This is a genomic window from Oculatella sp. FACHB-28, from assembly GCF_014696015.1.
Taxonomy (GTDB): domain Bacteria; phylum Cyanobacteriota; class Cyanobacteriia; order Elainellales; family Elainellaceae; genus JAAUTN01.
The window spans coordinates 57,672-147,272 of record NZ_JACJPJ010000094.1 but is presented as its reverse complement, the minus strand read 5'-3'; the positions used below and the strand labels follow the sequence as shown (position 1 = coordinate 147,272).

At 48.1% G+C, this 89,601-nt stretch carries 71 protein-coding genes and 1 pseudogene; 27 read left to right on the top strand and 45 right to left on the bottom strand.

The window, feature by feature from the left end; genetic code table 11:
* Positions 1 to 354 precede the first annotated feature (354 nt).
* From H6F88_RS25730 to H6F88_RS25720, 3 genes are all read left to right on the top strand, one after another.
* Positions 355 to 2,856 carry a serine hydrolase gene (locus H6F88_RS25730; protein WP_190645663.1) on the top strand — a complete coding sequence of 834 codons (2,502 nt, stop codon included), beginning with the start codon at positions 355 to 357 and terminating at the stop codon, positions 2,854 to 2,856.
* 101 nt (positions 2,857 to 2,957) lie between these two features.
* A complete protein-coding gene (locus tag H6F88_RS25725) occupies positions 2,958 to 3,437 on the top strand; it encodes a GNAT family N-acetyltransferase (protein WP_190645662.1) in 480 nt (159 codons plus the stop codon).
* Between the two features lie 210 nt (positions 3,438 to 3,647).
* On the top strand, positions 3,648 to 4,406 hold the full coding sequence (locus tag H6F88_RS25720; protein ID WP_190645661.1) for a hypothetical protein: 759 nt from the start codon (positions 3,648 to 3,650) through the stop codon (positions 4,404 to 4,406).
* Between the two features lie 134 nt (positions 4,407 to 4,540).
* On the opposite strand, the gene H6F88_RS25715 is transcribed toward H6F88_RS25720, so the two are convergent.
* The 5 genes from H6F88_RS25715 to H6F88_RS25695 form a co-directional block, all read right to left on the bottom strand.
* Positions 4,541 to 5,779, bottom strand: coding sequence for an LL-diaminopimelate aminotransferase (locus H6F88_RS25715; RefSeq protein ID WP_190645660.1), 1,239 nt, complete (start codon positions 5,777 to 5,779; stop codon positions 4,541 to 4,543).
* Between the two features lie 33 nt (positions 5,780 to 5,812).
* On the bottom strand, positions 5,813 to 5,986 hold the full coding sequence (locus H6F88_RS25710) for a hypothetical protein (protein WP_190645659.1): 174 nt from the start codon (positions 5,984 to 5,986) through the stop codon (positions 5,813 to 5,815).
* Between the two features lie 719 nt (positions 5,987 to 6,705).
* A complete protein-coding gene (locus H6F88_RS25705; RefSeq protein WP_190645658.1) occupies positions 6,706 to 9,042 on the bottom strand; it encodes a TIM-barrel domain-containing protein in 2,337 nt (778 codons plus the stop codon).
* Between the two features lie 101 nt (positions 9,043 to 9,143).
* The gene (locus H6F88_RS25700; protein WP_190645657.1) at positions 9,144 to 10,115 is read right to left on the bottom strand and encodes an aldo/keto reductase; all 972 of its coding nucleotides are present in this window, start codon (positions 10,113 to 10,115) and stop codon (positions 9,144 to 9,146) included.
* Between the two features lie 135 nt (positions 10,116 to 10,250).
* Positions 10,251 to 11,033: an SDR family NAD(P)-dependent oxidoreductase gene (locus H6F88_RS25695; RefSeq protein WP_190645656.1), complete on the bottom strand. Its 783-nt coding sequence runs from the start codon at positions 11,031 to 11,033 to the stop codon at positions 10,251 to 10,253.
* Between the two features lie 504 nt (positions 11,034 to 11,537).
* Between H6F88_RS25695 and H6F88_RS25690 the strand changes: the two genes are divergently transcribed.
* On the top strand, positions 11,538 to 14,738 hold the full coding sequence (locus H6F88_RS25690) for a PAS domain-containing protein (RefSeq protein ID WP_190645655.1): 3,201 nt from the start codon (positions 11,538 to 11,540) through the stop codon (positions 14,736 to 14,738).
* Between the two features lie 16 nt (positions 14,739 to 14,754).
* On the opposite strand, the gene H6F88_RS25685 is transcribed toward H6F88_RS25690, so the two are convergent.
* Together H6F88_RS25685 and H6F88_RS25680 are read right to left on the bottom strand one after the other, a co-directional pair.
* Complete coding sequence (locus H6F88_RS25685) at positions 14,755 to 15,513, bottom strand: lipase family protein (protein ID WP_190645654.1); 759 nt, start codon at positions 15,511 to 15,513, stop codon at positions 14,755 to 14,757.
* Between the two features lie 314 nt (positions 15,514 to 15,827).
* Positions 15,828 to 17,465 carry a hypothetical protein gene (locus H6F88_RS25680; RefSeq protein WP_190645653.1) on the bottom strand — a complete coding sequence of 546 codons (1,638 nt, stop codon included), beginning with the start codon at positions 17,463 to 17,465 and terminating at the stop codon, positions 15,828 to 15,830.
* Positions 17,466 to 17,712: 247 nt separating this feature from the next.
* Here H6F88_RS25680 and H6F88_RS25675 point away from each other — a divergent pair, with 247 nt between their 5' ends.
* A complete protein-coding gene (locus H6F88_RS25675) occupies positions 17,713 to 18,249 on the top strand; it encodes a hypothetical protein (protein ID WP_190645652.1) in 537 nt (178 codons plus the stop codon).
* A gap of 142 nt (positions 18,250 to 18,391) precedes the next feature.
* Here the strand turns inward: H6F88_RS25675 and H6F88_RS25670 are convergent, their stop codons facing one another.
* Complete coding sequence (locus H6F88_RS25670) at positions 18,392 to 18,835, bottom strand: hypothetical protein (RefSeq protein ID WP_190645651.1); 444 nt, start codon at positions 18,833 to 18,835, stop codon at positions 18,392 to 18,394.
* A gap of 51 nt (positions 18,836 to 18,886) precedes the next feature.
* Entirely contained in the window at positions 18,887 to 19,291 is a 405-nt protein-coding gene (locus tag H6F88_RS25665) for an NIL domain-containing protein (protein ID WP_190645650.1), read from the bottom strand.
* A gap of 184 nt (positions 19,292 to 19,475) precedes the next feature.
* On the opposite strand from H6F88_RS25665, the gene H6F88_RS25660 reads away from it, so the two are divergent.
* The 3 genes from H6F88_RS25660 to H6F88_RS25650 all read left to right on the top strand — a co-directional run bounded on the left by H6F88_RS25660 (position 19,476) and on the right by H6F88_RS25650 (position 20,978).
* Entirely contained in the window at positions 19,476 to 20,078 is a 603-nt protein-coding gene (locus tag H6F88_RS25660) for a thioredoxin family protein (RefSeq protein WP_190645649.1), read from the top strand.
* 89 nt (positions 20,079 to 20,167) lie between these two features.
* Positions 20,168 to 20,305 (top strand): hypothetical protein, encoded by a 138-nt coding sequence (locus H6F88_RS25655; protein WP_190645648.1) that lies wholly within the window; start codon positions 20,168 to 20,170, stop codon positions 20,303 to 20,305.
* A gap of 172 nt (positions 20,306 to 20,477) precedes the next feature.
* Positions 20,478 to 20,978, top strand: a complete 501-nt coding sequence (locus tag H6F88_RS25650; protein ID WP_190645647.1) for a DUF4149 domain-containing protein — start codon at positions 20,478 to 20,480, stop codon at positions 20,976 to 20,978.
* Positions 20,979 to 21,125: 147 nt separating this feature from the next.
* Here H6F88_RS25650 and H6F88_RS25645 read toward each other — a convergent pair whose 3' ends face one another.
* From H6F88_RS25645 to H6F88_RS25635, 3 genes are all read right to left on the bottom strand, one after another.
* Positions 21,126 to 21,422, bottom strand: coding sequence for a TMEM165/GDT1 family protein (locus H6F88_RS25645; RefSeq protein ID WP_190645646.1), 297 nt, complete (start codon positions 21,420 to 21,422; stop codon positions 21,126 to 21,128).
* Between the two features lie 7 nt (positions 21,423 to 21,429).
* A complete protein-coding gene (locus tag H6F88_RS25640) occupies positions 21,430 to 21,864 on the bottom strand; it encodes a TMEM165/GDT1 family protein (RefSeq protein ID WP_190645645.1) in 435 nt (144 codons plus the stop codon).
* A gap of 174 nt (positions 21,865 to 22,038) precedes the next feature.
* Positions 22,039 to 22,389, bottom strand: a complete 351-nt coding sequence (locus tag H6F88_RS25635; protein WP_190645644.1) for a YkgJ family cysteine cluster protein — start codon at positions 22,387 to 22,389, stop codon at positions 22,039 to 22,041.
* 201 nt (positions 22,390 to 22,590) lie between these two features.
* Between H6F88_RS25635 and H6F88_RS25630 the strand changes: the two genes are divergently transcribed.
* Entirely contained in the window at positions 22,591 to 22,722 is a 132-nt protein-coding gene (locus tag H6F88_RS25630; protein WP_190645643.1) for a photosystem II reaction center protein Ycf12, read from the top strand.
* Positions 22,723 to 23,351: 629 nt separating this feature from the next.
* A complete protein-coding gene (locus tag H6F88_RS25625; RefSeq protein ID WP_347277316.1) occupies positions 23,352 to 24,344 on the top strand; it encodes a ribose-phosphate pyrophosphokinase in 993 nt (330 codons plus the stop codon).
* A gap of 120 nt (positions 24,345 to 24,464) precedes the next feature.
* Here the strand turns inward: H6F88_RS25625 and H6F88_RS25620 are convergent, their stop codons facing one another.
* Positions 24,465 to 25,271, bottom strand: coding sequence for an MOSC N-terminal beta barrel domain-containing protein (locus tag H6F88_RS25620; RefSeq protein WP_190645642.1), 807 nt, complete (start codon positions 25,269 to 25,271; stop codon positions 24,465 to 24,467).
* A gap of 11 nt (positions 25,272 to 25,282) precedes the next feature.
* Entirely contained in the window at positions 25,283 to 27,103 is a 1,821-nt protein-coding gene (locus H6F88_RS25615; protein ID WP_190645641.1) for a tetratricopeptide repeat protein, read from the bottom strand.
* Between the two features lie 116 nt (positions 27,104 to 27,219).
* On the opposite strand from H6F88_RS25615, the gene rpiA reads away from it, so the two are divergent.
* The gene (gene rpiA, locus H6F88_RS25610) at positions 27,220 to 27,933 is read left to right on the top strand and encodes a ribose-5-phosphate isomerase RpiA (RefSeq protein ID WP_190645640.1); all 714 of its coding nucleotides are present in this window, start codon (positions 27,220 to 27,222) and stop codon (positions 27,931 to 27,933) included.
* A 613-nt stretch (positions 27,934 to 28,546) separates the two neighbouring features.
* A complete protein-coding gene (locus tag H6F88_RS25605) occupies positions 28,547 to 29,728 on the top strand; it encodes an aldo/keto reductase (protein WP_190645639.1) in 1,182 nt (393 codons plus the stop codon).
* Positions 29,729 to 29,738: 10 nt separating this feature from the next.
* Here H6F88_RS25605 and rsmG read toward each other — a convergent pair whose 3' ends face one another.
* Positions 29,739 to 30,500, bottom strand: a complete 762-nt coding sequence (gene rsmG / locus H6F88_RS25600; protein WP_190645638.1) for a 16S rRNA (guanine(527)-N(7))-methyltransferase RsmG — start codon at positions 30,498 to 30,500, stop codon at positions 29,739 to 29,741.
* Positions 30,501 to 30,521: 21 nt separating this feature from the next.
* Positions 30,522 to 31,190, bottom strand: a complete 669-nt coding sequence (locus H6F88_RS25595) for an energy-coupling factor ABC transporter ATP-binding protein (RefSeq protein WP_190645637.1) — start codon at positions 31,188 to 31,190, stop codon at positions 30,522 to 30,524.
* 268 nt (positions 31,191 to 31,458) lie between these two features.
* Here H6F88_RS25595 and H6F88_RS25590 point away from each other — a divergent pair, with 268 nt between their 5' ends.
* A complete protein-coding gene (locus H6F88_RS25590; RefSeq protein WP_190645636.1) occupies positions 31,459 to 32,493 on the top strand; it encodes a Sll0314/Alr1548 family TPR repeat-containing protein in 1,035 nt (344 codons plus the stop codon).
* Between the two features lie 52 nt (positions 32,494 to 32,545).
* On the opposite strand, the gene H6F88_RS25585 is transcribed toward H6F88_RS25590, so the two are convergent.
* Entirely contained in the window at positions 32,546 to 33,112 is a 567-nt protein-coding gene (locus H6F88_RS25585) for a hypothetical protein (RefSeq protein WP_190645635.1), read from the bottom strand.
* Positions 33,113 to 33,283: 171 nt separating this feature from the next.
* Entirely contained in the window at positions 33,284 to 33,814 is a 531-nt protein-coding gene (locus H6F88_RS25580) for an orange carotenoid protein N-terminal domain-containing protein (RefSeq protein WP_190645634.1), read from the bottom strand.
* 247 nt (positions 33,815 to 34,061) lie between these two features.
* Between H6F88_RS25580 and H6F88_RS25575 the strand changes: the two genes are divergently transcribed.
* On the top strand, positions 34,062 to 34,394 hold the full coding sequence (locus H6F88_RS25575) for a hypothetical protein (RefSeq protein WP_190645633.1): 333 nt from the start codon (positions 34,062 to 34,064) through the stop codon (positions 34,392 to 34,394).
* On the opposite strand, the gene H6F88_RS25570 is transcribed toward H6F88_RS25575, so the two are convergent.
* The 5 genes from H6F88_RS25570 to pilM all read right to left on the bottom strand — a co-directional run bounded on the left by H6F88_RS25570 (position 34,372) and on the right by pilM (position 40,090).
* The gene (locus tag H6F88_RS25570) at positions 34,372 to 34,818 is read right to left on the bottom strand and encodes a PPC domain-containing protein (RefSeq protein ID WP_190645632.1); all 447 of its coding nucleotides are present in this window, start codon (positions 34,816 to 34,818) and stop codon (positions 34,372 to 34,374) included. The two genes, H6F88_RS25575 and H6F88_RS25570, sit on opposite strands and share 23 nt — an antisense overlap.
* A 213-nt stretch (positions 34,819 to 35,031) precedes the next feature.
* Entirely contained in the window at positions 35,032 to 37,164 is a 2,133-nt protein-coding gene (locus tag H6F88_RS25565) for an AMIN domain-containing protein (RefSeq protein ID WP_347277741.1), read from the bottom strand.
* Between the two features lie 136 nt (positions 37,165 to 37,300).
* Positions 37,301 to 38,107 (bottom strand): pilus assembly protein PilO, encoded by an 807-nt coding sequence (locus tag H6F88_RS25560; protein WP_190645631.1) that lies wholly within the window; start codon positions 38,105 to 38,107, stop codon positions 37,301 to 37,303.
* Positions 38,104 to 38,976, bottom strand: a complete 873-nt coding sequence (locus tag H6F88_RS25555) for a PilN domain-containing protein (protein WP_190645630.1) — start codon at positions 38,974 to 38,976, stop codon at positions 38,104 to 38,106. Before H6F88_RS25555 ends, H6F88_RS25560 begins: the two co-directional genes overlap by 4 nt.
* Position 38,977: 1 nt before the next feature.
* The gene (gene pilM / locus H6F88_RS25550) at positions 38,978 to 40,090 is read right to left on the bottom strand and encodes a type IV pilus assembly protein PilM (protein ID WP_190645629.1); all 1,113 of its coding nucleotides are present in this window, start codon (positions 40,088 to 40,090) and stop codon (positions 38,978 to 38,980) included.
* 544 nt (positions 40,091 to 40,634) lie between these two features.
* Between pilM and purT the strand changes: the two genes are divergently transcribed.
* From purT to H6F88_RS25535, 3 genes are all read left to right on the top strand, one after another.
* Positions 40,635 to 41,858 carry a formate-dependent phosphoribosylglycinamide formyltransferase gene (purT, locus tag H6F88_RS25545; RefSeq protein WP_190645628.1) on the top strand — a complete coding sequence of 408 codons (1,224 nt, stop codon included), beginning with the start codon at positions 40,635 to 40,637 and terminating at the stop codon, positions 41,856 to 41,858.
* A 65-nt stretch (positions 41,859 to 41,923) separates the two neighbouring features.
* The gene (locus tag H6F88_RS25540; protein ID WP_190645627.1) at positions 41,924 to 43,246 is read left to right on the top strand and encodes an alkaline phosphatase PhoX; all 1,323 of its coding nucleotides are present in this window, start codon (positions 41,924 to 41,926) and stop codon (positions 43,244 to 43,246) included.
* Between the two features lie 138 nt (positions 43,247 to 43,384).
* A complete protein-coding gene (locus tag H6F88_RS25535; RefSeq protein WP_190645626.1) occupies positions 43,385 to 44,701 on the top strand; it encodes a sugar ABC transporter substrate-binding protein in 1,317 nt (438 codons plus the stop codon).
* On the opposite strand, the gene H6F88_RS25530 is transcribed toward H6F88_RS25535, so the two are convergent.
* On the bottom strand, positions 44,698 to 45,972 hold the full coding sequence (locus H6F88_RS25530; RefSeq protein ID WP_347277743.1) for a folylpolyglutamate synthase/dihydrofolate synthase family protein: 1,275 nt from the start codon (positions 45,970 to 45,972) through the stop codon (positions 44,698 to 44,700). The two genes, H6F88_RS25535 and H6F88_RS25530, sit on opposite strands and share 4 nt — an antisense overlap.
* Positions 45,973 to 46,315: 343 nt before the next feature.
* Here H6F88_RS25530 and H6F88_RS25525 point away from each other — a divergent pair, with 343 nt between their 5' ends.
* Both H6F88_RS25525 and H6F88_RS25520 read left to right on the top strand, forming a co-directional pair.
* Positions 46,316 to 48,091, top strand: coding sequence for a GMC oxidoreductase (locus H6F88_RS25525; protein ID WP_190645624.1), 1,776 nt, complete (start codon positions 46,316 to 46,318; stop codon positions 48,089 to 48,091).
* A gap of 106 nt (positions 48,092 to 48,197) precedes the next feature.
* Positions 48,198 to 48,887, top strand: a complete 690-nt coding sequence (locus H6F88_RS25520; protein WP_190645623.1) for a queuosine precursor transporter — start codon at positions 48,198 to 48,200, stop codon at positions 48,885 to 48,887.
* A 76-nt stretch (positions 48,888 to 48,963) separates the two neighbouring features.
* On the opposite strand, the gene H6F88_RS25515 is transcribed toward H6F88_RS25520, so the two are convergent.
* Together H6F88_RS25515 and H6F88_RS25510 are read right to left on the bottom strand one after the other, a co-directional pair.
* Positions 48,964 to 50,538 carry an ATP-binding protein gene (locus H6F88_RS25515; protein ID WP_190645622.1) on the bottom strand — a complete coding sequence of 525 codons (1,575 nt, stop codon included), beginning with the start codon at positions 50,536 to 50,538 and terminating at the stop codon, positions 48,964 to 48,966.
* A gap of 543 nt (positions 50,539 to 51,081) precedes the next feature.
* Positions 51,082 to 56,901, bottom strand: a complete 5,820-nt coding sequence (locus H6F88_RS25510) for a HAMP domain-containing protein (RefSeq protein WP_190645621.1) — start codon at positions 56,899 to 56,901, stop codon at positions 51,082 to 51,084.
* A 489-nt stretch (positions 56,902 to 57,390) separates the two neighbouring features.
* Here H6F88_RS25510 and H6F88_RS25505 point away from each other — a divergent pair, with 489 nt between their 5' ends.
* The 3 genes and pseudogenes from H6F88_RS25505 (at position 57,391) to H6F88_RS25495 (ending at position 60,867) form a co-directional block, all read left to right on the top strand.
* Positions 57,391 to 57,690, top strand: coding sequence for a hypothetical protein (locus H6F88_RS25505; protein ID WP_190645620.1), 300 nt, complete (start codon positions 57,391 to 57,393; stop codon positions 57,688 to 57,690).
* 112 nt (positions 57,691 to 57,802) lie between these two features.
* Positions 57,803 to 58,156 (top strand): response regulator, encoded by a 354-nt coding sequence (locus H6F88_RS25500; RefSeq protein WP_190645619.1) that lies wholly within the window; start codon positions 57,803 to 57,805, stop codon positions 58,154 to 58,156.
* A 178-nt stretch (positions 58,157 to 58,334) separates the two neighbouring features.
* Positions 58,335 to 60,867, top strand: a pseudogene (locus H6F88_RS25495) (dynamin family protein).
* On the opposite strand, the gene H6F88_RS34175 reads toward H6F88_RS25495, so the two are convergent.
* Complete coding sequence (locus H6F88_RS34175) at positions 60,856 to 60,978, bottom strand: hypothetical protein (protein WP_277882233.1); 123 nt, start codon at positions 60,976 to 60,978, stop codon at positions 60,856 to 60,858. The pseudogene H6F88_RS25495 and the gene H6F88_RS34175 sit on opposite strands and share 12 nt — an antisense overlap.
* A 36-nt stretch (positions 60,979 to 61,014) precedes the next feature.
* Between H6F88_RS34175 and H6F88_RS25490 the strand changes: the two genes are divergently transcribed.
* The 4 genes from H6F88_RS25490 (at position 61,015) to H6F88_RS25475 (ending at position 62,448) form a co-directional block, all read left to right on the top strand.
* The gene (locus H6F88_RS25490) at positions 61,015 to 61,431 is read left to right on the top strand and encodes a KGK domain-containing protein (RefSeq protein ID WP_190645618.1); all 417 of its coding nucleotides are present in this window, start codon (positions 61,015 to 61,017) and stop codon (positions 61,429 to 61,431) included.
* 6 nt (positions 61,432 to 61,437) lie between these two features.
* Positions 61,438 to 61,746, top strand: a complete 309-nt coding sequence (locus H6F88_RS25485; RefSeq protein WP_190645617.1) for a KGK domain-containing protein — start codon at positions 61,438 to 61,440, stop codon at positions 61,744 to 61,746.
* Between the two features lie 89 nt (positions 61,747 to 61,835).
* On the top strand, positions 61,836 to 62,165 hold the full coding sequence (locus tag H6F88_RS25480) for a KGK domain-containing protein (RefSeq protein ID WP_190645616.1): 330 nt from the start codon (positions 61,836 to 61,838) through the stop codon (positions 62,163 to 62,165).
* Positions 62,166 to 62,211: 46 nt separating this feature from the next.
* Positions 62,212 to 62,448 (top strand): HNH endonuclease, encoded by a 237-nt coding sequence (locus H6F88_RS25475; protein WP_190645615.1) that lies wholly within the window; start codon positions 62,212 to 62,214, stop codon positions 62,446 to 62,448.
* Positions 62,449 to 62,575: 127 nt separating this feature from the next.
* Here the strand turns inward: H6F88_RS25475 and H6F88_RS25470 are convergent, their stop codons facing one another.
* The 9 genes from H6F88_RS25470 to H6F88_RS25430 form a co-directional block, all read right to left on the bottom strand.
* A complete protein-coding gene (locus H6F88_RS25470) occupies positions 62,576 to 63,436 on the bottom strand; it encodes an alpha/beta hydrolase (RefSeq protein WP_190645614.1) in 861 nt (286 codons plus the stop codon).
* Between the two features lie 4 nt (positions 63,437 to 63,440).
* Positions 63,441 to 63,863, bottom strand: a complete 423-nt coding sequence (locus tag H6F88_RS25465; protein ID WP_190645613.1) for a thioesterase family protein — start codon at positions 63,861 to 63,863, stop codon at positions 63,441 to 63,443.
* A 74-nt stretch (positions 63,864 to 63,937) separates the two neighbouring features.
* On the bottom strand, positions 63,938 to 64,219 hold the full coding sequence (locus H6F88_RS25460; protein ID WP_190645612.1) for a DUF6679 family protein: 282 nt from the start codon (positions 64,217 to 64,219) through the stop codon (positions 63,938 to 63,940).
* Positions 64,220 to 64,394: 175 nt separating this feature from the next.
* Positions 64,395 to 65,312, bottom strand: a complete 918-nt coding sequence (locus tag H6F88_RS25455) for a glycosyltransferase (RefSeq protein WP_190645611.1) — start codon at positions 65,310 to 65,312, stop codon at positions 64,395 to 64,397.
* 72 nt (positions 65,313 to 65,384) lie between these two features.
* A complete protein-coding gene (locus H6F88_RS25450) occupies positions 65,385 to 66,848 on the bottom strand; it encodes an MOP flippase family protein (protein ID WP_190645610.1) in 1,464 nt (487 codons plus the stop codon).
* Entirely contained in the window at positions 66,845 to 68,065 is a 1,221-nt protein-coding gene (locus H6F88_RS25445) for a glycosyltransferase family 4 protein (protein WP_190645609.1), read from the bottom strand. Before H6F88_RS25445 ends, H6F88_RS25450 begins: the two co-directional genes overlap by 4 nt.
* 12 nt (positions 68,066 to 68,077) lie before the next feature.
* A complete protein-coding gene (locus tag H6F88_RS25440) occupies positions 68,078 to 69,133 on the bottom strand; it encodes a glycosyltransferase (protein WP_190645608.1) in 1,056 nt (351 codons plus the stop codon).
* Positions 69,134 to 69,185: 52 nt separating this feature from the next.
* Positions 69,186 to 70,679, bottom strand: coding sequence for an NAD(P)/FAD-dependent oxidoreductase (locus H6F88_RS25435; protein WP_190645607.1), 1,494 nt, complete (start codon positions 70,677 to 70,679; stop codon positions 69,186 to 69,188).
* A 92-nt stretch (positions 70,680 to 70,771) separates the two neighbouring features.
* Entirely contained in the window at positions 70,772 to 71,827 is a 1,056-nt protein-coding gene (locus H6F88_RS25430; protein ID WP_190645606.1) for a glycosyltransferase family 2 protein, read from the bottom strand.
* A gap of 491 nt (positions 71,828 to 72,318) precedes the next feature.
* On the opposite strand from H6F88_RS25430, the gene H6F88_RS25425 reads away from it, so the two are divergent.
* On the top strand, positions 72,319 to 74,043 hold the full coding sequence (locus tag H6F88_RS25425; RefSeq protein WP_190645605.1) for a hypothetical protein: 1,725 nt from the start codon (positions 72,319 to 72,321) through the stop codon (positions 74,041 to 74,043).
* A 72-nt stretch (positions 74,044 to 74,115) separates the two neighbouring features.
* Here H6F88_RS25425 and H6F88_RS25420 read toward each other — a convergent pair whose 3' ends face one another.
* From H6F88_RS25420 to H6F88_RS25380, 9 genes are all read right to left on the bottom strand, one after another.
* Positions 74,116 to 75,804, bottom strand: coding sequence for a hypothetical protein (locus H6F88_RS25420; RefSeq protein ID WP_190645604.1), 1,689 nt, complete (start codon positions 75,802 to 75,804; stop codon positions 74,116 to 74,118).
* A 60-nt stretch (positions 75,805 to 75,864) separates the two neighbouring features.
* Positions 75,865 to 79,410, bottom strand: coding sequence for a glycosyltransferase (locus tag H6F88_RS25415; protein ID WP_190645603.1), 3,546 nt, complete (start codon positions 79,408 to 79,410; stop codon positions 75,865 to 75,867).
* Positions 79,411 to 79,461: 51 nt separating this feature from the next.
* On the bottom strand, positions 79,462 to 80,517 hold the full coding sequence (locus H6F88_RS25410) for a glycosyltransferase family 4 protein (RefSeq protein ID WP_190645602.1): 1,056 nt from the start codon (positions 80,515 to 80,517) through the stop codon (positions 79,462 to 79,464).
* 6 nt (positions 80,518 to 80,523) lie between these two features.
* Entirely contained in the window at positions 80,524 to 81,459 is a 936-nt protein-coding gene (locus H6F88_RS25405) for a glycosyltransferase family 2 protein (RefSeq protein WP_190645601.1), read from the bottom strand.
* 49 nt (positions 81,460 to 81,508) lie between these two features.
* Positions 81,509 to 83,767, bottom strand: a complete 2,259-nt coding sequence (locus H6F88_RS25400; protein WP_190645600.1) for a glycosyltransferase — start codon at positions 83,765 to 83,767, stop codon at positions 81,509 to 81,511.
* Positions 83,768 to 83,783: 16 nt separating this feature from the next.
* Positions 83,784 to 86,213, bottom strand: a complete 2,430-nt coding sequence (locus H6F88_RS25395; RefSeq protein WP_190645599.1) for a glycosyltransferase family A protein — start codon at positions 86,211 to 86,213, stop codon at positions 83,784 to 83,786.
* Between the two features lie 92 nt (positions 86,214 to 86,305).
* Positions 86,306 to 87,574, bottom strand: coding sequence for an ABC transporter ATP-binding protein (locus tag H6F88_RS25390; protein ID WP_190645598.1), 1,269 nt, complete (start codon positions 87,572 to 87,574; stop codon positions 86,306 to 86,308).
* On the bottom strand, positions 87,575 to 88,384 hold the full coding sequence (locus H6F88_RS25385; protein ID WP_190645597.1) for an ABC transporter permease: 810 nt from the start codon (positions 88,382 to 88,384) through the stop codon (positions 87,575 to 87,577).
* Positions 88,385 to 88,409: 25 nt separating this feature from the next.
* Positions 88,410 to 89,507: a glycosyltransferase family A protein gene (locus tag H6F88_RS25380; RefSeq protein ID WP_190645596.1), complete on the bottom strand. Its 1,098-nt coding sequence runs from the start codon at positions 89,505 to 89,507 to the stop codon at positions 88,410 to 88,412.
* Positions 89,508 to 89,601: the final 94 nt, after the last annotated feature.

The window sequence follows — 89,601 nt, the reverse complement described above, 5'->3', positions numbered from 1 at the left end:
TACGTACAGGCTTGGTTATCCCTAGGGCGAATCAGAGTACTTCACTCCTGACAGGGTCTATCAGCAGTCTCGCTGATGCTGGCGCTTACATACAAGGGGCGAAGCATTCGGCAGAGAGATTGCGATCGAGCTGCAAGCATTATGTCCGAACGCTTCGCCCGTACACAAGGCTTTGCCCCTACATAAAGATAGTGCCAGTTTGCGAGACCAATTCTGTATAACTTGGCATGACTAAGCGCAGCCTCGTAACAAGGGTTTAACAGCCATCAGCGCCACAAAAATTTCTCATTTGCATAAAACACCAGAATTTTTCTGGAGTGAGAGACAACTTACCTCACACTCAGGAGACTCAAAATGGTAACTTCTCTTTCAACATTGCGCGATCGCCTCGACTTTCACACAGACAATGCTTCCGGTCGTTCTGGAGCAGCAGTGATTAACCTCACCACAGGTGCAAGTTCACTCGTTAATCCTGATCAGGCTTTTGGCACATCCAGTACGATCAAAATTGGAATTCTCTATGCGCTAATGCGGCGGATTGACCGCGACCCAAACGTTTCTTACCAGACCACAATTAATTCAGGTAGCCAGTACGGCAGTAACGGGGGCGATCTCAACAACCCCATTCCGGGTCTGCTTGCCAACGCAAACTACACCCTCAACTTTCTGGCAGAAACGATGATTGCCAACAGCAACAACTGGGCAACCAATCGGCTCATTGACTTTCTGGGCAGAAATCAAATCAACCAGGAGTTAAGCAATCTCGGTTTGAATGTGACGCGGGTAAACCGCTACATGACCGGAACGGGTGCCCCTAGTGCCCATAACACTACTGGTCCGGGAGGCGACTATCGAGCGGGATTTGATAACCTGTCTACTCCACGCGAAATGGTGAGAATGTTGCAGCGTATTCATGCTAACGAGAATTCACTACTCGATCCAATTTCTCATTCTGCTTTCTGGCGCATTTTGGGGTTGGATGCCAACCGTGGTGTGAATACCAAAGGTTTAGCCAGCCGTTCCTACAATAATGCGATTTATCCTTCTCCTAGCAATGATTTCTTGTCGCCTGATTGGGCAAACCTGCTGGAGTTTCAAAATAAAGGGGGCAACAATTCCTGGACAGGAAATCCGGGAGATTTTGTGGCTAAGCCAGCTTTGGGAAATCACTTTCAGCGATCGGAAGCAGGGCGAATCACCTTTAACAACGGGCAGGTCGTCTTCTATGCCGCCTTTGTGGACAATGCCAGCAATGATTCTCGCGCTGCAAATACCCTGGCCTCCATTGGTTATGAAGTCGCGGCTGAATATGCTAATGCGCGAGTCACTCATACCCCTGTAAATAGCCAATTGGATGATGGTCGGGTTGTCACGGTTAGAGGATTTCCAGGTGCGATTGCCGACACAATTGATATTAATTCGGTAGCGGGCGATCGCCTCGATTTCCTCGTCAACCGTGAGAGCATTGTACGCCTCCCCAGAACTCAAATCGAAGGTGTGCGAATTCTACCTGGAGGAGGCAACGACACAGTTTACGGCAGTTCTCTTGCTGATGTCATTCGAGGTGGCACAGGAAATGACGCCCTACGTGGTGAAGGAGGAAATGATTCCATCAATGGAGATGCCGGAAACGACCAGCTTTGGGGTGGCACAGGAAATGATATTTTGTATGGCGGCGAGGGGATTGATGGATTGCACGGTGGCACAGGTAATGATGTCCTGCATGGCGGCAACGGATTTGATTCGGTTCAAGAAATCGGCAATGTTAACTTCACCCTGACCAACACTCGACTCACTGGATTAGGCACTGATACATTGCTCAGTATGGAATCTGCCTACCTCACAGGTGGAAGCGGAGCTAATATCATCAACGCCTCTGCTTTCACCAATGGCACCGTATGGCTTGATGGCAGAGTTGGCAACGATCACCTCCGAGGTGGGTCAAGCCACGACATATTGAACGGTGGAATGGGTAATGATCGCCTCTATGGAAATAACGGCAACGATTCCCTGAATGGGGTTGATGGCAATGACTTTATCTCGGGCGGGGCAAACAATGACTCCCTTTTGGGAGGAGACGGCAATGACTTTATGCACGGGGATACCGGTAATGACCGAATTAATGGCGAAGCAGGAAATGATGTAATCACAGGTGGCGCAGGTTGGGACGCCATCAACGGAGGCAGCGGTAGCGATCGCCTCCTAGAGGTCGGAGATGTCCGCTATTACACTCTGACCAACACCCGCCTCACCACACTGACGATTACCCTCAATACCAACCCCAACACGATTGTTCGTCCCTATGTAGACACGCTCACAAGCATTGAATCCGTGACCTTGATTGGCGGCAACAGCCGCAACCTGATCAATGCTTCTGAGTTTACCGCAGGCAGTGTGATTCTACAGGGCTTAGCCGGTAATGATACGCTGCTGGGCGGTAGCCAGGGGGATACGCTCAATGGTGGAATTGGAAACGACACGCTCAATGGTGGGGGAGCAGATGATTTACTCACGGGTGGCATAGGACGCGATCGCCTCACAGGTGGAGCAGGGCGCGATCGCTTCAGCTTTAATGCACCCAATGAAGGAGCCGACCGAATCCTTGACTTTGAAGTTGCCACTGATTTGATTCAGCTTTCATCTCGTGGATTTTCAGGGTTGCGAACAGGGTTACTAGCAGCCAACCAATTTACTCTGGGAGCCTCTGCGACTGCCATCACTCATCGCATCGGCTACAACAATACGACAGGTGCCCTCTGGTTTGACCAGGATGGTACTGGTGGTCAGGCTGCAAGGCAATTAGCAACGCTTGCTCCAAACCTCAACCTGACCAACAATCATTTTGTTGTGGTGTGAATGTTATTTTATCCAGGCGCACAGATCTCCAACCTTTCTCGAAAGGTTGGAGATCTGCTTCAATGTTGAATATTTAATAGAAGTCTGAAAGCATTGAAGCGATGGAAATTGACTTTAGACTGACAGAACTGACTGATGTTGATAATCTGCTGATCCTTGTTCAAGAATATTATGAGTACGATGGACACCCATTTGATCTGGTGCAGGTGCGGGCAGCGCTGGAAAATTTGATTCGTCATCCAGAATGGGGACGAGTGTGGTTTATCTGTCGCGAGCTGCAAGCAGTTGGCTACGTAGTTCTAACGCTGGGCTACAGCATAGAGTATTTAGGACGTGATGCGTTTGTAGATGAAATTTATATCCGTGAAAGCGATCGCGGTCAGGGTATTGGCAGAGTAACGTTTCAATTTCTGGAGGACGTTTGCCGTTCCTTGGAGGTGCATACACTTCACCTGGAAGTAGAACATGCTAATACCAACGCCCAAGCTGTCTATCGTAAGCTGGGATTCACGGATCAAAAACGTTATTTAATGACTCGCAAGTTAACGACTACAGAAGCTCAAATTGCAGAGCCTAAGTAAGTTCGAACAGAACGTTTGTGCCAAGTCTTTTCTTAATTAGCAAGTTGTAAAACGCCATTCGGACTACTCCCTTTGTTACATGTAGCTTCACAAAGCATTGGGATAATATGAACTCAATGCAATCCAAGACTTTAGGATTGAAATAGCGTAGGGCATCGCTTCTACCTAAAGATTTTGAGTTTTAATTAAGCTAAATCTATATTGAGAGAGATGACAAACCAGGATAAGAATTCACAGCAAGACCCCTTTAAGGATGCGATCGCCACCGCGATGACCATCGGAGCTTCAGCTGCCAAAGCAACTTCCGATGCCGTCAAATTTGCAACGGACGGCGTTGCTGGCGCTACCACCGCTGTTGGAGACGTGGTCATGCCTGTAGCTCAACAGTTCGTTGAACAAGGCACCACCACTGTGGGACACATGGTCGCCCCCATTGCAGAGCATCCGTTCACCAAGTACGCCTCCAAAGTGCCAGGAATTAATCTGCTCATGACTGCCTTAGGACAGGTTGACATAGAGCAAGCGCAGAAAGAAGTAGATCAACTGCGCCAGCAATATCCTTCAGAAACTTCAGAGCAGCTTGCTCACCGCATCATGGTAGACACTGCTATGAAAGCGGGTGGCATTGGCTTACTGACAAACTTTATTCCACCTTTAGCACTAACCCTTTTTGCCGTTGACATCGCCGCAGTCACTACGCTTCAGGCTGAGATGGTGTATCGTATTGCCGCTGCCTACGACTTTCCGCTAAACGACCCAACTCGACGGGGCGAAGTGCTAGGTATTTTCGGCTTGTCTCTGGGTGGTTCCAGTGCCCTCAAAGTTGGGTTGGGTATTGTCGAACTGATTCCGCTTGTCGGTGCTGCGGTAGGCGCATCCAGTAATGCTGGACTGATTTATACGTTAGGGTATGGCGCTTCTCAGTTTTATGAAGCGAAGAAAACTCGCGCCAAAGCAACGTCTCTGTAAGGCTTGATGGGTTATGTGGAATCAACCCTAATTCCAATAATTTAGGTTACAGCTAGAAATGCACCCTGCGTCACAGGGTGCATTTCTAGCTGTAGCTGTTTTTATAGAAAAGTCAGACCTATGTTGGACGAACCCTATGACAGCTTAAACTTCTCGGTGATTCGTGCCATTGCTTCCTCTACGTTTTCTCGACTGTTGAAGGCTGAAATGCGGAAGTAGCCTTCTCCTGCCGCACCAAAGCCTGAACCAGGAGTGCCGACAACGTTCACAGTGTGCAGCAGCTTATCAAAAAACTCCCAGCTAGTGAGATCGTTAGGAGTCTTAACCCAAACATAAGGAGCATTCACACCACCATACACTTGTATCCCTGCTGCGGTGAGTTGCTCCCGAATGATTCGAGCATTTTCCATGTAGAAGCTCACCAGTGCTTTGGTTTGAGCTTGCCCTTCGTCTGAGTAGACTGCCTCGGCTCCTCGCTGCACGATATAAGATACACCATTAAATTTAGTGGACTGGCGACGATTCCATAGCTTCCACAGATCTACATCTGAGCCATCGGCGGCTTTTGCGGTCAGAGCTTTGGGAACGACGGTAAAGGCACAGCGAGTTCCGGTAAAGCCTGCATTTTTGGAGAATGAGCGAAATTCGATCGCACATTCCCTCGCTCCCTCAATCTCGTAAATCGAGTGAGGAATATCAGGATCAGAGATAAAGGCTTCGTAGGCTGCGTCAAAGAAAATGATAGAACCGTTAGTTCTGGCGTAATCTACCCATGCCTGAAGGTGAGTTTTGCTGGCGATCGCCCCCGTCGGATTGTTTGGAAAACAGAGGTAAATCAAATCTACCTTTTCGGTTGGAATCTGTGCGGTAAAGTTGTTTTCAGCTGTGATCGGCAAATAGACTAGACCGCCATATTCCCCTGCCTCATTGACCTCTCCGGTGTGCCCTGCCATGACATTCGTATCGACATACACCGGATAAACTGGGTCAGTCACTGCAATCGAGTTGTTATTGCCAAAGATGTCGAGGATATTGCCACAGTCACACTTAGAACCATCGGAAATAAAAATTTCTGAGGCATCAATTTCACAGCCTCGTGACTGAAAATCCTGTGCAGCAATCTTTTCGCGCAACCAGGCATAGCCCTGTTCTGGACCGTAGCCTCGAAAGCTCTGGCGATCGCCCATGTCCTCGACCGCTTTAATCATGGCATCGCGACAGGCTGGGGGCAACGGTTCCGTTACATCACCAATTCCCAAACGAATAATTTTGGCATCAGGATTTGCCTCTGCAAAAGCATTGACCCGTCGTGCAATTTCTGGAAACAGGTAGCCTGCTTTCAGCTTGAGATAGTTGTCGTTAATAGTTGCCATAGTCTAGATCGCTACAAACACCGTTAAGATAGCTTACCAATTAAAGGTCTGCAGCAGAATCGGGGATTGGGGATTAGGGGTTGGGGATGTGCTGTCCATCATCTGCCGCAGAAATTGCTCTTGCTCTTGTAGCTTTGTCTCTGCTTGCTTGCGTTCAGAGTAGCAGCTTGCAGAATCTAGTTTGTCGCGCGAGTGGATCAAGGGCATTTCAACCTTTACGGGGTGTCCTTTCCTTTATAGCTCCAATTCTTAGAATTTTTAGAAACTGTACTATTACTATTCTTTGAAATTGAACCTGTTCAAATCAGGATAGGAGCGACACAATTTAGTAGATCGCAATTTCTAATTTGAATAACATAGCCTTGATACCGTTTCTACATAAGCTGCATATTTTGGAGCGTGCCCCGCGTACGCGGGGCACGCTCCAAAATATGCAGCCTTAAAGAGAATTGATATGAGCAAGTTTTTATTAGTTATTAATTGCTTATAAAAATGCTATTTTTGGCTTACTAGTTCTGTAAATTTTGCTGATTAGCTAACTGTATGAACGTTATTCATAGAAGCTATTGATTTGCTAGATTGAACACTTTTGAGTTGCTGTCTAAACTTGAATTGTTAACTAAAAAGCCAGGAAAAAAGCAATGAGATCCGTAATTAAGGCTAAGTTCCAATCATTTGAACAACCGCGTCAAAAGAACGTAATTCTACGTGCTATCCAGAAGTTTTGGGAGTTTTCCAACTTTTATGGTGAGTACAATTCACTCGATCCTTCACAAAGACGCAAGTTTGTTTTGGATAAAAATAATGAGGCTTCACATCGTTAGAAACTTTAGTGCTCCGAAAAAAGGAAAAGGGAAAGGAATGAAAGCCAGCCAACGGCACTTGCCCTTTCTCTCCCTTTCCCCTTCAATTCAAAGTATTAGGTGTTAGAAGGTAAGGCGGCGATCGCTTCCATCATCCTCAAACTGTTGTTCTCCTTTGCCGACGACTTCTACAATCACCTGGCGCGATCGCGGCTGCCATTCTCCTTGGCGGGCTGTGATTTCGACTCTTGTTTGTGAGCCATCAGTATGAACTCGATAGGTTGTGGTTGCCCAAGCGCCGGTACGGTACTCAAATGAGTGCCCATCATCTTCATAGAGTGTCCATTCTCCTTCACCCGGATAAACTCGTAGCCGCAGTTCATCCATTGGGCGTTCATCCGTGTACTGCATCACGGGTGCCAGAGGAATAATTGCGCCTGCCCGAACAAATAGCGGCATTTTTTCTAAAGGAGCTTGAGCCAGAATGTGGGTTGCACCTTGGTACGTTTCTCCACTCCACCAGTCGTACCACTCGCCTTCAGGCAGGTATACAAGTCGCTCCTCAACACCAGGTCTATAAACGGGTGCAGCCATTAGTGACGGCCCTAGCAATACCTGATCATAGAGGTTATAGGTTTTGGGATCGTTAGGAAAATGATAAAGCAGTGGACGCAAAATAGGTGCGCCTGTGCTGGCAGCTTCCCAGAATAGCGTGTAAAGGTAGGGCAGCAGCCGATAGCGCAGTTCGATGTATTCTCGACAAATCTTTTCGACGCGATCGCCAAACACCCAGGGTTCATGACGAGCGCTGGCAGTCGTGGAGTGCGCCCGCATCATTGGATAAAGCATTCCTACCTGCATCCAACGGGCGAATAGCTCCGCCGTTGCGTTGCCTGCAAAGCCGCCAATGTCTTCCCCGACAAAAGCTACACCAGATAGCCCCAGGTTACAGAGCGCTGGCAATGACATCTCCAGATATTCCCAAAGTGACTGGTTATCGCCTGTCCATACAGCAGACCAGCGCTGCACGCCTGCGTAGCCAGATCGGGTCAACACAAACGATCGCGCATTCGGACGTAGCCGCTCCAATCCCTCAGCGCAGGCCCGCGCCATCATTTGCCCATACAGGTTGTGTGCTTCTGCGTGAGTAGTTTGCTCGTCAGCAGGTCCTTGAGGAGCGTCGAGCGGAAACCACATTTTCTTACCCGGATCTCCAAAGGGGCGATCGTTCATAGCGGGTTCGTTCATGTCGTTCCAGACGCCTGCAATGCCGACATCTGTCAGCTCCTTTTGCAGGTTGCCCCACCATTCACGCACGTCAGGTCGCAAGAAGTCCGGAAAAACGGCACGACCGGGCCAGACATAACCATGAAAAATTTTGCCCTCAGCCGTTCTCACGAAGTAGTCATGTTCTAAACCTTCCTCAAACGGCAAGTAGTCGGCTTCCGTTTCTTCTTTTACACCTGGATCGACGATTGTGACAAACTTAAACCCATCCTGAGATAAATCTTTTACCATCGTTTTGGGGTCGGGAAAGCGCTTAGGACTCCAGGTAAACACGCGGTAACCGCGCATGTAATCAATATCCAGGTGAATCACATCACAGGGAATCTGGCGATCGCGGAACTCTTGAGCAAGCTGACGTACCTCTTCTTCGGAGTCGTAGCTCCAGCGGCACTGGTGATAGCCCAATGACCAGCGGGGCGGCATTGGCATTCGTCCAGTCAGTTGAGTGTATGTTTGTAGGATCTGAGCCGGTTCAGGTCCGTAGATGATGTAATAGTCTAGGTCTTTGCTCTGGCTTTGCATCTTCCAGACTCCATACTGTTCAGCGCCAATGTCAAACTGGCTCCAGAAAATGGTGTTGAAAAAGATGCCGTAGCCTAGTTGGGGTCGCAATGCCATAAAAAATGGAATTGCCTGATACATCTCATCGGTGAGTGCGGTGTAGTCGAGTGAATCGGTTGTCCAGTTGGTGAGGCGATCGCTCCGTTTATCTAGCAGTCCTGTCCGTTCACCAAAACCATAGAAGTGTTCATCTTCTGCGATTTGCTTCCAGTTGGCGATCGCCCCTTGCCGCCAGGACATGCCCGGTTCTGCATCCTGAGCAAAAGCTCGTCCTGACGAGTCAAAACAGGTAATTTGGACTGGATGGCGTTCAATTGTGACGCGAATTTTCTCTGTTTTTAGTTCCAGAGACTCTGGAGTTTCCTGTAGCTCAAACGGCACCTGATCCCATTCTTCATCTGCTACGGGTGTAGCCCACGATCGCCTGGGTGAAAACTCATTATTAGGAGCCATTTGCACCCGTACCAAATTTGCCGCAAGGATGCTAATAATGACCCGAGCATTGCCGCAGTCTAGCTCTACACCTCGCTCAAATTGCTCAACTCCCTGCACGCCTCCAACAGTTGACCAGGGCTGTTCTTTAATGGGCATTTTGCCCCAAATCTCTGGCATTCCAATTCTCCTAAATTGCGTCTAGCGAGTTAGCTTCAGTAAAAACGGCACTGGATTGAGAGGTAAGATCTGCGATTTCTTTGAGAAGTCGCACTCAGGTTTTAGTCATCGGTGAGATGAGTATCTTTAATGATTTGGGCGATCGCTTCCAAAGTTTCTGCTGACAGCTTTTTGCCGACTGCGCCTACATTTTCCTCAACCTGGGAGGGTTTGCTTGCTCCGATGATTACACTGCTCAACTCTGGGTTCCTCAAACACCAGGCTAAAGCCAACTGAGATAAACTCATTCCCTCTTGTTCTGCTAAGGGCACCAGTTTTTGAACCTGAGTGAGAAGCTGCTGATCTAGTTCTCCCCGATTGAGGAATGCATTTTGCTTCGGGTCACTTGCCCGTGAACCTTCTGGCAGCGGTTGCCCTGGCTTATATTTGCCTGTGAGTAAGCCTTGCGCCAAAGGTGAGAAGTTAATGATGCCAATTCCCTCGCGTCCACAAAGCGGCATCACTGCTTTCTCAATTTGCCGCTGAAGCATGTTGTATTGAGGTTGGTTAGAGGCGATCGGACTGAGCCCTGCTAATTGGGTTAAATCAGTGGCATGAGCGATTTGCCCAGCGCTCCATTCCGACACACCATAATACAAAATCTTGCCTTGCTTCACTAAGTGATCAAACGCTATCAGTGTCTCAGCTAAAGGCACAGATGTGTCATAGCGATGAGCTTGATAGAGATCGATGTATTCTACTCCCAGCCGTTTTAAGCTGGCATCACACTGCTCTAAAATGTGTTTGCGTGATAGTCCGCGATCGTTAGGACCATTACCCATCGGAAAGTAAACCTTCGTTGCCAGCACATAAGAGTGACGTGGGTATTGCCCCAACACTTTGCCAACGACCTTTTCGGCTTCTCCTCTAGCGTAAACATTTGCCGTATCAAAAAAATTAATGCCCAAATCATAAGCCCGCTCGATGCACGATCGCGCTACATCTTCTTCCGTTGCCGAGCCGTATGTCAGCCAAGATCCCAAGCACACCTCCGAAACCCGGATGCCGTGCTTGCCTAGATGCCGATATTCCACCTGTTTTCTCCTGCTAGAGTTAAGTTACTGTAGGTTGGGTGAAGCAAAGTGTAACCCAACACTCCAAGCCTGTTGCAGCCTAAGCTTGTTGCGGTACTTACAAACTAAATCGCACTGCTTTTATACCTTCAACTTTTATGCCTTCAATAAGGACTCCGCACCATCGATCCAAACTTCAGTGCCTGTAATGTGACTAGATAGATCCGAGGCTAAAAACATCACTAGTTGAGCAACCTGCTCAGAGGTGCCAGGTTTGCCGTCAGTCAACGGAATTTTGCCTTCAGGAAACTCGACTGGTTCTGCAATATGTTCCAGATTCCGACGCTCGGTGTTTTCATCAATGTTCGTTTCGATCGCCCCCGGACAAATCACATTCACCCGAATTTTATGTTTAGCCAGTTCTAAAGCCACCATTTTAGTGAAAGCAACCTGAGCCGCTTTGGAGCAAGAATAGGCTGTTGCGCCCGTGTTGCTAAAGATTCGAGTTCCATTCACTGATGAGGTGATGACTACAGAACCGCCGCGCTGCTTGAGCAAAGGAACGGCATATTTTACGGTTAAGAAAGTACCTTTAAGATTAACGTCCAGCGTTTTATCCCAATCCTCAGGGGTTAATTCTTCCAGGGATGCCCAGACTCCGTTAATTCCTGCGTTGGCAAATACGATATCAAGTCTTCCCCACTGTTGCTCAATTTTCTGGATCGCCTGCTGCATCTGATCTGGCTGGGAGATATCTGCAATTACTGGAATTGCCTCGCCACCCTTTGCCTGAATTTCTTCTACAGTCTGCTTTAATTCATCCTCACTATGGCCCAGTGCCGCTACTTTTGCTCCTTCAGCAGCAAACAATAAAGAAGTCGCTTTGGCAATTCCAGAACCCGCTCCAGTGATTAGCGCTACTTTTTCGGCGAGTTGCATAATTTTTCTCCATTTAGACAGACTCTAGAACCGTTTCTCCTGTACCCTAAGCGCTGAACTTTTGATCGTGAACCTATCTCTGGGTAGGTCTAGGAGTTACTGGCTGGGGCAATCGCCAAAAAAAGTCCATCCCAACATTTCTCTTTTCTCTTTTACTAAATTCCTTAAATTTTTAGCCCTCTAAGGAAGTCAAGATCTGCAAACCTCTGCATTGATATCGTTTAGTAATAGATATCATTCCTTTGATACATTAGAATCTATACCAATTGGCATATTCTCGTTACTATAGGACGAGGTGCAGACTGCATGTCCAAGATTTTGAGTAGATCGGTATTTCCTAATCTAAGAATGTATTCAAGTGCAGATAAGATGCCCCCATGTTTCAACTATCTCCACTTAGCAATGCCCTAGATTTGCTTTAGAGGAAAAACATAGCTTATGACTTCTGAAGCGATTGATCTTTCTAGGAAAGATTTCAGAAATTACAAAGAAGAATGCATACGTTTGCAGAAAGAGTTAGACCGCTATAAGCAGGAGTTTCATACCCTTGTAGAAAATTTGCCAGATGTGGTTTTCCGGCTTGACTGCAACTTACGCCACATTTTTATCAGTCCTGTCGTAGAGCGCATTACGGGTATACCCTGGCAAGATTTTTTGGGCAGAACAGGGCGTGAAGTTGGGCTGCCTGCTGAGATTTGCGATCGCTTTGAGTCAAAGTGTAATGAGGCGATCGCCACTCGTCAGGTGACGCAAGTAGAGTTCGATTTTGAGGGAAAGTATTATCAGTCGAGGATTATTCCTGAGCCTGCGCCCGACGGGTCAATTAGTTCAGTGATGGGTATCACCGAAGATATCACTGAGCGAAAACAGGCAGAAAATGCCCTGCGCGAAAGTGAAGCCTTACTCACTGCACTGTTAAATAGTTCACCTGTAGCGATCGCCTTTTTGGACCAGAATTTGCGCTATGTTCACATCAACGAAGCTCTCGCTGCAATGAATGGCATTCCTGTTCATGAACATTTAGGACGTACTGTAGAAGAAGTTCTTCCGGGTTGGGCACCCATATTCACCCCTGTTCTACAGCAGGTGATGCAAAGCCGAGAACCTTTGCTCAATCAGGAGATCAACGGTGAGACTAACCCTCCTGGGCTGCTTCGTCATAGCCTGGTTGACTACTATCCTGTTTGCCTGCCCGATGGTCAACTTTTAGGAGTGGGTGTCAGCGCAATCGATATCACTCACCTTAAGCAGATTGAGGCAGAACTCCGGTTAGCGAATCAACGCTTTGAACTAGCAACAACTGCTGTCAATTGTTTGGTTTACGATTGGGATTTTGAGCGGGGTACGGTTGAGCGAAGCAATGGGCTGATACACATTCTGGGCTACTCTCCAGAGGAAGTTGAACTTACCAGTGAGTGGTGGTCAGCACAAATCCACCCAGAAGATCTGCCCCGTGCTAATGCAGAATTTGCCGCAGCAGTTGCAAAGGGCGATCGCTACGCCATTGAGTGTCGAATTCGGCATAAAAACAACCAGTATGTTTATGTGCAGGATCAGGGGTTAGTGGTTTCTCGAAACGCAGACGGGCAACCAACTCGTATTGTTGGTAGTACAACCGATATCAGCGATCGCAAGCGCAATGAAGCTGAGCGTTTGCAGGCAGAAGCAAAACTGCGTGAGAGCGAAAATCGCTATCGCACTTTGGCAAATGCTGTATCTCAGTTGATGTGGATTAATGAGCCAGATGGGAGGATTGAGTTTTTCAATGATCGCTGGAAAGAATACACAGGTGCAGCTTTAGAACTGGGTGTGGGTCTATGGCGCGAAGTCATTCACCCAGACGATTTTGAATCAACCCTAGCAACCCGGACGGAAGCAATTCAGGCTGGAGAAGCTTATGAAGTAGAGTGTCGCCTGAAGCGGTTTGACCAGACTTACCGGTGGCATTTAGCCCGTGTCGTGCCACTGAAGAATGACCAGGGAGACATTCTCTATTGGTTTGGCACTGCAACTGATATTGAAGAGATTAAGCAAGTCGAAGCAGGGCAGCGCTTTTTGGCTGAATCTAGTTCAGTATTAGCCACTTCTTTAGACTATCAAACCACGCTCACCAGTATTGCTCGTTCGGCAGTTCCCTTCTTGGCAGACTGTTGCTTTTTTGATGTAGTCACGGCAGACAATCAGATTCAGCGAGTTGCTTGTCATCATGTTGATCCGGAGAAACAGACGTGGTTTGAGCAGATTCGACAGTACATTCCACCTAATAAGTCGGAGTATCATCCAGTCGCTAAAGTACTTTTGAGTGGTGATACAACTTTTATTCCCTATGTTTCTGATGAGTGGCTGCAGGCGATTGCACTCAATCCTGAACATCTCCAATTTATGCAAGACTATCAGCCTTGTTCAGTCATGGCTGTGCCGCTGACGGTTCATAACCAGAGGTTGGGGGTGCTGACGTTTTGCTTTACGGCTGCGTCAGGTCGGCACTACACTCAAGCTGATATTGCTTTGGCAGAGGAATTGGCTCACCGCGCGGCCTTAGCGTTAGACAATGCCAAACTTTATCAGCAGGCACAGGAGGCAAATCGGGTTAAAGATGAGTTTTTGGCAGTGCTTTCTCATGAGTTGCGATCGCCTCTCAATGCCATCCTAGGCTGGGCAAAACTGTTGCGATCGCGTCAGTTTAACGAAGCTACAACTACCTGTGCCTTGGAAACCATTGAGCGCAATGCCAGACTACAAACTCAACTGATCGAAGACCTGCTCGACATTTCGCGCATTCTTCAAGGTAAGTTTAGCCTCAATGTTTGTCCTGTGAATTTGGTCACCTGTATCGAAGCGGCAATCGAGACAATGCGTCTGGCGGCAGAAGCAAAATCCATTCACATTCAGTTTTCCTTTAGTCCATCAGTGGGACTGGTGGCAGGTGACCCGAATCGTCTACAGCAGATTGTTTGGAACCTCTTATCCAATGCAATTAAGTTCACGCCAGCCGGAGGTCAAGTTCATATTTGGCTAGAGGCGATTGGCTCTGAAGCCCAGATTCGAGTTAGCGATACGGGCAAAGGAATTACGCCTGACTTCTTACCTTATATCTTTGATCACTTTCGTCAGGCAGATGCCTCAATCACCCGCAGCTATGGTGGTTTAGGATTAGGTTTGGCTATTGTGCGACAACTGGTGGAGCTACACGGCGGCAGTGTCTATGCAGAAAGTATGGGCGAGGGACAAGGCGCAACTTTTACCGTAAAACTGCCGCTTTTAGTAGATGAGACGGAAAGGGAAGATGAGTTGACTTCTAATCCTACTTCTCATTCTTCAAGGCTTGTAGACAAAAAGATCTTAATTGTCGATGATGATCCAGATACTCGTGAGTTTTTTTCTTTTGTCATAGAAGAAGCCGGTGCGATCGCCCTCACCGTCACTTCTACAAGGGAAGCACTGGTTGCATTACCGCAATTTCAGCCCGATCTACTCATGAGTGATATCGGGATGCCGGAGGAAGACGGCTACAGCCTGTTACGGCAAGTTAGACAGCTACCCCCCAATCAAGGTGGACTCATCCCGGCAATCGCCTTGACAGCCTATGCTAGCGAAGAAGATCGTAATCGAGCGCTAACTGCAGGCTATCAGGCTCACTTATCCAAACCGATTGAACCCGCAGTATTAGTTGAGGCGATCGCCCAATTACTCACTTCTCACTAAACTTCTCACTAACGTATTATCGTGCCTGTTCTTTTAACGCATTCACATAGTTCTGAATATCGTGATCCTTAAAGCGGCGAGAGAGAAAGTTGAGGCTAAAGCGGGGACCCAATCTGTACTCTGTATCAACGTGCCGATAACCTTGCCAGGTTCTTGGAAGGGCGGGCACCATATCCATTCCATAGATAAATCGGGAGCTATTAGGGACGCGACGATTAAAAGATTCTCTAAAGCCGTCGTTACCCACTCTGGGAGTACCAAACGTGTAAATGGCGATCGCTACATTTGGAAAATTGTATTGAATATCCACTGCACAGAGAGTCGCCAGCGCACCGCCCAGACTATGCCCTGTAACAGTACAGTGAGTGACAGTACTTCGATCTTTTAAGTAGCGATGAATTTGTCCTCGTACAGATAAATAAGCCTCTGAGAATCCTCGATGCATTTTTGCCCCAGACTGGCTAGCGCCCTTGTAAGGGTAGACTTGTTCTTGTTCCTGAACAATTTCCCCTTCAATTACTTCCTGTCGAAATTCAACAACTTCTTGCTCAAAGTCCAGGTTTGTTTCCCAATCCAGCCGCTTTTCACTGCCGCGAAAAGTGACATAAACAGATTCATTCGTAGCGTCTGACAGCATTGCAAACTGGGTATCAGTATCTGCTTGGTCGATTAAATCTGGCGTGATGTCGGGAAATCCACTAAAGCGAAGCTGGGAAAAATTTTTGTAGACTTCTTGCGAAAGAAGTGCACACTTGAGTGCCTCAGCATAGTCCATTCCTAAAATCTCCTCTTTAGTGAATTAGTGAAGCGTTATCGACCTTCTCAAACCGTCTAACCAGAGTTCAATGACTAATGAGCCAATCCAAAGCTGAGTATGAGTATGATTTACGCATCTGAATCCCGTCTGTAGGGGCATGGCAATGCCATGCCCCTACGGAATTCATATCGAAGACATGGGACGGCGCGATCGCCATCAAACATCCAAATTCTATCCGCTCAGCTTGAAAAAATCTGATAAAAAATGTGTCTATTTTTACTACGGTCAGCGGCTCTTCACAATCCCCTTAAGAGAGTCACAGAGCGGTGCTTTCACAACCCATTTAGAATTGCTACAGATGAAGAAACATATGAGGAGAAAAATTCTACGGGATTAAATCCAGCTGCCCACGCACCTGCAAAAGCGGCCGAAGCTGCGCCTGTAGACGCTGTTAAAAAGAGCCACCATGCTGCGGTTGCTGCTGCTTTTCGAGTCATTTCAAACTGCTGTTGAGTCTGGCGCTTCACAGTATCAATGCGCTCTTGTGCCGACCGCTGAATTGAATCAATTGGCTGCATTGCCTTTTCCCGCAGCTGAGTAGCCTGTGTAATTAAAGATTGATTTAAATTTGGCAGGCTAATGGATGAAGCGAGTAGTCCTTCAAGTGCTTGCTTAAAGTTAGTGTCGTTTGAGTCATTGTCTTTTGAGGAAGGTACATTTAGGGAAGGCAAATTATCGACTACAGTATCAACTACAGCATTGCCATCAACGGAATCCTTTACCTTGGCAAGCGCGATCGATAGAATCATGGGAGCGAGTCCAACCTCTTTGGGCAGTGACAGATCTGACTGCTGTAAAAGTTTGGGTAAGTGGGTCAAAACCTGATCAACGGTAGTATCCAAAGCCGATTGAAGCAGTTTTGTTGTAGTGGGCGATCGCTCCTCTGACGAAGGTGCTGCAATCGCGTCTGATTCCGAATCAGCAATCTCAGGTTCAGTCATTTCAGCGATCGATGATTCCTGCAAGAACTGTTGCCATGTTTGCTCAAGTTGGTCCAAGATACGTTGCTTTCGATTGTCACTCAGGTCTTCTCGCTGATCGAGGACTTGGGCGAGAGCGTCCAGATCAAGGGCAGGATTGCCAGCCAGTCCGTTAGCTGTGCCAGCTTGCAGCATTTTTTGGAGCTTGCGCTCAACTCGCTTGGGAGTCAAGCTTTTAGAACTGGCATCTTGTAAGTAGGTTGTGATCTGCTGCCAAAGTTCTGTAGTGGTCAGGTTGAGCGAACTGGACGCTACATCATTAGCTGCTGAAATAGACTGGGATAGGTGCGACGATGAACCCGCTTGAACCGATGGTAGAGGAATCGTCTGTAATTGTTCTTCGATCATTTGACGCAGATTCACGGTGTCGAGAGCAGCCTGCATTTCTTCTCGAATGCTGCTCAACATCTGTTCTTCGGTAATAGGTTCTGCTTTGTTGCCTGCTAGCGCATTGGCGATCGCTGCAACAATGCGTCGAAAGCCACCCGTTAGTGCATCTAAAATCACTCCAACTAATGAACTTACCGCAGTGGAGCTAAGCCATAACATTAATAGGAAGTAGGCTGACCAGATCACGATGCCTGCGATCGCCCCAGCAATGGGGTCACTAATCTGCCCAAATTTTGTAGCTAAAAAACAGGCTGCAAATAACACAGTATTGACTGTTAGAAAAACTCCAAAACCCGCTAACAGCCCTATTGTGGAAGAATTGGAGGAGCGATCATCCTCGTGAGCGCTTTCAGACGAACCAACTTTGAGTACAGAAATTCCCAGGGCAATTCCCAAAACGGTTAACAAAAGCTGGAATGCAAAAGCTGTGAGCAACCCGATCACCAATACCGTGAACAACTGTGCCCAAATCGGAGGAGCGGTAGAATAAATAGGATTAATGGGTTGGCTCTGAAGCAATAGCCAACAAAATGAACTCAACAATTTTCCTGAGAGCACAACCACAGCACTACAGTCCTCGGTTCATTACTGCTCAGCTTAGCGCTCAGATGGCGAAAAGCCATCTAGCTAGAAGGAGATAAGTCTGAGTTGAATATGGTCTTTAGCAGCTCTATCTCAAAGCAGAAAGTTCAACCTTGTGATAGGCACCTTAGTGTAGAGTCCGACCTCAAAAAGATAAGTTAGATTGTAGGACTTAACGAAGAAAGTATGAGTTTAAGTTTGAATAATGGCTAAGAAAAAGTCAAAAAATAAGCAGAAACTGACTAAACAAAAGGACAGCGGTGGTGAAAAGGGAACTTTAGGAGCTAGCCTGCGGCAGGCTGGTACCGTTGCTGCATCTGCGATCGCGGCTGAAATTGTAGCGGCTACTGTTGATCGATTAGTTCAGAAAGCTTCTCAAGTAAAGAATGGAACGAGTGATTCTAAGGGTGCTGATCAGCATCTTGAACATTCCAAAGGTGCGATGGAGGGCGCCACGTCCAAGGTACAAGATGGGGTTCAGGCGGTAAAGCCGACTGTCAGAGACACGGCTGAGGCGGTAAAGAGTTCGCTTGGCGAGATTAGACCAACCCTAGCTGATGTAGTGGACTCGCTCAAAGAGGTAGCCCAAGAAATACTTCAGCGATCGCTGGCGATCGCCTCTCCCGCTGAGATGACGGTTGAAAGTGCTTTAGGCACCGCCAAAAACGTGATTGGGGCTATCAGCCAAACCGATTCCAAGAAGTCCGAAAAAAAGAGCAAGAAGAACAAGAAAAACGCGTAAGCTCTACTGCCATAAAGGACGTATCAAAAACGGTAACTTGGCTCGCTTGAAATGCGGTTAGCTCTAATCTAGAGATTAATAGCTCCTCATGTACCAAGTACATACAACAGCAGCCCTCCAAGGCTGCTTTTTTTGTGGCAAATCATAGCGAGTAACTTACAACCCAACCGATTACCAGTCCAGTTAGGGAAACCAGGGTCAAAATGAATAGGGATTGCGCTCGACTAAAGCCACGGTTTTGCAAATCTAATCGAGCTAAAACTTCGGTTGCAATAATGGTAATGAGATAGCCAAAGACATGAGCCCAAACCAGAACAGTTGTGGCCAAAAAAGCAAGACTGAGGACAGTAGTGAAATAGCCCGTATCAGAGCTTAACCATCTGCCAACCATTGCCTTAAACCCTTGAGCGAAAGTCGTTAGCAATAGCGCTTGCAGTACAGCAAACCCAATAACACAAACCCAGACCACCCAGGTAATCGTGAGATGGTAAACATACCAGCTAAAAGTGCTGTAAGCAGCTAGCAAAAGACTAAGAGACAACCAGGGAAGGAATTTCTTCGCAGTTGGCTTCGCGTTATAGGTCATTAGTTGCTGACTACGGAGTAAGGAGTACGCGATCGCAATAAGTCATATTACCTATAGATTAGTAGAAATTGCCTGAACTGGACAGGTCGGAACACACTGTTCACAGACGATACAGCGCGATCGCGTAAAGTTAAGCCGAAAAGTTTGAGGATCAAGGCTGAGCGCTTCTGTAGGGCAGATGCCAGTACACAAACCGCAGTGAACACAGACCTCTTCATCAATCAAAATTTCTCGACTCGCAAGAGAGATGCCAATATCCTGCGATCGCATCCAGTCCATCGCAGCATCTAGCTGATCGATATCGCCGGATAGCTCTACAACAAGGGTACCAATCTGATTGGGCGCTACCTGCGCTCGAATAATATTTGCAGCAACGTTAAAATCTTTTGCCAACCGGTAGGTCACGGGCATGTGAACAGAGCGTTTTGGAAAGGTAAGTGTCACGCGTTTTTTCACAGTCCAGAGCCTTTTGTTAAGTTCGGTTACACTAAAATCAGTGCAAGCTAGATACATTCTCCTAGATTGTAGAAGTTGCAGAAAAAAGCTGTGTAGAAAGGGTAGGTAGGTGGTAGTAGGCAGGAAAAACAGCTTTCCCACCTATTACTAATTACCTACCAGCTGTACAAGAACCCAAATGCCTATGACTGGAAATTCATCTGATTCTTCCAATGAAGCCTCGTTGCGGGCTACCTCTGCTTTTGCTACCCGCATCAGAAATTTGCTCATTGTGCTGGTGGCAGTGGTGCTAAGTTCAGCGTTATTCTTTGGTTTGCGGTCTGAAACGCCGACCGGAACACTCGAAGCCCTGGCAGAGCAGTCTACCCCACTGGAAGTTGCTTTAACCAGTGGCAAACCAACGCTGATGGAGTTCTACGCGAACTGGTGTACAAGCTGTCAGGCAATGGCTCCTGATATTGCTGAAATTGAGCAGCAGTATGGAGATCGCGTTAATTTCGTGATGCTCAACGTAGACAACAGCAAATGGCTCCCCGAAATGCTGCACTATCGGGTAGACGGCATTCCCCACTTTGTCTTTTTGGATAATGCTGGGGAGGCGATCGCCAGCACCATTGGCGAACAGCCGCACACGATCATGACCGATAACCTGGACGCGCTGATTGTAGGAGTGCCGCTGCCCCATGCCAAAGCGACGGGGCGAACTTCTGAAGTTAACACCGTTGCTATGCCGAAAGCAGTCGTTGACGACCCACGCGGTCATGGCAGTCAGGTCGTTGTTCAGTAGAGATTTGGAATTGCCAAACTCTTGCTCAAATCCGGTACTGATTAAGTTCTATTTCCGTCAATCTAAAACAACTCACTGGTATTTTTCTCATGGCATCAACCGATCGTAAGAAACGAGTGATGGAGCATCTTGCTCGTAGCACAGGCGACTTTATTAAACCTACTGTTCGTCTGACTGATCAGCGTAAACAGCAAATTATGGATCACATCCGCAGAACCAAAGGCTGATGAGATAGCGGATTGACAAAATGTTGAACTAACGAGACAGCAGGCTAACAAGACAGTGAACTAACGAGACAGTTTGAAATGATAATTTATGTTTTCTAGCAACGATAGTTCACGATTTTTACTAGAGATCTTCGCTAGTCTGAAAGAGAAGCCAGAACTCTAAGGAAGGTCTATGACTGCTGTCTCTATCACCAAATTCAAGCAACCTAAATGGCAAGCGATCGCTGTTTTTACCCTGGCTTTTTGGTTAAGTAGCAGCCTGATTCTAGATTTGGTGATCATGCCAGGAATGTATGCGGGTGGCATGATGACTCAGTCTAGCTTTGCATCGGCTGGCTACTCCATTTTCTGGGTCTTTAACCGAATAGAGCTACTGTGCGCTGCCCTGGTACTAACGGGTGTCCTGGTACTTTACAACGTCCAAGCTGACTCAAGCCGCAATCGCCGCCTAACGCTGATCCTGTCCGGTTTGCTGCTCGCGATCGCTCTTGCTTATACCTACGCACTAGCGCCAACTATGAGCACCTTAGGGCTTCAACTCAATTTGTTTGAGCCTGCTGCGGCAATTCCTGCAGCAATGGATCAAATGCACTGGGGCTATTGGACTCTCGAACTGACCAAGCTGGCTGCGGCTGGAACGCTGCTCACCTCCCTCTATCGCAACCCAGCATAAAATTTAGTTACTCCCTCTCCGGTCAAAGATCAGGGATGCACCCCCACGACTCGGGGGTGCATCCCTGATCTTTTAGTGGGAAAGGAGTAAAACGACAAAACAGGAGGCTTGTCCTCCTGTTTTGTCGTTTTACGCACAACCCAGTTTTTAAGCCTCTTCAGATTGGGTTGAATCTGCCTCAAACCAGAGCAGGCGAATTGCCATAACTGCAAACCCAATCGCTGCGATCGCCTTAACCCAACGAGTTGGCAAGATTTGGGAAACTCCTTCCCCAAGCATTACGCCCAAAAAGCTAGCCAACAAGAGTGCCGATGCTGCTCCTAAGAAGACAGCCCGCAGAGATTTAGAATTGCCGCTGAGGGCGATCGCCGCTAGTTGGCTTTTGTCTCCAAGCTCTGATAAGAAAACAGTCGCAAAGCTGAGTCCAAGTAAATTCCAGTCCATAATCCTATCAAGCGCTAATTACATCCCACAGCAGTAACACCGAAACGAGCAGCAAAATGGTGCCCGTTGCCGTTTCCAGCACCTTAGGCGAAACTCGCGATGACAGCCATCGACCCAGCAGTACGCCCAGCAAACTCGTCGCAATCAAAGCTGCTCCCGAGCCCATAAAAACAACCCAGGGAGAATTAGACTCTGCGCTCATTAGCAACGTCGTTAACTGAGTTTTGTCTCCTAACTCCGCTACAAAAATCGTAAAGAAGGTCGAAAAGAAAATCTCAATTTCCTGACGACGGGACAGTTGCTTGGATGGAATGGAGGCTTGAGGATTTTCTAGGTTATTCTCAATCAGATCTTCAGGAAGATTAAGGGGAGGATTCGGCAGCCGCTCGGTCGGCTCCAATTCAGAAATCAACAAGCCAGGCGCAGGAGAAGAAAGTTTCACGGGCGATCGCTTTAGGGATTTTTCATATTCCTTTCATTTTATTCCTGACCCTGCCTGAAAGATCAACCCCTACCGCTAAAGCTTACAAAATCATTAACTCTAATTCTGATTAGAGCGTGACTAGGGCGAACAGCAGTTCGCTCTTATAAGGTGTAAAATTTCCCCGAAACTTGCTTAAATTCCAACTTCCTGGTCAAATCGCAGCATCTCTAGACTGCGATCGCCATACACTCCTTCAATCTGCTCACGACAGCAGTCAATTGCAAAATCGCTCAGTTCTTCCGACTCAATCCCGTACATATCCTGAAAAATCTCCGGCTCAACCCGACAAAAGCGGGGGCGATCGTCATAAATGTTGCACTTTCGAGTGGTATGGTCAAAGTTGACACACCATCCTTCTTCCCCGACCATGCTGAGATATAGCTCTAGCTCAATGGGTGAGAGATATAGCTCCAAGCCGGGGCGATCCCTTGGATCAAGATTACAGCAGGCTCCGCACTGCTGCACACAACGCCAGGTTGCCATAGTTTTAACTAGACCAAAAATCGTTCACTTCCTGAGCTTAGCGATTTTTGTTACCTGTCGGACTCGCTTCTCCATTGAAACAACCTCAAGCTTTTTGGAATTTTGTAAAGTTCCTTAAAATATGAGGACGCAGAACGGGTAGAATATCGGTTGTGTTTTCAGTTTAGAAAATAAACTTATTAGGTTTACTTGGGAGGATCAATGGAGGCTCTGACTAGCGTTTTTAATGGCGTTAACTGGGAAGCAATCGTACAGCTCACGCTGGTAGCAATGATTATGATCTCTGGACCTGTTGTGATTTTTCTTCTGGCATTCCGGGGCGGCGACCTCTAGATCACTCGGCTTTCAAAAGAAGTCAGCACCAGCTACAAGGATTAAAGTCCCTCCACCACTTCAGGAAAAAGCGTGGCGTAGGGCGATCGCGGTTTAACAATTCGCAATCTTAGAGGCACTACATCCTATACAGGTGTGGTGCTTTTTTAAGGAAATTTTCCATTTGTGCAGATCAATTTCAGTCAAGAGTGAAGCTACTTAATCTGCCGCAGGAAATCGTATCCATCTCGTCAATGTTTTTAAGTCTTTTCGCTGATCTTCAACGCTATTATTTGTACTATCAATGAGCTTGTCGTACGCAATAGTTTCTCTGGAACGTATTGCAGATTTGCAGTTCAGTTTAGAAATATGCTTGAGAAATTGATCGGGTAGCTTTCTCCCAAAATTTGATCAGCCAGAACTTGATCAAGTGCCAGCAGGAGTGCGTTTGTTGATTTTTTGTACACCCATTGCGATCGCCTTCTTGGAGTTAAAAACTATCAACAATCCTGCATTGTTGCTGAGGCAAATAGGTCGTAGAAGTTATACCCTGTTAAAATTTAACTCCTACAACCCAGTCTAGAATTGCAGCAGAACATGTTTTTGACTCGAAATGATAAGATTGCGGTGATTAGACTTGAGGATTTGTTGTGATCCGCTCTGCAACTCTGACCCTTCAGCCTCCTCTACCTCCCGTCGCAGACAATAGCCGTCTGAGGCTTTTTTCGGGTTCCGCTAATGTGCCCTTAGCCCAAGAGGTAGCTCGTTACCTCGGCATGGATTTGGGCCCGATGGTTCGCAAGCGATTTGCGGATGGAGAACTCTACGTCCAAATTCAAGAATCCATTCGTGGCTGTGATGTTTACCTGATGCAGCCAACCTGCTGTCCGGTAAACGACCACTTAATGGAACTGCTGATTATGGTGGATGCCTGTCGGCGGGCATCAGCCCGGCAAATAACAGCAGTTATTCCTTACTATGGCTACGCCAGAGCCGATCGCAAAACCGCTGGACGAGAATCGATCACAGCAAAACTGGTTGCCAACCTGATTACTCAAGCAGGCGCAGGACGCATTCTAGCAATGGATCTGCACTCCGCTCAGATTCAGGGCTATTTTGACATTCCTTTTGATCACGTATACGGTTCACCCGTGCTGCTGGACTATTTGGCAAGCAAGCAGCTTCCTGATTTGGTTGTCGTCTCCCCAGACGTAGGTGGAGTCGCTCGGGCCAGAGCTTTTGCCAAAAAGCTGAATGATGCCCCTCTGGCAATTATTGACAAGCGTCGTCAGGCTCACAACGTTGCCGAAGTAATGAATCTAATCGGCGATGTCGCTGGGAAAACGGCTGTTTTGGTCGATGATATGATCGACACAGGCGGAACAATCAGTGAAGGAGCTAGGCTCTTACGAGCACAAGGCGCACGTCAGGTTTATGCCTGTGCGACTCATGCCGTGTTTTCGCCTCCTGCGGTTGAGCGATTGTCGAGCGGAGTCTTTGAGGAAGTGATTGTAACCAATACAATTCCTGTCCCTGAAGAAAATCGCTTTAAGCAGCTTACTGTCCTATCTGTGGCAAATCTGCTGGGTGAAACCATCTGGCGGATTCACGAAGATAGCTCTGTAAGCAGCATGTTCCGCTAAAGCTAGGCTGCTCTCACCTCAAGCTTCTCACTGCTGATCTCGTCCCCAGGTTTTACCTGGGGATGCTTATACCGAAGCTCTGCCTCGTGAAAAGTGAGGAGGCAGAGCCTCTAGGCGCTACTAGATAGAACCTGGCAATGAGAAAGTGGAGGAAAGCTTGACTTCATCGCCAAGTTTGATGGTTTTGCCTGCTTCCGATGCTGCAACCTGCGTGTTTACAGTTAGCTTGAAGAAGTGATTGAAGCGCTGAGGGACAGCCCATTCAGGCAAAGTCCCCTGGCGTTTAGTGATAAAAGTCTTTTGAAAGTTGGGGTAGCGATCGCCCTTCAACGAGTCTCGCGTAGGCACCACACAGCGCTGACAAGGATTGCTCCCGTTTAGCACCACATCACCAATCTGAAACGGCACAAGCTGTCCTGCCTCGCCAAACAGTTGGTCTTCCCAAAATGCTGGAACATCATCGATTTCGAGGTTGGTACGAAACCGACGACGCACTTCTTCTAGACTCAGTTCGGGAAACCAGGAGGTGATCGCCTTTAATGTCGCAGTACTCACCACTGTCGGGCCGCTAGCATCAGGATCATCGGGGAAACCCATGTGAAGGTCTTGTTTTAGCTCAACCGTGTAGCCAAAGAAGTCACTTAACCAAGCTGAGAGTGCCTGTCGCTCGTCGTCCAGATGAAATTTCTGGGACTGGGCGCTGTCTTGATTGGTCATTGTCACCATTCTGGCAGGCAGATCAAACACTGATCTCAATCGATGAATTTTGTCGGTGCGCTTGCCGTTCACGAATTCTCCATGCTGATCGATGATCGCAAACTCACGGTCGTGGGCGATCGCCCCTCCCTTCAAGAAGGTTGCCTGTGTCACCTCCAGACCATCCAGAGATTTGATTGGAAAAATGGTGATGGGCTTCAGGTAAGGCATGGTTTTAGGAATCAGCCGAGAGACTGCTGCAAAAACAAACTGGCAACGAAGCTAACCAAAATCGCATTGTATACCGCGTGGTCGGCTGTGCTAGCCATCACGCCCGCCTCTCGTGCTTGAAGTGGATCGGCGGTTTTGCGTAACTGGCGATCGTGGACATACTTGTAGCGACAGGCAAATAAAAAACCCGGTACGATTAGCACAAACCCACCTAAAATCGGAATTCCAGCTAACAAATGAACCAAGCCAAATTGGGTGGAGCGAATCAGAATTTGCTTCCAGGTATTAGCACCTTGACGGAAGATTAGCTCTTCTAGCTTTGCCCAGAAGGGAATTCCTAGAAGCAACAATAACCAAAATCCAATAATAAAGAGTGAGCTATAGTTAAAGCCAGTAGTTGCCTGGTTTTCGGTAATTTGCGTTCCTAAAGATTGAAGATTTAAAGTCAAAGCTGAGGCGAACTGTAGGGCGATCGCCCCCACTAAATTACTAATTGGAGCAGTTAGATCGCTGACTTCAGTAACAGCAGAACTGAACAAATTAAACGGCTGGAAAATAATATTTCCTGGTTGCCCAAACACCAGGTTTGCCCAGCCCCAGCGCATAAAGGGTGGTGCAAAGTAATCGGCGATCGAATACGTCCCAAGTGTAATTACAATAATTGCCGCTGCACGAAAGTAGGTTAAGATGCCGCTTTGGAAATAGGCTTTCCAAACTAGTTCTAACTTAGATTTGTTTTTCCATAAGTCGGCAATCAGCAAAGCGATGATTACGCCGGAAAATAGGGTCGGAACTACTTGCCGAACGGTATCTGCCCAGTCTCTCTGGCTTTGAGATAGGAAAAGAATGAGACCTACAAAAAAGAGCAGGCGATATTTGAGGAAATGAATCACCGTACCAAAATCGTGCAGCAGCTTTCCTCGACTCGCTGGACGGGTGGCATAGGCAAAAAATTGACCCGATAAAACTAAACCGATCAGTTTGTACAGCGCTGCCGGATAGGAACGGGGCTGAAGCTCTAACGCTTTTTCAAAATTAGCGATCGCCCGCTCAAATTGCCCCAGCTTAAGCAACACATAGCCCCAGCTCACCCAGGCGCTAGAGTGCCAAACCTCACGACGAATTGGTGCGTCACTCAACGCTTGCTCAAAGCTGGCGATCGCCTCTGTCTCTTTCCTCAACCGCAACAGCGCCACGCCACGGTTAAACCAGACTCGATTAAACCCAGGCTGAAGTTCCAACGCTTTGTCAAAGTCGGCTAGCGCCTGCTGATCTCGATGCGCCATTAGCAAGACTGCTCCTCGACTGCTCCAGGTTTCCTCGGATTTGGGTTCCAGTTCTACTGCCAGGTTGCAGCTTGCTAATGCCTGTTTCGTCCGTCCCATCATCATCAGCGTCAGACCTCTGCCAGATAGCGCTTTGGGGTGATCAGGCTGAAGGGTCAGCGCTTTTTCATAGCTTTCCAGCGCTTTGGCATGGCGAGAGAGATTTCGCAAAGCGTTGCCGCGATCGCTCCAAAGTTGGGCACTGGGATTTACACTCACTCCAATTGCCTGGTCGTAGGCAGCAAGTGCTTGTCGATAGCGTCCTAAATTTTCCAATGCCACAGCCCGATAGTGATGAATCTCAGCATCATCGGGTTGAAGCTGCAATGCCTGCTCGTAGCTGGCAATCGCCTGCTCATAGTGTCCCGCCTGCATCAATAGCAACCCTTCCCGACAGAGCAGCTTCAGCCGTTCCTGACTAGAACTGGCGCGTTTCAGGCGTTGGCGGCACTGCTCCAGCGAAAATGGCACCCCATCATCAGCGGCGAAATTTGAGCTTGCATTCATAAGGGTTGGATCAATCGAAAACGCTTGAAGTTGAGAGGCTAGGAATTGGGACAACTTTACGTCATGCTAGAAACCGTCTGTCTTTTCGCAGAAGCTTTTCACAGGAGGGTTTGCCAATGACTACAGGACTTGATCCCGTTAAGTTGATGAAACAGCAGGTGGGCAAAGCTGCCGCCGACCGCGTGCAGTCAGGTTCCATTGTGGGGTTAGGCACGGGGTCAACTACTGCCTTTGCAATTCAACATTTAGGCGATCGCCTAAAATCTGGCGACTTGAAGGATATTAAAGGCATTCCTACCTCTTTTCAGGCATCCGTTCTAGCAAAACAGTATGGCATTCCTTTAACCACCCTGGACGAAATTGACCAAATTGACATCGCCATTGATGGCGCAGACGAAGTTGATCCGCAAAAGAATCTGATTAAGGGCGGCGGAGCGGCTCACACCCGCGAAAAAGTGGTGGATTCTCTAGCAAAGCTGTTCATCGTCGTGGTGGACAGTTCCAAGCTGGTCGATCGCCTCGGCTCCACCTTTGCGCTGCCTGTAGAAGTGCTGCCGATGGCAATTACTCCCGTCACCAAAGCAATCGAAGCGCTAGGCGGCAAACCAGAATTGCGGATGGGCGTAAAGAAAGACGGCCCAGTCATTACCGATCAGGGCAACATGGTTTTGGATGTGACGTTTGAGGCGATCGATAATCCTGCGGAACTGGAAAAGACGCTAAACAACATTCCTGGTGTGCTGGAGAATGGGCTATTTGTTGGCGTAACTGATGTGGTTTTGATTGGTGAAGTCAAAGACGGAGAGGCGAGCGTGCGGGAAATGGAGTAACCGCATCCTGAGCAACTTACTTAGACAGCAATCTAGCGATTTGACCTCAAAGTAGGGTGCTGTTAGCGCAGCGTAACGCACCGAGCAATCAGCAACGTGCGTTATGGCAATACCTGACGCACTCCATGCCTGACGTTAGGACGGATAAGCTTTGCTTGACTCGTCCTACGGCTCAGGGTTTGGCTGCTCAGCGACTCCGCACAGCTCCTTTGTAGTTCTGCACAGCTGCTTTGTAGTTTCGCACAGCTCCTCAACAGTTCTGCACAGCTCCTCAATAGTTCTGCATAGCTCCTCAATAGTTCTGCACAGCTCCTCAATAGTTCTGCATAGCTCCTTTGTAGTTCCGCATAGCTCCTCAACAGTTTTGCCTAGCTCCTTTGTAGTTCCGCATAGCTTCTCAACAGTTCCGCATAGCTGTTGAATGATTCTGCATGGCTCCTTTGGGGTTCTGCATAGCTTCTAAATGATGGAGCTTGTGGGCGTAGTGCACTGGAATTGTGGACGATGCTTTACGGCTAGCGCCTAACGCATCCTACGGGAGCTACTCAAATGTTAAGTTCAGGGATGTTAAGTTCTAAGTATTGCCGTTCTCTACTCCCTGACGCTTTACCTCATGCAGTATCGACGCTTTGGCCGGACAGAGTTACAGATGCCCGTGTTTTCTTGCGGTGGAATGCGTTATCAGCATTCCTGGAAAGACGTGCCGGGATGGAGCATTCCAAACGATCGCCAGAAAAACCTGGAAGCCACAATTCGGCGATCGCTAGAAGTGGGCATCAATCACATTGAAACCGCTAGAGGCTATGGCAGTTCAGAGCTACAGCTAGGGCGAATTTTGCCAAAGCTGCCGCGAGAACAGCTAGTTGTGCAAACCAAAGTGAGTCCATGCGAAGACCCTAAAGAGTTTCGCCGCACCTTTGACCAGTCCCTCTCTAACCTGCGGCTCGACCACGTTGACCTGTTAGGGTTGCACGGTATCAATACCCCTGAACTGCTACACCAAAGCATTCGTCCTGGTGGCTGTTTAGATGTAGCGCGACAGCTTCAGCAGCAGGGCAAAGTGCGGTTCATTGGTTTCTCGACTCACGCGCCAACCGACATCATTCTGCGAACGGTTGAGACTAACCAGTTCGACTACATTAACCTGCACTGGTACTACATCAATCAAATCAACTGGGCAGCGATCGAAGCGGCGACTGAGCGAGATATGGGCGTTTTCATCATCAGCCCTTCTGACAAAGGCGGAATGCTCTATCAACCGTCCCCGAAGCTAGTAGAACTGTGTGCCCCGCTCAGCCCAATGGTATTTAACGATTTGTTTTGCCTCAGCCATGCTCAAGTTCACACGCTTAGCATTGGGGCGGCGCGACCTCAAGATTTTGATGAGCATTTGAAGGCACTGCCACTGCTCGACCAGACCGATACTGTTTTGCCGCTAATTTTAAAACGGTTGGAGAATGAGGCGATCGCCCGCTTAGGCGAAACCTGGTACAAAACCTGGCACATTGGGCTACCCAAACCAGAGGAAACACCAGGAGGCATGAATATTCGGTCGATTTTGTGGCTGAGGAATTTGGCGATCGCCTACGACCTGGTTGATTTCGCTCAAACTCGCTACAACATGCTGGGCAATGCGAGTCACTGGTTTCCCGGCAACAAAGCCGATCGAGTGAAAAGTCTAGACTTGCGCCAATGTTTATCTCAGAGTCCCCACGCCGACAAAATTCCAGCCCTTTTAGAAGAAACTCACCAGCTTCTAGGCGGCAAGACGGTTCAGCGGCTTTCTCAGCAATAAGTATGTAGGGCTAAGTCGGTGAAGAAACTGTTTTCCTGGGCAAATTGACTTGACTAGAGCTAACTTTCTGCACAGCGATGCAGTGACGGATACCTTGAGTTAGCGGCGTGGTAAATTCTTCGACTGTGTCAAGTTTGCCGTTAAATCGCTCAGCCGTTTGAGCCAATTCCGTTGCTTCCGCATCTGTCCACTGTCCTCGGTAGAGAACCACTGAGCCGCCCGGTTTCAGTAGCGGTAGGGCATATTCAGCGCAGGCTGAGGCAGAACCAACGGCTCTAATTAGCGCTAAATCGTACTGTTCTCGGTGTTGGCGATCGCCCCTCATCTGTTCTGCTCGCCCCACTAGCGTTTTCACATTCTCAACAGACAGTTCAGGGATGAGAGAGTCGAGGAAAGCGATTTTTTTGCGGGTTGAATCGAGTAGGGTGACGGTTGCGTGAGGTAGGGCGATCGCCACGGGCAGCCCAGGAAAACCTGCTCCAGTACCAATGTCAAGGATTTGCAAGGACGAGGAAGTTAACTCATTCACTGGAGTTTTGTTGTCCTTCAACCGAAAAGCAATGCCTCGGAGAGAATCCCACAGGTGCTTTTCCCAAAATTCCTGCGGCTCTGTGATGCGCGTTAGGTTGAGTTTTTGGTTGCCTTCTAGAATCAGCTCATAGAGACGCTGAAATTTTGTCTGCTGCTGTTTGTCAGGCTGCCAGCCTACTGTCTCCTGCCACAGTTCAGCCATGACAGGCAAAAAAATTTTGCCTTTCCCTTCGTCTTGCATTCCTCACCCCTCTTTTTTTCCCTATCTCACGGGCTGTGGTCTACCAATTGCCAGCTTAGCGGGATCTGCTGGAGCAAGCTCACCGTGATTGAGCGTCCAGCACTGATCGGCGATCGCCAGTAAATCTCCAGCGTCGTGGGTGACAATTAGCAAACTCCAGTCTTGCTTGAGCTTTGCCAGTAAACTCACTAACTGTTGGCGCATCGACCAATCCAACCCTGCTGTGGGTTCATCTAGCAGCAGCAAATAGGGCTGACGAATCAACTGGACTGCCAGAGCTAAGCGCCGTTGCTGCCCACCGCTGAGCGAGTGAGGCGAGGTTTTTAGCGGTATGTGAGCCAGCCCAACCTGCTGAAGGGCTTGCTCGATGCGTTCTTTGCCCAGTTCAGGATGGCCCAGCCGCAGTTCATCTAGAATCGTGCTGCCGCAGAAGTGGCGCTCTGGAAACTGAAAAACCAATCCACCTAGTTGCTGAAGGTGTTCGGGTGTGAGTTCTTGACTGCGCCAGTGAATTGCGCCGGATGTTTTTTGCGCTAAACCTGCCAAAATTTCGAGTAGCGTACTTTTGCCAGAGCCGCTCGGACCGATTACCAATCCCATCTGTTTAGGCGCTAATTCTAAATTGATCGATTTCAGAATTGCGGTTGGAGTTGCAGCGGGATGATAAACCAGATTTCTAAGATAGAGCATTAGCAGTCAGGCAAGCAGCGATGTGATTTCTATACTAGTCTAGGAATTTGCAAACTTGATACAAATAGGAACCCCTTCAGGGCGATCGCGTCATAGTCGATGTCCTCAAAATTCTCTTAACCTCTGAGGTATACGCTTTTGAATGTGGATAATTGGTGCGATCCATATCCACCCAGATGCGTGAAATCCATCTGTGTACTGACGCTATACGGCGTGTTGAAACTATCTTGATTTAACTCCTTCACTACAACTTTATTGAGGCTGAATTATGACCGGAACGCCTACAACGTCTCTACCGCTACAAAAGCTCCAATCTAGAGGCATAAAAGGGCTAAAGTCTGTTTCCATTGATTTATCGCACGGACACAATAAAAAGCAACCCGTTTTAGTAGCTGCTAGACAGGCTGTGGCTACGATCGCTGGAGCAATGGCGATCGCTACCCTATGGGTCACTCCATCGCTGGCAGGCGATCCGTTTAGAGAAAGCAATCCTCGGGCGATCGATGACCAGACCGAAGCAGCTTTCAATGCGCTATTTGAGCAAGGAAACTATCGCTCGGCTGAGCAGTTGCTCCAGTCTGCCCAAACCGATGAACCGCTTGCCTATGCTATGAAAGCTTCTCTGGCTTTTATGAATGAAGATCTAGATGCCATGTCAGAGAATGCAACCCTGACCCGCGAGGCGGCTGAGCGGCTGATTGCAACAGATCCCCTAAGGGGCAACATCTATATCGCTGCTGGTCATTTTCTCGAAGGTGCCCATACGATAACCGTTCAAGGGGTCGTTAGAGGAACGCCTACTGCCCTGAGCAAACTTCAACTAGTGTTTGATAGCCTCAAGGCAGCCGAAGAAATTGACCCTACTGATCCAGAGCTAAATCTGTTGAAGGGATACATGGATTTGATGTTGGCAGTAAATCTGCCTTTTTCCGATCCAGATCAGGCGATTGAACGCCTAGAGAACTATGCGGCTCCTGAATACTTAGCGCAACGGGGGATTGCGATCGCCTACCGCGACCTTGACCAGCAAGACGAAGCTATGGCAGCTGTTGAGCAAGCCTTGCAAGCAACGCCCGATAACCCCGACCTGCTCTATCTCAAAGCCCAAATTTTGGTGCAGCAGGAAAGAGACCAGGAAAGTCTAACCTTCTTTCAGCGGGCACTAGAACGGCAAACTCAACTGCTCCCCACCCTGGCCGGTCAAATTGCCTGGGAAGCCTGCCGTGCTGACACCCGCGCGACTGGCAGAGACCAAAACTGCTCAGCGGCAAGAGATAGAGCTGAGGAGGCAAGTCAGGGATAAAAACTTTGTAGGGGCTTGGCAATGCCAAGCCCCCATAGAATTCTGCTACGCTCTACTGTCCCCCCGGCAGGATAGGAGTGACTCGAATATTTGGGTTAATAGGAGTTTGGCTTGGGGTTAGAGGAATGAAGGTGGGGGACAGCTCACGGGGGCGATCGCCTGCTGCAATGCAGGTATTGAGAATTTCATCCGTTGGAAACCCAACCTCAGTCCGCAACCCCACAACACATTCTGAAAAGCGTTCTGGTAATAGGCTGCGACGACAATAGTCCAACACATTCAAGGCTTCTGTTGCATCAACATCAAAAGCGACGTCAACCACGCAAGTTGACAATTCATCTGGACGACGTACCCGCCGACAGCCCGATAGTGCGTCCGTTGCCTCAACTGCAGTCCCCGCATCAATGGCAATCACACATTCAGATAGCTCTTCAGGATTAAGAGCTGCCGCACAGGCAGCGGCGGCTTCTTCCTCAGAAATACCTGCACTCAGCAACTCATTTGCACAAGTTTGGTAATCATTACCGACAGCGGCGGCTGGAGCAGTGGACACAGTAGCCAATAACCCAGTCGCAACGAGTGGAATGGCTGCAATTCGGATCAAAAAACTGTGGTGCATGAGCAAATTTAAGGGAATTAGCTTACTAGACTGGCTTTAAGTAAAGTCTGGGCCGATTCTCTCACAGTTTCCTGAACCTGACCTCCCCCAGGTAGTCCTTCTACTGCAATTTTGCCAAACACACCCAACAACTACAGCTATTACATCGTGCGACCCTGCTACGTGACTTGCTTATAGGCTAGCGGTTTTGCCAGTTTCTGCTTGACTAGGAATTGCCTTTACGTCGCTGTAGCCCATACTGCCTGCCACCTCGCGCAGCATCGAAATTTGCTCCTGAAAATCTAGATTTTCAATCTGGCTGAGGAGCTGGCTGATAGCTTGCGGAATTTGGTAATCATCAGGCATTCCAATAATTGTGGTGCCCATTGCCTGCGCCCAAGCAAACCAAACCATAAGCTGGTTATTTTCTTTCAACGCACCGTAGGCACGAGATAGGTCAGTATCTTCCTGATTGACGATTGCCCGCATTACGCCAAGCTGCTCGTCCTTTGACATCTCATACACATCGCCCAATAGTTGAGGCGCAAGTTCAGGTTCGGTTGCTGCTGGAGCCGCTGGAGTTACAGAATCTCCCATCTTTGTGTAGACATAGTAGAGAAATGCCAGCTTTTCATCAGTGCCGAGCTTTGAAAATGCATCTACCGTCTTCTGGGTTTCTTCAGGCAGATAGTCAGATGTAACAGCATTTGGGTTAGGGGACATAGATCCTCTCCAGGAAAACTTAACTTCCCCTAGAAGTATCAGACTTGACCAAATCAAGTCGCCCCTCAAGAGGGAGAGTTTCATCTAACCTGAAATAAGCCCCCTACTCTTTCTGTAGACAGAGATAGGTCGCGAGTGCTTGTTTGGGTAAGCTGCTTGATGAGGCTGCCATAAAGTTGATGAATCGGATTGGAACCTCTTTCAGGTCAAAGCGTCAAAGCAATGTTGAAGGATAGGAATAGTAACAATGACCAAGCCCAGGGGCGATCGCTCTAGATCCCACTCCACCCACTCAATCCAATATTTTGCTCTAACAATGGGCGATCGACGACTGTCGAGTAAGGCTCTAGATCTGTGGTTACTAGCAGTCTGTTCCTGTCTATTGACGCTGCTATGCCACTCACTTACTCATCCATCATCTTTGTCTAGTAGTGCGAGTAGCACTACATCAACACCTGCTTCAACCACCACTACAAACAACTTACCCATTCAGTCAGGAGGGCAAAGGGCACCGCAGTTGTACGTTCCAGCTAAAAGCAGCGCCCCAGACCAAGAACTTAAATCGGACGCAGACGAGTAACTTTCAGGTTAAAAGAACCCAACCCTTGACCTGCGTAAGGTCTAACCCGAACAATATAGCTACCTGGTACAGTAATCCGAGCAAATAAGAGAGAGTTGGTTGTGCCATCGGGTCCGTCATCGTTCTCACCAAATGTTGCACCGTCCGGTCCAATCAAGGTAATGATGGTATCAAACTCATCAGAAGTTAGATCGATTGCCACTTGATCGCCTGCTTCAAACGTAACCAGATAATCCCGTGCAAACCCACCAAACCCTGTTGGAATATCTGAATCTGTAAGCGTATCCGTAATTTCGTTGCTACTATCCAATGGAACTGGAGTGTACATTGACTGGGCACTAGCTGAAAGCGCACTCACACCAACGGTCAGCAGTGCTGCCGGAGTCACTAAAGCAAGGCCAAACTTGGAGAATAATTTGCTCATGAAACTAGGAAATCTCAGCAGCGAAAATAGATCTCGTCAATTATGCATCATTTTCCTCTGTAAGTCCTGTTAAATGCAGATTAAAACCTGCATTGGTTATCTTCTACGGCATAAGCAAAAGGAGCTGCCGAACGCGCTGTGCTCGGCAGCTCCTTTTACCATTTCAGAGGCACAATGAGCAACTGAAATGGCGAGACTAACTCATGCTAATTCCTAATCTTCTTGGGTAGGACGAGTACGGTCCTCCAAGAATTGCTGCGTCTCCCGCTGCGGCGTATAGCTATAGCCAAACGTAGAACCATCTGAGTCATCTAAAATCTGCGGGGTCAGAATCACAATCACTTCCTGACGAGAGTTTTCCCGCTCCGTACTTCTAAATAGGGCACCTAGCAAAGGAATATCACCCAAGATAGGAACCTTACTCACGATAGTCCGATCTTCATCTTGAATGATGCCGGAAAGAATGAGTGTCTGACCATCTCGTACTCGCACCTGTCCAGAAGTTAGCCTTCTTTCCGCTAGGAGAGTGATTTCAACAGAGTTGTCTAGTAGTTCAACCTCTTCTACCGCAGTAGGAGCAGAGATCGAAGGAGCTACCGACAATGAAATAAAGCCATTGTCATCAATGCGATCGACCTGAACTTGCAAGATCAAACCTGCAGGAGTTCGCTCAACCGTAACGGTTTGAGTTCTATCATCACCGGTTCCACTGGTTTCAATCTCAAAGTTAGTAATGACTTCTTCAGTCAACTGCAACTCAGCCGTTTGCCCTTCTTGAACAACCAGGGTTGGATCAGTAAGGATTTTAGCATTCTGGTTTTCCACCTCAAGATTAAGTGCTGCAACCAAGTTGCGATCACGCTGTGTACCAGGATCAAGAAACTCAACGCCAAGGCCATTGCGACCACCGACATTGAAGAAAGTATCGTTTACACCAAAAGAAAAGCTGGTGGAAGCTCGATCGATTGCTAGAAGGTCAACATCCACAACCCGAAGATTGATTGCAACTTGGCGACGACGAACATCGAGTTGAACTAGCTGGGCAGTTGCAATCTCAACTTGATTGGGTGCACCAACCAAAGTGACGGAATTGGTACGTTCGTCACCCACTACCTGCAAGCCTCGAAGTAAAGGAGTAGAATCCTCAAAATCTACGCGCTGAGTTTCAATTCTCTCTTCCGTAAACGTTTGGGCTGACTGCTCAGTGACCGTTGCACCTCCTTCAGCACCCGTCTCAACCGGAATGGCGCTCACGAAGGTAACCTGACGCTGACGGCTAACCGCAGTTTCAGCACCTAGACCAACCAAAAAGTTGAGGGCCGTTCCTACGGGAACCTGGTTTAACCGCAAGTTGCGAGTGACTAACTGACGGGCTTCGTTAGGTAGGCTCGGCCCAACGAAAATCGTGCGTCCTGTACGGTTTGCATCTAGCCCACTAATCCGTAGCACGTAGTTGAAAACATCCTGGACAGGCTCATTCTCAATGTCCAGAGAAATTCTGATGTCTGAGGCAGCTCCGTCGGGAGCAGCAGCAGCATCTTCCGTCTGGGATGAGTCTTGCCCGATGTAAGCAACGTTAAGGCCAGCGGCCCGGGCTAACAGAGACAGCACATCTCGCACGGGTGCATCGCGCAACACCAGACGAGGTACCAATTCTCCTGTTCCTAGGTCGATCGCTGGGGGTGAGGTGTCAACCAGAGAAACTGCAATGTCACCGACAGGTGGGGCAACTGCACGAGGTTGTAGAGGTGGGGTAAAGTTTTGCTGAGTGGGGGCTGGAATTGGAACCCCATCAATTTCAATCTGTGGGTCTGGCACTAGCACATCGTCTGGAGTCTGGGCAACGGGCTGGCGTTGTGCAACCGTTTGGGAGTCTGTGTTAGCAGCTTCTGAGGTGGCTGGGCTGGGCTGTTGTGCGATTGAGCCTTGTTCGGCAGGGCTGACACTCAGGACTACGCCTTCATTACCTTGAGAAATTTGACCAGACGGAGCTTCGGCATCGCCTGTAACGGTGACTCTGACGCTGTTTGCATCAAGTTGACTGACGACAACAGAGCTAATTCCTGGAGCAGGGCTATTTTGCAAGAAGCCGTTGCCGTCTTGCAGAGCGAGTTGGGTGTTTACGACATCGGCAACCAGTGTGTTGCCCTGGCTGACGGTAAAGATTTGAGGGCGATCGCCATCTCGCGTTTCCAAGATCACATCAACCCCTTGCCCACTAGGATTGAGCCTGACATTCGTCACCTGAGTTGCTTGAGCAAAAGCTGGTTGAGTTGCCAACAGCACCCAGGCTCCACTCGTCAAAATACTGCTGCCCAAAGCGCTACCAAGTCCAAGATGCTTCACAGTCCACTCCTCCTTCAGAAACCCTTTTAACGTTGAATTGAATTGATTATTGAGCCAGGTTAGGCTTGATGCGGTTTAACGCATCCACGAACATGCCCCTGATGGTGCAGATTTACACTTCTGCACAGATGTCTAACTAATTAGTGGCTCCCTCAACCGCTTCCCCTTCTGTCGTTCCTGCTGCGGGAGGGCTAGCAGCAGGAGCAGGGGTATTTTCTACCGGTACAAGCGCCTGTAGCTGGAAGGCAGTGGTAATGCGAGTGACGGGTTGACCATTTGGCAGTAGTCTGCCTTGAGCATCAATTAGAATACTTTGTGCAGCAAAATCTAGTTCAGAATTAAGATTTTTGACTACTAGCAAAGGCTGTAATCGTTCGATATTTCGCATGATTGACTGAGTTTGAGGAAAATCGCCCTCAAGCTCGACATCGTATACACGTCGTTCTATCCGGTTGTTAACCTCTGTACCCAGTGAACTGTCAGTGACTACGCCAGACAATTCTTCATTTAGCTCAAACCGGGTCAAGTTTGCCCTTCTATCTTCATCCTGAATTCCGGCATTGACTGCCTGGATGCGTTCATTCAAGTCAAGTAGCAGCGTGTCAATGCTCTCTTGATTGGCAAATAGAGCGACAACATCAGCTCTCACCTGTCTAGCTTCTGCCAATTCAGCCCTTGCTTCCTGAATTTGCTGCTGACTTTCCTCACGGTTAATCAACTGGCTTTCCTTAGCAGCAACATCCTGACGCAATTCCTGGTTTCGCTGCCAAGTTGGTTGCACCAGGTTGATCAGTAAGTAGGCTGACGCACCCAACCCCAAAAGAGCAATCAAGATCCCACTTACAGATGGGGTGAGTCTAATGCCAAATACTGTGGGGTAGTTGCCCCCAGCGTCATATTCTCTTCTGTCCCCTGAAGGGACGAAATCTCCACCGACGGTCATGGCTGAATGACTCCTCTCTCTCGAAGTGCTTGAATTCTAGCCGTCAAACCGACAGCCAGGGTTCGCTCCAGGTCCTGAAACAATTCTGATGCCGGAAGATCGGTTAACTGGCTAGAAATTGTATATTGAACCACCTGGGGCAGTTCTACCTCAATATTGTTGGACTGAATACCTTCCCCAAACTCAATTTGGGTTGGGTTGTCGATGAGTTCAGCGGTTAAGAGGCGAGTCTCTTCAGCTTCTAGGAAGGGCGATCGCTTTAACGTCAGGACAAAGTCATTCACATCGTCGAATGAACGAGCCAGCCCAGAGATTTGAACTACTGACGTGGTTGGTGGAGCTGGGGCAACTGGAGCAGCATTGGGATCGGCTGGAGCAGCATTGGGATCGGTTGGGGAAGCCGCTGGAGCAGGTTGAGCCGCAGGTGAGGGTTGACCAGCAGCTGCAGCTGTGGCGCTTTCTTCATCACTCAGTTGCTCAATTGAACCAATCCGAACGTTAGCCGGGACGCGATCGCGAATATCCTGCAACAGTGCTGACCAGGGCTTGATCTGATTAAAGACCGACCCTAAAGCCTGAACTTCAGTATTAATCGCTGTAATTTGCTGATTAATCGTATCCACTTCAGAGAGTTGAGCCTGCAAAGCAGCTAGCTCAGAATCTAGCTCAGCCTGCCGCTGAGCCAAAGCCGCATTACGACTCTGCAAGAAAACCCATAGCCCGACTACAGACCCTAGCAGCAGCGCTGCGACCCCTACCCCTAAAAAGATAGGTCGAGGACTGTCCTGGACAATACGAGGGTCGGGTCTGCCAGTTTCTGCCGGACGCTCAACCCGGTCATTCAGAAAATTGATATCTAGACTGTACATATCACCATGCCTCCCGCAAACCCAAACCCAAAACAACCCCTAGCCCCGGTCGTTGAACTGAAGGAATTTCCTGGTCTACCTCAAGCGAAAGTGCCGCAACCGGATCGACCTGACTGGCAGGCAAGCTTAACCGCTGAGAGAAGAATTCATCAAGCTGCCCGATCGCCCCACCGGGACCCGCTAACAAAAGCTGTGCTACTTCTAAGTTGTCGCCTTGGTTGAGGTAGAAATCGATCGAACGGCGAAGTTCATCCGCCAATTCACCTAAAACCCTCAGCATTGCCGCCGTTCCAGGATTGGTTCCACCCATTTTGGGCATCCCAACGCTGTCCATCGGCATTACTGGAACCGTCATTCCTTGGAGTAGCTCAGTGCTGCGCGAAGGAGGCAAATTCATCGCTCGACTGAGCGCACTTTGAATCTGAAACGTTCCAATGGGCACGGTTCGAGAGAACTGAGGAACTCCATCCACAACGATAGAAATTTCTGTGCTTTCAAACTCAATATCGACGATCGCCGCGGCTTCCTGTGGCGTAAACTGCCTGAGCTGCTCTCGAATCGTTCGGATTAAGGAGAAACTGCTGATTTCCAACGCATTGATTGTGATGCCTGCTTGTTGGAAGGTGCTGATATAGGAATCAGTTACCTCTTTGCGAGTGGCTACCAGCAACACCTGCACCTTTTCGATCCCGTCTTCATCCACAAAGAAGCCGAGTTTTTGGTAGTCTACATCTGCCTCTTCACGAGGGAATGGTAGATATAGTCCAGCTTCCTGGTTGAGAACCATTTCCCGCAGCTCACGATCATCTAGCTCTGCAGGTACTGGAATGATGCGGGTAACGGTGTCCCGTCCACCGGGGATAGCAGTCGCGGCGTTCTTAATTTTGATCTTGCTTTCTGCAACAACTGACTGAATGATTTCTGCCATCGTCGCAGAGTCTACGATCTGCCCTTCTTGAAAAACTCCCTCTGGAACTTCGGCAGATGCCAGAGTGACGAGCTGAAACGCCTGACCTTTTTTTCTCAGCCGCGCAATGTTGACTCGTTCGGGAGTCAACTCTATCCCGATCCCTTTAGTCTTTTTTGATAGTAAACCCTTGAAGCTGCTAAACACAGTTTTGTCCGCTCGTTCAGAAGTTAGAAGAAGTTAGGCAATCGAATTGAGTTTAGAAACAGTCAGTGCAGCGGGATTAGCGCTAGCGCATGGTACCTAATTTAAGTCAGAATTGCCAGTCTTAGTCAAAGGATACAAACCTTAAAAGATGCCACCCTGTTATCGGTCGGTAGAAGTTTCTCTGCTGTGAAACTTACTGATTTACCAGCGATATTACACACAATTTAGAGAAAAAAGTACAGTTGAACGAAATTTATCTGAAAAAAATTGAGAAAAACACTGAGAAAATCGATTCTCCTGGCAAAGACGAGCTTGATTTTGGTCAGAATGACTCAAATTCTGGTCAGAATAATTTGATTTTGGCTAGTGTCATTGGTTAATGATCCAGCCCAATGACCACCGCCTGATGATTTGACTGATCATTTGTATGGCTCGTGACTAAAATCTAGAACCGGACTCCAGAGTAAGGCATGATAATGAAGCGACCTGAGAATGTCCAGTATTACTCTGGTTTTCCATCGTTTTTCCATCATTTTTTACCGTCATGAATGCTCCAGCTTCTCTTTCAACTCATCAGGTTTGGGGGGCACCGCTAACTACCAATGCCCAACGGCTGCTGCTGCTCGGCTCAGGAGAGTTGGGCAAGGAGGTGGCAATCGAAGCAATGCGCCTGGGTTTAGAAGTAATTGCAGTTGACTCTTATGCGAATGCACCTGCAATGCAGGTTGCCCATCACGCTCACGTCGTGGATATGTTGGATGGGGCAAAGCTGCGTTGGCTGGTGACCAAAGAGCGTCCGAGCGTAATCGTGCCAGAGGTTGAGGCGATCGCTACCGGAACCCTAATCGAGCTAGAGCAAGAGGGCTGGCGTGTCATACCAACTGCCCAGGCAACGAACCTGACGATGAATCGAGAAGGCATCCGACGGCTGGCGGCTGAGGAGTTGGGGCTAAAGACATCGCCCTATCGGTTTGCGGAAACGGAGGCGGAGTATCAGGAGGCGATCGCGGCTATCGGTTTGCCCTGTATTGTCAAGCCTGTCATGAGTTCGTCAGGCAAGGGACAGAGCACTGTGCGCACCGAAGCTCAGATTTTGCCTGCTTGGAACTATGCTCACACGGGTGGTCGGGCTAAAAATGCCAGAGTCATTGTCGAAGGATTTGTTGATTTTCACACCGAGATCACGTTGCTAACGGTGCGATCGATTGAGGGCACTGCCTTCTGCCCACCCATTGGTCATGTGCAGGTAAGCGGTGATTATCGGGAGTCCTGGCAACCTTGCCCCCTGCCAGAAGCTACGTTGGCTCAATGTCACGACATTGGCCGCAAAATTACTGACGCTCTGGGCGGTTGGGGCATTTTTGGCGTGGAGCTATTCATTCAGGGTGAACCGGATGGAGAGCAAACCGTCTACTTTAGTGAGGTCAGTCCCCGCCCGCACGATACCGGCATGGTGACGATGATCAGCCAGAACATGTCAGAGTTTGAGCTGCACGTAAGGGCGATCGCGGGACTGCCCATCGGCTCCATCGACCTGATCAAACCCAGTGCTTCTGCCGTGATTTTGGCTCCCGAAGCGGGAGAAAGTCCTCAAACGACCGGAGCTGATCGTGCACTCCAGATTCCTGAGACAAAGCTACGACTATTCGGCAAACTCACCTGCTACAAAAACCGTCGCATGGGAGTAGCTCTTGCCACAGGTGAAACAATTGAGCAAGCGAGGGAACGCGCGACCGCTTGTGCAGCTGAGGTGAAAATTTTGGTTTGAATCCCAAAAAGCTGTTTTATGGCTGAGAGAGCTACAGTGTAAATCCGCTAGGCTCAGGAGAACGGATGGTTTCACGACGAAAATTTTTTGCCCTGGCAGGAGCTGGAGCCGCCGGAAGCATTTTGGCTGCTGCTCCGCTCAAGGCGCTGTATTCCAAGGAAATTCGGGGTCAGTCAGTTCGGAGTCAGGGTTACGGTTCTTTGGTGCGTGATCCTAACGGGTTGCTAGATTTGCCTCCCGGATTCCAATATCGGATTCTTTCGCAGACCGGAAATGTGATGAGCGATGGCCATCCAGTTCCAGGCAACCCGGATGGCATGGCGGCATTTGCTGGACGCGACAACACGATCATTCTGGTTCGCAACCATGAAATGAATCTGGGCGAATGGGATAAGCCAGCAGCGATCGCTCCTTCCCACAAAACCTATGACTCCACCGGACGCGGCGGCACTACTACACTGATTTTGAATCGCGATCGCCGCATCATTCGCGATTTTGTTTCCCTGGCAGGCACGCACCGCAACTGTGCTGGAGGTGCGACCCCTTGGGGATCATGGATTAGCTGTGAAGAAGACGTTTCCACGCCAGATATGGAAGCGGTTGACGCTGCTCATGGCTACAACTTTGAGGTTTTAGCTAGCGCCACTGAACCCGTCGATCCCGTTCCGCTAGTGGCAATGGGGCGGTTTAACCACGAGGCGATCGCTGTTGATCCTGCTACTGGGATTGTGTATCAAACCGAAGATCGTCCAGACGGTTTGTTCTATCGCTTCATTCCAGACCAGCCTGGTAATTTGCAGGCAGGTGGCGTGTTGCAGGCGATCGCCCTGCCCGACCTGTTAACGCTCGACACCAGCAACCGCACCCGAACAATTCCGGTGGGGCAACCAATGCAGGCAGAGTGGGTGACAATCGCTGACCCCAACCCCCCTACTGATACCGTGCGGCTAGAAGGGGCGAATTCTGGCGCAGCCCAATTCAGCCGGGGTGAAGGCATCTGGTATGGCAATGGCGAATTTTACTTTTGCTGCACCATCGGCGGCGCAACCGAGTTAGGGCAGGTCTGGCGCTACGTTCTGGGCAGTACTGCTGAGCAAGGCGGCACCCTGGAGCTATTTATTGAACCGACTGACGCAAATCACCTCAAAAACCCCGATAACATCACTCTGTCGCCATTTGGAGACTTGTTTGTTTGTGAAGATGGGAGCGATCGCCAATCCATCGTCGGAGTTACCCCAGACGGGGAGCTTTACCCATTTGCTGACAATGCGCTCAACCCCAGCGAACTTGCCGGAGTTTGCTTTGCCCCCGACGGTGAAACCCTCTTCGTCAATATCCAAAACCCCGGCATTACCTTTGCGATTTGGGGTCCGTGGATCGGCGCATAACGCCACCCCATTTCCCTCAAAAAAGCAAATTGAGAACAGGAGGTAGGAAATCGGAGACATAGAGCTGTATCCTATAACCTTTAACCTGTAGCTCTAGGTCAGCATCCTGGACTCGAATTCGTCGCGGTGGGTGGGAACATGAGAAGAATCAGCAAATGGAAACGGTTGGGCATCTTTGCCCTGCTAGGGCTGCTGCTAAGCTGGATGGTCAGTTGCAGCGCAGGACCAACTAATTCAGAAGCCGAATCGGGCACTCAAGAAGTTGAATTTTGGACAATGCAGCTTCAGCCAGAGTTTACCGACTATTTCAACCAGCTTATTGCTACCTTTGAGTCAGAAAATCCGGAGACAAAGGTGCGTTGGGTGGATGTGCCCTGGGCAGATATGCAAAGCAAAATTCTTACTGCTGTTTCTGCGGGCACTGCGCCTGATGTGGTGAATCTAAACCCTGATTTCGCAGCTCAACTGGCTGGGTTAAATGCCTGGTTAGATTTGGGAGACAAGATTTCACCCGAGCAGCAGCAGCAATATTTGCCCAAGATCTGGGAAGCGGGTACGCTGGACGGCAAAAGCTTTGGCATTCCCTGGTATCTCACCACGAGCGTTACGATCTACAACCAGCAGCTTTTAGAACAGGCTGGCATTCCGCTTCCGGCGGCAGAAGATACGGAGTGGGAGCAAGTTTCGACTTACGAAAATCTGGCAGAGGTCGCTCGCGCGGTCAAAGACGAAACGGGCAAGTATGCTTTCTTTGTGACGTTTGTACCGGAAGATTCTGCCGAGGTGTTGCAGTCGTTTGCTCAGATGGGCGTTCAGCTTGTGGATGAGGAAGGGCAGGCTGCATTTAACACTCCCGAAGGTCTGGCAGCTTTTCAGTACTGGGTGGATTTGTACAAGGACGGACTGCTACCCAGAGAGGTGTTGACTCAGGGACATCGGCGGGCGATCGAACTCTATCAGTCGGGAGAAGTGGCGCTTCTGTCTTCTAGCCCTCACTTCTTAGAAACAGTGGCTACGAATGCACCTGCGATCGCTAAGGTATCGGGTGTAGCTCCTCAAATCACGGGTTCAACCGGAGCAAAGAGTGTTGCGGTGATGAACCTGGTGATTCCGCAATCGACCGATCAGCCAGATGCCGCCGTCAAGTTTGCGTTGTTTGTGACTAACAATGAAAATCAGCTTGCTTTCGCAAAAGCTGCAAACGTCCTGCCTTCAACGGTTGAAGCACTGAAAGATGGCTACTTCACCGATCTGCCTGCTGAGGTGACTCCTCCCGATCGGGCACGGGTGGTGAGCGCCAGCCAGATGGAAGATGCTCAGGTGTTGCTACCGCAGATTAAAGATGTGAAGAAACTGCAAGGCATCGTTTACGACAATTTGCAGGCTGCTATGCTCGACCAAAAAACGGTTGAGCAGGCGATCGCTGATGCCGAGTCGGAATGGAACGATCGCTAAAAATCGCTCTTAGCAGCATTTCGAAAGAAATGCCCAATCAAATAAAGCGAACCGCACAAAACCGGAGTAAAAGATTCTGTTGCCCCGGTTTTTGTTGCGGCTTGAAGTCCAGCGATCGCGTCCTCATACACTTCACAACTTGCCAGGTCGGGACAAATTTCCAATGCTAGTTTTGCCAGTGCTTCCGGTTCCGCTGAAAGGTGGTCGGGGACAGGCACCAGGTAGAGGCGATCGCCTCCTCTCAGCAACGCCTTAAACACATCGGCATGATCCTTCGTGGTGAGCATTCCTATTACCCAATGGATTGGCTGGCGCACTTTTTCGCTGTTGTCGATGTAGTGTCGCAGGGCGATCGCCGCTGCTGGGTTGTGAGCCCCATCAATTAATACAGGCTGATCTTGCCAGGTAATCCACTGGAGCCGTCCCGGCCACTGCGTTTTGGACATGCCGCTGACGATTGCTGCTTCCGAGATCTCCCAACCTTGCTGCTGAAGACTTTGGACGGTGGCGATCGCCAGAGCAGAATTGATCAGTTGATGGGCACCGGGCAGGGGTAGGGGGAATTTGAGAGGTAAAGGGGATTGGGGGTTGGGGTAGAGAGCCCAACCAGGGGTGAAAAGTTGCGCGGCTGGAGGGTAGACAGTAGGGCAGTTAAGTTCAGCGAGGCGCTGTTTGATCACAGGTTCGGCTTCGGTGGGCAGGGGGGCGATGACAGCGGGGCAGTTGGGTTTGAGGATGCCTGCTTTTTCGCGAGAAATGTCTGCCAGGGTGGGTCCGAGACGCTGCCAGTGTTCGCGGCTGAGGGACGTGATCACACTGACGAGGGGGCGATCGCACACATTCGTTGCATCCAATCGCCCACCCAAACCAACTTCCATTACCGCAACATCAACCTGCTGCTGAGCAAAATAGAGCCACGCCGCAGCCGTAATCACTTCAAATTGAGTCGGGGATTCCTCCGGCTCCTGGATTGCAGCAATCACCTGCAACAGTAAATGGTGTAAATCGGCGACGGAGATTGGCGCTTCATTCAAACAAATCCGCTCATTCCAACTCACCAAATGAGGAGACGTATAGCGCCCAACCCGGTAGCCTGCCTCTGTCAAAATCGAGGAAAGATAGGCGCAAACCGAGCCTTTGCCATTTGAGCCAGCGACATGAATGATGGGTACTTGCTGATGAGGATTGCCTAGATCTGCCAGTAGGCGCTGAATCCGCTCTAAGCCAAGCTGCACGCCAAAATGATTGAACTGCTCTAAAACAGCATCAATGTTGGGATGGTCTGAAGCAGAATCAAGCTCTAATTTCGATGGAACAGACTGAAAGGTATCAGGAAGTTGCACTGGGATAGAAAAATATAAACCTCTATCTTAAGGTGCAACTGCGTGGATCTGAAAGTGCAGGCTGTACCCTTGGCGGACGGTTAAACTTTCCCTCGTCTTTCCTAGCGATCGCTGACATTTCCTTCCCGCAATATTCCGGAAGGATGAAACAGCACTGCGTTTCCACTACAAGCAATTGAGAGTTGAGAATCGGCAAACGCAACTCCAACGCTTCCCTATGCCCTCGGCTGTTTTAGTTGATGCTGCATAAACTTTAGTGGACAAAAGCCCCATGTTTCAAATTCGGTTTCAAACCATCAACTACCGTCCTGACCTGCAAATTACCTTACGCAACAATGTGGATGGCTGGGATCAAGATATTCCCGGCATCTATGAGAATGATGAGTGGCGATTTGATCTGCCCGAAGCTCGTTACGGTGGCGGCATGACTTTTAAGTTTGTGCTGGAACAAACTTACTGGATGAATCAGCCTAACTTGTTTCTAGCGCCTATGCTGGGCGGTAATTACATCTACACCGAAGCACAAGTTACCTTTCCACCCCGTCAGGAAATGGTAGTGGAAAACTCTCATGTGCAGCAGTTGTTTTTTCAGCCCAATTTAAATGAGACAGACCTATTTGATGTGATCGTCGTCGGTTCTGGCATCGGCGGTGGCATTCTGGCAGACCAGCTTTCTGATCTAGGGATGAAGGTACTGGTGCTGGAAGCAGGCAGCTATCTGTTTCCTAGCCATGTGGCAAACTTGCCCCGCCAACATCGCGTAGGGCAGTTTGATAAACACGTTTGGGGACTCTATGATGAGTTTAAAGTTGACAACTATGCCAACGCACCCGGTTCTAACTTCATTGGTGGGCAGGCGTTTAACCTGGGTGGGCGATCGCTCTTTTGGGGCGGGCTAATTCCCCGAATGCTGTCCTGGGAAATGGATCAGTGGCCAACCCAAATCAAATGGTATCTGGAAGACAGTGGTTATCAGCGGGCTGAAGATCTGATGAACCGCGTTCCGCAGGCTCCCTCAAACTATCATCAACAGGTGAAGCGATCGCTGCGGACTCAATTTCCTGATTTCAATCACTTTGATGCGCCAATGGCGGTGCAGTACAGCAACGGTAGCCTGATTCCCAACGGCATGTTTTCTACTGCTGACCTGTTGATGGAGTCAAAGCTAACGGATAATCCTGCTGGTGATGACAACCTTTCGATTAACCTGAATCATGCCGTCGTGGAGCTACAAACCACCGGAACTTCAGTAACGGGAGTAGTCGCCTATGACCTGATTGCTCAGAAATATCGCACCTACCAATCTAAAACTGTGGTGCTGTCAGCAGGCACCATAGAGAGCACTAAGATTGCTCAACTCAGCGGACTACTCGACCCCAACGGCAAGATTGGCGTGGGAATCACTGACCACCCGATTTATTTCACTCACTTTGCTGTTCCTGCAAACTCACCTTTCTTTAGCGCTATCGACTCCAGCAAAATCCTGTCACAACACAAGTCTATTTCAGCGAATCAGCACGCTTTCAACATGGTGCTAGAGCTAGGAGCAGACTTTAACCAGGGGCGCTATGTGGACGATGACATTCTCGTACAACAGCAAATGTTGAGAAATAACATGATGCTGTGTGAACTGGTGTTTCTATTTAATGTGCCACTGATGGAGACGAACACCGTTCAACAAACGGGACCGTCTTTTGTCAAACCTGTGGTGCAGATGCAGCTTAGCCCAGAGAGCGATCGCTTCTTAGGTGAAGCAAATGCGTTGAAAGATCAGGTGATTGCTACGTTAGGTGGTGTACCACTACCCGACAACAACTTGGACTTAAAGCAAGCTGGACTGGGTGGCGTTGCCCATGAAGTCGGCACACTGCGAATGGGTGCTGATAACAGTGGAGTGGTGGATACCGATCTGAAATTTCTCAGCTATGACAACCTCTATGCCTGTGACCTGTCAGTCTTTCCCACTTCCCCAGCAGCCAACCCAACACTGACGTTAGCAGCCTTAGCGATTCGTCTAGCAGATCACCTCAAACAGGTCGTTGCCTGAGTTTAGCGGTAGGGGCGAACAGACGTTCGCCCTTACAGCAGGCAATATGTTTCAACAGGTCTATTACAATAGCTGAGCATCCTATCTAGCGAGAATTATCAGCATTGTGTCCAAGTCATTTAAGCATCTAGACACCATCACTGCTTTGTTTGTGACGGTGTTGCTGATTTCAAATATTACGTCTACCAAAATTGTCAACCTGGGTCCATTCACCTTCGATGGCGGGACGATTTTGTTTCCGCTAAGTTACATCTTTGGCGATGTGCTGACAGAAGTTTATGGCTATGGGCGATCGCGCAAAGTAATCTGGCTCGGCTTTATCTCAGCCTTGCTATTGTCTATCACTTTAATTGTGGTAGGGGCATTGCCGCCTGCCGCAGAGTGGACTAACCAGGAAGCTTACGAGAAAATTTTAGGGTTGACTCCTCGCATTGTAGCTGCCAGTCTAGTGGCTTACTTTGCAGGTGAGTTTTCTAACTCTTTCATTTTGGCAAAGCTCAAGATTCTCACGGGTGGCAGACAGCTTTGGGTGAGAACTATCAGTTCTACGCTGATCGGGCAGCTCGTAGACACCACCATTTTTATCCTAGTTGCCTTCACCAACGTGGTTCCCAATAGTCTGCTGCTGACGCTGATTGTTTCAAACTATTTGTTTAAGTGCGGCGTGGAAATTCTCTTTACTCCCGCAACTTATTGGCTCACGAGTTGGCTTAAGCAACAGGAACGGGAAGATTACTACGACACGGACACAAACTTCAATCCGTTTCACCTTTCCAGTTTTGGTAGGGTGCGTTAGCGACAGCGTAACGCACGAAGAAAAGAGTGATGCATTTACGCTATTGCTGACCCATCCACGCAATCTACGATGTGAGCTAGGTTGGCTGTTCGAGGAGCGGCAGGTTAACGGTGAATGTTGCTCCCTTGCCTTCGCCTGCGCTTTCAGCTTGAACGGTACCGTCGTGTAGCTCAGTGAGATGGCGGACGATCGCCAGTCCTAAGCCTAAGCCGCTATAAGAGCGGGTAGTGCTGCTGTCTGCTTGACGGAAGCGATCGAATACATAGGGCAAAAAATCGGGTTCAATGCCGATGCCGTGATCGATCACTTGAATCTGAGCAAAGCTTTTTTCGTCATCTTGCTGTTTGGTCAGACGAACTCTGATCTTGCCGTCTTCTGGTGAGAATTTGATCGCATTAGACAGCAGATTTCGTAAGATTTGCCGCAACCGTCCTGAGTCTCCCGCGGTATTTGCAGCAGTTGCATCAAACTCAGTTTCAAACTGGATTGACTTAGATTCAGCAATGGGGTGAAGGGAATCTAGCACGCTTGTAATGAGCTGAATCAGGTCAATGGGCTGAGGTTGAAGACGCAGTTTCCCTTGAATGATTAAGGAAACATCTAGAATGTCTTCGACTAACTCTGCCTGAGATTTGGCGTTGCGCTCGATAGTTTCTAAAGCGCGGAGGGTTTTTTCTGCATCAAAGTCCTTGGTTAGCAACAGACGTGACCAGCCCAGGATGGCGTTTAGGGGAGTGCGAAGTTCGTGGGAAAGCACTGCTAGAAATTCATCCTTTAGCCGATTGGCGGTTTCTGCTTCGCGACGGGCGACCTGCTCTTGGATGATCTGGGCACGGGCGGTTTCGGCTTGTTTGCGCTCAGTGATGTCTTCTAGGGTGCCGACGTGTCCAACTAAGGTATCCACATTGGAAAGCATGGGAGAGGAGCGAAGATGCACCCAGCAAGTACTGTCCTGTCGCTGCAACCGAAATTCATCTGAATATTCATGTCCGTCTCGGAGATGAGTCAGCCAGTTGGCGATCGCCCTTTCCTGATCTTCGGGGTGGACAAAGTCTAGCCAGCCTTGATTGGAGTTATCTTGCAGGTTAAAGCCACAAATTTCTTGACAGCGGGGGTTGGCGTAGGTGCAGTGCCCCTCTATGTCGGTGAGGAAGATGCCAACCGGAGAGCAAGCGCTGAGCGTGCGAAATCGCTCTTCGCTCTGCCGCAGTTCGGCATTGATGGCTGCTAGTTCTAAGCCCTGGCGCTGGACTTCTAACGTTTTCTTGTAGAGGTCTACAAAGACGGACACCTTAGAACTCAGGATGACCGGGTCAATCGGTTTAAACAAATAGTCTACGGCCCCCAGAGAATAGCCTTTGCACATGAGGCTATCGCTGGTGCTAAAGGCCGTGAGGAAAATGATTGGGGTATGGTGCGATCGCTCTCTCTGGCGAATCATCATCGCCGTCTCAAATCCATCCAGCTTGGGCATCTGCACGTCCAGCAAAATTACCGCAAAATCCTGATAGAGCAGGTATCGCAAAACGTCTTCGCCCGAATTGGCTTTAACCAGGTTTTGCCCCAACCCTTCTAACACAGCTTCTAGCGCGATTAAGTTTTCCGGTTCGTCATCTGCCAGGAGAATATTGACTTGGGTTTCAGACTGCATGAACTTACGCCAGTTTTGGAAATTGGGGGCTAGCGATCAGGGATTGGGGATGCAAAACGGTAGGACATTGTGTCAAAGGACTCGCCAACCCACCTCAATTACTCAACAAATTAGAAGACTCATTCACCAAGCTTAAAGATTCACTCGCTAAACTCAAAGTTTAATCGGTCAGGGTTAAAGATTTGTTCGTGAGGCTCAAAGATTTACTCGCGAAGCTCTGAAATTCATTCACGCAGCTTAAGAATTCGTTGGTGAACATGAGGGATTTATTCGCCAACCTCAAAGCTCCATTAGCGAGGCTCTAAGATTCATTCACGAGTTCCAAAGCTTCATCGGCGAAGCTCCAAGTTCATTCATTAGACTCTAAGCTTCGTTTGTGAACCTTAGAGGTTCATTGGCAGATCTCAAAGCTTTAACGAAGCTTTGTCCACTAATCTGATACCCAATTCACAGCAATTTCTCACTTTTATGAGCCACAAACCTCGGTAGGGGCGGTTCGCGAACCGCCCCTACAAAATTAGCCTGCGATCGCCATCTTCGTCCCTACCGATACAGCCAAACTCGCAGCAGCGACAGCAGTTGATCCGTGTTGACGGGTTTGGTGATGTAGTCAGATGCGCCCGCTTCAATGCATTTCTCGCGATCGCCCATCATCGCCTTTGCCGTCAGGGCAATGATCGGAAGATCATTGAAACGCTCTTCCTGACGAATTGCCTGCATGGTTTCGTAACCGTCCATTTCAGGCATCATCACGTCCATCAACACCAGGTCAACATCTGACATAGATTGCAGCAGCGCAATGCCATCTCGCCCATTCTCAGCATGAATGATTTGCATTTGATAGCGCTCTAGCACGCTGGTTAGGGCAAAGATGTTGCGGATGTCGTCATCTACAATCAGCACCTTTTTGTTGGCGAGGATGGGGTCAGACTTCTGCAACTGCTCTAGCATCTGCCGCTTGGGGGCAGGCAGGTTTGCTTGAATTCGGTGCAGAAATAGAGACGTTTCATCGAGCAACCGTTCGGGGGTGCGGACTTCTCGCACGACGGTCGTTTCGGCAAGTTGCTGAAGTTGAATTTCCTCTTGCGCGGACAGTTCTTTGCCGACGTAGATAACGATGGGCAAATTGGCGTTAGGGGCTTCACGGCGAATTTGCTCCAGCAGTTCTAGACCGGAGATGTCGGGCAAGCCCATGTCTAGCACGATGCAGTCAAAGTGCCCTGATTGCAGTGCTTCGATGGCAGCAGAGCCGCTGCTGACGGCGGTCGTGCTAACGTCACTGTTGCCAATCAGGTCTACGATACTGTGCCGCTGCATTTCATCGGCTTCGATCAGCAACAGATGCTTGACTGGACGATCAATGAAGCTCTTGATGTCGGTCAGCGCATTTGACAGAGATTCACTGCTGACAGGCTTTTGCAGGTAGGCGATCGCCCCTAGCTTCAAGCTCTTGTGCTTCCCTTCCTCGACCGACATCATGTGAACGGGGATATGGCGAGTCTCAGGGTCACGCTTTAGCCGATCGAGTACCGTCCAGCCGTCCATTACAGGCAGACGAATGTCGAGCATGATCGCAGCGGGCTTAAACTCTTTCGCGAGCATCAGTCCCACATCGCTACGGCTAGCGGCAATGCCCTTAAAGCCCTGCGATCGCGCCATGTCGAGTAAAATTCGGGCAAAGTTGAGGTCGTCTTCAATCACCAGGAGAACGCGATCGCCCGGTTCGATGTTGCCTCGATCGTCTTCGATATCGGCGGCAGGCAAGCTACTTGTGCCGGAGAGCGATAGGCTTGTTAGTCCGCTAGAGCTGATAGAAGTGGTTACCAACTCAGCGTTTCTGAGGGTTCTGGTGATGGGGTCTTGGGGCTTGTCCTCTGGGCTTACATAGGTCTGGGGTAAATAGAGGGTGAATGTGCTGCCCTGCTCCGGCTGGCTGACTAGAGCAATTTCTCCGCCTAGCATCTGAGCAATTTCTCGGCTAATCGATAGCCCCAACCCTGTGCCGCCATACTTGCGGCTGGTTGTGCCATCTGCCTGCTGGAAGGCCTCAAAGATCAGGCGTTGCTTTTCAGGGGCAATGCCAATGCCGGTGTCGGTAACTGAGAAGGCAATTACTGAGTTAGCTCTAGAAAGGGGCGATCGCTGAGAACTCCAGCCTTGAGTCACTACCCCAACCCGTAGACACACCTGCCCTTGCTCAGTAAATTTGAAGGCGTTAGACAGCAGGTTCTTCAATACTTGCAAGAGTCGCTTAGGATCGGTGTAAAGTGCCGAAGGTAAGTTTTCGGCGAATTCAATCGAAAACTCTAGCTTTTTGTCCTGGGCCACTTGTCGAAAAGTTCGCTCAATCTGGTCGCGCAGATCGTTAAAGTGAATCTGGCTGACATCCACTGACATGGTGCCAGATTCAATTTTTGCTAGGTCGAGAATATCGTTAATTAAGCCAAGTAGGTCGTTTCCAGAAGAGTAGATGGTGCGGGCATAATCAACCTGTTTGCTGGTGAGGTTGCCGTCATTGTTCTCAGTCAGCAGCCGCGCCAAAATCAGCAGACTGTTTAACGGTGTGCGTAACTCGTGGGACATATTAGCCAAGAACTCAGACTTGTACTTTGAGGTCATGGCAAGCTGTTCAGCTTTTTCCTCTAAAGATTGTCGAGCCTGTTCAATCTCGCTGTTTTTACGCTCCACTTCGCGGTTTTGCAGCACCAGCAGTTCAGCTTTTTCTTCTAGCTCCTCATTGGTTTGCTGAAGCTGTTCTTGCTGGCTCTTCAGCAGTTCTTCCGATGCCTTGAGTGACTGAGCCTGTTGCTCTAGTCGCTTGTTGGTGTCGGTTAGCTCCTTTTGCTGGCTCTGGAGTTCTTCGGTCAGAGATTGGGACTGCTTCAGCAGTTCCTCCGTTCTCATGCTGGCGGCGATCGTGTTGAGTACGATCGCAATACTTTCGGTGAGTTGGTCAAAGAAAGTGAGGTGAATTTCGCTGAAGCGGCGGAAGGAAGCTAGCTCAATTACAGCCGTTACCTGCCCTTCAAATAGAACGGGCAGAACCACCAGATTCAGCGGTGAAGCTTCCCCTAAACCCGAACTGATCTTGACGTAGTCATGAGGTACTTCGGTAATCAAGATCCGCTCTTTTTCTAAAGCGCACTGACCCACCAGTCCTTCACCCAGGTGGAAGCGATTGGCTAGATGCTTGCGCTCTCGGTAAGCGTAGGTGCTGAGCAGCTTCAGGCAAGCTTCTTGCTGTTCGCCACCGTCCATCAAGTAGAATACGCCGTGCTGCGCCGATACCAGGGGAGCTAGTTCCGACAGAATTAGCTTGGACACTGTTTCCAGGTCGCGTTGCCCCTGCAACATGCGGGTGAACTTAGCCAGGTTGGTCTTGAGCCAGTCTTGCTCGGTGTTTTTCTGCGTCGTCTCGCGCAGGTTGGCGATCATCTGGTTGATGTTGTCTTTGAGGATCGCCACCTCGCCTTCTGCAGCAACGGAAATCGACCGGGTTAAGTCGCCCTTGGTCACAGCAGTTGCTACTTCGGCGATCGCTCTCACCTGTGTGGTCAAGTTTGCCGCCAGTTCGTTCACGTTGTCGGTCAGGTCGCGCCACGTACCTGCCGCACCAGGAACCTTTGCCTGACCACCCAGTTTTCCTTCAATCCCTACTTCCCGCGCCACCGTCGTTACCTGGTCAGCGAAGGTCGCCAGCGTATCGATCATCTCGTTGATTGTGTCTGCCAGGGTTTCGATCTCGCCCTTCGCCTCCAGCATTAGCTTTCGCTTCAGGTCGCCGTTTGCCACCGCCGTCACGACTTTCGCAATGCCTCGCACTTGGGCGGTGAGGTTGCCTGCCATTGAGTTCACCGAGTCGGTCAGGTCTTTCCAGGTTCCGGCTACACCGCGCACATCTGCCTGACCGCCCAGAATTCCCTCCGTGCCTACCTCTTTTGCCACCCGCGTTACCTCAGAGGCAAAGGAATTTAACTGATCCACCATCGTATTGATCGTGTTTTTCAGTTCGAGGATTTCGCCCTTTACATCCACCGTAATTTTCTTCGACAGGTCGCCGTTCGCCACCGCTTTGGTCACTTCGGCGATGTTTCGTACCTGCGCTGTTAAGCTGCCTGCCATGAAGTTCACGGAGTCAGTCAGGTCTTTCCAGATACCCGCTACACCGCGCACATAGGCTTGCACACCCAGCTTGCCTTCTGAACCTACCTCGCGCGCCACCCTGGTTACCTCAGAAGCAAAGCCGCTCAACTGATCCACCATCGTGTTGATCGTGTTTTTCAGCTCGAGGATTTCGCCCTTTACATCCACCGTGATTTTCTTCGACAGGTCGCCGTTCGCCACCGCTGTCGTGACTTCGGCGATGTTCCGCACTTGCGCGGTCAAGCTGCCCGCCATCGAGTTCACCGAGTCGGTGAGGTCTTTCCAGGTTCCGGCTACTCCTCGGACTTCGGCTTGCACACCCAGTTTTCCTTCTGTTCCCACCTCTCGCGCCACCCGCGTTACCTCAGAGGCGAAGGAGTTTAACTGATCAACCATGATGTTGATCGTGTTTTTCAGTTCAAGAATCTCACCTTTCACATCGACGGTGATTTTCTTGGACAGGTCGCCGTTCGCCACCGCTGTCGTGACTTCGGCGATGTTCCGCACCTGCGCCGTCAAGCTGCCTGCCATAAAGTTGACGGAGTCGGTGAGGTCTTTCCAGGTTCCGGCTACACCGCGCACGTCTGCCTGCACACCCAGCTTGCCTTCTGAACCCACCTCTCGCGCCACCCGCGTTACCTCTGAGGCAAAGCCGCTTAACTGATCGACCATCGTGTTAATCGTGTCCTTCAGTTCAAGAATTTCGCCTTTGACCTGAACAGTAATTTTCTTGGACAGGTCGCCGTTCGCGATCGCTGTCGTGACTTCGGCAATATTTCGCACCTGCGCCGTCAAACTGCCCGCCATTGAGTTCACACTGTCGGTCAGGTCTTTCCAGGTTCCGGCTACGCCTCGGACTTCTGCTTGTACACCCAGTTTCCCTTCCGTTCCCACTTCTCGCGCGACCCGGGTTACCTCCGAGGCAAAGGAGTTGAGCTGATCCACCATCACATTGATCGTGTCTTTTAGCTCCAGAATCTCGCCCTTCACATCCACGGTGATTTTCTTCGACAGGTCGCCGTTTGCCACCGCTGTCGTGACTTCCGCAATGTTTCGTACTTGCGCCGTCAAGCTGCCTGCCATCGAGTTCACCGAATCGGTGAGGTCTTTCCAGGTTCCGGCGACACCTTTTACATCTGCCTGTACACCGAGTTTCCCTTCCGTTCCTACTTCTCGCGCGACCCGCGTTACCTCCGAGGCAAAGGAGTTGAGCTGATCGACCATCACGTTGATCGTGTCTTTTAGCTCCAGAATTTCGCCTTTCACATCTACTGTGATTTTCTTGGAGAGGTCGCCGTTCGCGATCGCCGTCGTGACTTCAGCAATATTCCGCACCTGCGCCGTCAAGCTGCCCGCCATGAAGTTGACGGAATCGGTCAAATCTTTCCAGGTTCCAGCTACCCCTCGGACTTCTGCCTGTACGCCGAGTTTCCCTTCTGTACCAACTTCTCGCGCGACCCGCGTTACCTCAGAGGCAAAGGAGTTGAGCTGGTCCACCATCACATTGATCGTGTCTTTCAGCTCTAAGATTTCGCCTTTCACATTTACGGTGATTTTCTTGGAGAGGTCACCGTTGGCGATCGCCGTCGTGACTTCGGCAATATTCCGCACCTGCGCGGTCAAGCTGCCTGCCATTGAGTTCACACTGTCGGTCAGGTCTTTCCAGGTTCCGGCAACGCCTTCCACTTCTGCCTGTACACCGAGTTTTCCTTCAGTGCCCACCTCTCTAGCTACCTTCGTCACCTCAGAGGCAAAGGAATTGAGCTGCCCCACCATCGTGTTGACGATTTGCGCGGTTTGTAGGAATTCACCTCGCAGCGGTCGTCCCTCAATTTCAGTGGCGATCGACTGTGACAAGTCACCACTAGCAACCGCCCGGATTACACGGGTGGTTTCCTCCATAGGCTGCACCAGGTCAGTAATTAAGGTATTGACCGACTCAACACACGCTGTCCAGGAACCTGTGGCATTGCCCAAAGAAGCTCGCTGGTCAATCTTGCCCTCTTTGCCCACTACCGTACTGACATGCTCCAACTCCTGAGCCATGCGCTGATTCATTTCTATGATTTCATTCAGCGTGTCAGAAATCTTTCCAGAAATGCCCGTTTGGTCATTAGGCATTCTTACCGAAAAGTTTCCTTTCTTTACCTCAGTCAGCACTCTTAAAAGTTGCTTGGGGTCAAGATTGTCAGTGTCACTGTTGGCTGTCACGGTCGGCATGGCTTAATCCTTATTAAGACGTGAGGCAAATTAAGTGAGAGTAGCAAGGAGATTAATGCACCTGAGGTTGAAACGTGAGGTTACAACAATGACCCATGCTAACTGGAAAGCGTTCCTACTAAGACACTTTTCCAGTTCTTCGATTGGTTCGGTAACATCAATGACATTTCTTGTCTGATCACTGTTGAGCGCGGAGAAATAAAGACTTGTCGGGCAAGTCTCACTCCTCAAATATTATCGGGCAGGAACAGGAAGAAACATCTCTGCCAAAAGATAGATGCCGTTTCTTTCTGTTTTCACTAGTACAGCTCTTTCCACGGAAAAGGGAGGATAAGGGGTTTATTGCTGTGGAAACTGTTTCAACTCCCGTGTTAGGATTCACGAAAAAATTATGGTGAAGGCGGAAGCGTGGTGTGCCGTGTTTCCGCCTTCTTACATAAATTTATTTTGAATTTGATCAACTTAGCGATTATTAACAGTTCTCAAAACATGAACGATTTGGAAAATGACTTAGGCAAGCTGGTTAATGCAGTGGTTAAGGTAATGGTGGCGGCAAGAGAAACCCAGAAAACTGAAGAAGCGATCGCCATCTGCGACGAAATTCGCCGGCTTCCTGATGACCTGGTGACAGAAGTTTTAAACGCAGTCATGCTTAACCTGGTACAAATTGACCCTGCTCTTTGCCGCTGGTTTGTTCTCGATATTTTTTTGCATAATGCTGACCCAGAAGGAAAAGCGGATGTGGCAGAGCGGATCAATCTGTTGATGGCAGACCTCCGAGCTCAATAGCTTGGCTGTAGCCGCTCAGGAACAAAATGGTCACTACCTTAGAAGCAGGTGACAACTACCATTAAGGATAAAATGTCAGAGAGGATACAAAAGTTAAAAACTCATCTGAACCATGCCACACGTATTAATCGTAGATGATGAAGCTCCTTTAAGAGATAGCCTCAGCTACGCTTTACGAAAAGAAGGCTATGACGTTACAACTGCCTCAGACGGAGCAACCGCAATTAAGCAGTTTCATAAGCAAGTTCCCGATGTGATTTTGCTTGACCTGATGCTGCCAGAAGTCGGCGGCATGGAGGTCTGCTGGCGCATTCGGGCCTTTTCTAATGTGCCAATTGTAATTCTCTCAGCCAAAGACCAGGACATTGACAAAACCTGGGGGCTAGAAGCAGGTGCAAACGACTACATCACTAAACCTTTCAACACCAGTGAATTGTTAGCTCGAATTAAAGCTGTATTGTCATGAGTTTGCTGTTGTACTGCGGCAAGTTTAGAGTACTCAGCTAGCTGCGAGGTCTGAAATTTTCTATCAGTATGGGTTGAAATCCGTACCACCACTTCAATCTTGAAATGTGGAGTGGGAATGCTGGGCAAGGTATCCCTCTTTATCGTCAAGCATTTCCCACATAAGGACTCCACTACCGATGGACGAATTGCCCTCCTGCCAAAGTCTGCAAGAGCAAGTTGATGCACTGTTGCAATTGCTCAACCAGGAACCTTCGCTGCGATCGCAACAAAACACGACCGCGATTCATACGTCCTTAAGAAAGGCGATCGCCCCCACTTTTGAGATCGTGTTCGCGGGAGCATTTAGCGCCGGAAAATCGATGCTGATCAACGCTTTGCTGGAGCGAGAATTGCTCTACAGCGCTGAAGGGCACGCTACTGGCACCGAATGTCAGATTGCTTATGCAGAACCAGGCAAAGAGCGGGTGGTGTTGACCTTCCTGAGTGAGGCAGAAATTCGAGAGCAGGCAAGCGTCCTCTGTCAGCGATTAGGACTGACTGCATCGGTGAACGTCAATCAAATGGAAGTGGTGGATCTGCTGCGGCGAAAATGCCGGGAAATCATTCACCAGGAAGGTGGAGAGAGTAAGTCAGAACGGGCGAAACAAGCCAGCGCTCTCCATTTTCTGATCGAAGCGATTGCTCAACAACCGCGACCACATTAATACGGTCAGCAACACGACCTATTCAATGGAGCATTTCAACTTCTCGACGCTTCAGGAAGCCGCTAGCTATGCCCGTCGAGGCAGCAACAGTGCTGTACTAAAGCGGGTGGAATATTACTGTCACCATGATTTGCTCAAAGACGGCAACATTCTAATTGACACCCCGGGAATTGATGCCCCCGTCAAGCGTGATGCTGACTTAACCTATCGCAAAATTGAAGACTCAGATACGTCCGCCGTTGTCTGTGTACTGAAACCCGCGTCGGCAGGCGATATGACCACTGAAGAAACCGATCTGCTAGAACGAACTCGTTCTAATCCCGGTATTCGCGATCGCCTCTTCTACGTCTTCAACCGCGTCGATGAAACCTGGTACAACACCCAACTGCGGCAACGGCTCGATAACTTGATCCAAGAACAGTTCCGCGATTCTAGCCGCGTTTGCAAAACTAGCGGACTGTTGGGCTTCTACGGCAGTCAAATTAAAGCAGCAGGAAGGGGCGATCGCTTTGGACTAGATACCCTCTTTGCTAAGAACGTTCAGGACACTAACGCACACGAAGAAACACCGCAATTTGTCAGCGAGTTTAACCGCTATTGCGCCAGTTCTGGCAAGCTACCCGCCGATCGCTTCCGCATTGATGTCAAAAGCTACGAATCGCCCAACGAAAACTATGTGCGAATTCTCAGCGAACAGGGAGATCCGCTGATTGAGCAACTGATTCTAGACAGTGGCATCGAAGAATTTCGCACCGCAGTAACTCGTTACCTGACCGAAGAAAAGCGCCCTCTGCTGCTGGCAAACCTGGCAGACGACCTGCAGCCGCTCTGTATTAGTTTGCGGAAGTCTTACCTGGAAACCTGGCGAGAATTGGAAAGCCAACCGCAAGACATTGAGGCAATTAAGGAACAGGAACTCAGGCAACTTAGCAAGGAGCTAAAGCAGGTTGGAGATGCGTTCCAGCAAGACATTGAGCGGGAAGTGAATGAGGCGATCGCCAGCGACAGCAACTCTGTCCTGGAGCGCGATTTCCTCAAGCTCAAAGCCAAAATGGTTAGCCGTCTAGACGAATTGCTCAACACTTTCTCAGTGGGCGAAGTTCACAAACGGGCTCAAGCAAGCCATAAGCGCAACTCCGTTGTGCCACTGTTGGGCATTTTGACCGAGGCTTTCTACTACCTGGCAAACGGGCTAGAAGATGTGCTGGTCGAATCTGCCGTTGAGGTCGTCACCAACTTCTTTCATCGGCTCACCGATCGCGTCAAGCAGCAGGAATATTACCGCAACCTCTATCGCCTGCTAGGAAACGACGACAGCATTGAGCGCAACCTGAATCTGCTGCTGGAGCAAGTGAAAAAAGCTGTGGTAAACGAAGCCCGGACGGAGTGCGATCGCTATGTGCGTGAGCGTCCCGAGTTTTACACAGAGGGCACCTGCTCCATGTGGCAACTGCGCCAAACCTTGCAACAGGCTTGCCGGGGTTACGACTACCAAAACATGATTGAAGCTGAACCCGCCATTCGCCAACTGCTCAAGCTCGACTTTGAGCAAAAAGTGAAAGAAACGGTAATGCGCACCTTCCGCCAAACAATTAACCAAACGCTCAACTATCACCTACTAACCAGCGCAAGCCAGCAGGCAGAAGCAATCTTGCAGCAGTATGATCAGGCGCGGCTTTACCTCTCTCAAATCCTCGACAAAGAAGCAGAGGAAAAACTCAAAACCAATCGCCGCAAACAAGCCGAAGTTGAGCAAAAAATCGCGGTCTACAACAAGGCGATCGCAGGCATTAACACTTGCCTCGAATCTATGCATCTCGATCGCAAAAAGCTACCAGAAATCAACAGGTCAGATCTGCTCATGCCTCTACCAATCCCAGACCTATCTCCTCAATTAGAAGTTTCAGAAGTACTTGAAGCTGATGTCACCACTGAAGCAAATGGGGCGATCGTCTCTTCAACAGAAGCAGAACATCAAAAGCTATTTGAAGAATCAACCCCATAGCCCAACAACCTGTAGGGGCGCAGCATTGGGCAAATAAACCTTGGAACGAACCAGAAATTCTCGCCCGAATGCTACGCCCTCTCCGGAGAAATTTGCTTCAACTACACTCACCTTTCAAGCATTTATTTGTGATTGGATAGAATGACCATGACTGAAAAGTTTGAAAAGCGAAACTGCGGGAACGATGATGTCCTGGCGTTTGGTGATTCCACGTTCAAAGTTGGAAAATTTAGGAAGGCAGTAGATTTATCTTTTTCCAGTTCGCTGGGAAGCCATTTGAGTGGTGAACTTAGAAATAAGGGAATCCAAATTGATCAAAAACGTTTAGCTCCTAACAACAAAACTGATGACCATGCTAGATGGTTCGATTCTGGTATGGAGTGCAAAATTCTTCAAATCGGTTTTGACAGTTGGAAAGTAGGAAAAGTCAGAATTAAAGTCGAGGTTGAATTTTATATAGAAGAGCTTTCATCTTCTAAAGATGAAAGCAATATTTCGGAAACTGTTCAGCTAGAATCACCTTTGGACAGCATCCGTCAAATGATAGTTGAAGACAAGGAATAAAATTTCATGCAAGAAACCGATCGCCAAGACAACTTTGATCTACTGAACCGTGACGAAGTTTTATCAGTAGAATCTGCTGAACTTTCGCAGTACTTGGATCTACCACCAGCTCTGAGAGTCGCTGAGTTGGTAGAGGCGATCGCTCAACGGTTACTATCTCATGAAGAAGCTCACCTATTCTCACAAGGAATGTCCTGTGAAGTCCTGAGATTTGGTGAGCGAAACTGGCAAAAAGGAAAAATCAGAGTCAGCATAGAATTTTGCTCGGATGTCCCTAAATCTCCTCTAGACGGCATCCGCCAAACTGTCCTCTAGTAGGTTGGGTGAAGCATAGCGTAACCCAACAAAGATCAAAGTTGTATACACCTTCAAAAGAAACTATTACTAACATCTGTGGAGAGAAAATGAACAGTAAATTCAAAAAATTAGATCGGGGTGCGGTAATTTCTTCTAAGGAAGGTATCAGCGTATTGGTTCGTCACACCACCTTCAAGGTAGCAGAGTTATTAGAAGTGATGCAAAATTGGGTTAGCGAGCCTAAAGAATGGTTTGGTGAAGGTATAAATTGTGAAGTTTTAAGTTCAAATCAAGGTTGGCAAAAAGGAAAAGTTAGATGGTCTTTAGAATTTTGTCCTGATGAACCTGAGTTGACTAATTCCTCAGAAGAGAATGATGAAGCAAGTTCTCAATCCGAATCACCGCTTGATGATATTCGGCGAACTATTGTTGATTAGGGCGATCGCCATCAGCACGTCAGAACTCTAAATTCTTAGTTTCAAGATGAGTAAAACGTCCCGAATTTCGATTCCGTTAGAGGTTAGAAAATATGTGCTAGAACGCGACCAGCACCAGTGTAAAAGCTGTGGTTCTAGCACCAAACTTTCGGTGGATCACATTATTCCGCTCGCCAAAGGTGGTTCCAACGACATCAGCAATTTGCAAACGCTTTGTTGTTCTTGCAATTCGAGTAAGCAACACAAATTTGACCCACGATTTCGGCGTGGTTTTGATTTTTGAATCCTGCTTAATTGCGGGTCTTCTAATTTAAGTCGGAGGCTACGGTGTGAGTTTAGGCGATCGCCTCGGTCTCTTTGGGTTACGCTTTGCTTCACCCAACCTACGGGGAGTAATGACTGAGATCTGACTAGCTAGCCAGGTATTCTCGTATGTATTGATTTACTAGGTCAGGGCGTTCTTGCTGCACCCAGTGGCTACAGTCGGGAATATAGCGGATTTGAAAGTCTCTGACATAGGCTTCCGTACCATAGGTCAGTTCTTTGCCCAGAGCCGTGTCGTTTTCGCCCCAAATCATCAGAGTTGGCACATCCAAAACGCCCCATTCCTGGTTGACGATTCCTTGCTGAAATGGATTGCGGTAATAGTTGATCATGGCGGTCAGGGCACCGGGCTTAGCGGCGGCTTCTTTATAAGCAGCTAAATCTGCGTCAGAGAAGGCACTCTTGTTAACGGCCATTCCAGTTAGAGCCGCAGCAACAATCTGGTAGCCGGAGGCTTGTACTAATAGTTCGGGTAGCCAGGGAATTTGGAAGAAGAAAATGTAGGAGCTACGGAGAAGCTGCTGGGGGGTGCGTAGACCTTCAGCAAACTTGGCGGGATGGGGTAGATTCAGAATGATTAGCTTTTCTACCAATTCAGGATGGGCATAGGCAAAGTTCCAGGCGATCGCCCCACCCCAGTCGTGCCCCACTAGCACACAGCGATCGTAGCCCAGCCCACGAGTCACGCCTTCTATGTCTTTGATAAACTCAGACATAACGTAGGCAGACTGGTCCGTGGGTTTTTCGCTGTCATTGTAGCCCCGCAGATCGAGTGCCACGACTTTGTAGTTTTGAGCAAACTCGGGAATCTGCTTGCGCCAGGAGTACCAGAATTCAGGAAAGCCGTGCAGCATTAGCATCAGCGGACCTTCCCCCTGAGTCACATAATGCAGCCGAATCCCGTTACTGATGATGTAGTCGTGTTGCCAAGTTTCTAGGGATTGCATTGGGTTACTCCTTGGCTGCGGGAGCAAGTTGCCCAAAAGCGGCAATCAGAACATCAGGAATTGCGCGTGGACGCATGGCGATCGCATCGACCCAGACCCACAGTGCCTCTGCTTTGAGCAATAGGTCATCACTACCCTGCTTACGAATCTCATAACGCCGGATAGCACGGGTACCGCGCATTTCCTGAAGCCAAGTGGTGACTTCGAGGATGTCGCCTGCGATCGCCGGACGCAAATAGTCAAGCTCCACTCGTCGCATCACAAACCAGCCACCTAGCTCGCGATAGCGCTCGAGGTTAAGCCCCAGGTGTTCTGAGTGTTCGATCGCCGCCTGTTCTAGATAGTGCTGGTAGACGGCGTTGTTGACATGCCCCAGTGCGTCCATTTCGTGGTAGCGCACCCGTAGCTGGGTTTTATATGGCTGCATGGACTGGCTCAGTTGCCCCGTTTCAAGGATTGCCCTCCCATGCTACCGAAGATGCGCTACTACGAGGTCATATTTTAGTCTTGACCCAGGAGATTAGATAGTCTGTCTTTCAGCGCGGTGACTTGAAGGTCTTCCTTGGGAAGGGACAACAGCTTCACTTCGATTTCGGAGATATTCTTAATCCGTGTGGTCTTTTCCCAAGTCCGCTTCTCGCTTTCAGATTCGTGCTCGTAGCGGAATGTGACCGTTTTATTGACCACCTCTAAAATCTCCGCATTTTTGACCCAGCCTTTGCTGCTCTCAATGTAAAGCCAGACGTTAGACTGTCCAATCAGCTCTTTTAGCTTGTCTTCCATAAGGGTGAAATTACCTTTAGCAAAAATCTGTCCAGGGATAGATTGCCCAAATTGTCAGTTGGTCAATCAGTATATCCGATCTGCTGAAGGTTTTTCGGTCAATTTTTAGCGAAGTTGCCAAATCAGTTCTAAATTTGTTGTGAATGAGTAGGTTGTAAACCCCTTTTAGCTAGATTTACAGCCTGTTTGGAATAACTACGGGGCGCGTTCCGGTCACCTGAGCCCGTTCCCACAGAAAGCCAGTAATGTTTGCTAGCTGCGACAGAAGAAACAAGACTGAAATTAGTAATCCCTGAAGTGGAGAGGTTTGTGATAGCGGATAAGTCAAAAGGTTTAAGTAAAAGGACAGCGGTTCGACTTTGATTTGTTCTACGTTGCGTCGAGCGCGGGACTGGTGAAAGCAGAATGCGCCTCGCCCGTAGTTGAAATGCTGTTGCCAAAACTTGGGTAAGGTGAGGCTGTGAGCATGATAGACCTGCACTTCTGGGGCGTAAAGCATGAGGTAGCCGTGATGCAGCCAGCGATCGCAAAATTCTCGATCTTCTCCCGCTGCTAGGGAAAAACTCGTATCAAAGCCACCCAGCGCCCGAAACTGGTCAGCAGGCAGAGCAATGTTGTTAGACGCAAAAAAGCTAGAGCGATCGCCTTCAACGCTGTAGTACTTGTACAAATAATCAATCAGAACCTGACTGGCGGTGGAGTAGAGGTTGTTGGGCAGAGCGTTGAAGGTGCGACCCCCAATGATGCAGCTAGGGGTCGTGGTGAAGCGGGACTCTAACGCTTTTAACCAGTCCCGGACGGGAGCGCAGTCGTCGTCAGTAAAAACTAAGAACTGTCCGTTTGCTTGTTCTGCACCCACATTGCGGGCTTTGGCGGGACCCGCATTAACTTGTCGAATCAGCGTCAGGTGTAGTTGGTCGCGAAAGGGAGCAACTACCGCCTCCATTGAAGTTGGGCTACCGTCGTCTACAACAATCACCTCAAAGCGATCTCCTGGGTAGTCAAGCTGGGCGATCGCCTGCAGACAGTTTGTCAACCGCTCTGGACGAGCGTAGGTGGGAATGATAATCGAGAAAATTGGATGCTGTGTCATAGAACTAGGTTCAGTGTTGGATGTAGCTGATGGATATAACCAAAACTTACGCAGCAAACTAACGAAATTTAACTAAGCCCCTTGGCTCTTTGTTTTTGACAAAGCTAAGTGAAGAATACTCAGCAGCTTTTCAAATAACTTTGGCGAAAGTAATCGGATACTCAGGCTGTACACCATTGCTCCGAGCAGAATGCAAACGACTAAAAGTACTTGGGAATTGAGTGAATTTTGAAGTAATTGTTTGGAGCCTAAGATAAAACCTGCCATTACTAACGAGCTAACAAGTGGAGCCGTAAACTGACTGAGATAAGTGAGCATTGGTGTTCTGATTAATCGGCTAACTGCCCATTGATTGATCGGAAAAATTAAATATCCGCGAATCGCGTAGGCAGAGGCAACTGCAACAATTCCCCATTGCACGGATATAGCAAAGCCAACCAAGTTGACTGTTGTATTTAACAAGCCAAACCAGAGTGTCCAGGCGGGCTTACCCATTGCAATAAACACAGATCCTTTAAAGAAGTTAATTGCCCGCAACATTCCGGCAAAACACAAAATTTGCAGCACGGAAATTGAAGGTAGCCACTGATTTCCAAACAGTAATACAACCAGTTCGGGTGCAAGGGTAGCTACACCTAAAAATGTAGGAAAAGCAACTAGACTAGTGAGTTGAGTCGCGGTATAAAATGCTTTACGGAAAAGCTCAGGTTCTTCTTGCAGTCGCGAAAAGGTTGGTAGCGCAACCTGGTTGCTGGTATTGACCAACAGTTGGGTCATTACACCTAATATTCGATAAGCGATCGTGTAATAGCCTAAAGCAACCGAACCTAAAAAATAACCGATGAGAAAGTCATCTGCTCGTGTATTTAAAAAATTTAAAAGATTGAACCCTAAAATACTGATTCCAAAACTACACAATTGCTGAAAATGTTTGAGTGAAGCTTTAAACCTTGGTCGCCAATCGCTCGCAACCCACAGAATTAAGGTGCCAACCAGGTCTTGCACCAACTGCTGGCTCACGAGGCTCCAAACGCCAAAGCCATAAACTGCCATGATTACACCTACGCAGCCACCAGCTAAAGTTCCGACTAGCCAGCGAATGGCGATCGCTCTAAAAGCTAGGTTCCGCTCCAACAAAGCTTGCTGAATGTTGCCAAAAGAAGTAACTAAAAACAGCAGAGAGAATCCTTGTACGATTGGCGTGAGCTGAGGCTGATTAAATAAGGCAGCAACCCGATCAGCAGTTGTTAACCCCAGAACTGTGAGTAAGATGCCGATTGCAAGATTAGTCCAAAAAGCAGTATCTAGGTGTTCTGGTTCTAAGTTCTGCCGTTGCACAATGACTTGAGCAAATCCCTGATTTAGGAAGATTTGCATAAATGCCAAAAATATATTGGCCAACGCGACTAACCCGAAGGCTTCAGGGGATAGCAAACGAGCTAGCACCAAAAAAACAATTAGTGATCCTGCCTGGCTACTCCAGCTTTGAATAGCAGACCAGACTACACCTTTGATCGCTTTTTGTTTGATGCTCATGAGATAGCTTTGAATGGATTCAATCCCTGGGAGTGCTTTCCTGTTGCTTGAATCTGCTGATAAATCTCTACAAAGCGATCGGTGCGTCGATTTTCACTAAAGTGAGTGAATGCATGTTTGCGTCCAGCCTGTCCCATTTGTTCTGCTAGAGATGGATTTTGCAACAGACGCAATAGTGCAGCAGTGAGTGCATGAACGTCATCCGGTGGCACTAAAAAGCCCGTTGTGCCATCGCTGACAATTTCTGGCTGTGCCCCAACAGCACTGGCAATTACTGCCGTTCCGCGCATCATTGCCTCGGTTGACACATTACCAAAGGGTTCTTCCCACAAAGAAGGTACAACTTGTACCCAGGCTTGCTCAAATTGTTTCTCAAGCTGAGCGTGAGGTAAATGTCCAAGCCAGGTTACACAATCCTCTACTTTGAGTTGTGCCGCCAAGGTTTGCAAATTCATTGCTTCAGTACCCTGTCCTGCAATCCACAGTCGTGCATTGGGCACTTGCAGTCTAGCCTGAGCAAAAGCTTGCAGTAGAACGTTCACCCCTTTTTCTGGTACTAACCGTCCGGCAAACACTACAGTCGGAGGGTGAGTGAGGGGCGATCGCATAGGACGCTCAGATACGCCATTGTGTACCACTTCAACCGGTCTAATTCCCTCTGCTTCCAACTTTGCTTTCATTGCATGACTGAGGGCGACAACCAGGTCAAAAGCATCCTTCCAACGTAACCAAAGCTGTCGCTGCAACATCAAAGGCACCCAAGCCTGAGGTGACAGACAGTGCTGCAGGCAACTGACTCCTGCTGTATGCTGGCAAGGTTGACCATCGGGTAAAACTTTAGTTCCTAGCGGACAAATCGCCTTGTAGACTGCTGTTTGATAGAGGCAGGGCACAGATTTGAGTAGAGGGAGAATGAGTGGCGAAAGTTGCCACATGAACATGCGAACATGAACAATGTCAGGGCAAAAAGTATTTAAGGCATGACGCAGGTTTAAGTAGGCAGAAACATTAGCAGTTTGGGACAAGACTTGAAGCCGCGTGTTGCTGCCAAAGCAATGGTAGTCAGAGAGTAATGGGCTCCCTGACACGGGTATGACTCGACTGGAGAAAAGACGTACATCGTGTCCGCGATCGCGCAATCCTTGCCGCAGAGACAACATTTGCAGTTCAGCCCCTCCCGTCGCTGTACCGTAATCGTGGAGTAGAAGAATCTTCATTCGGCTACGTAGCTAATTTCTGGATGTAGCTGTCTCTAAGATTTTAGAGTGTGTGGGAGCTTGAACTTGTTGCTGCTGCAAATGTTGCTTAGCGTACTGTGTCGTGAGATAGCGATTAAGCCTCTTTTCTACAGGAGCAAGCAAGCCATACATCAAAACCTTTTGGAGAAATCGATGTTTAATACCAAAGGTAATTTTCTGAATGAGGGGCAAAAGGATTGTATCGCGCCTTCTCCAACCCAGTGCCTTGTACTTTTGCTTAAAATAGCTATCCTCTGCTAACCCCCACTTTTCTTGCATTCGGCTAAGGCTAGCTAACTCCCAGGCATCACTCCAACGCAGCATATAGAAGTGCAAATCTGTCCACTTTAGGGGTTTGCCGGGTACGTAAGTTGCAACACTGTCTGGTTCAAAATACACAGTCCCCCCTACCTGAGCAACTGCCATACAGAAATCTACATGCTCTTTAGTGTTAAGCATGGCTTCATCGAAAAAACCAATTTGCCTAAAAACTTCAGTTTTCACTAATGTGCAGTGAAACTCTGATAACTCTGTTGGAGTACGCTGAAGTTGAGGACGAATATCTGCTACGCGTCGCCCTTGCTTATACATTTTTTCGCGTAAGCGAAGTCTTCCTTTGATGTCGCGAATAATCCGTGACTCACCGCCCGCAAAGTGAATCGTTTCATGAACAGGTTCTTCCTGACACACTAATGGCCCGACGACGGTAGCACCAGTCTCCTCTGAGCATTGAATTAGTGCTTCTAGCCAACCCGAGGTTACGATGACATCATTATCTACAAACACGACATACGGAGTCTCAACCCGTTCTAGTCCTAGGTTCCTGGAGCGGTTAGGGAAAAGGTAGTAGTTAGTGCGAATAATTTCAAAACCCTTTTCCTGTGACTTTGCTTCCAGATATTGTCGAATTTTTGTTGGGGAATTGCCGTCTACATACACAAGTTTGAACGGAACTTTTGTGTATTGATAAATGCTCTCTAACGACTCACGAGTATAGCTAAATCGCTCACGAGGTGTAACTACGATCGTAACTTGCGGCTCTGACATGATGTCTACGCTCCTTGAATCGTTAGTACAACTATTTAAGGGATGTTTGATTTCAACTAGGAGTTACCACTGTTGCTTCAATGGGCGATCGCCCCTCCTTAAACTGCTCCTGAACGCTTGACCACTGCTGCTTTGTAAACTCCTCGTGGTATGACCGTTCCGTATTTACATTCCACAGATCGTGCTTTTCACCTAGAATGTTCCGGACTGCCAACATCGCTGTCAGCATCGAGTGGTCTTGATTGTTGTAGCGGTGCATTCCATTGCGACCAACCGTTTGCAGGTTTTCAAATGTTTCCAAGTAATCTTGAATCACCTGTAAGTGCTGGCGGTACTCCCCGTCATAAACCGGATAGGCTTTATGTTGGCGAATCACCGTTCCATCTTCCACATCACCCTTATTGACTCCTAACCCTAACTCAACCGCCTCACGGCTTGCCAGCTTGATTAAATCTGCATCTGACATTTCCCAGAGGTCATCCCCTTCGCTGCAAAAATATTCCATGCCTAGACAGGTCTTACTGCTATCAGGCACCATTTCTGGGCTCCAGTTCTTAAAGTTCTGAATTCTGCCAACCTTAAACTCTGGGCTATGAATATAAATCCAGTTATCAGGAAATAGATCTGGTTGGTTGACGACCAGAGATACAATCAAAAAGTCCCGATATTTTAGCCCTCTAGCAGCCTCTAGAACATGCTCAGGCGGGGGTGGATCAAGCCGATGCAACAGTGCTGTGACAGGCATAGTAGAGACAAAATGATCTGCCTCAATTTGAAAGGTCTGATCGCCTCTCTGCGCTGTAATACTTTTGATGCGGGTTCCTTCACGCTCTACCCGAAGTACCGATGTGTGTAGCTCAACCGGAGAGCCTTTACTGTCCAAAATTTCCTGACAGCGTTCCCACATCATGCCCGGACCAAGCCGTGGATAGTCAAATTCTTTAATCAGGCTCTTGGCGTTTTGGCTGCCAAATACTGCGTTGATTACCGCTCTTTTGAGAGACATCCCCTGAATTCGCTGAGCAGCCCAGTCTGCCCGAATTTTGTCGCATGGAATGCCCCACACTTTCTCGGTGTAGGTTTTAAAGAAGATGCGGTAAAGGCGATAGCCAAAGCAGTCAATTACCCATTCTTCAAAAGTTTCTGGTTCGTTTCCAGGTCGCAGCTTTGCTTTTAGCTTTGCCTTGAGATAACTCACCAAAATCATGAAACTGGTGACAACACCGAGATTACTTAGTGCGTTGAACAAAGAGAGCGGATAGTTGTAAAACTTGCCTTGATAATAAATTCGGGACAGTCGAGGAACTTTGATGAAGTCATCTGTCAGAATTTCGTGCCAAAATTGCTCAACCTCAGTTACTTTAGTGAAAAATCGGTGCCCACCAATGTCAAACCGATAGCCCCTATAGGTTTCGGTTCTGGAAATTCCACCAACCTTGTCAGACCTCTCTAACACAACAGACTGGATACCTTGCTTGACTAATTGGTATGCAGCAGTCAACCCAGCTGGACCGCCTCCCAGAATTGCAACAGGGTAATGCTTCATCAATCCTTCTCCAATATCCTTTAAAGTTGACCCGCGTCGAGCGTAAAACCTTGGCGAACATCTAGTCTGAATTTGTAGAAGTGGATGCTTATTCAGACTGATGCTTTAGATTTGAGGGAACTTGGCTTTGGCAATCTGTACTGGCGGATGTGGTAGCGAATAGTGCCAATTGCAAAAGCAAGTCCGCTGTAGAGAAAATAAAGCCAGTGCCAGGGAACGGTCCGCACGGCAAACCATAATCCCCGCTTGTGTTGAAAGAATTGATAAACAGAAAAATTTAGCAGCAGCAAAGACAAACTCAGAATACCTGCCAAACCCAGTGCAGGTAGCCACCAGAAGCTTGCAGCCAGAGCAATCAATAGCCCATAAGTCAGTACTAGACTGACGCGACTTGAGGTTTTGAGATTTAGGTCATTGACAAATTGGCGATCGCGCCATAGCAACTCAGTCCAGGGCAAGGCACGGTAGAAGAATTCAGCCCTCAACAGAGAGACGGGTCTCCAACACTTTAAGTGCTTGACCTGCACATTTTTACAAAGCCGAATTTGATGTCCCGCCCGTTTAAGTCGATAGCCTAACTCAATATCTTCAATGGAAGGATAGCGATACGCTTCGTCAAAACCGCCAATCTCTAAAAATACATCTCGTCGAATTGCACCACAGGCACCCCAAAATGTAGAGGCTTCTTCACAACCCGTTTGATGAGTATAGTGATGAAACAAGTTTTTATATTGGGATAGAAAATTAGTTGCGCCAGGAGCATCATCGTAAGAGCCAATCAGGGCTGCAATATTGGGATACGTTTGGAAGGCGATTGCCACCTGCGACAACGTGTCAGCACCAATGGTGACATCTGCATCAACAAAAAACAGAATGTCACCTTGAGCTGCCTTCGCCCCTGCATTTCTTGCTCGGGCCGGGCCACCTGCAGTCGGGAACTTAATGATCTTTGCTCCAGACTCTTCAGCTAAACGCCAAGAATCATCCGTTCCACCATCTACAACAATGACAACTTCTATAGAGTTAGGAACAAATTTGGTTAAACTAGACAAACATTCGCGGAAGCTTTCACCGCCATTGTGAACCGGAATCACAATTGAAATTGCTGGTTCTATGGAAGAACGTACATCTGAGTTGGTCAAAGTCATTACAAGTATTCACTCGCCTCCAGATAGGACCTGGAAAATGCCACTAGGTACTTCCAAATTTTTAAAAGTCTCTGACAAGACCTTTTACTAACAAACCACTTATCTATCCGGATAAAATCACGTATCTAATTTGCTATCTCTAATTTTTTGAATGGGTAATCCCCTTGCTTGAGCTGAGCCACAAATTGACTGCACTGAACATTCCTCGTGAAGCGTGATACCCGGAAGGGATAGAAAATTTTGCTGAAGATAAGGCAGGTAGATGAGGTGGGAATAGTGCCTAGGGAATATCTCTAACGTGTTAATTAATACTAATACTTGTATGTCTACTGTATGTTAAACAATCGCCGCCTTTATGCACTCTTTAAAGAGTATCTCTACACTTCTCGCTAGTCATATTAAGCCAGTACAAATATTTTACTAACTAGCCTTTATTATCTAGAAAAAGCACTTAATCTTGTTAAGCTTGGTGTGTTTAATAGTCTAGATTTATGCTCTACTTTATTGCTGTTTGGACTCTTTTAAGTATTGTTTGTTGGTTAACTGGCACAGCCTTGCTGAATAGTTTGAAAGCAAACATTTTTGTGAGATTGGGCGATCGCTCAATTATTTCTCTTTGGTTGGGCGTTGTTTTCCTTTCTATTGCGCTTTTAGCAACGTCTTTTATCTTTGCTTTATCGTCCTGGGTAGGAGGATTAGTAGCTGCGATACTAGGCTTTCTGTCCTTGCTGTCCCCAAAGGTTCGATGTGAAATCGCAATACTGCGATCGCACTTGACTCCCAGTGTACTTGTAGGAATCTTGACGCTGTCCATTGGAGTTGCCGCCTTAACCACACGCCAAGTGACCTGGATTGACACAGGTCTTTATCACTATGGTGCAATCCGTTGGTTATCAGAATTTGGTGCAGTTCCCGGTATCGCCTTACTTTCAAAGCAACTCGGCTTTGCCTCCGCCTGGTTTGCTCTTGCCGCACCTCTCAATGCCGTCTTCCTGGAAGGTCGAGCTAGTGCCGTAACGAATGGTTTTGTTATATTTCTGGCATCCTTGCATTGTATAGTCTGTTTAACTCAAGGCTTTGCTAAAAAATCAAAAATTAGTGACTGGTTTATCGTATTTTTCTTATTTATAGTTATTTCGGGCAGTGTTGCGACCCGGCTTTTGTCAACTGTTTTAATCTCTCCCTCTCCTGACATTCCAGTTATCTTTTTGACGGGTGTGGTTGCTTGGGTGATATTAGTAAGTTCCGATTCCATTAATTCTACTCAGTTGAAGCATCCAGTTCTTTATGCTGATTTGATTCCCCTAATATTAGCTATTGGAGCAACATCAATTAAGCTTACAGCCCTGCCTCTTCTGTTTGTCACTAGCCTAGTGTACTTATTCGGTAGAAGATTTAGTTCAAGACGATTTTTGGTGGGCAGTGTAGTCAGTATTTTACTCTTACTACCCATACTTTTCTTTGGAGCAACCAATTCTGGTTGCTTGCTATATCCTTCTCCTTTACTATGTCTTGACGTGCCCTGGGCAATCACTTCTCACGAAGCTCAAGCGCTTGGTGAAGTAACTCGTGGTTGGGGCAGTTGGTTTGGCTCTCCGCCCTCTCAAGCCAACTCCAGTCTATGGCTGTTCTGGCAATGGTTTAACTCTATCAGCTCAAGTAAATTAATTGTGCTATTAGTTGGAATATCTATTGCATCAACGGGTTATGTAATCAAAGAATCCCGAGCAAAACAGAATTTCAGTTACTGTTGGATTTTAATCTTGGCGTTTGTTGGAAGCGCTTTCACCTTATCGCAAGCACCTTTGTTGAGGTTTGGTATAGGATATTTTGTTCTTTTGCCTACTTTGCTGGCTGCTCTCCTATTTCAATCACAACTCCAAATTAGTTTGGCGAGAATTACTAACCGGCCGCTGTCTTCATGGCAACTTAAGAAGCTACAGCACCAAAGTCTATTCATTTCACTATTGTTGGCTGCCATGGTTGGAACGAGCTTAACCAGTCAAGGAGTGCGATCGCGCCTCCTTTTACCGCCCCAAGTTGTTCAAGTAGAAGTGGTAGAAAAACAAATTAATGACGTAACCTACTTCTCTCCAAAAAATCAAAAGGGGGCTTGTTGGGCAGCAGAATTACCTTGTACAAATCAACCGGATAGAGCAATTCGATTACGGAATCCAGAGCATGGTGTCCAAGCCGGATTTTCGCGTCAACTTTGACCATCTGCTTGTAAAGAGAAGCAGACCTCAGAATGAATTGTTGCTAACCAGATTGAATAGGAAAATAATAGCTTAGAAAATTCTTACGCCATGACCTTCTCTTCCTTTGGGGCAATTGTTGTCATAGTCAGCATTAAAAGTTTGAAAATAGCGATAAGCTGCATCCGCATCCGTTATCTCATGAACTAATTTGTCTTTAATATTGTAAATCAATAGATTTTCGTAGGGATAATGACTCACTAGTGATCCGTAGTATAAGGCTGTGGTAAGTCCATCCTCATTCACTTGTAAATTAGGCGTCACGACATCAGCTTTCAAAGTGTAGGTTTTATAGATTATCCGCAATGCTCCTGCTAAATCCCAATTGGACTCAAAAACGACTGCTGGTCCGGAATAGGGACAGATCCCGTCAAGAATCAAAGTAGCATCATCCTTTAAGGATGGCAGGTGTTGTTGAATATCAGCAAGGATATTCTGTTCTTGACGGTAGGCATCAGCCCAATAGGAAGCAATGGCATTGTTGATTATAAAACCACTACTACAGAGTAAAGCGATTAGCAGGCAAAAAAGGACTTTACGTGAGCGATTTGTACGAATAAAACTGCTTGCCAGTCCGATTAAGCCTATGAAAGTAAATGCTACTCCTATTGCCGAGGCTATAGCGATACGGTTGCTAATGCCTGCGGCTGAGTTTTGGGCGTTTTGCGTAAGCAAAAATATTGAATAGCCTGCTGCAAAAACAAAGAAACTAGCTAAAGTCAATTTCAGTTCGTTAGTGTAATTGAGTAGGTTAATGTTCTGTAGTTTAACGATATGAAATAGATAACTGAACACAACCAACCCCACCAATCCGCCTAATATTAATATTACCCAGTTAGTTTGACTATAAATAATACTGCCTACAATCCGAGGTAATTTAAATCCATAGTCACCATAGCTAATTGTAACTGCGTCCTTAAAAAGTTGAAAAAGCCAACCTAGATGCTCTCTGAACTCAAGTTCTCCTTGACGAGTTGTTGTCATCTTCTTGAAGAGAAACACAAATACTACGCAAGGGAACGTGCTTCCCATTAACAATATTAATTTTAGCTTGCTGAAATAGCTTAAAATTGATTGATTGAGTAATCTCCCCTTATACCAAGATAATAAGGGGTTAAATAGAAACCAGGGCAAAAAGATTTCATAGGCTAACCCACTAATTAAAAGGCTTGCAATACTGATCAACTTCCAAGCCCACAGTCCTAATGTCGTTTTGGTACGTACTGCTACAAGGTCTGCATATAAACTTAGAAAGTATAGGGTCATGCTTAAAGTAATTTGAAAAGCTGCTACCCAAAATCGGTTCGTTGAATAGTGAGGAAGTAGCGCATATACTAACGGAATGGATAGTGCAAGAAAGCGTGGTTGCTTTAATTCTCTAAGAACTAAGTAGAAGAAGACGATTCCCAAGCTAAGAAATACACAATTAATTAGATGATATCCTAATGGATTTAAGCCAAATAACCAATAAAGACCTGCAATGTAAAGAACCTGCACAGGTCGCATCTGGACGTTAGGCTGATGTAGATAGACAGATTGAAATAACCCCAGAAAGGATTGATCTGTAGAGAGATTAAGAGGTGCTAAAAATGACCAGTCGTCACTATAAAAGCCGAGAGACGGAATGTAGAGAATTAAAGAGATTAGGACAACAATACTCAAGAAGAAACAATCTGAAAAAAGTTGTGAGCGTATGATTTTATGCTCTGGTATTGATTCCATGATTTTCGACTTAACTGATGCCGATTTGTGTTCTTAAAGTCTAAGGGCGATCGCTATTCCTCATGGATTTAGCTTCGCAACAAAATCACGCAACTTATCAGAACCAGTGATTTCAATGCGAGGCAGAGCGAGTAGAGGTTCCTGTAGACCACACAATCCCGATCGGCAACTTAATCCAAAGGAGTAGCCACAGGCTCCTATTAGATGCTGGATGACTCGATCTTCAGCACCGTGAGGATAGGCAAAGGTTTTGACGAGATGTCCCAGTTCCCGCTCCAAAATCATACGTGAGCAAATTCCCTCTCGGATTACTGCCTCATAAGGAATTGTGGTTAGCGGATGATGGTTTGCAGAGTGTGAGCCAAATTCAACTCCTTCACTCTCTAGTTGTCGAATTTGCTGCCATTCGAGCAGGGGAATTTCTTCTCCGTAAGCCTGGTCCCAAAGATTGGTTTTGCCTACTAAATTTGCAACAAGAAAGACAATCGCTGTGAACCCATACTGCTTCAGAATTGGCCAGGCGTAGGTTTGAAAGTCTTGATAGCCATCATCAAACGTGAACATGATAGCTCGACCTGGTAACGGTCGGTGAGCTTTCATTGCGGCGTGCCAATCCTCTAGCGTAATGCTGTAGTATCCTGCGTCATATAAATAACGAACCTGTTCCTCAAAGGCATCCGGACTGACACGATAGCGAGCTGACTCCGACGCACCGCTAGGGGCAACCCGATGGTACATGAGAATCGGGAGATGATAGGTCGAAACAGACTGAACTGTCTGATCGCGAGGTGTACCTCCATTCCACAGAACATCGGCGGCAACTTGAGGTGGGGGTGGTGTAGGTTGCGGCAATTTAATCAACTCTGGAGCAGTTTGGGAGAAGAACCACCGAAACTGCGGGCTACGTTGAAAAAGCTGAATTCGATAAAGCGGAGTCCAGATTTCTCTGACTAGGTGAAGGGAGGGTGTGCTTGCTAGTATTTCCCCAATTACTTTTGCCCCAAACGGAAAGTTCCAGTTAAAGCCAGGGCGATCGGGTTCATCAATAACCAGGTTTGCATGTGCCGTTAATAAGTAACCACCGGGCGCGAGGGCATCTGCAAACTTTTGAGCCACATTCTGAAGGGTTTCTCTCTCATTAGCAAAGTAAAGTACTTCGCTACAGATAATTAAATCGAACGGTTTAGGCAAGGGTTCCTTCATGAAGTCGAGATGCATGAAGTCAACATTTTTCAAGCCAGCGCACCGTTCAGCCGCTTGTTCAAGAGCAATTTGAGAAATATCAGCAGCAGTCAAATGTTCAACATGAGGAGCCAGCTGCGCGGTGAAGTGTCCCTCAGCACAAGCAAGCTCAAGCACCCGTGCGATTGGCTTGGGAGGTAGCAAGGAGAGCGTTTGCTCATACTTGGTTTGTTCATACTGGTTCGTGTAATTCCAGTGAACGGGACCAGTTGCAAAGGTCGTTTCAAAGTAGCTGCGATTATAAAGCGGTACCTCAACTGCCTGTTTTGTATTGGAGCGGAATGTATGCGTGGAAGAGGTTTTTTGTTTTTGAACGGGACGCCAAATTAAGTCAGGTGCATAGACTACACGGGCAGCTTGTTCACTTGGCTCCAGCACATGTAGGACAGGTTCGCCAGCCATCAAAGCACAATCGCTCAGTTCACGGGCTACTGTGGCAGGAAACACTGCCCTGCGAGAAGCGCTTGTCCCAAACACATTAAAGGTACGTCGCCCTAACACCACACCTCTCTCACTAGGTGATAGGACGCGGTTAAGAGCATCAGTAGGCGAATTGTGAGAAGCTGCTTCGAGGAGTCTATCTCGGAGAGAGGTTGGCTCTGTAACAGGTCTGCCAAGAAGCCCTTCTCGAACGGCTGTGCAGCAGAGTTCATATCCTGTTGCCGCTGTAAGTGCTGCTCTAAGTTCTTGCGATCGCACCACATCATCTTTAACAGGTACCGGGACAACTCCAATAGCAACTCCACCTACTGTAAGAACTACGTCAAGCTGTTGTCCTGCAACTTTTACGTCTGACAATGTTTCACTCACTTCAAGTGTGAGCCAACCGTCACTTAAGCAACACTTTGTGCTCGGCTCTTCTGGCGCTTGAGGATCATAAAAGCTAGCCTCTGGCAAATCTGGACGTGCCCAAATCTCTTGTAGAAACACTGTCCAGCCAATCTGATTATGAATTTTCGACCAAACGATAGGTTGTTCAGACGGTAATTCTGCAAGGCACAGGTTTCCTCGTCGAATGGATGAACGAGTTTCCTGTGTTTCAATACTCAAGGAGGGATAAACAGTGTGCTCAAAGAAATGCCCTATAATTTGCCAAGCAAAGTCAGCGGCGATCGCATCAGTCAACACATAACTATGAACATACCCTTCAAAAACGGGAAGTTCTAATGTGCCGAGACAAGTTCCTTCTAGTTCAATGGTGCAATGAAGGCGTTCAACCCCTTCTGGCAAGGAAAGGTTAGGTATGGGTTCTGTAATCTCAAGCTGAATAGTATGTGAAACTTTAGTTTCCATACGTTCTGGTATTGCTAATGGCTCTGAGCAGTGCTGTTCAAGAGCAGTATAAACATCGTGATGTAATCCTGAAATTTGAGTTTGTTCCTCTAAAGCAAGTAGGAAATTGTTAACTTGCGCTTGTATAGTAGCCCAAAGTTTATTCCACTCACTTGGAGTTTGGCAGGTAGGTAAAAGCGATGCTAGGAAGAGATTTTGGACAATGTTTTGTGGATCTAGCTCAGGAGCAGGTTCATCTTTGAGAACTTCGAGCAGCGATCGCGCATCGCTACCGCTGCCAATCATGAGTCCAGCAATCCAACAGGCAAAGTAATACTTTGTGCTGGAGAGTTGGTCTGTGGGTAATCCGTTTTGGTAATTGGGATCCGGGTTCGAGATGCGTGGATCAGTTGAATGCCCTTGAGTGATTACCTGCAAACCATCTGTAAAAACTTGGAAACTGCTCATTGAAGCTGAATCCGGTCTCATCCGATACAGTGCAAGAACCTTGTAAACGGCTGCAAAAGAAGCCCCTGTGCGAGCAATCCGTTGCCACAGATCCCAATCCTCACAGGTTTTGAGCGAAGGATTAAATCCCCCAACTGACTCAAACAGTGAACGTCTGAAGATGCAGGTGTGAATTGCAAAAGCACAGTATTTTGCAAATACCTCAAATAGGTTGTCTGAGCAGGGACAGCAGTACTGGTCAATATATCTTCCATCTGGGGCAACTCGTGCCCAACCACAGTAGACCGCATCTACTTCAGCGTTTAACTTCAGCACGTTTGTCAATAGCTCAAGACAAGGAGGTAAGAGCCAATCGTCCGCATCTAGAAAAAGTAACCAGTTGGACTGAGCTAAACTAACTCCTCGATTTCTAGCTGAACTGACCCCTCCTTGAGGTTGGCTCACTACCTGAATTCGGGCATCTTTTGCTGTAAATTGAGCCGCGATCGCTGCTGTTTCGTCGCTTGAGCCGTCATCAACAACGATTGCCTCCCAGTCCAAATAAGTTTGGCATAGGAGGGAATTAAGCGTTTCAGCAATTGTCCCTGCTGCGTTATGGGCAGCGATCACGATGGATACGTTCACGTAATCTCCAGATTTTTCTTTACTTTGCTGTTATGTTTATTGCCGCACAAGCTAACTACTCATGACTTGAGAATAGAGAGCTTCATACTGAGAAGTAATATTCTTCCAATCCAGTTCTCTTGCTCGTCTGCGAGCTTCTGCTCCCATTACCTTGCAATCTACTGGATTATCAGCCAGTTCTAATATTGCGTTTGTGAGTTGTTTTGGATCGTTGTTTTGTACCAGAATGGCTTCTTTCCCTGGCAAATAAGCTTTTACAGAAGGCAAATCAGTTGATATGACAGGCAAACCACAGGCAATGCCCTCTAACAGCGCGTTGTTAGCGGTAGATTGAGTTAGTGGTAGGAACAGTAAATTGGACTGCTGATAGAGTTTCAATAAACTGGCATCATCAATCCCTTGATGAATGGTGACGTTTTCTAAGTCTTTAACTTCATCTGCGTTTGAAGAAACAACGTGAAATTCAATGTCTTCGCGCCCACTGAGTGCTTCCGCAACGGCTCGTAATGCTACAAAATCTCTTAAATATTTACCAACAGTGATGCATTTAAACTTGTCTTCTTTGGATTCATCACCTGGATGAAAGTAGGCTGTATCAATGCCATGTAGAATTGAGGAAACTTTATCAGCTCCGATCAAATTACTAAAATAAGCAACTTGTGCAGGCGATACTACCGTAACAAAGTCCAGTAGTGGAATGACTGAACGATCGAGAAGTGAGTCAAGCAGTTCAGGGGGTTGGTGGAAGGTGGCGATGACTTTAGGACGCTTTTTCCCTAATAGCTTGAGCAGCCTGGGTAGAAACTGTGGTGAGTGCTCTCCATCCAGGTAATGGACAATATCAACTTGTTGCTTCCAACACTTTTGCAGAGCTTTATACTCTGCGGTGAGGTCACTTAATTTGTACCACTGGATTCCCCGCATTTGAACTGCGTGGCGCAGCACATCTCGTAACCCTGAATGTTGTAGAGGAAAGTCTTCATCGCTGTCTGAAGCGACCCACGTATCTATGTCATATTTGTTTTGATCGATGTATCGAACAAACTGGTGGATACCAGAGTTTCCACCCCAATGCGGATAACGGGTACGAATTAAATGAATATGCATGGCATTTTATCTTTGTACTGCTCCTAACAGTCCGACGATGTGACCGACTTCGATCAGTGCAAAACACTTTTCTGTAAATTGTTTTGGATCTTCTCTAGGCAACAACAGGTGAGAAATTTTTTGGGGCGATCGCAGCAAATTCACAGCTCTGGATACAGCAGCTTGCAGCCGTCCAATTGCAGAAGGAGACTGTTCAATTAAATGAGTTGCAGCATCAGAAACTCCTTGCCAGTAATATCTCCGAAGAAACCACTGACGATCTAATCTGGTTTTTTGAATGTGATGACCAATGGCCATTTTGGGATGATAGAAGCAGGAATATCCTGCTTGCATGATTTGCTTCTCTAGAAAAACATCGCCTCCAGATAACAAGTTCTTGCCTACTCGGTCAAGCCCTGGGATAAATCCGTCAATCTCCTCCAGTACTTCTTTGGGAAATGCCATATTTGCACCGACCAACCATTCTTGAGATAGATCGGAAATGGGATGCGGAGTATCTGACCAATCAATTACAGTCAAGCCCGTAACCAACTCATCAGAAACCCAGTCTGGTCTTGGAGCTTCCCAGATCGCTTCTGCTTTTCCACCGATGCATCCAGGTCTTGGAGTTACGGTCTCAAATACCTCAAGAATCGTGTTGAGCCAACCTGGATGGGCGATCGCATCATCGTCTAAATAAGCAATGTACTTCCCTTCGGAGCTACGCCAGCCCGTGTTACGTGCATAGGAAAGTCCTAGATTTGGCTCATAAATGTATCGAATAGGATTTTCTGCTGAAAATTGCTCTACTACGTCTTTTGTAGTATCTGTTGAGCGGTTATCAACTACGACGATTTCGTATTGATCTTTAGGCATTTGCTGATCGAGCAAACTTCGAATTGCTTTGCCTAAATACCGATCTCGATTGTGTGTACAAATGACAACAGATATTAAGGGATTCATACAGGTCTAAATCAAAAATGAACGACTTGGTCAATTAGATAGAGATTCCTCAAACTGCCTGTTTTCTGATTGGTTTCAGAAAAGAGGACAAGACTTGAAAGACAGTGCTTTTGACTTTTCCAAGAATCCGAAAAGTTGCTTCTTTGAATGAAGAAAGAATAATTTGAGTCAGAAATTGCTTGCCTTGAGGTGTAGATAACTCCTGTTGAATAGACGGTACAGGGTTCAAACTACTCAGGAGCGCAATTTCTTGGGCATCACGAGCAACCAAACCTGGAAACCTTTCCAGCATTTCTCGACGCATTCTGCCGTGAGCGTGAATGCTAGGCATATTGAGAACGGAACTGTTGCCCGACCAGTCATCGGCAAGGATTTCGGGAAGTGTCACAGCAACCCATCCTGCCGCTAGAATTGCATTGAGCAAATCCCAGTCCTCGTATCCTTGATGCATTTCTGCTCTGAATTGATTGACTTCATGCAGTGTTTCTGTTCGGACGACACTGAACGGAACTGCTTCGTTCGTTAGCCATTGATAGGGAAAACTAGGACAAGGTTTCACCCAAGCTTGTTCACTACCACCCTCTCGTGCCCAACAGGAAACAACTCCAACTTCTGGACACTTGCGGAGTGTTGATTCACAGGTTTCAATAAAGTTGGGGTAGAAGATGTGTTTCGCTTCAAAGAAGGCAAATCCTAAAGGCTTACACTCAGACTGCAAGATAGTCTTGATGCCTAGGTTTTTGGCTGAAACTGGATCTCCCTTCTTGTTTTGAATAATTTGCAAGCCATCCCATTCTGCCTGCCGTAGCCCTTTCAGCGTTTGTTCATCAGTTGAGCCACTGTCTACTATGACTATTTTTATTGGCTTTTGGGATTGATTCGCTACACTCTGCAGGCATTTATCAAGAATTTCTCCATCATTGAAACAGGAGATTACAACTGCAATTCCTTCAGCGTCAGTTTTAGCAACTCGGTGAGCGGACTCATTAGATAGCGGTTGTTTTTGCCAAGGGAGATTAACAGGCAGACAGAGAGAGCGTTTTGCCTTGTGATCAACGAGCTGTTGCCTGAGTTCTAGATGTTTCTCCAAAATTCTCTCGTTGTCACACATTTGGCGAATTGAGAAGGCAGCTTTGTCACCCATCTCAGCTATTTCAGCGGGTGGGGTCTCTAAGGCTCGTTTGAGAACTGTGGCAAGGCTTTGTGAACTGGCACTGTCTGCTAGCCAACCTGTTTCACCATCTTTGATCATCTCTACCATGCCACCTTCTGGAGAGGCAATCACGGGCAATCCTGAACACATTGCCTCCACACAAGTGTTGGGAAAGTTTTCCCAGCGGGATGGCACAACAGCAATGCGCGATCGCCTCAAAAAACGTGGTAAAACGGAACGATTTTGCCTACCCCGAAAATGAAATCTTGCTTTGAGATGATCTGGAATTTGCCGTTCAACAAATTCTTCTCCACTGATTCGATGAGAACCTAGGCAGTTGGTCCCAATAAATTCAAACTGAGCTGTTGGATGGCTCTCAGCTACCTCCACTGCAGCCTCAATCCATTCCAGTACGCCTTTTCGTCGCTCTAGCCGCCCTATATAAGAGATGTTGCCTTGCTGCCAGGTTTCTGAGTCGCGCTTTAGCGTTGGATTATCACCGATTGGTAGAGGAATGACTTGAATACTTCCTTTTGTTAATCCGTAATGAGTTTCTGCTTGGTTAGCAAAGTATTGACTGGGGCACAGCAATGCATCCGCTGCCCCAATGCTATAGTCCTCCAACCGTTTGGCGGTCAACAGATTGGGCAAACTGATATCCCAGTCGTTATGCTGAGCAATAAATTCTGTGGGAGAGTGTAGGTGAATTAAACAAGGGGGCGTTTGTTTTGGTCCAAGTCCTAATGCCCGCCGCAACTGGAAGTAGTAGAGAGGAGCCTCATAATCCTGTGCCTCGATCAGATCAATACCCTCTTCTTCAACCAGTTGTTCTGCGAGTAAGCTTGCCTGCCAGGAAAAGGCTTGAGCCGGAAAGCAGGACTGGGAGAGCGCCTTCACTTCTTTTGCTCGTTGCTCAGAATTGGGGCTTCGTAGGAGAAAGGAGTCCCAATCATCAAGCGGTACACGGTGAATAATGAGTCTGCCCTGGCATTTCTCCTCAATTCGCTTGGCGGCACCTGCCCAAAGCTGTGTAATCACATGTACCGTCTCGCCACTTTCGGCAAGCAGGCGGGCAATGTGCATGACGTAAGTTCCAATACCTCCGGGTGGAAAGGGTGCAGGAGGATATTCGCCACAGATAATTAGGTGTTTCATAGGAGAATTGAAATACTCAAGTTCTTTTAAAGCGACCGATAAACCGTTGGATAGCTGCCAGACATTTGGGAATCGGGGTAGATGCAAGAGCAGTGTACAGATTGCTCACTTGCGTCAGTACAGGTGAGTTAGCAGGTGGCTCTGTATAGGCGAGTTGTTTCCACTGATGCTCTAGCTGCATGGCGATCGCTACTGCAAACTTAGAAACCACATCTTGATGAGTTGTCAAAAACAGTTCTCGCATCACCTGATTTTGTACATCTGTCATGCTGCGATAAAGTGAGTCTTGGCGGATGCGATACTTCATCAACTGCATTGGAATGGTGACAATCATCCACCCTGCTGCTAGCATTCGAACGCTGAGTTCCCAGTCTTCATAGTTATATCTTTGGCGAGTGTCGTAGCCACCAAGCTGTCGGAGGAGAACAGTACGAGTCAAGCAGGGAATAAATACACTGTTTTCAATCAGCAGAAATGGTAGTTCTGGTTGAGGGGAGTTCCAGAATCCATCTGGGATACCTGTCCCAAAAATAGAAGCCCAGGCTGCAACACCACCCAACAGAGGATACTGCTGAAGCAGGTGTTGAGCGAGCGAGTAAAACTGTGGTTCAATCAAGTCATCGCCATCTAGAAAAGAGATAAATTCTCCGGTTGCCGCTGCAAGTCCAGTATTTCTGGCAGCCGCTAGCCCCCCGTTACGTTTGCGAATTACCCTTAGGGGCAATCCTTTGCTAGAAGCGATCGCTTCTAATTCTCGAATGGTTGTAATGGTTTCTTCGCCCTGTGACCCGTCATCAATAATGAGTACTTCATCCGGGCACCGCTCAGACTTCCAGATGCTCTCTATCGCTTCCTTGAGCATGGCTCCCATCTCATAACAAGGCACAACTACAGACAACGTGCCTGGCTGAATGTGAGAATTGCTTTCTGGTAGGGAAGGGGGTTGATTTTGTTGGGCAAGGGTTTGTAAAGGGAAACGGCGATCGCCTAATAGCAGCGCGACTCCCGACAAATCTTGTGGTGGAGGAGGACTAGCCAGGAGTTGCCCTAAGCTGGTAGCAGTTTCATCAAGCAACCGCTGTCTTCCTTCACCTCGATGAGCTTCAACAACTTGGCGGCACAGGTTTTGTCTAATCTGATCTAGCTGCTGCAAATCTGCTTGTGCAATCCATTGCAAGTGATTTGCTAAAGTTTCTGGGTTGGGTTCTCCCTGAATCAAGACTTCTTGGGGTAAAGCTGTTCCGGCTGCAAGTCCTTCGGCTGCTGCTGGGGACAACACCACAAAAGAGCAACGGGCTAGTTCTGCCCAAACGTTCGGTAAGTACTCAAAATTACTGGGATATAAACGAACCCGGAAACCTTGTGTAATTTGTGGATAGTCCCGCTGCCATTGCCATTGGCGATCGTGCACCAATTCTCGGACAAATCCGCGTGAAGACCAGTAATGTGTAAACTCCCTAGGCTTCATGGGAGCAAAAGTCATTTCAGGACCGGAACTTATTACAGGTTGTTCTAGTCTTAGTTCTTGACGGTTTAACTGTGCAACCGCGTCTAATGTATTCAGCACTCCTGACGCAGCTTCCTGCGGTTCATAGAGAAAAAACTGGAGAGACTGGTAACTCTGGGCAGGATGGTTCGCTGCGTAGGCGATCGCATCTAGACAAGACGCTTCTACAAATCGAGGGGCTAAAACAGGAAGGGAAGCTTCAGGTAGTCTTCCGGCAATCGCCGTTTCTTTTCCTCTCAGTCCAAAAGCTAGCGTCAGGTCGGCGAGTGCTAGCGATAAGTCTTCCATTTGACGGCGGATGACGGCATGACGGAGCCATTCCCCTTCTTGATTGGCACGTTGACGGGTAAGTGAGGGATCTGTTACAACCACGCCGAAGGGCACATCTAGTTGATTTGGAGCATGGGTTGCCCGTGCCATTTGAGAGACATAGCCAACTCCGCCCCACATAGGCAGAATTACAGCTTGAAAAGGATCTTGCTGATGAAGTATTTTAAGTTCTCTCAGAAGACAGTAGGATGCGAAAAACAATAAGCCACTGTCGTTGATGAGTCCATGCGATCGCGGGCTTAAGCCACACTCCTCAAACGGCAACCCGTAGTCTGGATCGACTGCAGGAAGTGAGACTTGCTTAACTCGCTCCGACTGAAAGTCAACCTGCATGTGGCTAAAATCAGGTGGCGTACTGGGGCGAGTGGATGGCGTAGGGGTCCACAATTTTCTAACTTCATAATTTCGCCACTGATCCCAACTCAGAACTGTAATGCGACAATCTAGTTGCTCTGCAATTTCTGCAACAGGAAGCCCTAACCCTCTAGCGGCTTTTATCTCCTCTGGCTCGTCTGCATACAGCTCCGCTACTCCTTCATATGCCTCGACGATCACGAGATGAAGGTTGCTGTTCGATGCCGGATTTTCAGAAGTTGTCGAGTAAGCCATATCTGTCATCTCGCAATAGGTAGCACGGGCAGCCTCGTAGTTAATGCACGTCGTACTTCAGATTTGTCTCGAAACAGTTTCACTAGATTGGTCTAGTGACCTCTGTGTGCAAGGGTTTGAGCATTGTCAAACTCCCACTGATGAGGCACACTCAATATTCCCTTCTCATAGCCACTCTGCCGAATCAGCAAAGGATAAACATGCCAATGGTGATCGTAGGCATAGTTCCACTCCGACTCATAAATGCTCACGTTGACGTAGTACTGTCCGCTGTTGAGATCCAACCTCTTTAAGTGAAGCGTGATTTTCCCCTGTCCCTGAATTGTTGGTGTCGCTTGTCCAGTTGCTGCTGTGTTTGTGTCGTAACAAGCAAGTTGGTCTTCACGGGTTATCGTCACTCCAAAGATGGGGGAAGCGATCGGCTGAGGCGCTGAATATTCAATCTCGATTTGTAGTGCGTCACCACTGTGCAATTCTTTAACGGGGAACCCTGCTGCACTTAGCAATTGCACGTTTGTAATCTGCATTTCCAGAGAACCAAAGCGATTTTCGTGTAGCCTCAGTTCAATGCCGGACTCTGTAGTTGAAGTTAAATGTTCTTGTGGTGTGCGTTGATGTGTTCGATTACTGATTTCGGCAACATATTGTCCGATCACGATTTCGGGTTCACCATGCGCGACCAATTGCCCCTCACGCAAATAGATGACTTCATCACAAAGCTGCTGGATTTGAGACTCATCATGGGAAACTAGGATGATGGCGCATCCTTCTGCCTTAAACTGGTTAATTCGGTCCAGACATTTTCGCTGAAACGAAAGATCTCCTACCGTGAGCACTTCATCCAGGAGCAAAATTTCAGGAGAAGTATGCACAGCGATCGCAAAGCCCAGTCGCAATCTCATCCCTGTGCTGTAAGTACGTAGAGGATTATCAATTGAAGACTCTAGCTCTGCAAATCCCACGATTGAGTCAAAGCGTTGCTGCACCTCACGTCGCGTTAGCCCAGATATCACGCCGCTCACAAAAACATTTTCTCTCCCAGTCAGGTCAGGATGTAATCCCACACCCAAGTCGAGCAAAGCCCTAACTTTGCCGTAAGTTCTGATTTTTCCCTTGTCAGGTCGCCCGATTCCCCCCAAAAGCCTGAGCAACGTTGATTTGCCCGACCCGTTGCGGCCAATTAGCCCCACCATCCGTCCCGGCTCAATGCTAAAGCTAACATCACGCAGTGCCCAAAACTGGTCGATGGGTTTCATGCGACGCAGTCCGCGCAAAATTGCTTCTTGCAGCGTCGTGGGTTTATTTGCATGATATCGAGTGAACTGCTTGTATAAGCCCTGCGCGAGAATGGCGTGCTGCATTTACAATTCCTCTGCAAAACGGTAGCTTGCTCGTCGAAAGATCCGATAAGTACCAAACAAAAGACCCAGAGACATCAAAGCCAAGAACAGAAGTGGTAGCAAGCCCGGCAGCGCGCCTTCAAGCAATACAGTACGATAAGCCTCGATCAAATAAGTCATCGGGTTGAGATGAAACGTTTGAAGGTATTGGGCTGGAATCGTATCCGTGTCATAAAAGATTGGAGTTAGGTAAAAGACCAGATTAAGAAGAACTCCTAAGATGTGTTGAGTGTCGCGAAACGTGACGTTAATAGCAGCAACCAGATAAGTCAGGCTGAGAGTCAGTAAGAACTGGATCAAGATGAGAATAGGAAGCAGTGCAAATGCTGGCTTAAGCCAACCTCCCTCATTTCCTAAAAACAGGAGCAGGATCGGGAGAGATAACAAAAAATTTACAAGATTAGTCGTGACAGCAACAATCGGTAGAATCGCAACCGGAAATCCGGGCTGCCGAATCAGTTCCCGACCATCTGTAATTGAACTAGCTCCCCGGAACAAAGAGGCTTGAAACCAAGTCCACACCAACATGCCGCTGAAGGCGAAGGCTGCATAATTGGGAATATCAAGGGACAGAACTAAGCGAAAGATGAAATAATAAACCACTAATTGCATTAGTGGCGTGACAAAAGACCATGCAATGCCTAGCATCGATCGCTTATATTGCAGCTTAATATCGCGACCAACCAACTCACGAATCAAATCGTAAATGTATTGAATCTGATGAACTTGATCGCGGCGCAAAGACTTTTTGATGTATCGGCTAGATGCCATGGTTTTCTCTCCCTCTCACTAAACCTTAGATTGCCAACAATAGGCGGTGTAGCACGTGCCCAGCAAACAGCTTGAATTTGATGCTAAAGTGCCTGGATTGAAGCTCTGCGATGCTTATGAGATGGGGGCTTTGTCCAGATCTGCGATAGATCTGATCTGGACTATTTAGGGAGAATATAGATTTCATGGATCGGATGCTTAGCCTTAACAGACTTTTTAGGCTAAGCATATATAGTCCATAGCGTATTAGTGGAGTGATGTAGTCTGCCTTTAAAGCTTGTACAAGCCAAAACAGAGTACCGCAGTCATTGCCATATTGACTGCTCTGCCGAGCAAGGTACATATAAAAACTGCTGCTAGAGAGTCGATAGAGCAGAGTGGGCATTTCTGGATGTTTGTTTTGGACTGTTTGGAGCATCAAGGCATGAGATCTTGCCATCTTCTTAAAGTTGCCTGACATGCTGCTGGAAATCTTGCGATAGCCGATCAAGAATTCTGGAATAGCCCGAAATTGATAATATTCAGCAATTCTTAGATACAAATCCCAGTCTTCACAACCTTCAGCTCCTTGCTTTCTTAGCTCCTGATTGTAGTAGCCTACTTTTTCCAGACAAGTTCGACGGACTAGAGAAGCACTAGCATTCCCTAAAAAGTTATGACAGATTAGTGCTTTGTAAATATATCCTCCGATGTTTGCGGCTCTAAATTCGCCAGTCGGAACATCTTTCTCGTCAATATCTACTGACCAGGAATATACTAGTCCGACAGTTTCATCAGATGTCAGAAAGCATTGAACTTGCTTTTCAATGTTTTGGGGATACCAGATGTCATCGGCATCGAGGGGAGCGACGAACTCACCTTTGGCATGTTTGATGCCCAGGTTACGGGCAGCGGCTACACCGGAGTTAGGTTGCTGAAGTAGGTGAATGCGGCGATCGCCCTCAGCCATTGCTTGAACAATTTCAACGGTGCGATCGGTGGAGCCATCGTCAATGACTAGGACTTCCAGGTTTTTGTAGGTTTGAGATAAAACGGAAGTGAGAGTTCTCTGAATAAAAGCTTCTGCGTTGTATGCTGGAATGATGACTGAAACTAAAGGCGAAGCCGTTAAAACACTTTTCATCTAAGAATTCCTTAACTACCAAAGGGGGACTTTGCTGGGGGTAGTAATGCTTAAAACTTGGGTTTCAAGTTCTGAGTTGCAGATTATAGAGCGA

What these genes read in the sequence shown, in the direction of transcription:
- H6F88_RS25730 (WP_190645663.1), top strand. Translation starts at nt 355, where the DNA reads ATGGTAACTTCTCTTTCAACATTGCGCGATCGCCTCGACTTTCACACA.
- H6F88_RS25725 (WP_190645662.1), top strand. Translation starts at nt 2,958, where the DNA reads ATGGAAATTGACTTTAGACTGACAGAACTGACTGATGTTGATAATCTG.
- H6F88_RS25720 (WP_190645661.1), top strand. Translation starts at nt 3,648, where the DNA reads ATGACAAACCAGGATAAGAATTCACAGCAAGACCCCTTTAAGGATGCG.
- H6F88_RS25715 (WP_190645660.1), bottom strand. Translation starts at nt 5,779, where the DNA reads ATGGCAACTATTAACGACAACTATCTCAAGCTGAAAGCAGGCTACCTG.
- H6F88_RS25710 (WP_190645659.1), bottom strand. Translation starts at nt 5,986, where the DNA reads ATGCCCTTGATCCACTCGCGCGACAAACTAGATTCTGCAAGCTGCTAC.
- H6F88_RS25705 (WP_190645658.1), bottom strand. Translation starts at nt 9,042, where the DNA reads ATGCCAGAGATTTGGGGCAAAATGCCCATTAAAGAACAGCCCTGGTCA.
- H6F88_RS25695 (WP_190645656.1), bottom strand. Translation starts at nt 11,033, where the DNA reads ATGCAACTCGCCGAAAAAGTAGCGCTAATCACTGGAGCGGGTTCTGGA.
- H6F88_RS25685 (WP_190645654.1), bottom strand. Translation starts at nt 15,513, where the DNA reads ATGGACTATGCTGAGGCACTCAAGTGTGCACTTCTTTCGCAAGAAGTC.
- H6F88_RS25675 (WP_190645652.1), top strand. Translation starts at nt 17,713, where the DNA reads ATGGCTAAGAAAAAGTCAAAAAATAAGCAGAAACTGACTAAACAAAAG.
- H6F88_RS25670 (WP_190645651.1), bottom strand. Translation starts at nt 18,835, where the DNA reads ATGACCTATAACGCGAAGCCAACTGCGAAGAAATTCCTTCCCTGGTTG.
- H6F88_RS25660 (WP_190645649.1), top strand. Translation starts at nt 19,476, where the DNA reads ATGACTGGAAATTCATCTGATTCTTCCAATGAAGCCTCGTTGCGGGCT.
- H6F88_RS25655 (WP_190645648.1), top strand. Translation starts at nt 20,168, where the DNA reads ATGGCATCAACCGATCGTAAGAAACGAGTGATGGAGCATCTTGCTCGT.
- H6F88_RS25650 (WP_190645647.1), top strand. Translation starts at nt 20,478, where the DNA reads ATGACTGCTGTCTCTATCACCAAATTCAAGCAACCTAAATGGCAAGCG.
- H6F88_RS25645 (WP_190645646.1), bottom strand. Translation starts at nt 21,422, where the DNA reads ATGGACTGGAATTTACTTGGACTCAGCTTTGCGACTGTTTTCTTATCA.
- H6F88_RS25635 (WP_190645644.1), bottom strand. Translation starts at nt 22,389, where the DNA reads ATGGCAACCTGGCGTTGTGTGCAGCAGTGCGGAGCCTGCTGTAATCTT.
- H6F88_RS25630 (WP_190645643.1), top strand. Translation starts at nt 22,591, where the DNA reads ATGGAGGCTCTGACTAGCGTTTTTAATGGCGTTAACTGGGAAGCAATC.
- H6F88_RS25620 (WP_190645642.1), bottom strand. Translation starts at nt 25,271, where the DNA reads ATGCCTTACCTGAAGCCCATCACCATTTTTCCAATCAAATCTCTGGAT.
- H6F88_RS25615 (WP_190645641.1), bottom strand. Translation starts at nt 27,103, where the DNA reads ATGAATGCAAGCTCAAATTTCGCCGCTGATGATGGGGTGCCATTTTCG.
- rpiA (WP_190645640.1), top strand. Translation starts at nt 27,220, where the DNA reads ATGACTACAGGACTTGATCCCGTTAAGTTGATGAAACAGCAGGTGGGC.
- H6F88_RS25605 (WP_190645639.1), top strand. Translation starts at nt 28,547, where the DNA reads ATGCAGTATCGACGCTTTGGCCGGACAGAGTTACAGATGCCCGTGTTT.
- rsmG (WP_190645638.1), bottom strand. Translation starts at nt 30,500, where the DNA reads ATGCAAGACGAAGGGAAAGGCAAAATTTTTTTGCCTGTCATGGCTGAA.
- H6F88_RS25595 (WP_190645637.1), bottom strand. Translation starts at nt 31,190, where the DNA reads ATGCTCTATCTTAGAAATCTGGTTTATCATCCCGCTGCAACTCCAACC.
- H6F88_RS25590 (WP_190645636.1), top strand. Translation starts at nt 31,459, where the DNA reads ATGACCGGAACGCCTACAACGTCTCTACCGCTACAAAAGCTCCAATCT.
- H6F88_RS25585 (WP_190645635.1), bottom strand. Translation starts at nt 33,112, where the DNA reads ATGCACCACAGTTTTTTGATCCGAATTGCAGCCATTCCACTCGTTGCG.
- H6F88_RS25580 (WP_190645634.1), bottom strand. Translation starts at nt 33,814, where the DNA reads ATGTCCCCTAACCCAAATGCTGTTACATCTGACTATCTGCCTGAAGAA.
- H6F88_RS25575 (WP_190645633.1), top strand. Translation starts at nt 34,062, where the DNA reads ATGACCAAGCCCAGGGGCGATCGCTCTAGATCCCACTCCACCCACTCA.
- H6F88_RS25570 (WP_190645632.1), bottom strand. Translation starts at nt 34,818, where the DNA reads ATGAGCAAATTATTCTCCAAGTTTGGCCTTGCTTTAGTGACTCCGGCA.
- H6F88_RS25560 (WP_190645631.1), bottom strand. Translation starts at nt 38,107, where the DNA reads ATGACCGTCGGTGGAGATTTCGTCCCTTCAGGGGACAGAAGAGAATAT.
- H6F88_RS25555 (WP_190645630.1), bottom strand. Translation starts at nt 38,976, where the DNA reads ATGTACAGTCTAGATATCAATTTTCTGAATGACCGGGTTGAGCGTCCG.
- purT (WP_190645628.1), top strand. Translation starts at nt 40,635, where the DNA reads ATGAATGCTCCAGCTTCTCTTTCAACTCATCAGGTTTGGGGGGCACCG.
- H6F88_RS25540 (WP_190645627.1), top strand. Translation starts at nt 41,924, where the DNA reads ATGGTTTCACGACGAAAATTTTTTGCCCTGGCAGGAGCTGGAGCCGCC.
- H6F88_RS25535 (WP_190645626.1), top strand. Translation starts at nt 43,385, where the DNA reads ATGAGAAGAATCAGCAAATGGAAACGGTTGGGCATCTTTGCCCTGCTA.
- H6F88_RS25525 (WP_190645624.1), top strand. Translation starts at nt 46,316, where the DNA reads ATGTTTCAAATTCGGTTTCAAACCATCAACTACCGTCCTGACCTGCAA.
- H6F88_RS25515 (WP_190645622.1), bottom strand. Translation starts at nt 50,538, where the DNA reads ATGCAGTCTGAAACCCAAGTCAATATTCTCCTGGCAGATGACGAACCG.
- H6F88_RS25510 (WP_190645621.1), bottom strand. Translation starts at nt 56,901, where the DNA reads ATGCCGACCGTGACAGCCAACAGTGACACTGACAATCTTGACCCCAAG.
- H6F88_RS25505 (WP_190645620.1), top strand. Translation starts at nt 57,391, where the DNA reads ATGAACGATTTGGAAAATGACTTAGGCAAGCTGGTTAATGCAGTGGTT.
- H6F88_RS25500 (WP_190645619.1), top strand. Translation starts at nt 57,803, where the DNA reads ATGCCACACGTATTAATCGTAGATGATGAAGCTCCTTTAAGAGATAGC.
- H6F88_RS25490 (WP_190645618.1), top strand. Translation starts at nt 61,015, where the DNA reads ATGACTGAAAAGTTTGAAAAGCGAAACTGCGGGAACGATGATGTCCTG.
- H6F88_RS25485 (WP_190645617.1), top strand. Translation starts at nt 61,438, where the DNA reads ATGCAAGAAACCGATCGCCAAGACAACTTTGATCTACTGAACCGTGAC.
- H6F88_RS25480 (WP_190645616.1), top strand. Translation starts at nt 61,836, where the DNA reads ATGAACAGTAAATTCAAAAAATTAGATCGGGGTGCGGTAATTTCTTCT.
- H6F88_RS25475 (WP_190645615.1), top strand. Translation starts at nt 62,212, where the DNA reads ATGAGTAAAACGTCCCGAATTTCGATTCCGTTAGAGGTTAGAAAATAT.
- H6F88_RS25470 (WP_190645614.1), bottom strand. Translation starts at nt 63,436, where the DNA reads ATGCAATCCCTAGAAACTTGGCAACACGACTACATCATCAGTAACGGG.
- H6F88_RS25465 (WP_190645613.1), bottom strand. Translation starts at nt 63,863, where the DNA reads ATGCAGCCATATAAAACCCAGCTACGGGTGCGCTACCACGAAATGGAC.
- H6F88_RS25460 (WP_190645612.1), bottom strand. Translation starts at nt 64,219, where the DNA reads ATGGAAGACAAGCTAAAAGAGCTGATTGGACAGTCTAACGTCTGGCTT.
- H6F88_RS25455 (WP_190645611.1), bottom strand. Translation starts at nt 65,312, where the DNA reads ATGACACAGCATCCAATTTTCTCGATTATCATTCCCACCTACGCTCGT.
- H6F88_RS25450 (WP_190645610.1), bottom strand. Translation starts at nt 66,848, where the DNA reads ATGAGCATCAAACAAAAAGCGATCAAAGGTGTAGTCTGGTCTGCTATT.
- H6F88_RS25445 (WP_190645609.1), bottom strand. Translation starts at nt 68,065, where the DNA reads ATGAAGATTCTTCTACTCCACGATTACGGTACAGCGACGGGAGGGGCT.
- H6F88_RS25440 (WP_190645608.1), bottom strand. Translation starts at nt 69,133, where the DNA reads ATGTCAGAGCCGCAAGTTACGATCGTAGTTACACCTCGTGAGCGATTT.
- H6F88_RS25435 (WP_190645607.1), bottom strand. Translation starts at nt 70,679, where the DNA reads ATGAAGCATTACCCTGTTGCAATTCTGGGAGGCGGTCCAGCTGGGTTG.
- H6F88_RS25430 (WP_190645606.1), bottom strand. Translation starts at nt 71,827, where the DNA reads ATGACTTTGACCAACTCAGATGTACGTTCTTCCATAGAACCAGCAATT.
- H6F88_RS25425 (WP_190645605.1), top strand. Translation starts at nt 72,319, where the DNA reads ATGCTCTACTTTATTGCTGTTTGGACTCTTTTAAGTATTGTTTGTTGG.
- H6F88_RS25420 (WP_190645604.1), bottom strand. Translation starts at nt 75,804, where the DNA reads ATGGAATCAATACCAGAGCATAAAATCATACGCTCACAACTTTTTTCA.
- H6F88_RS25410 (WP_190645602.1), bottom strand. Translation starts at nt 80,517, where the DNA reads ATGCATATTCATTTAATTCGTACCCGTTATCCGCATTGGGGTGGAAAC.
- H6F88_RS25405 (WP_190645601.1), bottom strand. Translation starts at nt 81,459, where the DNA reads ATGAATCCCTTAATATCTGTTGTCATTTGTACACACAATCGAGATCGG.
- H6F88_RS25400 (WP_190645600.1), bottom strand. Translation starts at nt 83,767, where the DNA reads ATGAAACACCTAATTATCTGTGGCGAATATCCTCCTGCACCCTTTCCA.
- H6F88_RS25395 (WP_190645599.1), bottom strand. Translation starts at nt 86,213, where the DNA reads ATGGCTTACTCGACAACTTCTGAAAATCCGGCATCGAACAGCAACCTT.
- H6F88_RS25390 (WP_190645598.1), bottom strand. Translation starts at nt 87,574, where the DNA reads ATGCAGCACGCCATTCTCGCGCAGGGCTTATACAAGCAGTTCACTCGA.
- H6F88_RS25385 (WP_190645597.1), bottom strand. Translation starts at nt 88,384, where the DNA reads ATGGCATCTAGCCGATACATCAAAAAGTCTTTGCGCCGCGATCAAGTT.
- H6F88_RS25380 (WP_190645596.1), bottom strand. Translation starts at nt 89,507, where the DNA reads ATGAAAAGTGTTTTAACGGCTTCGCCTTTAGTTTCAGTCATCATTCCA.